This window comes from Skermanella mucosa, from assembly GCF_016765655.2.
Lineage (GTDB): Bacteria > Pseudomonadota > Alphaproteobacteria > Azospirillales > Azospirillaceae > Skermanella > Skermanella mucosa.
Map to the genome: position 1 here is coordinate 4787844 of NZ_CP086106.1, position 112189 is coordinate 4900032.

Below are 112189 nucleotides of genomic sequence, written 5' to 3' on the forward strand. Positions count from 1 at the left end.
TGATCTGGTCACCCTGGCTGTCCGGACCCAGCGCGCGGTAAGGGTAGGTATGGTCGAGACGTCCGAGCAGTGCCTTCCGCCAGTCGGAACTGACCTCAAGGATGACCAACACATCGGCATCACAGAGAGCGAGCCAATCGAGCGCTTTCTCTTTATCGGGATTATGGCGCAAGGCGTTGAACGAGACGATCGTCGTTCCTGGCCCACCGCGGTTGCCATCGCTTCGGGCCTCGGCACCCGACCGGGAAAGCTCGTGGTGGAGGATGTCGGCCAGATTCATGGCCAGGGCGGCGGCGATGACCGCGCTCTGCCCCCGGGTGTCAGCCGCCCGCGCGATCGGCAGCGCAAGAAGACATCCGGCGGTGAGATGAAGCCGGAAATGGCTGAGCAGCGAAAGCCGCCAGTCAGCACGCCCGAGCAGCGAGGCTGCCGTAACGCCCAATGCGCCACCGGCGACGCACCAAGCTGCTGTCTCTGTCAACCCTGCTCGGGATACTCGCCCCATCATGATCTCCGGCTGTCCGAACTGTCCTGACAAACCGGCCTCAAGAGAGCGGGTTCCAACGTTGACCGTGAGATTGGCTTCGATCGTGGCCCGGGCGGTTGTCGATACCTTCCATGTTAATGCGTCCGGCCGACCCGATCACGGGCGCCTGTATTCGGGCATTTGCCTGGAGTGTCCGCCAGCGGCACCGCTATAGCGTTCCTGATCCGGGTGATGGGCCCCGTGTATTCCGGGCTGACACTACGAGTAGTTTCTCAAAATGCCGCGGCGATCAGGCTGGCCGTTCAGATTCCATGGAACTGTCCGCTTCCGGCTGGTGTCTATCCCGGCAAGACCTTCGGCCGCGACCGCAAAATGAAGCGACCGCAGCCGATGGTGAACGAGTATCGACTAGGAGACTGAAGATGCCTCTCTTACTCTGGTTGCTTGGTGTGCCAGGAATTCTTGTCCTCCTGCTGTGGGTCACCGGCTTCATCGGATTCTGACGATTACTGATCGACGGCATCGAACCGTGGCCTCGAACCGATCCACTTGATACGCGTCATCGGCGTTGTTCGGTCACCGCATCAGCGCAGGACTGCACGCCGCGATCTTCCCGCGCGCTTGACCATCTGAGGGTGCTCCCAGCCGGGAAGCCGCCGATCGGCGTCAGCCACCGGAGCACGATGCCATACACATTCTGCTGGACCGGTATACCATGCGCATCGCAATCGTGATTCCGATTTTCAATGACTGGGACTCGTTCGTCATCCTGGTCCGGGAACTGGATCGGGCGCTCGCTGGGGCGAATGCATCGGTCGAGGTGCTGCCGGTGGACGATGGCTCGACCGATCCTGTTCCCTGTCCGGAAGAACCGCTTGGCGATTTGAACTCCATAGGCCGTGTGGAACTGGTCCGCCTCGTTTGCAACCTCGGACACCAGCGGGCCATCGCGACGGCCTTGGCCGAGGTTCACCGGCGAGGCACCTTCGACGTTGTCTGCGTCATGGACGGCGATGGCGAGGACCGGCCGCAAGACCTGCTCTCCCTGATGCGCGAGCACCATCGCCATCCCGACCACGTGATCGTCGCCCGCCGGTGTCAAAGATCCGAGGGCTTGGTGTTCCGGGCTTTCTACGCCCTCTACAAGGCCATCTTCGCGGCGATCACCGGCAGGCGCATCGATTTCGGCAACTTCTGCCTGATCCCGGCCAAGGCGCTCGAGCGGATCGTCCACTTTCCCGATGTGTGGAACCATCTGGCGGCCGCCCTGGTCAAGTCGCGTCTGTTGATCCGCAAACTGGATCTGCCACGCGGGACCCGTTACGCCGGCCGCTCGAAGATGAACCTGGTCTCGCTGGTAACCCACGGACTGAGTGCCGTTTCGGCCTTCAGCGATGCCGCGTTCGTAAGAATGCTTCTGCTGTCCGTGCTCCTGGCGATCGCCTGCGGCGCGGGGTTGCTGACCGTCATGCTGGTCAGGCTGCTGACGGACCTGGCGATCCCGGGATGGGCATCCACCGTGTCGGGCATCCTGCTGATCCTGCTGGCGCAGACGGTGATGTTCTCCGTGGTCGCGGTCTTCCTGAATCTCAGCAGCCGATGTTCCCGCAGCACGATCCCGGCGGTGGATGCCCTGCGTTTCATCCGGGATTGCACCACCCTTGCCAGACGATGAGGAACATGGACACCACGAGCTTCTCCTATGTCGGCTCCGAACTTGAACTCTTCCGGTCCGCGGATCGCTGGAAGGCCTATTGGGGCATGCGTCTGAGCGCCTACGTGACCGGCCGCGTCCTTGAGGTCGGTGCGGGAATCGGGGGAACCACGGAGGTCCTGGTCACCGGACGGGAGGTCGAGTGGGTCTGCCTCGAACCGGATCCCGCCATGAGCGACCGGCTGCGCCAGGCGGTGGACACGGGCCGGCTGCCGGCGCACTGCCGCGTGCTGACAGGGACGCTAACCGACCTTGGTGCCGCGGATCAATTCGATACGATCCTCTACATCGACGTGCTCGAGCACATCGAGGATGATCGGGACGAACTGGCCCGCGCCGCGGCACGTCTGGCGCCGGGTGGTCACCTGATCGTGCTGGCGCCGGCTCACCAGTTCCTGTTCACCGCGTTCGACCAGGAAATCGGCCACTACCGACGATACGACCGTAAATCGCTGCTTGCCCTGGAACCGCCGGACCTGCGGGTGGAAACCGTCTTCTACCTGGACAGCATCGGCATGCTGGCCTCCCTGGGCAATCGCCTGCTGCTGAGATCGAGCATGCCGACGGCCGGGCAGATCCGTCTTTGGGACCGGGTGATGGTACCGCTGTCCCGGCGTCTCGACCCCCTCTTGCGCCGAAATCTCGGCAAGACCGTGGTCGCGATCTGGACGGCACCGTGAGATGGCGGGACTTCCCTCACAAGCCCGAGTGGTCCCGTGCCTTGTCCCTTGGCAGTGCGTTCCGGTTCGCCCTGGTCGGGGGCAGCGCCACCCTGCTCTACCTCCTGATCAGTATCGGGCTTGCGGACGGACGGACCGGCATTGCTCCGGCCGCGGCACACGTGCTGGCGCTCCTGGTGGCCACGGGGTTTTCCTATGTTGGTCATCACCGGTTCACGTTCAGGCTGGCCAGCGGGCACGAACGCCATCTGCGGCGATTCCTGATCTGTTCCGGCGTTCTCATGGCTCTGACCACGGTGCTGAACTTCGCGTTGACCGACCTGCTGCGTGTCGATCACCACATCGCGGCATTCGCGGTCGCGCTCAGCTATCCGCCCGGCAGCTACCTCATCAACGCTCTCTGGAGCTTCCGTCTGCGGGAGTGAACAGGGAGCGTCATACCGCGCGAATGAGGGTGCTTGTGATGACCGGCCTGGTCCCGCGGGCGACGGAATAAGGTAAGCCGGTCATGGCGCACCAGGACATCGTCAGGCTGCCGGAGTGGACCGGCTCCGGCGGCCTCTCCAGCACCGTCATGGCAACTCTCGCCGTCCTTCTGGCTGTCGCGGGCGGCGTCATCGCGGACCTGGCGGAGCCCGGGTTCTTCTTCCGCGATGACATGCAGCATTACTTCATGCCGATGTTCATGGAGATCGGCGGGCAGCTGGCACAAGGCACCTGGCCGGCGATCAGCCTCAGATCCTGGTTCGGCGGCAATCTCGTCGGGGAGTACCAGTACGCCCTCTACAATCCGGTATCGCTGCTGCTGTACTGGATCATCCACTGGATGGCGGATCCCGCGGCCGCGGCCTTCTTCTTCTCGGTCTTCCACCTTGCCGTCTGCTCGCTCGGGACCTTTTTCCTGGCCCGGGCCATCGGCCTGCGGGATGATCTGGCTCTCGTGGCGGCCCTGGTGGTCTCCACCAACAACATGCTGGTGTACTGGTTCGCCGCATCCTGGATATCCCATCTGGTGGCCTTTGCCTGGTCCACCTGGGCCATGTCGTTTCTGGTCAGAGCGGCGGCGGATCCGCGCCACGTGGTTCCGGCAGCCGCGGCGATCTGCCTGACGCTGACTTCCGGTTTTCCGCAGGCGGCGATCGCGATCGCCGTATGGGCCGCGCTTCTCGCCGGTGAGCGCTGGTACAGGACCCGGACCCTCATGCCAGTCGCGGGATTGGCGGCGTCGATGGTGTGCGGCGTGCTCATGTCGCTGCCGGCGATCCTTCCCGTGGCGGCCCTGGTCGAGGACTCGGTGCGACCCCAGGGCATCTCCAACGAGGGCTTCAATACGGCTTTGCTGGGGGACCTCCTGAAGTTCTCCTTTCCGTCGCATGTCGGCCTGCTCAACACCTACACCGGCTTCCGGCCGGTAACGCCGCCGCTCTATCTGACCGCCTGGTTCGCCCTGCCCGTTGTCCTCATCTGCCTGACAAGGCGCACCCTGTCCGCGCCGGCCGTGCTGCTGCCATTCGGGGCGGCGCTGTGTTTCGCCGTCCTGGCCCAGGGCCCCGATCAGCTCGGCCCTTTCCGCTACCCGTTCCGGTATCTCCCCTGGTTCCACCTCTGTCTGGCGCTGGCCTGCCTGGCGGTGCTCGACCGGGCGATGAGGCATGTTCCAGACCGGACCGGAACCAGCCTGCGCAACACCTGCCTCGCCCTGGCCGCGCTGAGCTTCGTCATGTTCGCCCTGTCGGTGCAGCAGCAGCCTGACCTCTGGCGCATCCATGCGGCGTTCTTCGTCCTTCACCTCGGTTTCTCTCTTGGGCTGCCGGTCATGATCCGGAGGAACGGCAGGACAGTCGGTGCTTTCCTGATCGCGTCCTCCCTGTGCTTCACGGTCGCCACCCATGTCGCTTGGCCCCACAATAACGTTCTGGGCAAAATGGCTCTTCCGGAGCGCCCGCCTTTCACGGCGGAGAACGAAGTGACGACTGGGGAGCTGGCGCTGCAACTGACCGGCTACGTGGACCGGGAGAGGACCGAGATCATGGAAGAGGCTACATCCGGCAACGCGTTCCTGTTCCAGGGCGGCGAGATGATCAACGGCTATTCGCCGATATCGCCCAGGGGCCTGGCGAAGCGCCTGTGCATGGGGTTGTTCGGCTGGACCTGCCCGGATGCCGCCGTCGAGCTGTTCCGGCATGACGCGGAAACCGGCCTGGATCTGGCTGATCTGGCCCGCATCGACCGGATCGTCGTTAGCCGCGACGATCACCTGGATGCCTTCCTGGCGCATAAGCCCAGGGGCTGGATCATGGCCGGTGAAGGGCGCTCCATGACGGAGTTCCGGCGTCGTGAGCCGCTTCCATCACAACCAGGCCACCTGTCATGGCTGCCCCCCGGGGTAACGGTGGACCGGACGTTGATCGTGTCCGATATGGAGGAAAGTCATGTCCTGGGGGCCGGCTCTTCCTACCACGGGGGACGGCTGATCCTAGCCCGCGCGGCCTATCCCGGCTATCGGGCGGAGTTGAATGGCCAACCGCTGCCGGTCGAGAGCCATCTCGGCGTGCTGGTATCCGTGACTTTGCCGGCCGATCCGTCCGGCGAACTGCGGGTCTGGTTCGTGCCACCCGGACAGACGGTGGGGCGGTTTGCCGCCGGCAGCGGATTGGGTCTGCTGGTAACCTGGCTCCTGTTGACCGGTCGGACGCCGACCGTGGGACGCCGAAACTGGACGTGGTGACCAGGATGCCCTGGGTCCGACGTCACGGTCGAGGTTGCCGGTGTGGGATCAGAGCCTTCGGCCTGGTCATGGTTTTGCTGCTGGCAACGTCGTTCGGTATGGCGGCGGCCCAGGGGGAGCGCGCAACCGTGCGCCTTGAGGGTCAGGCGGTCCTGCGTCTCGGCCCGACGGACACCCTGGATGCGCGCAGCCGTGTCCGCAACGTCGAGGCGCGCCTGGAGAGCTTGCTCGAAAGGCCGGAGGTTCTGTCGCCGGCCCGCGTGGAAGCGAGCACCGGCGAAACCCCCGGCCGCTCCGTGATCGTCGCGGGAGTACCGGTCGTCACCGTCACGGAAACGGATGCCCAGGACAACCTGACATCAGTGGAGGCCCTTGCCGCGGAGTGGGCCCAGGCTGTTGACGACGCCCTGACGCGGGCCCAGGAACGGCGCCTCGGGTTCGGCGGGCGTTTCGGCGCCGAGGTGCGGTCATCCGTCGAAACGGCGTTCCTGCGGCTGGGCGACTCCGCGATCCGCTTGGTTCCCCGCCTCCTGGCAGCATTGCTGGTGGTCGGCCTGTTCTGGGCGCTGGCGAGCCTCACGCGATACCTGCTGCGCCTGGTGTTCCGGCTGGTCATCTCCGACCTGACGGTGGAGAACCTGATCCGGCAGCTGTCCTACTATGCGATCTGGGCCATCGGCTTGGTGGTCGCGACCGATGCCCTCGGGTTCGATCCCGAAACCGTCGTCACCGGGCTTGGGCTGACCGGTCTGGCCCTGGGTTTTGCCCTGAAGGACATCATCTCCAACTTCGTCAGCGGCCTGCTGATCCTCTGGCTCCGACCGTTCCAGCTCGGCGATCAGATCATCGTCGGATCCAGCGAGGGGAACGTCGAGCGCATACACCTCCGCGCTACCGAGATCCGCACCTATGACGGCCGGGTCGTGATGGTGCCCAATGCGGAGCTGTTCACCTCGCGCATCATCAACAACACGGCGGCCCCCCTGCGCCGTGGAAACATTACCGTCTTTCTCGGCTACGATGTCGATCTGGAGCGGGCCGCGGAGGTGATCCGCGCCGCGGTACCGGACGCCGAGGGGGTCCTGGCGGAAAGGCCGGTGACGGTCAGGGTCCGCCAGCTCGGGTCGGCCGACGTCGAACTCGATGTCGCCTTCTGGACGGATTCCCGGCGGTCGGACTTTGCGAACGCCCTGTCGGCGGTTCAGATCACGGTGATCGATGCGCTCCGGCGAAACGGCATTCCCCTGCCCAATCCCGATGTCCGGCTCCTGGGGAACCTGGAGGATCACGGTTGAGATGCCGGATTGACCGATCACAGGAGCGATGCTGTCGGATATCGCCGATGACTCACCTGGCATCAAAGGGATGGGGCGCGGAACTGTAGAGCTTCAGACAACGCTTTACACATCGTCGCGCAGCTTCTCTGAAGCTGCATTCTGATTGCCCGGTCAGTTTCTGGGCCATCTTTGAAAAAATAATTGGGAACTCTTTGCAGGTTAGCTTTGTCGTTTTATAGCAGGGTGATGATGAGCAACAACACTCCGCAGGCCGCACCGGGTCATAAGCCTTGGTGAACCGAGGTTCGGGGCCGGTCGTCACCGCCCAATAGCAGGAGGTTCAGACAGAAGGGGAATAGGTCATGAGAACCGCACTGGTATCCGCCAGCATTCTGGCTCTGATCGGAGCCGCTCCAACGGCCGTTGCTCAAACGACAACGCACCAGGAAGGCCATACCATCGTCACGCCGCAGGAGGTCCCATGGACCGCGGCGCCGCCGATACTGCCGCAGGGCGCCGAGGCCGCCTTGCTGTATGGTGACCCGAGCCAGGAAGGTCCGTTCGTTCTGCGACTGAAACTTCCGGACAAGTATCATATTCCGCCGCATACCCACCCCAAGCCCGAGCTTGTCACAGTGCTGTCAGGCACGTTCAAGCTGGGCATGGGAGAGGTGGCGGACGAGGCCAAGGCTCAATCCTTGACTGCCGGCACGTTCTTCGGCTTGGAGCCGGGAACCCGGCACTTCATCTATGCCGACGAGGAAACCGTCATCGAGATCAGCACCGTCGGACCGTGGTCGCTGACCTATCTCAATCCTGAGGACGATCCTCGTCAGCAAACCCAATGAGTTGAGACCGCAAGGAGTACCGGGAAGGGTGCCGCCCCGCTCTTCCCGGCGTTACCTCGGCCTCAGCTGCCAGCGGACCTTCCGTATAGGTCGGACCTATGGGAGAAGATTATGTGCGGTCAGTCCGCTGGAGGTCTCGATTGAGCAGCGGCGACGTAGATCTCCGCCACCGACATGAATTCCTCGCGGTCGCGCAGGGATCGGATGCTTTTATTTATCCGGGCTTTCAGGTCCGCATCCACCGTTCTGCGGCTCAGGGCCAAACTGACCCGGCGCTCGGCTATGGTTACGTTCAGCGGCTCGACGGTCCTGGCGGTAGCCGATCCGCCGTCGAGTTGAACGACCTTCGTTTCACCTAGAGCGGCAACTTCGACATGGGTCGTTGTCAGCAGCGAGAACGCCTCCGCTTCATCCGCCACCTCCCTCAACCTGGATCGGAGCACCGGATCCTTCTTGACGAGGGTTGTGGTCTGGTCGGGGGACAATGCTTTGGGAACAGCCACGGCATATCCTTTCCTGAGCAGATCAAGGACGTTGTTCCCGGAGACTCCTTGTCCGGTTCGACTAAACAGACGCACCTTCTCGATCCGGTATGATGCGGATGCCCAGATGGTCGGGACATCGGGCATGGCCGCATCTCCCAGGATGGCGGCGTCGATGCGCCCGCTCGCGAGAGCCTCCGGCAATCTGCTGGGGGAATACTCGAAAAACACCGCTTGGCAATCCGCCTCCTCGGCGATCATCCCAGCCATATCCGCATCCAGTCCGACAAGACGATCACCATAGATCCGATAAGCGTAGGGCTCGCCCCGGCTCCAGCCGAAACGGATAAGGCAGTCCGCGTCCGCATCCGCTGCCGCCGACAAGAGCACGACAAAGCACAGGAACGGGATGGCTGTCGTGTATCGGTGCTGGAGCATCACAGGACCTGGGCTCCATGGACCTCGGTCTGTGCGCAAACCACTTCAGAAGAATGTCTTTGGAGCGGACATGCTGACTTCATCGTACGGTTCGCTGACCTCCAGATACTCTCGGACATACCGATCTGTCTCCAGTGCGTCATTCAATTCCATAACTGTCGAGAAAGCCGGCCTCGAGATACACCTTCGCACAGGTCCGTAAGATCGGATCCGCCGCTGAGGCGGCGAAGTTCTCGATTTCAGTGAGGAACTGGCTTCCGAAATATGCGTCTGCACCTATTCCATCGACGGCCTGGATGGGATCTGGGCCGGGCGGACTCCCTGATTTCAGGGCGAAGGAAAGGATCGGCTGGCAGGCATAAGCCTGCTCGACGGTGCCGAGGTCCCTGCCGTCCGGTGCAAGGTACCCGGCTCCGATCGCCTTTTCCCGGTAGACCGCGTCGATCCGGGCGATCTGGTCGGGCCGGAGCCAATCGTACGGCCGCATGATGATGTCATCCGGATCAAAGCCATGCAGGACGGTCTTGAAGCCTGCGGCCGAGTATGCCTGCCCATGAAAATCAGTTACCGTCCGGGCAGCATCTTCAGCTTGCTCAACGTTGCGGAAATACCGGTGCAGCCACCCACCCGCCAGCGCCACCATGATGGCCAGGATGACCAGGGCGGATGAACGGCCGATCACTGGCAAACTCAATCCCTCCCGGTCGCCGCTCCGATTACCAATCCAGCCGCTGGCTCGGCTCGCGCTAAACACTCTCCCGGTTGATACGTCGGGCGTCCTGGTCATCCTCCAGGTCATACGCGGCTGTCGCAGCCTTCCTGGCACCGCGCGGGAAAACCACGCTCAGCACACCGACGGTCGTCAACCCGACCAGGAAGATGAATCCGAGACCTTTGCCGAACACACTGAACATCTTTCTTTCCTTTACATGCTGTCAAGATCAACATCATATATACTTGTTGGATCACCGGCCCCCTGAGCGGGATGTCGGTTTCACCTGCTCTCAGGGATCGCCCAGCCAGGACCGGGACGGTGGCCAATCCAACTCGCGGGGGCGGTCGCCGGATCTTATCCTCTCGTCCGCCGGAGCATCACCGTCGAAGCCCGGCCTGACTCTTTGTGGCGTCGTGCTGAAACGATCCCTAGGATGCGTCCCCTCGGATCGCTCCGGACCAGCGGGGTCAAGTATATCCAGTCCCTGAGCCGAAGAAGCCACGCTGAAGAGGCCGAGGACGAGAACCAATACAGGAATGCCCGTGCGGTGCAGCACCTTCATATCGCCCTCCTTCAGCTGTCAGGACCTTGGCGGCGGGACGGTGGCGGCCTCCACCTCGGGACGGGACTGCTCGACCTGGATCTGCGCGCCTTGCGATCCTGTCCTGTCCTCATCCTGCGCCAGGACGATGGGGGGCGCCGCCAGAGTAAGGGCAAGCGCGGTCGTCAGCATCAGGTTCGTTCGCATGGTTCCTCCTTCGCGCATTTATGGCATCGGTCTTGCTCGTCGCGTGCAGCACCGGGGCAATAGCTTCCCCTCTTGGCTGCACGAGCCAAAATGGATTAATGAAATGTCGGGGCGTGTCAGGCCCGGCCTTCAGCCGGGCTTGGGCGATGAGCCAAGGCATCACTGACACTGCAGATGGGCTTTCCGCCTATCCGCGTATCTGGAAGAACGACCGTACCCGCTCGGCGAGGCCGAACTCTGCTTCGGTTTCCGGCGGCGGCATTTTCCGGATCGACCGGTTCAGCCCATGGGCGACCGCCAAGGTTTCGTCACGCGGCAGATCGCTCGCCATCACGTACATCAGGGGACCGTCGGCCCAGTAGGCAACCCGAACATCGTTGCGCTTCTCGGTCACGATCTCGGGATCCGGCTCGGGAAGGCGGGGCTGGATCTGCAAGGTCAGCCGCCGTCCCTGATCGTCCCTGTAGGAGAGCTGGGCCGCCTGCGACCGGTTGGTCGTCGCGGTGACTTGGCTGCCCATCAGGCTGAACCGGTATCGGCTCAGATCCGGGACCTGCAGGTCAACCATGCTCGCCTGCTCGACCCAGTTGATCGGCCGCTGCACCAACTCCGAGGAGGGTGCGGTGTGGTCCGCCACGATTGCCCGTGCTGCTTCGGTATGGGCGAGCGACACGCTTTCGCGCAAGACCGGGGTCGTTGCCTCGGCCCGCGGCAGGAACTCACCCGCCGACCACCCTAGTCCGCATCCCAGCAGAAGAGTTGCCGCCAGCGGCGCCATACGCCTGACCAGCCCCGGAAAGCGGGCCGGCCGCCCCGACTTGAACACCGAGGCCAGCCGGCCGGGCAGAGGCTCCTCGGCGACAGGGCCGTAGATCGCCCGCATCGCCTCGCTCTGAAGCCTGCATCGCCGGACCCACTCCGCCTTGTCCGGGTGCTGGTCCAGGTATGCTTCGACCGCCCGACGTCGCGGTGGGTCGAGGCGGTCGTCTATGTATCCATGCAGGTCGAGATCGTTGATGTCATCGTAATCATCCATCACTTCACCCTTCTCAAGGCGACGGGGCGCACCTCAGCGAGGTTCAGGGACTGCAGAGTCTCGCGGGCGCGGGACAGGCGGGACCGGACCGTCCCGACCGGGACATCGAGCACACAGGCGGCTTCCTCGTAACTCAGCCCTTCCAGAACGACCAGCAGCAGCGTCTCGCGTTGGAGGTCGGGGAGTTCGTCAAGGGCACGCGCCATTTCCTGAAGTTGGAGGTGCCCGAACTGGCGAGCCGGCTGGGCAATGCTGATATCCTCGATCGAAGTGGTCTGCGGCGCGTTCTGGTGATGCTTGGCCAGATTGATATGGACGTTGTACAGAATTTTCAGCAACCATCCGCGGATGCTTCCGGTGCGTTGCCAGAGATGCTGCTTGCGAAGGGCGCGCTCCAGGCACTCCTGCACCAGATCGTCAGCGCGGTCGCGGTCCCTGACCAGGGCCCGCGCGTAGCGCCGCAAGCCCGGTGCCTCTCGTGCGATCAGCCATTCCGTCTCGTCCATGCCTTCCCCCTGTCCGCGCTCTACCATGTGCTACTGGTTCGCGGGCGGTGACGTCTCGGCCGGCGGCGATCCCGCGGGAGGAGTTTCGGGCTCGGAATTGTTGTCGCAGGCCCCAAGCAGGAGGCTGAGCATCGCGCCGCCAACGGCGAATGGGATCCAGGATTGTCGTTTCATGAGATTTCTCCCCAAATCAGGTTGCCGGTATTCGCAAGATCCAGGTGCCAGATTGGACCCGGCATGGGGCGCACCGGCTTCCGGAAACGATGGTTTGAACAGGTCGCCGACAGCAGCCGTGTGGACCTTGCAGGGATAGACACCCTGTTCCGCGAGACGGTTCCAAAATAATTGCAGGTGGATGTCGCTGAATGTCACGACGCGTGCCGGCATCATGTTCTGGATCGAGCTCGCATTTTTTTGGAACCGATCACGGACTGCCGATGTCCTTATCCTGCTCGCCAAGTTTTTTTATCCAGCAAGGAGCAGACAATGAGCGACGATCGGACCGAAGGCTCGATGAAGAAGATGAAGGGCGACGTCAAGGAGGGGGCCGGCAACCTGACCGGCGACAGCAAGCTCCAATCCGAGGGCAAGGCCGACAAAGGCGAGGGTAAGATCCAGAACGCCATCGGCGGCATCAAGGACGCCCTGACCGGCAAGGACAAGACCGACAAGTAGATCCTATCGCGACGGAAGAAGCGGAACACGGCCCCAGGGCCGTGTTTCTAACGCTGCGAACGCAGGAGATTGAAGATGCTCAAGGTTCTGGGTGGTACGGTGGGGGTGATCTTTCTCATCGGCCTGCTGGTCGTGATCGGCATTCTCGCCCTGATTTTCTAGGTTGTTGGACAGGGCGGGTGGAAGCCACCCGCTTCCGGCATCCGTCGGATGATGTCATCGCTCTCGGAGTGCCGAAATGACCAGTGCCTCGAAATATACGCGGGCGGCCGATCCTGAACGTTGTCCGACGCACACGTGCTTCGGAGATTCCTGTGCCTTATAGAACCCGGCCGCTTGCGCCGGGTAGCCCTGGTGCCTTGCTGCGGCCGGGCAGTACCTGCTGGCGTATCGAGCGCGCAAGCCGCATGGCGCTCCTGCTCGACAATGCAACCTACTTCACTGCCGTCAAGGCGGTTCTGGAGCAGGCCCGGCGATCCATTCTGTTGATCGGCTGGATGTTCGATCCTCGGACCTGCCTCAATCCCGGAGATGAGAATCCCCAATCATCCGTCGAAATCGGCTCACTGCTCAATACGCTCGCCCGTGAGCGGCCGGAACTCGACATCCGCTTGCTGATCTGGGACGCGGCTCTGCCGATCACGGCCTCCAGGCATGGCTTCCCGCAGCGGGGAAAGGGGTGGCTCGATGACCGGATCCGCTTTCGCCTCGACGGCTCACATCCCGTTGGCGCCTGTCATCATCAAAAGATCCTTGTCGTGGACGACATGGTGGCATTCTGCAGCGGCGGCGACTTCTCGACCGAGCGCTGGGACACGTCGGCCCATCTGGATCAGGACCCTCGTCGGCGTTTGCCGTCCGGCGCGATCCACGAACCCCGCCATGGATTGACCATGATGGTCGAAGGTGCCGTGGCGAAGGCGCTCGGCGATTTTGGGCGGGAACGATGGCGGCGGGCGACCGGTGAGGATCCCGAGCGCCCCGGGCAAAGCCCCGGCACAAGCCCGTGGCCGGAATACGTGGCGCCGCTCCTCACCGACGTTCCCGTCGGCATTGCGCGCACCGGACCAGCCTGGAAGCACTACCCGGCAGTTCGGGAGAACGAGGCTCTATTCCTGGAAGCAATCGCCGCTGCCGGAAACACCCTCTACATCGAAAACCAGTACTTCGCCTCCTCCAAGATCGGCGCTGCGATCAAGGCGCGTCTGGCCGAGCCGGACGGTCCCGAAATCGTGGTCGTCTGCTCCCCGCGCAGTCCGAGCCTGTTCGACCACGTCGTGATGGACGCCGCCCGTGACGCCCTGGTGGCGGACCTCGGTGCAGCCGATCCCTACGGCCGGTTCCGGGCTTATGCTCCCCAGGCGCCGGAAGGGCGCGGCATCATCCTCCATTCCAAGGTCATGATCGTTGACGACCGGTTCCTCCGGGTCGGGTCTTCCAACCTCAACAACCGATCGATGGGATTGGACACCGAGTGCGATTTGGCCATCGAAGCAGGCGAAGCGGAGCAGGAGGCAAAAACCCGCGCGGCGATCCGCTCCGTCCGCAATTGCCTGGTTGCCCATTTCCTTGGCTGTTCGGAAGAACGCTTCGAGGAAGCGCTGGCCGATCACGGCAGCCTGATTGCGGCCATAGAGAGGCTGGACGGCCCGACCCTCCGGCGCCTTCAGCCACTCCAGCCGTCGGGAGCGGGGATGATCGGCTGGCTGGCTGCAAGACCTCACCTCGGCGATCCGGAGAGTGCGGCCGATACCTGGAGACCGTGGAGGCGTCACAAAGGTCCCGCTCAGGTGCCTTGGCTGGCCGTGACCGCCATGGCAGGCGCTGCGCTGATTGCCTGCTGGGCGATTCGCTCGCGGGCACACCCTGCGATACGGAGGGTTCGTCGCTGCGGCGGCACATCACCATGGAAAGCATCAAGAGGCTGGCCGGCAGCGCACCGGGGACCTTAGGCTCCAGAACGTCATCATCGGCATCAAGAATGGTCCTGAGTGCAACGACAGGCCCAATCGGTAGCCCGGACAGCAGCGATGTGAGGGAACGAGAGTTCCAGGTCTGCGTTTACTTTGAGAAAATATAGGAGATTGAAGATGTTAAAGTTCATAGGCGGTACGGTAGGAGTGATTTTTCTTATCAGCCTGTTGGTCGTGATCGGCATTCTCGCCCTTATTTTCTGATCACCATTCAGCACGGAAGAGCCACCTGACGAGCGCTGGATCATGCTGAAGCGGATATTCGCCTTGATGCTGATCCTGGCCGGAGTGCTCCTGCTGCTCGCCACGGCGCTTCCTTTTATCCGCAGCAATGAATGGTGGGTCCGCATCTGGGATTTTCCCCGTGCCCAGATCCTGGTCCTGCTGCTCCTGGTCGGCGCCGGTATGCTCGCCGTTTTTCCGATCCGCAAGCCGTTCACCGCCCTTGTCCTGACGGCACTCGGCATCGCGGCCGTCTACCAGGCATGGCGCATCTATCCCTACACACCCTTGCATGAGGTCGAGGCAATCCAGGTGCGATCCTGCGACGACGCATCGCGCCTTAGCATCCTGGTCGCCAACTGCTGATGGGCAATGAGAACGCTGAACCCGTGCTGAAGCTGGTGCGGGCACTCGGGCCGGACATGGTCCTTCTGCTCGAAACCGACCGCTGGTGGGACCTGCAACTCACCAGGCTCTGGTCGGAATATTCCTATGTCGTGGCCCATCCCCAGGATGACAGCTACGGGATGCACCTGCTTTCACGGCTGCGTCTGGTCGATCCCCGGGTCCGCTTCCTGCTGGAGGACTATGTGCCCTCCATCGTGACCCGCGTGCAACTCCGCTCAGGCGAAGAGATCGACTTTCACGGCGTCCATCCCAAACCGCCGCCGCTCGACGATACGGAGGAGCGCGACGCCGAACTCCTGCTGGTCGGCCGCCAAGTCCATCGGGACCCTCTCCCGGCGGTGGTCGCCGGTGACTTGAACGATGTCGCCTGGTCCCGCACGACACGGCAGTTCCAGGAAATCAGCAGCCTCCTCGACCCGCGCATCGGCCGGGGCCTTTACCCTACCTTCAACGCCCACTGGCCGCTCCTGCGCTGGCCCCTCGATCACGTCTTCTTCGAGGAGGAATTCGTCCTGCTCGACCTGAAGGTGCTGCCCGGCATCGGATCGGACCATTTTCCCGTCTACGTGTCCCTGTGTCACCGGCCCGGCGCCGCCGCCGTCCAGGCCGAACCGGCCCCGGACCCGGACGATCTCCAGGATGCCGAGCGATCGATCAGGGAGGGCCGCGAGGAGGCCGGCGAGCCGGAATGAGGGAGCGCGTCAGGTATTATCTGGACTGGCTTCGGACCAGCCTGTGGTTCATCCCGCTGCTCATGGGCGTGGTTGCCGTCGCTTTCGCCATCCTGCTGCTGACCTGGGGAGCCGACGTTCCCGACGATATGGTGGAGTACTGGCTGCTCTACGCTGGCGACACCGAAAACGCCCGCGAGCTGGTTTCCACACTGCTGTCGGGCATGATCACCATGTTCTCGCTGGTGGTCTCCATCACCATGGTCGTGCTGACCCTGGCCGCCGGGCAGATCGGCCCCAGGCTGATCCGCAACTTCATCCAGGACCGCCAGACGCAGGCGGTCCTCGGCCTCTTCCTGGCGGACATCCTGTACCTGATAATCGTCTTCCGGACGATCGACGGCGACCGGATGGACAGTGTCCCGCATCTGGCGGTGACGACGGGAACGGCGCTGACGGTGCTGTGCCTGTTCGTGTTGCTGTTCTTCGTCCATAAGCTGGCCCGGTCCATCATCTACGACAACGTGGTTCGCAACGTGGCGGGGGATTTGATGGAGGTGACGAAGCTCCTGCTGCCCGAGAAGAGCGAGGCCCGTCCTGATATTCCTCGGCCGACCCATGACTTCGTGTGGGTTCCGCTCGGTCGGGACGGCTATCTGCAAAGCATCGATCTGGAGGCACTGGTTGAAGCTGCCAGCGAGAACGATGCCTTGATCCGGTTGGAGGTCCGCCCCGGCCATTACATTCTCGGCCGCGGCCGCCACGTGGCGCTTCATTCAACCGCAGCCGGGACGGACGAGACATGCCGGAAAATCCGCGACGCCTTCATCCTGGGCTCGGAGCGGACTCCGACCCAGGACATCGAGTATGGTATCCGGCAGCTTGTCGAGATGGCCACCCGAGCCCTGTCCCCCGGCATCAACGACGTGTTCACCGCACTGGCCGTGATCGACAGCCTTTCCTCATCGCTCGGTCACATCTTCGAACGCGACCTGGAACCGGCAGTCCTGCTGGATGACAGCGGCAGGCCCCGGGTCGTACGGGATATCGCCGGATATGACAGCATCGTCGGAGCCGCGTTCGATCAGATCCGGCAGGCCGGAAGCGGCCATGCGGCCGTGCTCATCCGGCTCACGGAAGCGATCGGGTCGCTTGCTCCCTATGTCCGCTCCGACGAACAACGCCAGCCCCTCCTCGAGCAACTCGACATGATCCGGCGTTCGGCGGACGACAACATCAGTGTTCCCAGGGACCTCACCGCCCTGCACTCGAGTGGAAGCAGGACCCGGGAGCTCCTGATGTCTCTCCCGAAGAAGGATGTGAGGCCATGCTAATCCGGGCGCCCTTCCGCCCAGGATACCTGCTCGTCGAACAACGGCACGGTCGAGATCGCCATCTTGGCGCTGCCTTCCTGGATCTGACGGGAGTACGAGACGTAGATCAGGGTGTTGTTCGCCTTGTCGTAGATCCGCCGGACGGACAGGGACTTGAAGATCAGGCTTCTGCCCTCCGAGAAGACCTCCTCGCCATCCTCGTCGGTCTCGATGTCCCCGACGACGACCGGGCCGGTCTGGCGGCAGGCGATCGACGAGTTCGACGGGTCCTCGAACCAGTTGCCCTGGGACAGGCGATCGATGAATCCGCGGCTGAAGTATGTCAGGTGGCATGTGACTCCCTCGACCTCGGGATCGGTGATCGCCTCGATCACGATATCGTTACCCGACCAGTCCGTGCTGATCTCCCCGACCTGCTCCGCCGCGGCCGAGGTCGCGGTGATCGTTGTCGCGATCAGGAGAATGGATGGCAAGATGCTTTTCATGAAGGATTCCTGAGTCTTGCTGCGGAGCCACAGACCGGAAGGCACTGTGTTCACAGGCATTTTGCTGGGGTTGTCCTTGAACAACAAAGGGAAGCCCATCGTTGCACCAAAGGTCTTGCTAAGGAATTGGGCATGGAGGGAACTGAAAGACGGGAATGGGATGGATAGGCTTGAGTGTTCCGGTGATGCAGGAAAGCCCGACACGGCACCTGCATCCCAGGTCCTGAAAGAGGTCCGCGTCGAGGCCCAAGGCGACAAGGTAGCGGTCGGCGACGTGCTGGATGGAGCTGGCGCGCGGGTCTATGGCCTGGCGCTTCTGCTCTTCGCCCTGCCCGAGGCGCTGCCGCTGCCGATCGTCGGCCTGACCGCCGTCGTCGCCATTCCGCTGGCCATCGTATCCGTATGGCTCGTCCTTTTCGGGACCGGACGCAGACTGCCGGGCTGGATAAGGCGCAGGACGATCAAGCGGTCCTGGCTGGAGGCCGGCATTTCCAAAGCGGCCGGATGGCTGGAATGGCTCGAGAAGTTCTCCCGGCCACGCATGCCGGAATGGACGGACCTCGGGCGGCTGTTCGGGGTCGCGTGCCTGCTGCTGACCGTCATGCTGGCCCTGCCGATTCCCTTCGGGAACATCGCGCCGGCGCTGTGCATCGCGGGCATCGGCTTCGGGATTCTTCAGCGCGACGGTGCTGTCGTTGCCGCATCCTTGGCGTTGTCCGCCGTCACCCTGGCAGCCATGTCGGCCGCCATCTACGCGATCGGCTGGGCCGCCCTGGACGTCACCGGCGGCCTGTTCACCTGAGACGGTCCACCCGTACCGGAGAAAAACATGGATTCGAGATCAGAGGCCCACAGGGAAGTCGCCCTTGAGATCCAGAAGCTGGCCGAGGAATTCGAGCGGAGTGACGAACTCGCTTTCCGGCGGAGCCGCATGGTCTGCTGGGTCGTGGTCGCGGCTGCCACGCTCATCGTCCTGTTCCTCCTCGTGGTCGGCGCCGATTGGCGTTACCTCGGCGCCTTCTGGATCGTGGTCGTCGGCCTGACCTGGGGGGCGTACTGGGTTTCCGCTCGCCGGCAGCGCCAGCAGACGAGCCTGCTCAGGAACCTGGCGGACCGGTGGATGAGCGGCTCGCCGACCGCATGACTTCGCCGAGCCATATCCCCCAGTTCGCATTCCGTGTCCCCGTCGAGGAACCCGTTCATGTCCTGGAGTGTCACTACAGCCGAGTCGGTTCTTCTCAGCAGGAGTCCATCGATGCCGCAACCCGTTGCCGAGGCAGCCGACAGACCGTGCCGCCAACAGACTTCCAGTACTCCCCGGGGCGGCTGAGGTGCTTCTTGACCTGACGGATTTTTCTCTCGCCGCGGTGATCGGCATCTTCGTGGCTTGTGCCCTGGCGATAGCGTTTGCCGGCGCCAAACTGGCCGGCGTCGCGGACACGCTGGCGGACCGGACCGGCATGGGCGAGATCATCGCGGGCGCCCTGTTCGTCGGCGGCAGTACCTCGCTGCCCGGCATCATCACCTCCATGACGACCGCCAGCGAGGGCTATGCGGGGCTGGCCATCGGCAACGCGGTGGGCGGCCTGACCGCCCAGACGACGTTCCTGGCGGTCGCCGACCTGGTGTACCGGCGGGCCAACCTGGAGCACGCCGCCGCCTCCGTGACCGGCCTGGTCCAGGGCACGCTGCTCGTCACCATGCTGACCATCCCGCTGCTGGCGATGGCGTCGCCCGAGATCACGATCCTCGGCGTCCATCCCGCCACCATCGTTCTGTTCGTCATGTACGGCTTCGGCCTGAAGCTGCTGTCGCGGGTGAAGGCCGACCCGATGTGGTCGCCGGTGATGACGGACTACACGCAGGACGAGGCCCAAGAGGCCGATGAGGGCGGGGATCGTCGCGCGACGTCGAGGCTGTGGATGCTGTTCGCGGCCTATGCCGCGATCACGGCGGTCGCGGGATACCTCATCGGCGAGGCGAGCATCGCCCTGGTCGGCCTGACCGGCCTGTCGGAGACGGCGGTCGGCACCGTGTTCACGGCAGTGTCGAACTCCCTGCCGGAGTTGGTGACCGCCATCGCCGCGGTCCGGATCGGCGCCGTGAGCCTGGCCGTCGGCGACATCATCGGCGGCAATGCCTTCGAGGTGCTGTTCCTGGCCGCAGCCGACATCTTCTACCGCTCCGGCTCGATCTACCACCGGTTCACGGACGAGAACGTCTTCACCACGGTCCTGGCCATCCTGATGACCGGCATCCTGCTGCTCGGCATGCTGCGGCGCCAGCAGCAGGGGATCGCCAACATCGGCTTCGAGAGCGCGCTGGTGCTCGCCCTCTATGCCTGTTCCGTCGTGCTGGTCTTCACCTGACCGTTCCCATTCACTCTGTCCCCGGATCCCTTCATGTTTGAGATCGTCATCATCATCGCGCTGACCCTGCTGAACGGGGTGTTCGCGATGTCGGAACTTGCCGTCGTGTCTTCGCGCAAGGCACGGCTCCAGGGCATGGCCGACCAGGGTGTCCACGGCGCGCGGGCGGCGATGCGCCTGATCGACAACCCGAGCCGGTTCCTCAGCACGGTCCAGATCGGCATCACGATGGTCGGCGTCGTCGCCGGCGCCTACGGCGGCGCCACCCTCGGCCAACGGTTCGGGACGTGGCTGGACAGCTTTCCGATTTTTGGCGGTTACGGCGAGGCGGGCGGCTACGTGGCCGTCATCGTCGCGATCACCTACCTGTCGATCGTGCTCGGCGAACTCATCCCCAAGCGCATCGCGTTGCGGGCGCCCGAGCGCACCGCCTCGATCATCGCCGGTCCCATGAGGACCCTGTCGCGCATCACGGCTCCCTTCGTCTGGCTCCTGGGAACGACGACCGATCTCCTGCTGCGCCTGCTCGGTCTCCATGGCGGACGTGAGGAGACCGTGACCGAGGACGAGGTTCGGTCCATGATCAGCGAAGGTACCGAGGCGGGCGTGTTCGATCCGCGTGAGAAGGAGATGATCGACGGCGTGCTGCGCCTCGCGGACAGAACCGTACGCACCATCATGACGCCACGGCCGGACGTGGTCTGGCTCGATGTCGGCGACAGCCAGGAAGACATGATCAACGAGATCCGCACCTCCGGGCACTCGCGCTTCCCGGTCTGCCGGGGCGAACTGGATGAGATCGTCGGCATCGTCCACAACAAGGACCTGCTCGAACTCGCCTTCCAGGGCAAGGCGGTCGATCTCGCCACGGTCGCGGCCAAACCGCTGGTGGTCCATGACGGCACCGCGATCCTGAAGCTGCTCGACATGATGAAGCGGTCCGGCCTGCACATGGCGATCGTGGTGGACGAATACGGCAGCGTCGAGGGCCTGGTCACCATCACCGACATCCTGGAGACCATCGCCGGCGACTTGCCCGAGCCGGGAGAAGCCGCCGAGGCTGATGCGATCCGGCGCGACGACGGATCCTGGCTGGTGGATGGCTCCATGCCGGTCGATGAGTTCGAAGACGTGCTCGGCGTTCGCGACCTGCGGGAAGGCGGCGATTATCATACCATCGCCGGGTTCGTCCTTCACGGCATTGGGCATGTTCCGAAACCCGGGGAGTCGTTCGAACATCATGGTGTTCGCTTCGAGGTGATGGACATGGACGGCCGCCGGATCGACAAGATCCTGGTCGTGCCGGCTGCTCCGGTGGTTGGGGAAGAGGTGGAGTGACGAACACGGCTGTCCATCGTTCACGCCGATGTGACCTTGCCCCCGTGCAGCGCCTCCCATAGCCGGGTAAGTTCGGCGAGAGGATGGAGGCGGAATGACGAAATCAACGAGGGCACGCTACACGCTGGAGTTCAAGGAAGAGGCCGTTCGTCTGGTCACCGGTGGCGAGCGGGTGGCGATGGTCGCCGGGAATCTCGGCCTGTCGGAGCAGACGCTACATATCTGGGCCAAGGCAGCGGGCAACGGTGGGTTGAAAAGTTCTGCTACACCGGCAGTCAGTGCTGAACAGGTGGAAATCAGTCGTCTACGAACAGAATTGTCGCGTGTGAAAATGGAGCGCGGCATCTAAGAAAACAGCGGCGTACTTCGCCAGGGAGTCGCTGTGAAGTACGCCTTTATCGAGCGGCACCGACGGGACTGGCCTGTCTCGATAGAACGCTCTGTCCTGGATGTCAGTGCCAGAGGATTTCATCAATACCTGCGTCGGACAAGAATCCCCGACAAGGACGTGGGGCGCGTCAGTGACATGGCCCTGCTGACCCACATCAAGGCGATCCATGCCGAACCAGGCGGGCGCCTATGGATGGCGTCGGATCTGGCGTGAGCTGCGGCACCGAGGCTTTCGGGTCGGTAAGGAACGGGTGCGCAGGATGATGCACGACAACGCCATTCGGGCGCGGTCAAAGCGGAAATACAAAGCGACGACCGACAGTAATCATGGCTTACCAGTCTCGGACAACCTGCTGAACCGTAACTTCCAGCCGGAACGGCCGGATCTGGTTTGGACCGGGGACGTCACGTATATTGCTACGCAGGAAAGCTGGTTGTACCTGGCCGTCGTCATCGACCTGTTCAGCCGGCAAGTGGTCGGCTGGGCGACGGGCGAGCGCATGACACGACACCTCGTGATCGACGCCCTGACCATGGCATGGTTCCGGCGGCAGCCGGCGAAAGGTCTGATCTTCCATTCGGATCAAGGATCGCAATATGCCAGTACCGATTTCCAAGCGACCTTGCGCCGCTACGGCATACGCGGACCAATGAGCCGCAGGGGCAATTGCTGGGAACCCGTCAGGGTCAGCGAAGCTTCCACTCGGTGACGGAAACGCTTTTCGGCTCGTTGAAGGTTGAACGCCTGCATGGCATGCACTTCGAGACCCGGCGCCAGGCCAAAGTTGAGGTTGTTGACTGGCTGACCTTCTACAGCCGGAACAGAATGCATTCTACCCTGGGCTACACAAGCCCGATGGCGTTCGAGGAAAATTGGCGTCGCCAGCAGGAAACGTTGGCGGCATAACTCAGGCACTATGGGAGGCGCTGCACGGGGGCAAGGTCAGGTCAGTCGCGGTCGCGCTTGGCGTGCCGCTCCTGTTCTAGTTCCAGTTCGCGCACCCGCACCAGAGCCGTGCGGCAGTACTCCTCGCGCTCGACCGCCGCGGACCCGCGGGCCTTGAGCTTGCGGCGCTGGCTGGCCGCCGCATCGCCGTCCAGTTCCGCCTTGAATCCCTTCAGCCGCTCGCCCATTTCGGTGCGCAACGCCTCCAGCCGGCCGCAGCGGCGGAACGACGCGGTTCATGATCGCCTAACCCGGCTCACACCGCCTTCCGGACGCTGACCGCGACGATCCTGTCGTATGGGATCGGACCGGACACAATGCCCACCTCCTGGGAAAAGGCGATCATGCCGGCGACCAACCGCTCCGGCAGGCGAGCATCGTAGAACGGCAGGTCGCGCCGGACCAGTTCGGCGATCAAGCCGGTTTCCGCAGGCGGGAACAGCGCTCCGGCGATACGGGTCGCCACCTGGGGATCGTCGCGCAGCAAGGCCTGCGCCTCGGCGACGGCGCGGGCCATGCCGACGGCGGCTTCCGGCGTCCGTTCGATCAGCCGGTCCGTCGTCGCCACGATCGCGGTCGTGTAATCGAAACAGTCGGCCGGCCCGCCGCCGCGCCGGGGATCGAGAAGCACCATGCCCGTGCCGCTCCGGACGGCCAGTTCCGCCCCCATGCCGTTCGCCCAGAACCCGTCGATCAGCCCTTCGGCCAGAGCCCGGGCGGCGGTCACGCCGTAATTGACCCGCGCGCCGGCGGCGCCGGGGATCGGGACGATCGTAACCCCGTCACGGACGCCGTCGATGCCCGACGCGGCCAGCAGCCGCTCCAGCGTCAGCCGCACCCAGGGCGCGGCACCGATCCGGCATCGCCGCAACCCGGCGGCATCGCCCCGCTCCAGGCCCAGGTCGTTGCGCATGACCAGGAACCAGTAAAGCCCCCGGGACTGGGCGCAGATCAGCTTCACGCCATGCCAGTCGGGAAATGCCGACACGGCGGAATGGGACGAGCCCCCGACGAAATCGACCGTTCCGTCGCGCAGCGCCCGATACGCCGCATCCACCGGCGATATCACCTCCAGCGCGACATCCAGCCCGTGCTTGCGACAGAGGCCCAGTTCGATCGCCGCGATGGCCGGGAAATAGGAGGGCGAGACAAGGTCCGGGATCGCCAGCTTCATTCGGCCGCACTCCGCCGTTCCGGCATAGTGTCCGCATCGAGACGGTCGAGCGCTTCAAGCACCCGCTCCGGAGTGAAGGGGGTCCGCGTCACGCGGGCGCCGGTCGCATCCTCGATCGCGTTCGCGATGGCCGCAGCGACCGCCAGCATGCCGCTTTCCCCCAATCCCTTGGCCCCGAACGGCCCCGGCCCCAGCCCGTGCTCCTCCACGAAGCAGTCGAACCGGTCCGGCAGGTCGGCCGCCATCGGCACCCGGTAGGCCCGGGGATCGGCGTTCTCCGGCACCGCGCCGCCGCGATACCGCAATTCTTCGAACAGGGCCAGCCCGAACGCCTGGAGCGCCGCGCCGGCGATCTGCCCGACGCACGAGGCCGGATCGATCGCGTGGCCGGCGTCGGCGCCGACGACCAGCTGCAGGACCCTCAGGCGGCCGGTCGCCCGGTCCACCTCGACCTCCGCCCCGGCCCAGCTCGGCATCCAGAACAGGTTGCGGGCCCGCACCGGGGATCGCTCGTCGAACGGCACCTTCATCGCGCCGCGCCCGATGAAGACATGGCCGACCCCGCCGAACCAGGAGGCGACCATAGGACCCAGCGGAAACGTCTCCCCGCCCCGCCGCACCGCCCAGCCGTCCAGGACCAGATCCTCCGGACCGCATTGCAGATGCCCGGCGGCGAACCCCAGGATCTGCGCGCGCGCATCCTCCGCCGCGCGCTGGACCGCGGTTCCGGTGACCGTGGTGCCGCAGCTGACATGGGTCCCGTTGTTCAACGGGGTGCGGTCGGTGTCGATCGGGGCGTAGCGCGCGTTCGCCAGCGGCAGGCCGAGAGCCAGGGTCGCGATCCGGCACAGGGTGGTCGCGGCTCCCTGGCCGATCTCCGTCGTGCCGGCGCTGACCGTAACGTCTCCGGTCTGGCTGACGGTCACGATGGCTTGGGCATGGTTGCCGGTGCCGCCGCCGTCCTTGATGCCGACGGCGAGCCCCATGCCGCGGCCGGCACTGACGCTTCGTCCATGATACCCGATGCGCCGACAGACCTCGTCCAGGCCGCGCCTCAGGTCGCTGTCCATGCCGCTGTCGCCGGGGGCGAACGGCTCGCCGACCTCCAGCAGGTTGCGCCGGCGGAATTCCAGGGGATCGATGCCGATCCGCCGCGCGATCATGTCGATCTGGCATTCCGAGGCATAGCTGGCCTGGGTGCCGCCGAAGCCGCGATAGGACCCAGCCGGGACGGTCGTGGTGCGGACGATCGACGCCCGGGTCAGCACCGATTTCCAGCGATAGGGGCCGGTGATGCGATATCCAGCCTTGAGTGCCACCATGGCGCTCGCATCGGCGTAGGCGCCGCCGTCAAGGCGCAGTTCCGACCGCCGGGCGACCAGCCTTCCGGCGGCATCGACGCCGGTGGTCAGCGTCAGGATCCCGGCATGCTTGGTCAGGGTCAGCAGGCTTTCGTCGAGGGTCAGGGCCAGCCGCACCGGCGCCCGAGCCTTCATCGCCATCAGCACGATCAGGGGCTCGTGCTTGCAGTAGCTCTTGCCGCCGAAACCGCCGCCGATCATGGGCGAATGGATGCATATGTCATTGACCGGCATCCCGAACATGCGGGCGATGTCGGTGCGGATCATGAAAGGATCCTGGTTGCAGGACCACAGCTCCACCCGCCCCGCCTCCACCCGCGCCACGCCCGAGTAGGGCTCCAGGTAGTAGTGGCCGATGCGGGAGACCGCGAAGCTGTCGGTGGACACGTGGGCGGCCCCGGCCAGATCGGCAGCGACGTCACCCCGGGCATAGCCGTATTCGTACAGCACGTTCGGCGCCGGCTCGTTGCGGCTCCAGGATCCGGCGCCGACCCCCAGCGGCGGACCGGGATGCGGTTCGTCGAACAGCAGCGGCGCGCCGGGCGCCAGCGCTTCCTCGATCGTCGGGACCGGCGGCAGCGGCTGGTAGTCGACATCGATCAGCTCCAGCGCCGCCAGCGCCGTCATCTCGTCCACCGCCACCACGGCGGCGACCGGATCGCCGACATACCGGACCTTGTCGATCGCGATCACGGGCTGGTCGCGGACCGAGAAGCCGTGGCGTGGGTCCGGCATCCGGGCCGCGTCCTCGCCCGTGACGACGCACACGACGCCCGGCAGCGCCAGCGCCCGGCGTGCATCGACGCGCAGGATGCGGGCATGGGGATGGGGGCTGCGCAGCAGCTTGGCATGGCGCATGCCGGGCAGCGCCGCGTCGACCGCGTAGCGGACCTCCCCCGTGACCTTGGAACGGCCGTCCATCGCTCAGGCTCCCTCTTCGCGGCGCAGGCGGGCCGCGGCTCGCACGGCGGAAATGATGGCGGAGTAGCCGGTGCAGCGGCAGACATTGGCCCCAAGCCAGGACCGGATGACCGCCTCGTCCGGATCGGGATCCCGGTCGAGCAGCGCCCGCACGGTCAGGATGATCCCGGCCGTACAGTAGCCGCACTGGAATCCCCGTTCCTCGACGAAGGCCCGCTGCACCGGGTCGAGGGTGCCGTCGGCGGACGCCACGCCCTCGATCGTCACGACCGCCCGCCCCGCCACCTCGAACGCGAAGGTGGAGCAGGCCGCCATCGGCGCGCCGTCCACCAGCACGGTGCAGGCGCCGCAGACGGCCTGGTCGCATCCGATCCTGCACCCGTAAAGCCCGTGCATGTCGCGCAGGACGTCCGCGAGCACCGCATTGTCCGGTGCATCCAGGGCCAGGACCCGGCCGTTCAGGATGAAGCTGGTTCCGGTCATGCCTGCGGCTCCGTCGAAGATGCTTCCAGCAGGCGCCGGATCAGGACCGGGATGACCCGGCGTCGGTAGGGGGCCGACGCCGTCCCGTCATCGACCGGGGAAGGGAGACCGGCGGCGAGTTCATCGGCCAGCGCCGCGGCATCCCGCGCCGGATCGGCGGCGGCGACGCGGTCCGGCCCCAGTTCCGCCAGAACGGGCCGCGGATGGGCGCAGGACACGGCGGCCCGCAGCCGGACCACCGCGCCACCATGGAAAGCGAGACCCAGATAGACGCAGACGGCGGGCCGGAGCGTCCGGTCGACCCGCAGTCGGGCGGTCTCGCGGGCCGGGATCTCGACCGCCCGCAGCAGGCGCGGCTCGTCCGGAACAAGGGCGGCCGCCGGAACGCGGGCATCGCCGTCCGGCCCGGCGAGAACCAGGACGGCACCCAGCGCCAGCAGCGCCGGCATGAGGTCGTACTGCCCGTTTCCGGACATGACGCTGCCGCCCACCGTGGCCTTGCTCCGGATCCGGAAATTGGCGACGGTGCCGATCAGCGCAGCGAGGTCGGGCGCGGCCTCCCGGACGACGGCGCTGTCGGCCAGGTCCTGATAGGTCGCCAAGGCCCCGACGCGCAGCACCCCGTCCTCGCACCGCGAGATCGTCCCCAGCTCGGCCAGCGCGCCGAGCGGAACCAGCCGATCCAGCGGCATGCCGCGCTTCAGGCCGTCCATCAGGTCGACGCCTCCCCCCATCCAGGCGGAACCCGGTGCCTGCCCCAGGGCGATCGCCTCGGCGACGCCGCCCGGGCGCGCCAGGACGAAGGGAGCGATCCGCTGGCGCCCACGCAGGCCGACCAGCGGGGCCGGAGGGTTCGATAGTGTGGTCAAGACGCGTCCTCCAGCATGATCCGGCCCCCCCGCTCCGCCACCGGCACGCGGACGAGCCTCTGTCCCGTACAGGGGCCGCTGACGCACACTCCGTCCTCGCGGCGGAAGAGGGCGCCGTGCGCGGTGCATCGCAGCCACCGCCGGCCAGGCGCGGTGATCCGCTCGGCGACCCAGTCCAGCATGATCCCCATGTGCGGGCAGGCGTTGACATAGGCGGCGGCGACGCCGCCGACGCGCAGCAGGATGAGCTGGCGCGCTTCCGTCCCGGCGCCGACCGCGACCAGGACCGCCCCGCCCTCCTCCACGTCGCGGCTGGCGGCGAGGTCCATGCCGCTCAGACCACGTCGCCGGACGACATCGGCGCGTCCAGCTTGCGCATGACCGCCATTTCCAGCGCGGCCACCACGCCGTACAGGATCACGCCGACCGCGCACAGCAGCAGCACGGCGGCGAAGGCGAGCGCCGTTTCCGCCGCGGAGGAGGCGAACATGATGATGTAGCCGAGCCCCGCCTGCGCGGTGACGAATTCCCCCACCACGATGCCGATCACGGCCATGGTGACGCCGACCTTCAGCCCGGCGAAGATGTAGGGCACCGCGTAGGGAAACCGCACATGGACGAAGGTTTGCCAGCGGCTCGCCGTCAGCGACCGGCACAGCCGCAAGGCCGCCGGGCTGGTCCCGGACAGGCCGGCGGCGGTGGAGACGGCCACCGGGAAGAAGGCGATGAACACCGCGAAGGCGAGCCGCGACGGCATCCCGATGCCCAGCCAGACGATGAACAGGGGGGCCAATGCCACCTTCGGTATCACCTGGAACAGCACCATGTTGGGATAGATCGCCTGCCGCATCCGCTCCGACGAGGCGATCAGGGTACCGAGCACGATGCCCAGCAGCGACGCCAGGGAGAAGCCCAGGACCGTTTCCGTCAGGGTCGGAAGGGCATGCTGCATCAGGATCGCGTAGTGCTGGGACAGGACGGCCAGGATCGCCGAAGGCGGCACGATGATCATCGATGAGACGCCCGAGAGCCGGACCGCCACTTCCCAGGCGGCGAACACGATCACGACGAAGGCGAGCGGAAGCACGACGCGGCGGATCGCCGGACCGTGCGGACGCCAGGAGATCGGGCGGGCGGGAAACACCGCCCGCCCGATCCGCCCGGCAGCCTGGCTGACATCGACCGCCATGGGGCGCTCAGGATACCAGCTTGCCGAATTCGGCGGATCGTGCCTGGACCGACTGCCACTCCGGCTGCTCCAGCTTGAACTCGCCCGCGAAATCGTTGGTGAAGACCTGCTCGACCGTCGGCCGTGTCATGCCCTCGCCGCCGGCGTAGGTCATGACCAAGTCGATCATTTCCTGGTACACGGCGGGATCGCCCCAGCCCAGCCCATGTTCCATCGCCTCCTGCCGAGCGATCGTATGGTGCGCCAGGCCCAGGCCGATCCGCACGAACTCCTTGCCGTTCTGGGTCAGCGCGATCTCCGGCACCTCGCGGGCGAAGATCTCCATCGATTCCTCAGGGTTCTTCATGGAATAGGCGACGGCCTCCATCAGCGCGTCCACGACCGCTTCCGACACGGCGGGGTCGCGTTCCAGCACCTCCGGACGGGTCACGATGGTCTGGCCGTAGGTCCGCATGCCGACCGAGCTGTAGAGCAGCCAGCGCACCGGGATGCCCTTGGACAGCATGACGGGCAGGCTGGACGAGCCGATGCCCATGATGGCGGCGACCTGCTTCTCGGTCATCGCCCGTTCCAGCACCTTGTTGTCCAGATGGACGAGCTCGACGTCGCTCATCTGCATGCCGGCCTTCTGCACGAAGGCGGGGAAGAACGGGTATTCCGCCGATCCCGGCACGGCGCCGATCTTCTTGCCGGTCAGGTCCTTCGCGGCCGTGATCGGGCTGTCCTGGAGCACGCCCACGCCCATGGTCGCGTCATAATCCACCGTCGCGATCGCCTTCAGCGGCAGGCCCTTGGCGATTGACAGGATCAGCGGGGTGGAGATCACGATGCCATAGTCGAACTGCCCGGCCGCGATGCTCTGCGCCGCCGGCAGCGAGCCGTAGCCCCGCGAGATCTCGACGTCCAGGCCGCGCCGGCTGAAGAAGCCCTTTGCCTTGGCCAGGTAGACATAGAGCGTCGTTCCCTGGGCGAGCCAGGCCAGCGTGAACTTGACCGGCTGGTTGGCCGCGAGGGCCGGGGCCGACAGCGGGCCGGCCATCGCGGCCAGCGCCGTGCCGGCGGCGGCGGATTTCAGGAGCGTCCTGCGGGAAAGCGGAGGCGTGAAGCGGGTCATGGCAATTGGCTCCTTCTGCGGTGGTCAGGCGGCTGTGGTGGTCAGGCGGCGTCGGCGAATTCGGGGATGATCGGGCTGTCGGCGCGGATGATCTCGCCGGCGCGGACCACCATCTCCGGCTTCAGGAAGCGGTCGGTCCGGACCTTGACCCCGTTGGAGTCCTCCAGCATCCAATCCCCTTCCAGGACGCGGAAGACCGACACGTCGGCGGGAGCGCCCGGGCGCAGCACGCCGATCTCTCCGGACAGGCCCAGCATGTCGGCGGAATTGGCGGTCGCCATGCGGACCAGGTCGGGCAGCCCGACGCCCAGCGCCATCAGCTCGGTCATCGCGTGCAGCATGCCGAGCGGGGTCGAATAGGGGCTGTCGTCCACCGGCGCGTCGTCCGGCGCCAGGTCGGTGTCCGAGAAGATGCCGCGGTACCAGCGCTTTTCGCCCACCAGCTTGACGTTGTAGCCGTGCTGGTCCGCCCCGATGGTGTGGGGCAGGATGCCGCCGTCCAGAACCGCCTTGGCATTGTCGAACGAGAAATGGGCGCCCCGGCCGACGTCGATCCTGACACCCATCGCCAGGGCCTCGCGCACCAGCGGATGGATGCTGCCGTCGGGCGCCACGAAGCCGCTGGGGTAGCGGGTGAAGGGATGCGCCAGGATGTCTCCGGGGTCGAGCAGCGGCACGACCTCCTCGATGATCGCCTTCGCGTCCACCGAAACGCCCGGCTTCTCCGGCCACAGGGTGCCGAGATGAACGTAGACGGGCAGCTTCAACTCGCGCGACGCCTGCTTGGCGAGCTTGAGGGACTCGACCCCCCAGCGCGAATAGCCGCCCGGCTCGGCATGGGCCTTGATGCCCTTGATCAGGTCCGGGTTGTCGGTCGCCGCCTTGACGATCGCGCCGACATTGATGCCGGTCGGACCATACAGGTCCACGTACTTGTGCCCGAGCAGGCCGCCCGCGAGATAGGCCGAGACGAAGCTCAGCACCCTCGTCTTGGACGGGTCGACGATGAAATGCCGGAAGCCGTCGATCGTCAATGCGCTGGCCCCGCCCTGGTCCACGACCGTCGCGACGCCGGAGCGCACGCCGACCATGTCGGGATTGAGGCCGAAGTCCCCGCTGACATGCTGGTAGACGTGGGCATGGGTGTCGATGATGCCGGGCGTCACGACCGATCCCTCGACCGACACGCGCCGGGCGTCCGCCGCCTCCACGCTGGGCGCGATGGCGACGATCCTGCCGCCGCCGATTCCGACATCCATGATGCCGTCGAGCCCGGCGGCCGGATCGAGCACCCGGCCGCCCGTCAGGATCAGGTCGATCCGGCCCGGCAGCGCTCCCACGGTGCCGGTCTGTGTGTTGCCTTCCATGGTGGAATCCTCCAGTTGGACCGGCGCGGCGTCAGCCTGCGGCCGGGTAATGGGTATCGAGGAAGCCCTCGAGCGCGCGGTCGAACGCGTCGGGCCGTTCGATGGGGATCATGTGCCCGGCGCCGGGTACCTCGGCATAGGCGGCCCCGGGGACCGCGGCGGCGATGTCGCGCATGCCCGCGGCCGGTGTCAGGCTGTCGGCGGAGCCGGCCAGCACCAGCGCCGGTACGCCGATGCCGCCGTGGAGCGGGGTGGCGTCGAAGCCGTAGGTCGCGCGCATCGCGTGGGCCAGCGCCTGCTGGTCCTGTCCCGCCCTCCAGGCGACGAACCGTTCAAGCTCCGCCGGATGGTCCGCGCGCCACGCTTCGGAGAAGATGCTCTCGGCGGCGACCCGGGCGGAGGCTTCGGGCCCCTCGGCCGCCTGCGCCGCGAGGCGCTTCTCCATGTTCTCGCGTCCGGCATCCGGGAAGCGTCCCGACGTGCTGACCAGGACCAGCGCCGAGACCAGGTCGGGTCGCCGGGCCGCCAGGATCTGCGCGGCCATCCCGCCCTGCGAGAACCCGACCACGCAGGCGCCGCGGACGTCCAGGCGGTCCAGCAGGGCCGCCCAGTCGGACGCGAACAGGTCTATCGAATAGGGGCCGGCCGGCTTGTCGCTGTCTCCGTGGCCGCGGGTGTCGCCCGCGATCACCTTGTACCGGGCGGACAGCCGCTCGACCTGGGGCAGCCACAGGTTCCTGTCCCAGCCCAGTCCGTGGATCAGGACGACCGGCCGTCCCGCGCCCGCGACGCAGGCGGCCAGGGCGATGTCGCCGATCGCGATCCGGTCGGCCGGCAGGCGGGCCGGAAAAGGGAACGGAACGTCGGTCATCCGACACTCTCCTTTGAAGGTGGTCGCCGGTCAGGCGAGATAGGTCCGGCGGACGATCCGCTCGGCCAGGACGACGGCGCCGAACAGCGCCAGGCCGACGATGCAGAGCATCAGCAGCGCGGAGAAGATCCCGACCGTCTCCATCCGCGACGAGGCGTAGAGGATGTAGAAGCCGAGGCCGGACCGGGACGAGATGAACTCCGCGACCACGACGCCGATGATCGCCATGGTCGAGGCGATGCGCATGCCGTTGAAGAGGTAGGGCAGCGCGAAGGGGACCCTGACCTGGAAGAAGGTCTGGACCGGGCTCGCCGCCAGCGACCGGCACAGCCGAAGCGACACCGGGTCGGTGTTGGACAGGCCCACCGTGGTCGAGATCACGACCGGGAAGAAGCTGAGGAACACCGCGAAGGCGAGGCGCGACGGCGTGTCGATCCCCAGCCAGATCACGAACATCGGCGCCAGCGCGATCTTGGGCACGAGCTGGAAGGCGACCAGGTTCGGCTGGAGCGTCTCGCGCACCACCGGAAAGGCAGCCATGAAGCCGGCTATTGTCGCCCCCGCCGCGGTCGCCAGGAGGAAGGCGGCCAGGGCCTCCAGCCCGGTGCTGCGGGCATGGTCGAGCAGCATCGGCAGGTTGGACAGGAAATGCGCGCCGATCTCGGTCGGTGCCGGCAGGATGACCCGCGGGACGTCGAACAGCGCGACCGCCGCCTGCCAGGCGACCAGCACCGCCAGCGCCGTGGCGACCGGCAGGATGACGGGGAAATTGCGGCGGAGGATCGCCGGGAGCGGTGACGGACGATCCGCCGGGGACGCGGCGACGCTCATGCTCCCCTCCGCCCGGGCTGGAGCACGGGACCGTCGCCCGCCCTTCTCCCCACGCCGCTGGCGCCCTGCCCGCTCTCGATCAGGGAGCGCAGATGGACGCAGATCTCGTTGAACTCCGGCGCGCCGACGATGTCGCGCGGCCGCGGACGGCCGAACGGGATGCGGATGTCCTCGACGATGGTCGCGGGCCGGCGGGTCATCACCAGGACCCGGTCGGCCAGCAGGACCGCCTCCCGGATGCTGTGGGTCACGAACAGCGCCGTCTTCGTGTATTGCTCCCAGATGTCGAGCAGCGCCTCCCCCATCTCGTCGCGGGTGATCGCGTCGAGGGCCGAGAACGGCTCGTCCATCAGCAGGATGTCCGGATCATAGACCAGGGCGCGGCAGATCGCGACGCGCTGGCGCATGCCGCCGGAAAGCTGGTGGGGTTTCTTGTCCTCGAAACCGTGCAATCCGACCATGTCGATCAGCGACCGCGCCCGCTCGACATACTCGGCGCGCGGGCGTTTCAGGATCCTGATCGGGAACAGGATGTTCTCCAGCACCGTCTTCCACGGCAGCAGCGAGGCGTCCTGGAACATCACGCCGATGCTCGGCCGGGGCTGGGTCATCGGCGCGCCGTCGACCTCGATCCGGCCGGAGGTCGTGCTCTCCAGCCCGCCGCACATCATCAGCAGGGTGCTCTTGCCGCAGCCGCTGGGGCCGAGGATCGCGACGAACTCGCCCCGCTCCACGCCGAAGCTGACGCCGCTGACGGCCTCGGTGCGCTCCCGCCCCGTGTCGTAGATCTTGCGGACCTGTTCGACCCGGATCGCGCGGTCCGGCGCCATCGTCTGCATGGCCGCAGTCATATCGGAAACCCCATCACTGGCAGTTCTTCACTGGAAGAAGGCGGCGAACTCGCGCGTGCCGGCGAGCGCCGTTTCGAATTCCGCCGGGGTCAGGCTTTCGCCCCCGACGAAGCGGTTGGTCATGGTCGCGTCCACGGCTGGGCGGGTGTCCCCGGCCGCCGCCAGATGCTTCATCACCAGGTCGGTCATGCTCTCGTAATCCGCAGGGACCGCGTAGCCGATCGGGTTGGAGCGCAAGACGTCGCTCATCATCGACATGCGGAAGATGCCGAGCCCGACCCTGGCCTGGGTGCGTCCCGTCGGCGTCAGCGCCGCTTCCGGCACCTGGCGGAAGAAGATGTCGAGCGCCTGGTCGGGCTGGAGCAGGCAGAACCGGATCGCCTTGGCCAAGCCCGTCACCATCGCCTGGCAGACGTCCGGCTCCTCCGCGAGGCGCTGCGGCTGGGTCATCAGCGCGTTGTTGTAGAAGCTCAGGCCGTGCTGGCTGTACAGCGTGAAGCGCGTCTTGATGCCGTTGGCGACGAAGACCGGCAGGAAGCTGACCGCGAAGCCGGAAATCGCGCCGACCTGCTTTTCGATCAGGATGCGCTGGCGCACCGCGGCATCGACCTGGACGATCTCGACCTTCGACAGGTCGAAGCCCGCGTTGGCGGCGAAGGCGGGCAGGAACGGGTATTCCCCCGACGTGGTCGTGGCGCCCAGCCGGTTGCCCTCCAGCCCCCGCAGGCTGGTGATGGGCGAATCCTCGAGGAAGCAGACGCCCATCGTGGAGTCATAGCCGCAATTCATCAGCTGGACGACCGGCAGGCCCTTCGCCGACTGCTGGATGCCGGCCGACGCGGCGGCGAGCCCGAAGTCGAACTGGCGGTTCCCGACCGCCTGCGACGCGGCGAGGGAGCCGTAGCCGCGGGCGATCTCGACCTCCAGTCCGCCCTCCGCCCAGTAGCCGTTGGCCTTCGCGACATAGGCGAACAGGTTCCCGCCCTCGGCGACCCAGGGCAGGGTCAGCGAGACCTTGCGCGTCGCCGCGCCGGATCGACGGGGAATGAATGCGGAAGTCGCAGCAATGGCGCCGAAAACCTTCAGTACATCCCGCCTGTTTGAAGTAAATCCGCGCACATCGCACCTCGCTTCGTCTATTTTCTTTCGGGTCGGATCGGGCCTTTTCCAGCCGGGAAAGGTCATCGTTCAAGTCGATACCGTCGAGGACCAGCCGACCACGTACCCGGCCAGACCTTGCATGGCGTCCGATTTGTCCATGGCGGACGGTGTCGCAATCACCGTGCCAGACGCCTTGACCCGCATCGTTGCTCGATTTCCCCGATCCGGACTCAGCCGGAACCGATACTTTGCGCCTTTACAATGTGCAGCTTTTCGCCGCATGCGTCGGTAGGTCGCGGCTGGTGACGGTCGAAAATCGAGATATCCCAGTATTCACAAGCCTGTTCCCGGCGTTGCCGGCTGGTCGAATTCTGCGCACGCCATGCTCATCCCGAAGGCATTCATCAGCATACTGAGTATTTTCCTGCCGATGCGGACCCTGGGCGTTCCAGCAGCGGCGCGCCTCCATCGCCGCGGGCCCGTTGGCACGCCTGTTGCGTTGTTCCGCCCCGTTCGCGATGCAATCAGGGACGGCGACATGGCTGGCAAGGGAACGGATTACGGAGTGGGCGCGTCGATCACGCGCCTGGAGGACGATCGCTACCTGCGGGGACGGGGCCGCTACGTGGCGGACATCCGGATGCCCGGCATGCTGGACATCACCTTCGTCCGCAGCCCCGTAGCCCATGGCCGCATCCGCTCGATCGCCAAGCCGGCGGACGGCGCGGAGGATGTCTTCGTCGCGGCCGACCTGAACGGCGTGACGGGCATCCGGGCGGATTCCGGGCTGCGTGGCTTCAGGAGTTCGGTCCAGCCGATCCTGGCCGCCGACAAGGTGCGGCACGTCGGCGAGCCGATCGCCGCCTGCGTGGCCTCCACCCGCGCCCTGGCGGAGGACCTGGCCGAGGCCGTAGCGGTCGAGTTCGATGAACTGCCCGCCGTGTCCGAGATGACCCGTGCCCGCGCCGCCGACGCGCCGCTGCTTCACGCCGATTGGGACGAGAACGTCTTCCTCGAGACGGCCGTGGATACTGGCTTCGACGCGGCGATCCGGGGAGCCGCGGCGGTAGTCCGGCGGACCTGCCGGACGGCCCGGCAATGCATGGCGCCGATCGAGGGGCGCGGCGTGGTGGCGGTCTGGGACAACCACGCGGAACAGCTCGTCCTGTATACCGCGACGCAGATGCCGCACATCGTGCGGACCGGCCTGTCCGCCTCGCTCGGCCTCGACCAGTCCCGCATCCGCATCGTCGCTCCCGACGTCGGCGGTGGCTTCGGCTACAAGGGCGTGCTGCTGACCGAGGAGGTCTGCGCCGCCTGGCTCGCCTTGAAGCTGCGGCGCCCGGTCCGCTGGATCGAGGACCGGCGGGAGCACCTGACGGGGGGCGCCAACTGCCGCGAGCACCACTACGAGATCACCGGCTACGCCGCCGCCGACGGCCGGCTGCTGGCGGTCGATTGCGAGGCGATCGTCGATTCCGGCGCCTACTCGATCTATCCGTTCTCGGCCTGCCTGGAGGCGGCGCAGGTCGCCAGCATCCTGCCCGGTCCCTATCGCATGGACGGCTATCGCTGCCGCACCTGGTCGGTCGCGACCAACAAGCCGCCCATCCTGCCCTATCGCGGCGTCGCGCGTACCGGCGTCTGCTTCGCGATGGAGCTTCTGATGGACGGGCTGGCGGAGGAACTGGGCATCGAACCGTGGGAAATCCGGCGGCGCAACCTGGTCGAACCGTCGGAAATGCCCTTCACCAACATCACCAACAAGTATTTCGACAGCGGCGACTATCCCGAGGCGCTGCGCCGCGCGGTCGAGGCGATCGACGTGTCCGCCGTCCGGCAGCGGCAGAAGATGGAGGGCGACGACCGCTACCGGATCGGCGTCGGACTCTCGGTTTTCTGCGAGCAGGGCGCCCACGGCACCTCGGTCTACCATGGCTGGGGCATTCCCATGGTGCCTGGGTTCGAACAGGCGACGGCCCGCCTGACCCCGGACGGCGGCCTGGAGGTGCGCGTCGGCGTTCACAGCCACGGCCAGGGCCTGGAGACGACGCTGGCCCAGATCGCCTACGAGGAGTTGGGAATCAGGCCCGACGCGGTCCGCGTCGTCCATGGCGACACGGCGCTGACCCCCTACTCCACGGGCACCTGGGGATCCCGCTGCATCGTGATGGCGGGCGGCGCCGTCGCCGCCGCGTCGGCCAAGCTCGCCGACCGCATCCGCCACATCGCGGCACACCTGCTCCAGGCGTCTCCCGACGACGTCGTGCTGACGGACGGCGTGGCGCGTGCGGGGGCCGGCGAGATCCCGCTGCGCGAGATCGCGCGCCTGTGGTACCTGGCGCCCCAGCATCTGCCGCCCGACGTCGATCCCGGCGGCCTGGAGGTGACCCAGGGCTATCGGACGGTCCGCGACACCGGCACCTTCTCCTATGCGTGCCATGCCGTCACCGTCCGGGTCGATCTGGCGCTCGGCGAAGTCAGGCTGCTCGACTATGTCATCGTCGAGGACGGCGGCACGCTGATCAACCCGATGGTGGTGGACGGGCAGGTCCTGGGCGGCGCGGCGCAGGGCATCGGCACCGCCCTGTTCGAGGAAATGCGCTTCGACGCCGACGGCCAGCCGATGGCGGCCACCCTCGCCGACTATCACCTGCCGGGCGCCGCCGAGGTTCCGGCGATCCGCATCCTCCACATGGAGACGCCGTCGCCGCTCAGCCGGTACGGCCAGAAGGGGATCGGGGAGAGCGGCGCGATCGGCCCGCCCGCCGCCATCGCCAACGCGGTCAACGACGCGCTGCGGCCGCTCGGCGCCCGCGTCGCGGAACTGCCGATCACGCCGGAACGGGTGCTGGCGGCCCTCGACGCCGCGGAGCGCAAGGCCCGCCTGGGAGAAGCGGCATGAAGCCCGCGCCCTTCGACCTGACTACGGCCCGTGACGCCGCCGAAGCCGCGGCCCTGACCGGGGATGGGTCGCCGGAGGCCCGGATCGTCGCTGGCGGCCAGTCGCTCGGACCGATGCTGAACCTGCGGCTGGCCCGCCCGGCGCACCTGGTCGACATCTCCCGGGCCGCCGACCTGCGCGCCGTGACCGACGAGGGCGACCGCCTCCTCTACGGCGCCGCGGTCACCCATGCCGAGATCGAGGACGGGGCCGTCCCCGACGCCACCGGCGGCTGGCTGCGGGAGATCGCCGGACGCATCGCCTACCGGGCGGTCCGCAACCGCGGGACCCTGGGAGGCAGCCTCGTCCATGCCGACCCTGCGGCCGACTGGGTGGTCACCCTGACCGCCCTGGGAGCCGAAGCGGTGGTCGCGGACCCGGCCGGCGCCGTCCGGGTGGAACCGCTGGCGACCTTCATCGCCGGCCCCTTCGCGACGACGCTCCGCCGGGGCGAGATCCTGACCGGCGTCCGCATCGCAAAGCGCGGCCCGCAGGCGCGCTGGGGCTATTGGAAGTTCACCCGGAAGGTGGGCGAGTTCGCCAAGGCCAGCGCCGCCGTGCTGATCGACGACCGGACCGGGGAAGTCCGGCTGGTGGCCGGCGCGATCGAGCGGCCGCCGATCCTGCTGCCCGACGCCGGCGCCGTGCTTTCCGGAACCCTGTCCGCCGAGGAAGCCTTGCGGCGCGCCCTGCCCGACCGGCCCGCCCGCACGCTCGCCCTTCACGCCGTCGCCCTGCGCGAGGCCATCGACATCGCGGCCGGCCGGCCGCACCGGGGAGCAGCCTGATGAACGCCGTCACCCTGCGCGTCAACGACCGGACCGTCTCGGCCGAAGTCGAGCCGCGCACCCATCTCGCCGATTTCCTGCGCGAGGACCAGTTGCTGACCGGCACCCACGTGGGCTGCGAGCACGGGGTCTGCGGCGCCTGCACCTTGATGGTGGACGGGCGCCCGGTCCGGTCCTGCCTGACCTTCGCCGCGTCCTGCGCGGACGCGGAGGTCCGGACGATCGAGAGTTTCGACGAAGACCCCCTGATGGGGCGGCTGCGCGCCGCCTTCTCGCGCCGCCACGCGCTCCAATGCGGCTTCTGCACGCCCGGAATGCTGGTCACCGCCTACGACATCGTCCGCCGCCTGCCCGACGCCGACGAGGTTCGCATCCGCGAGGAACTGGCCGGCAACCTGTGCCGATGCACGGGCTACGCCGGCATCGTGGAGGCGATCCGGGACGTCCTGGCCGACCCCGTCCCGGCGGCGGTCCAGCCGATCCCCCGGACCGGACCGGAACCCCGGACGGTCGCCTCCGGGCGGACGCGGGCGGATCCCCCGGTGGCTCCCGATCCGGCATCCCGATTCCCCGATCCTTTCGGTGCGATCGAGGACGGCGTCACGCTCGGACGCTCGATCCCGTTCGACCTGCCGCCGGACCGCCTTTGGGAACTGGTCAAGCGGATCGACGCGGTGGTCGCCTGCCTGCCCGGAGCGAAGCTGGCCGGACCGCCGGAAGGAGACGTGCTGGACGGCACCTTCATGGTCGCGATCGGCCCCATCCGCGCCACGTTCGCCGGCAAGGCGGCCGTCGGCTTCGACGAGGCCGCCCGATCCGGCACCGTCCGGGGGCGCGGCGGCGACACGCGCAGCCGGTCGTCGGCCGACGGCGCGATGGATTTCCGCGTCGTGCCGGACGGCTCCGGCGGCAGCCGGGTCGAGGTGGAGTTGACCTACCGGCTGAAAGGACCGCTGGCGCAGTTCGGCCGGCCGGCGATCGTTTCCGGCGTGATCGACCGGCTCCTGTCGGACTTCGCCGCCAACTTCTCGGCACTCGCCCGGGGAGAGCCCGCCGCCGCCGCGGCCCCTGCCGGCGGCATCGGGCTGGTCCTGGGCGCCCTGCTGGCGCGACTCAGGAAGACGATCGGGTGGTGATGGTGCGGCCGGCTCCCATGGCCTATGGTGCGGCTCCCGACGAGCAGGCCGATTACATGTCACCACCCGCCGACACCTCCGCCCCCATGGCCGACCAGAGCGACACACCGGAGCCACCCGACCGCTGGCGCTCGCTGCCGATCTTCGAGCGGCCGGGCTTCCTGATCAGACGCCTCCACCAGATCCATGTCGCCCTGTTCGCGGAGGAATGCGCCGGGGAAAACATGACGCCCGTCCAGTACAGCGTCCTGACGGCGCTCGACCATCTGGGCACGGCCGACCAGACGGCGCTGGCGCAGGCCGTCGGACTGGACCGGACGAACATCGCCGACGTGCTCGCCCGCCTCAGCAAGCGCGGCCTGATCGATCGCCGGATCGCCCCCGACGACCGGCGCATGAGGCTGGCGACACTCACCGACGCCGGCCGGCTGACGCTGGATCGGCTGGCAGAGGGGGCGAGCCGGGCTCATCTGCGCACCATCGATGCCCTGCCGCCTCAGGAGCGGCAGGCATTCATCGACACCCTGAAGCGTCTGGTCGACGCCAACAATGACGTCGGACGCGCTCCGTTGCGGCTGAGTTGACGAGGAACCATTGGGTCGGCGGACTCCCGGCGGCCATTTCACGTCGCGTCCGGCCCGCGTGCCGCCAACATCTTCGGCGCGGAGTTCATACCGGCTAACCGCCCCTGCACGTAACTCCGAGTGCCGCGTTGGCCGCGACCTCGGCCGGCTTCGGACGGGTACCGACGGTCGGTACTTCAGTATCTTGAAGTGCGCCTTGGAGAACGGATGGTCGTTCGACTGTTGCGGGTTGAGGCCGATGGCCAGCAGTTCCGGCTTGGTATAGACCGGATGCCGGCGCTGCCGTCGGCGCTCACGGACCCCATCGTTGGCGGCCAGAAGGCGGTACACGGGGCGCATCGAGCACAGGTATCGCCCTTTGTCGAGCAGCGTGGCGAAGACCTGGGCCAGGGCGGCATCGACGAAGCGCTTGCCGTGCAGCAGGCCCAGAACCTGACGGCACTCGGTCCTGCTCAGCGCGCGCGGAGGAGAGGGCCGGCGCACCGGCGGGACCGGCGGCCCGACCCAGGGCCGCCTGCTCGATGGCGGTCATCACCTGTGCTCGCCGGAATCGGTCGAGCCGATCGAATTCTTCAGCAATTGAGCGAATTTTTCGGAACTCGATGACCGCCTCGGCACGGGTGAGCTGGTCGCGCAGGTAAGCGATCTCCCACTCCAGGCGCACCAAATCGTTCTTGTGAGGATTGGCCGGCGCGCTGCTTGATTCAGATCCGGCCGGCATCGATCCGCGCAGCGTGCCGGCGTCGCTTTGTCGGCGCCACCAGCCGACATTGGACGAGTATGGACCTTCGCGACGCAGGATGGCACCGACATCACCGAAATGGGCGCGATCGATCTCGTTCAGGATGCGCATTTTGTAGGCCATTGCAGGACCTGTGGCTGGCCTGTGACGCTCAATCGCCGATGATACGTCCTATTTCCAAGAAGGCCGTTTCTTTGAGCCGCGACTACCATGGAAAACTGCACTAAAATCAGCCACTTCAGATTCAACGAAGATCGATTGCTTAAAACTTCGCCAGCCCTGGTGCCCGTGTGTGCAGATTCTTACCCCTGCCCGCTACGGGCCGCCGCGCGGCTCCCGCATTTCCGGGTGTTCGGCGCTTGGCACGCCGCTTGCGAGCTTCTTGGTCTCAGCAGCTAGGGTTCCGGCCGGAATGGGGTCAAATCCCCTCCGGTGTTACTGGTCCGAGAGCAGCGACCCGTCCGGTGAACAGCGGACGGGCACACGGCGGGACAAAAGCCCGGGAGGTCTCAAACACGGAGGATGTTGCTCCGATGGGACGTCCCATTGCCCGGCACTCCTCCCATGACTGAGGTGTGGCTATGGCGACCGTTAGCTCCGACCTGTTGTATCAAGACGAAATCGATGGCGGCAAACATTGGTCGCTCACGCTCCGGCGCCGCACGATCCTGCGCCTGATCGACCGGGAGGGCGGCGCCAATGTCGGCATGCTGTTCTACAATCCCGCCAACCTGCTGGAGCGCTACAACGCGCCCGATACGCTGAAGTGCCAGCACACCTTTAAGCTGACCGCCGGACACTGCCTCTATTCCGACATGGGGCGGGTCTTTTGCTCCATCGTCGAGGACACCGCCGGCTGGCACGACACCGTCTGCGGCAATTCCACCAAGTCCCTGGTGGCGGAGCGATGGGGTCGCAGGAGCTACCAGGAATACCGCAACGACTGGACCCAGAACGGCCATGACAGCTTCCTGGTCGAGGCGGCCAAGTACGGCCTGGGCCGGCGCGACCTGGCGGCCAATGTCAATTGGTTCAGCAAGGTCCGCACCGAACGGGACGGCACGCTGGCGTTCGATCCCGAAGCTGGCCGCGCGGGAGTCCACGTGGACCTGCGGTTCGACATGGACACGCTGGTGCTGTTCCACACCTGCCCGCACCCCATGAACCCGGCGGCGGAATATCCGCGCAAGCCCGTCTCCTACGAACTCTATCGCGGCGATCCGGCGGCGGAGGACGATCCCTGCCGCACCAGCCGCCCCGAGAACGGACGCGGCTTCGCGAACAACCACCTCTACCACCTGTGCGGCTGACCGGAACCGGGACCTGGAACAATGACGAAACAGAGCAGCCTCTCCCTCGAGACCGCCGTCTACCGCAAGACTGTCCCCGCCGGCGACTACTGGATTCACGTGGTCAAGGCCGGCCAGATCTTCCGCATCGTCGACCTGGAGGGCAACCAGGCGGCCGATACCCTCTTCTACAACGCCGCCGACCCGGCCGAGCGCTACAGCGCGGTCGATACCATCCGGGAGCAGCGCAACGTCTATCTCGGCGTCGGCACCCGGCTGATGTCCACGGCCGGCAATCCCATGCTGGAGATCGTCGCCGACACGGTCGGCCGCCACGACACGCTGGGCGGAGCCTGCTCGACCGAGTCCAACACCGTCCGCTACGCGCTGGAGAAGAAGTGCATGCATGCCTGCCGCGACAGCTACCTGCTGGCGGTGGCCGAGCACGAGGAGTTCGGGCTGACCAAGCGGGACATCACCCACAACATCAACTTCTTCATGAACGTGCCGGTCACCCCGGAAGGCGGGCTGACCTTCGCCGACGGCCTCAGCGGGCCGGGCCAGTATGTGGAAATGCGGGCCTGCATGGACGTGATCGTCCTGATCTCCAACTGCCCGCAGCTCAACAATCCCTGCAACGCCTACGACCCGACGCCGATCGAAGTGGTGGTCTGGGACGCGGCGGCATAACGGCGGCCCACCGCACGGATAATCATCATGTTCAGCAAAGTCTTGATCGCCAACCGCGGCGAGATCGCCTGCCGCGTCATCCGCACGCTCGACCGCATGGGCATCGCCTCGGTCGCGGTACATTCCGAGGCCGACGCCCACTCCCTGCACGTGGCGATGGCGGGCGAGGCGGTCTGCATCGGCCCGGCCGCGGTGTCGGAAAGCTATCTCGACGCCGGCCGCATCCTGGAGGCGGCCCGGGCGACCGGCGCGCAAGCGATCCACCCCGGCTACGGCTTCCTGTCGGAGAACCCGGGCTTCGCCGAGGCCTGCGCCGAGGCCGGCATCGTCTTCATCGGCCCGACGCCGGACCAGATGCGGGCCTTCGGCCTGAAGCACACCGCCCGCCGGCTGGCGACGGAGAGCGGCGTGCCGCTGTCGCCCGGCAGCGGGCTGCTGGCCGACGCCGGGGAGGCGCTGGAGGCCGCGTCGCGCATCGGCTATCCCGTGATGATCAAGAGCACGGCCGGCGGCGGCGGCATCGGCATGCAGCTCTGCCGCGAGCCGTCGGAGCTGGCCGGGATGTTCGAGGCGGTGTCGCGGCTGTCGCGCAACAACTTCAAGGAATCCGGCGTCTACCTGGAGAAGTTCGTCGAGCGCGCGCGCCATATCGAGGTGCAGATCTTCGGCGACGGCCGGGGCACCGTGGTGGCCCTGGGCGAGCGCGACTGCTCGGCCCAGCGGCGGAACCAGAAGGTGATCGAGGAGACGCCGGCGCCCCATCTGTCCGACGCGCAGCGCCAAGCCCTGTTCGACGCGGCGGAGCGGCTGGGCAGGGCGGTCGGCTACCGGTCCGCCGGGACGGTCGAGTTCATCCACGACGCGGCGGCCGGGCAGTTCTATTTCCTGGAGGTGAACACCCGGCTCCAGGTCGAGCACGGCGTGACGGAGGAGGTGACCGGCGTCGACCTGGTGGAGTGGATGATCCGCGAGGCCGCCGGGGAGGCGCTCCCGCTGGCGGAACACGCCCGGCGGGCCGAAGGCGCCTCCATCCAGGTGCGGGTCTATGCCGAGGACCCCGGCCGCGCCTTCCGCCCGTCGGCGGGCATCCTGACCCGCGCGAAGTTCCCCGGGGACGCCCGGGTGGAGACCTGGGTCGAGCGCGGCACCGAGGTGACGCCGTTCTACGACCCTCTGCTGGCCAAGATCATCGTGCGCGGCAACGACCGCGCCGAGGCCATCGCGAAGCTGCGGGCGGCGCTGGACGAATGCCGGCTCGACGGGATCGAGACCAACCTGAGCTATCTGCGCCAGCTCGCCGCCGACCCGGCTTTCGCGGAAGGGGGCTTCACCACCCGGTACCTGGAGACCGTGGCCTACCGGGCGCGTTCCATCGAGGTGGTGGCGCCCGGCACGCTGACCAGCGTCCAGGACTATCCCGGCCGGGTCGGATACTGGGAGGTCGGCGTGCCGCCGTCCGGCCCCATGGACCCGCTGGCCTTCCGGCTGGGCAACCGGCTGCTGGGCAACCCGGAGGGAACCGCCGGGCTGGAACTGACGGTTTCCGGGCCGACGCTGAAGTTCAACACGGACGCGCTGGTCTGCCTGGCCGGGGCCGCCATGCCGGCGACCCTCGACGGCGCCGCCGTGCCATTCTGGCGGCCGGTCGCCGTGCCCGCCGGCTCGACGCTCCGCATCGCGGCGGCGACCGGCGCGGGATGCAGGGCCTATCTGCTGATCCGGGGCGGCATCGACGTGCCCGAATATCTGGGCAGCCGGTCCACCTTCACGCTGGGCAGGTTCGGCGGCCATGGCGGGCGGGCGCTGATGCCCGGCGACGTGCTCCATATGGGGGACGAGGGGGTCGGGGAAACCGGGACGATCCATCCGGCCCTGGTGCCGGACTACGGCCATGCCTGGGAAATCGGCGTGCTGTACGGCCCGCACGGAGCGCCGGACTTCTTCACCGAAACCGACATCGCGACCTTCTTCGCCGCGGACTGGGAGGTCCATTACAACTCCAGCCGCACCGGCGTGCGCCTGATCGGCCCCAAGCCGGACTGGGCGCGCAAGGACGGCGGGGAGGCGGGCCTGCACCCCTCCAACATCCACGACAACGCCTATGCGGTCGGCACCGTCGATTTCACCGGCGACATGCCGGTGATCCTGGGGCCGGACGGGCCGAGCCTGGGCGGCTTCGTCTGCCCGGCCACCATCGTGCAGGCCGAGCTGTGGAAGATCGGCCAGCTGCGGCCGGGCGACAAGGTCCGCTTCCGCCGGCTTACCGCCGCCGAGGCGGCCGCCCTGGAGGACACGCAGGACGCCGCGGTCGCGACGCTTCGGCCGGCCGACCGGGCCACCCTGCCGCCCCGGCGGGGCACCGGGCCGGACGAGGCGGTGCTGCACCGGCTTCCCGCCGTTCCGGGCGGGGAGGACGTGGTCTATCGCCGGTCCGGCGACCGCTACCTGCTGGTGGAATACGGCCCGCCGGTGCTGGACCTGACCCTGCGGTTCCGGGTTCATGCGCTCCAGCGGCATCTGGAAGGCCTCGGGTTGGCAGGCATCCTGGACCTGACGCCGGGCATCCGTTCGCTCCAGGTCCACTACGACAGCCGGGTGCTGGCGCTCGAGGGCCTGCTGGACCGGCTGGTCGCGGCGGAGCGGGAGCTTCCCGCGATCGACGACCTGGAGGTTCCGACCCGGATCGTCCACCTGCCGCTGTCGTGGGACGACGAGGCGACCCGGCTCGCCATCTCCAAATACATGCAGTCGGTCCGGGCCGACGCGCCCTGGTGCCCGAGCAACATCGAGTTCATCCGCCGCATCAACGGGCTGGACGGTGTCGAGGCGGTCAAGGAGATCCTGTTCGGCGCCAGCTACCTGGTCATGGGGCTGGGCGACGTCTATCTCGGGGCTCCGGTCGCCACCCCGGTCGATCCGCGCCACCGGCTGGTCACCACCAAGTACAACCCCGCCCGCACCTGGACGCCGGAGAACGCGGTCGGCATCGGCGGCGCCTATCTGTGCGTCTACGGGATGGAGGGGCCGGGCGGCTACCAGTTCGTCGGCCGCACCTGCCAGATGTGGAACACCTACCGGACCACGGCCGAGTTCCCCCCGGGCAAGTCCTGGCTGCTGCGCCATTTCGACCAGATCCGCTTCCACCCGGTCACCCACGACGAACTGCTGGCGTTCCGGGCGGATTTCCTCCAGGGACGGGCGTCGCTCAGGATCACCGAGGAGACCTTCCGCCTGCGCGACTACCGGCGCTTCCTGGCGGAGAACCGGGACTCGATCGAGGCCTTCAAGGCCCGGCAGCAGGCCGCCTTCGAGGAGGAGCGCGCCCGGTGGGAGGCGTCGGGCCAGGCCGTCGCGGCGGAGGTGATCGACCCCGGCCCCATCCCCGGGCACGCCGACATGCCCGACGGGGGCGAGGCCATAGCCAGCCCGGTGTCGGGAAGCATCTGGAAGGTGGCCGGAGCGGCCGGGACCACCGTCAAGGCCGGCGACGTCCTGGTCATCGTCGAATCCATGAAGATGGAGATCGCGGTCCCCGCCCCCGCCGACGGCACCCTGGTCGAGATCCGGTGCGCCGAGGGGCAGGCCGTCTCGCTGGGCCAGCCGCTCGCCGTCTTCCTTCCCGCCGCATGAACCCCGCCCGTATGAGCATCGAAGCACCCGACATGACCGACCAAAGCCTGGAAATCGCCGTCCTTGCCCGAGCCTACGCCGATGGAAGCTTGACGCCCGAGGCCGTGCTGGACGGCGTCCATGCCCGGATCGGCGCGATGGGCCTCCGCCCCGTCTGGATCACCTTGTTCGACAAGGCCGACGCGCTGGCGCGGCTCGGCCGGGCACGGGCCAGGATGGAGGCGGGCGAGGACCTGCCCCTGTTCGGCATCCCCTTCGCGGTCAAGGACAATATCGACGTGGCCGGCGTGCCGACCACCGCCGGCTGTCCCGACTTCGCCTTCGTGCCCGAGCGCTCCGCCACCGTGGTGGAGCGGCTCCAGGCCGCGGGCGCGATCCTGATCGGCAAGACCAACCTGGACCAGTTCGCCACCGGGCTGGTCGGGACCCGGTCGCCCTACGGCATCTGCTCGTCCGTGTTCGACCCTGCCCATGTGTCGGGCGGGTCGAGCTCCGGGTCGGGCGTCGCGGTCGGGGCGGGGCTGGTCAGCTTCGCGCTGGGCACCGACACGGCGGGCTCGGGCCGGGTGCCTGCCGCCTTCAACAACATCGTCGGGCTCAAGCCGACGAAGGGGCTGGTCAGCACCGCGGGCGTGCTGCCGGCCTGCCGGACCCAGGACTGCGTGTCGATCTTCGCCGGCTCCAGCGGGGACGCCCTGGCGGTCCTCCGGGCGGCGGCGGGGTTCGACCCGGCGGACCCGTTCTCGCGGCGGGCTCCGGCGGGGGCGGCGCTGCCGGCCTCGGTGCCGCCGGGGTTCCGCTTCGGCGTGCCGTCGGCCGACGGGCTGGAGTTCTTCGGCGACGCGGGCGCCGCCGAGCTGTTCGCCGCGTCCGTCGCCCGGCTGGAAGCCCTGGGCGGCACCCGCGTGGAGTTCGACTACGGCCCCTTCGTCGAAGCGGCGAAGCTGCTCTATGCCGGTCCCTGGGTGGCCGAGCGGCTGGCCGCCATCCGCGACTTCGCGGAAACCAGGCCGGATTCGATCCACCCCGTGGTCCGCGGGATCATCCTGGGTGCCGGCCGCTACAGTGCCGTCGATGCCTTCGAGGCGCAGTACAGGCTGGCCGAGCTGACCCGGCGGGCGGAGGCCTGGTGGGAGCGCATGGACGTGATGCTGCTGCCCACGACCGGCACCACCTTCACCATCGAGGACATGCTGGCCGACCCGATCCGGCTGAACAGCCAGCTCGGCCACTACACCAACTTCGTGAACCTGATGGACCTGTCGGCGATCGCCGTGCCGGCCGGGTTCCGTTCCACGGGGCTGCCCTTCGGCGTCACGCTGATCGGGCGCAGCTTCGAGGACGGCAGGCTGGCGCTGCTGGCCGACCGGTTCCACCGGGCGCAGGCCCCCACCATCGGCGCCACCGGGCATGCCGTCGCCGGCCCGGCGCTGGAGGCGGCGGAGTCGAGGATGGTCCGGCTGGCCGTCGTCGGCGCCCACCTCTCCGGACTGCCGCTCAACCATCAGCTTACCGGGCGCGGCGCGCGGCTGGTGCGGACGGACCGCACGGCATCCGGCTACAGGCTGTTCGCCCTGCCCGGCACCACGCCCGCCAAGCCCGGCCTGCTGCGCGACCCCGAAGCCGCCGGCGGGATCGAGGTCGAGGTCTGGGAGCTGGACGCCGCCGGTTTCGGCGGCTTCGTCGCCGAGGTGCCCCCGCCGCTGGCCATCGGCACGCTGGAACTGGCCGGCGGCGCCCGCGTGCAGGGCTTCCTGTGCGAGGCCCATGCGACCGTCGGAGCGCAGGACATCACCAATCACGGCGGCTGGAGGAACTGGCTTGCCGCCCGCTGAACAACCCCGGGGGAGCCTTCCCATGCGCACCCTGTTCAAATCGGCGCTCGTCGTCCTGACCCTCGCCCTGCCCCTCGTCATGACCGCGGCGCAGTCGCCGGCGGTCGCGGCGGAGAAACAGTCCTTCAGGATCGCCTGGTCGATCTATGCGGGCTGGATGCCGTGGGGCTACGCGGCCGACAGCGGCATCATGAAGAAGTGGGCCGACAGGTACGGCATCTCGGTCGAGATCGTCCAGATCAACGACTATGTGGAATCGATCAACCAGTACACCGCCGGGGCGTTCGACGGCTGCGTCATGACCAACATGGACGCGCTGACCATCCCGGCCGCCGGCGGCGTGGACTCCACCGCGCTGATCGCGGGCGACTATTCCGACGGCAACGACGGGGTGGTCCTGAAGGACGGCAAGAGCCTCGCGGAGATCAAGGGCCAGGACGTCAACCTCGTGGAGCTGTCGGTGTCCCACTACCTGCTCGCCCGGGCGCTGGACAGCGCAGGATTGTCGGAGCGGGACATCCGGGTGGTCAACACGGCCGATGCCGATATCGTCTCCGCCTTCGTGTCCCCCGACGTCACGGCGACGGTGACCTGGAACCCGCAGCTCAGCGAGGTACGGAAGGCGGAGGGCGCCGCCCTGGTGTTCGACAGCAGCAGGATCCCGGGCGAGATCATCGACCTGATGGTCGTCAACACGGAGACGCTGAAGGACAACCCGTCGCTGGGCAAGGCGCTGGTCGGCGCCTGGTACGAGACGCTGGCGCTGATGAGGGACGCCGGGCCGAAGGGCACGGAGGCGCTGACCGCCATGGCGACCGCGGCCGGCACCGACCTGGAAGGCTACAAGGCGCAGCTCGCCACCACGAAGATGTTCTACACCCCGGCCGAGGCGGTGGCGTTCGCGTCAAGCCCCGAGCTGGTCAAGGGCATGGACCTGGTCCGCACCTTCTCGTTCGACCACGGGCTGCTGGGCGAGGGCGCCCGGACGGTGGACGCGGTCGGGATCGGTTTTCCCGGCGGGACGGTGCTGGGCGACGCCGGCAACGTCAAGCTGCGTTTCGACGCCGATTACATGAGGATGGCCCAGGAAGGGAAGCTCTGACCGATGCGCCGGATCATCAACCTGCGTCCCGGCCGGGGCGGCATCGTGCTGTGGGGAGCGCTGCCGTTCCTGGCGGCCGGCGTCGCCTACGCCCTGGCCTCGTCCGCCCGGCTGGCGGCCAACCCGAACGACAAGCTGCTGCCGCAGCTGGAAAGCTTCGCGGCGGCCATTGGCCGGCTGGCGCTCAACCCCGATGCGCGGACCGGCGACTACCTGATGTGGGTGGACACGCTGGCCAGCCTTCAGCGGCTGGGGATGGGTCTGGGCGTGGCGACCGCGCTGGCGCTGGTCCTTGGTCTGGCGATCGGGTTGATACCCTATGTGCGGGCGGGCCTGTCGCCCTTCGTCGGCGTGGTCTCCATGATCCCGCCGATGGCGGTGCTGCCGGTCCTGTTCATCGTCTTCGGCCTGGACGAACTGTCCAAGGTGGTGCTGATCGTGTTCGGCGTGGCGCCGTTCCTGGTGCGCGACCTGGCGCTGAAGGTCGGCGACCTGCCGCGCGAGCAACTGATCAAGGCGCAGACGCTGGGGGCCTCCACCTGGCAGATCGTGGTCCGCGTGGTGCTGCCCCAGATGCTGCCCCGGCTGATCGACGCGGTGCGCCTGTCCCTGGGGCCGGCCTGGCTGTTCCTGATCTCGGCCGAGGCGATCGCCGCGACGGAGGGGCTGGGCTACAGGATATTCCTGGTGCGCCGCTACATGGCGATGGACGTCATCCTGCCCTACGTCGCCTGGATCACGCTGCTGGCCTTCCTGTCCGACGCCGGGCTGCGCTGGGTCAACGCTCGCTTCTTCCCGTGGCTGAAGGCCGGAAAGGGGCAGTCATGAGCCGGATATCGGTCAGGAACCTGTGGAAGGAATATCCCGGCCAGGTGGTGCTGGAGCGCGTGTCGCTGGAGATCGCCTCGGGCGAGTTCTGCGCCCTGGTCGGCCCGTCGGGCTGCGGCAAGACCACGTTCCTGCGCATGCTGCTGGGCGAGGAGAGCCCGACCCGCGGTACCATCGAGCTGGACGGCAGGCCGCTGGTGGCGGAGCCCGGCCCGGACCGGGGCGTGGTGTTCCAGCGCTACTCGGTGTTCCCGCACCTGACCGTGCTCCAGAACGTGATCATCGGGCGCGAGTTCGAGCGGTCGAAGTTCCTGGGAAAACTGTTCGGCCGGGAGCGCCGGGCCGCCGAGGAGGAGGCTTCCGGGATCCTGAACACGGTCGGCCTGTCCGCCCACCGGGAGAAGTACCCCGCCGAGCTGTCCGGCGGCATGCAGCAGCGGCTGGCGATCTCCCAGGCGCTCATCCGGAAACCCAAGGTGCTGCTGCTGGACGAGCCGTTCGGCGCGCTGGACGCCGGCACCAAGAGCCAGATGTACGAACTGCTGCTCGGCCTGTGGGACAAGCACAAAATGAGCATCTTCATGGTCACCCACGACCTGAAGGAAGGTTTCACCCTGGCGACCCGCGTGCTCGCCTTCGACAAGGTGCGCGTCGATCCCCAGGAACCGGGCGCCTACGGCGCGACGGTGACCTACGACCTGCCCCTGGAAGCCAAGATCGCGGCGAGACGGGCGGCGGCCCTCCATGCCCCGGAGCCGGTCAGCGAGCCCTCCCGGGCCGTTTCCCTGGTCCCGGTGACTTGAACAGCGCCGGATGCATCGCCAGGGCGCGGGCGCTCAGCAGCCGGTGCAAGACCGCGGCCAGCGATCGGAGTCGCGATTTCCCCCAATCCAATCGGGGATGCGGCCGTGTGATCCGTGAGTAAGCCAAACCTGTTCTCCTGCCGAAGTACAGGCCGATAGCACTGCAAAAACCGTTCCATCATGCCGGGCTCGCAATCCCCATCGCCTCCGATGACGCCGCCTGCCGCTTGATCTCCCGCACGAAGCTCTGCACCAGGACGCGTCCGGCATCGGCGCTGCGGGTAGCGACGAAGTGGGTCGAGGCGAAGTTGTAGGTCTTCGGCTTCAGCGGGCGCATAAGGCCGCGCCGCCTCCAGTCCTCGCCGATATGGCAGGGCAGGAAACCGATGAACCGGCCGGACAGGATCATCATGACCTGCGCCTCCATATGCATGACCGTCCCGCAGGGGCGTGGATGGTTGGCGCGGTAGAGGTCGTCGAAATGCAGGTAGCCGCGCACCGCGAAGGGGGCCTCCTCGATCGCCGCGCGGTCGATCCCGTCGTCCGGTACGCCGTAGAGCCGGTGCCTGCTGCCGCAATAGAGCGCATGGGGCTCCCGGTAGATGGGCTGGTAGGTCAGCCCGGGCACCTTCTGCGACATGGGACCGATCACCACGTCGCGCGCGCCGTCGGCGACGGCGGCCTCCAGCTCCGTCGGCGTGCCCAGCAGCAGGTCAACGAAGACGTCGGGAGCATACTCGCAGTAGCGGCCGAGCGCCGTCTGGATGCCTAGCTCCGGCGAGGTCACCACGCCGTCCACGATGCCGACGCGCAGCTGGCCCATCAGCTTGCCCCGGTCGCGCCCGATGCGCGACTGGAAGGCGTCGATCTCCACGAACAGCCGCTTGGCCGCGTCGTAGGTCGCCTCGCCGAACTCGGTCAGGCGGAAGCCGCGGCGCCCCCGCTCGCACAGCGGAGCCCCCAGCTTCCGTTCCAGCGCCGCCAGATGGGTGCTGAGCGTCGATTGCGACAGGTTGAGCACGATCTGGGCATCCGCGAAACCGCCGGATTCCGCCAGGGTGACGAACACGCGCAGCAGGCGCAGGTCGATGTTGTCGAGGCGTCTCATGGTCCGGGTGCCGGCATCACATCGATGATTTTCAATATATCCGTCTATTAAACCTGATTTTTATAGATGTAAACCTGGGTGATGATCCTTCGAAAGCACTCCAGCGATGAGGGTCACCGATGCTCCGCACAAGCCGACTTGCAGCCGCCGCCCTGGTCTTCGCGACCGTCTCGGTACCCGCCTGGGCAGCCGACACCATCCGGGTGCTGTCCCCCACCTGGCCCGGCTTCGCGCCCGTGTTCGTGGCCGCCGACAAGGGTTACTTCAAGGAACTCGGGCTGACGGTCGAGATGAAGTTCGAGGACGACCGGGCCAACGTCATAGCGGCGATGCTGCGCGGCGACATCGAGGTCGACATGCGCACCGTCGGCGAGCACCAGGGCCGCCCGCGGGACGAGACCACGCCGGGCGTCATCATCGGCACGATCGACAAGTCGGTCGGCGGCGACGGAGTCATCGCGGACGGGTCGATCGGCGGGGTGGCCGACCTGCGCGGCAGGAAGATCGCGGTCGAACCCAACATCCCGGCCCGCCTGCTGCTCCAGCTCGCCCTGAAGAAGGAAGGCATGAGCCTGGACGACCTGTCGATCGTGGAGATCGCGACCGCCGACACGATCGCCGTGTTCGCCGACAGCTCGATCGCGGCGGTCGGGACATACCAGCCGTTCCAGTCCCAGGCCATCACCGCCCTGCCGGACCGCAAGGGCAAGGTCCTGCTGTCGTCGGTGGACAGCGAGATCATCATCGACGTGATCACCGCCCGCCAGGACGACCTGAAGGACAACCCGAAGAAGTACCGGAACTTCCTGGCCGGCATCTACCGGGCGATCGACCTGTACAGGACGAACCCGGAGGAGTTCATCGAGCTGGCGGCTCCCCACTACAATCTCGGCGAGGACGAGGTGAAGGAGATCATCGACACCAGCCTGGCCTACACGCCGCTGGCCGAGGCCAAGGAGTTGATCGGCACCCCGGACCGGCCCGGCCGGCTGCACGGGATCTTCGACACCGTCATGCAGCTCAACATCGAGAACGGCGCCGCCGACACCAAGCTGACCGCCGCCAGCCAGATCGACGCCTCCGTGATCTCCCAGGTCGCCCCGTGACCCAGGGGCAGACGTCGGCGCTCCGCGGCCCGGATCTCCATGCCATGGAAACCGGAACGAAGGCCGCCAGCGTGGCGCCGCAATCCCGGCGCTCCTCCCTCTGGGCCTTCCGCGGAACCCTGTCGCGGCCGGCCCAGGTCGGGATCGGCGTGGCGGCCAGCGTCGGCCTGCTGCTGGCGTGGGAGGCGGTCTCCCGGCTCGGGCTGGTGAACAGCCTCTTCCTGCCCGCGCCCAGCACCGTGCTGAACGCCATGCTGGTCATGGTCCAGAAGCAGGACCTGCTGTGGCATGCCGGCGTCTCGACCCTGCGGGTCTGGGCCGCCTTCGCGCTGGCGGCCGTGATGGCGATCCCGATCGGCATCCTGATGAGCAGCTACCGCGTCGTGGGCGCGGCGCTGGAGCCGATCATCGACTTCATCCGCTACCTGCCGGTGCCGGCATTGGTGCCGCTCTCGATCATCTGGTTCGGCGTGGGCGAAAGCACCAAGCTGTACCTGCTGTGGCTCGGCACCTTCTTCCAGCTCGTCCTGCTGGTCGCCGACGACATGCGCCGCGTGCCGCAGGAATACATCGAGATCGCCCATACCCTCGGGGCCAACACCCGGCAGATGCTGCGCGACGTGGCGTTCCGGGCGATGCTGCCGGGGCTGGTGGACAATCTGAGGATCACGCTGGGCTGGTGCTGGACCTACCTGATCATCGCCGAGATCGTCGCCGCCGACAGCGGCATCGGCTTCGTCATCTGGACGGCCCGCCGCTACATGAAGACGCCCGAGGTCATGGCCGGCGTGGTCGTGATCGGCGTGATCGGGCTGGTCACCGACCAGCTTCTCCGGGCCCTTCACCGCCGCGCCTTCCGCTACCTGTAGCAGGCCCCACCATGACCCAGCCTCACCTCGCCCCCTATCTCGCCTTCGAGGGCGTCACCAAGCGGTTCGGCGACCTCGACGTGGTCGCACAGCCCTTCGAGACCACCATCGCCCGCAACGAGTTCGTCGTCTTCCTCGGTCCGTCCGGCTGCGGCAAGACCACGCTGATGCGCATGATCGGCGGGCTGGACACGCCGTCCACCGGGACGATCCGCCTGGAAGGGGCGCCGGTCGGCGGACCCGACCACCGGCGCGGCATGGTCTTCCAGTCCTACTCGTCCTTCCCCTGGCTGACCGTCGCCGAGAACGTCCATTTCGGCATGCGCTATCGCCGGGACCTGACGGAGCGGCAGAAGCTCGCCCGCCGGGACCACTACCTGGAACTGGTCGGGCTCTACGAGTTCTCCGACGCCTATCCGAACAAGGTGTCCGGCGGCATGCGCCAGCGGGTGGCGATCGCCCGCACGCTGGCGGCGGGGTCGGACGTGATGCTGATGGACGAGCCGTTCGGTGCCCTGGACGCGCAGCGCCGGGAACGGCTCCAGGTCGAGCTGCGGAGCATCCAGCGGCGCGACGCCAAGACCATCGTCTTCGTGACCCACGACGTCGAGGAGGCGGTGTTCCTGGCCGACCGGGTCATCGTGTTCTCCAAGCGGCCCGCGCGGGTCATGGCGGACATCGACATCACCGGGCGCCTCGGTCCCGACCGCCCGCTGGAACTGCGCGACAGCCCCGAATTCTTCCGGCTGCGCGGCGAAGTCCTGAAACTGCTGCGCGAAGCCGCGGGAGACGAGGAATGACCCTGCCCCGCTTCGACAACCGCACTGTGCTGGTCACCGGCGCCAGCCGGGGCATCGGCTTCGGCGTCGCCCGGGCCTTCGCCGCCGCCGGGGCCGACCTGCACGTGGCGGCGGAGAACGACGCGATCCACGCCGCGGCGGAGGCGCTGGGCGCCACCGCGCATCGGGCCGACGTGACGCGCGGCGACGAGGTGGCCGCCATGGCGGCCCGCATCGGCGCCGTGGACGTGCTGGTCAACAATGCCGGCCTGGAGCTCATGACCCCGCTGGACGACGCCGGCACGGAGAACGAGGCGGCCTTCCGGCGCATCATCGAGATCAACATCCTGGGTACCTTCCTGGTGACCCGGGCGGTGGTCCCCGGCATGCGCGCGGGCGGCGCCATCGTCAACACGGCCTCGGTCTGGGGCCGCGTCGCGGAGCCGCTGTTCTCCGCTTATGTCGCGTCGAAGCACGCTGTGATCGGGCTGACCAAGACCTGGGCCAAGGAGCTCGGCCCCGCCGGAATCCGGGTCAACGCGGTGTGCCCCGGCTGGGTGCGGACGGAGGCCTCCATGCGCTCGCTCGGCCGGATGGCGGAGCGGGCGGGCCGGGGGGAAGTCGAGCTGCTGGACGACATCATCGCCGGGCAGGCGTTGCCCGGCCTCATGGAGCCGTCGGACATGGCGGGTCCTTATCTGTTCCTTGCCTCCGACCTCGCGGCCAACGTCACCGGCCAGAGTCTCGGAGCCGACCGGGGGGAAGTGCCGTGGTGACAGGATTGAACGGACTCAGGACGCTGGTGACAGGGGCCGCGAGCGGGATCGGCCTTGCCGCTTGCGAGGCCCTGCGGGGCGCTGGTGCCCATGTGGTCGGGCTGGACCGCGCGCCAGCCCCGGCGGACGACGCCGGCCGGGTGGTCGCCGACGTGACCGACGAGGGTCAGGTGATCGAGGCGGTGGCTCTGGCCGCCGGGCGGCTGGGCGGCCTCGACCTGCTGGTGAACTGCGCCGGTATCGAGATCGAGGCGCCGCTCCGCGCGATCGACATCGCCGACATGGACCGCATGTACGCGGTCAACCTGCGCGGCCCGATCCTGGTGGCGCGGGAAGCCCTGAAGGCCATGGAGCCGGGTGCCCGCATCGTCAACATCGCGTCGGAGCTCGCGTATCTCGGCCGCCAGGGCGCTTCGGGCTACTGCGCCACCAAGGGGGCGATGCTGTCGCTGACCCGGTCCTGGGCGCGGGAGCTGGCCCCCGGAATCCTGGTCAACGCCGTGGCCCCCGGCCCGATCGACACGCCGCTGCTGGGCTTCGAGCGCATGACCGACGCCCAGAAGGCGCTGGAGAGCGCCAACCCCCTGGGCCGCATCGGCCGCCCGGAGGAGGTCGCCGCCGCGATCCTCTTCCTGGCGTCCCCTGCCGCCAGCTTCATCACGGGACAATGCATCAGCGTCGACGGCGGCGCGGCGATGCACTGAAAGGATTGAACCTATGGTCGAAAGCGTCTTCATGGCCGAGCTGACCTGGCCGGAGTTCGCCGCCAAGGTGGCGGAGGGCGTCACCGTCTTCCTGCCCCTGGGCACCACCGAGCAGCACGGCCCCCACATGGCGATGAACGTGGACGTGGTGCTGCCCACCGCCGTGTGCGAACGGGTGGCTCGCAACGTCGGCGGCATCGTGGCCCCGACGATCCCCTATGGCTACAAGTCGCAGCCCCGCTCTGGCGGCGGCGAGGCGTTCCCCGGCACCACCAGCCTGGATGCCAACACCTTCTCGCTGGTCGTGCGCGACGTGATCAGGAGCCTGGGCACCGACGGCGTGCGCCGGCTTGTGGTGGTGAACGGGCATTTCGAGAACTGCTGGCCGGCGGTCGAGGGCGTCGACCTGGGCCTGCGCGAGCTTCGCCGCGACGGGATTCCCGACATGCAGGTGATGCGGCTGGAATACTGGGACTTCGTCGGCCGCGACACGCTGGACCGGCTCTTCCCCGAGGGTTTCCCCGGCACCGAGCTGGAGCATGCCAGCCTGCTGGAGACATCGCTGATGCTGCTGCTGCGGCCCGACTTGGTCGACATGGACAAGGTGCCGTCCGACGGGCCGGCCAAGTTCCCCACATACGACCGCCATCCCGTGCCGGAAGGGTTCGTCCCGGCCTCCGGCGTCCTGGCCCGCGCGCAGGGATCCTCGGCCGAGAAGGGGCAACTCCTGATGGACGACCATGTCGAGCGGATTACCCGGGCCGTCCGCGCCGAATTCGGAGTTTGAGCAGACAATGAGCGACAAGCGGTTCCAGCCCCTCGATTCCGCCGCCGTGCCCCGGTTCGCCGGGCTGCCGACCTTCATGCGGCTGCCCGTGGCCTCGCCGGAGGAGGTGGACGTGGCCCTGGTCGGCGTCCCGTTCGACGGCGGCACGACGAACCGGCCGGGTCCGCGCCACGGCCCGCGCGAGGTGCGCAACCAGTCCAGCCTGGTCCGCCGGGTCCATCATGCGACCGGCATCTGCCCGTTCGACCTGGTGCGCGTCGGGGACTGCGGCGACGCGCCGGTCAACCCGCTCGACCTGATGGAGAGCATCGACCTGATCTCCGGCTACTACGCCGGGGTGCGCCGGGCGGGCGCCGTGCCGCTGACGGTCGGCGGCGACCACTTGATCACGCTGCCGGTACTGCGCGGGCTGATCGACCAAGGTCCGGTCGGGCTGATCCATTTCGATGCCCATTCCGACACCTACGACAGCTTCTTCGGCAACCGCTACAACCACGGCACGCCGTTCCGGCGCGCGGTGGAGGAAGGGCTGCTCGACCCGAAGCGCATGGTTCAGATCGGCCTGCGCGGGGCAATCTCGGACGCGGCCAACTACGACTTCGCCAAGGCCAACGGCATCCGCCTGATCTTCATCGAGGAGTTCGACGAGCGCGGCCCGAAGGAGGTCATGGCGGAGGCGCGGGCGATCGTCGGCGACCGGCCGACATACGTGTCATTCGACATCGACATCCTCGACCCGTCCATAGCGCCTGGCACCGGTACCCCGGAGATCGGCGGCATCACGTCGCGCGAGGCCCAGACCATGATCCGGCTGCTGCGCGGGCTGGACATCGTCGGGACCGACTTGGTCGAGGTATCGCCGCCCTTCGACCCCTCGGGCGCCACGGCGCTGACTGCCGCGACCCTGATGTTCGAACTGCTCTGCGTGATGGCGGAGAGCATAAGCCTAAAAGCCGTGCAGCCATAAAAGCCTCGCCTAACGATTAAGCATCGAAACGCATGCCGCCTGTCGACTCCTGCCTTCGCTTGTCGCCGGGAAGGACCGACGGGCGTGAATGCACCGGGATCCTCATTCAAGTGACTTGAATGGCATGCAAGTTGCTGAAGATACCCTGAGCGCCGGTCCAGGCGTCATGCCCTATCCCGCACAGGAGAGTGCCTTGCCCCTTTCCCAATTCGCCCGCCTGATCAAGACCGCGGCCGTGGTGTTCGCCGCCGCCGGTGCCGCTTCCTCCCCCGCCTTCGCCGACCAGCTCGACGACATCCGCAAGAAGAAGGAGATCGTCATCGGGACCGAGGCGCAGTTTCCGCCGTTCGAGTACCTGGAGGACGGCAAGATCGTCGGGTACGCCAGCGACCTCCTGCAACTGGTCGCGGCCGACCTGCCGGGCGTCAGGCTGAACCAGCTGGACGTGCCGTGGCCGGCGATCCTGCCGGGCCTCAGCGCCGGCAAGTTCGACTTCGTGGTCACCTCCGTGACCGTGACCAGGGAGCGGGCCGAGCAGTACGCCTTCACCGTGCCGATCGCCGAGGCCACTGTCGCCCTGGTCAAGCGCAAGGGCGACGCCTCGATTACTAGGCCGGAGGACATCGCCGGCAAGGCCGTGGGCTCCCAGACCGCGTCAGCCCAGCTGAAGGCGCTCCAGGCCTTCGACGAGAAGCTGCGCGGCACCGGCTCGGGAGTGGACGGGATCACCGAGTATGTCAGCTTCGACGAGGCCTATACCGACCTCGCCGCCGGCCGGATCGACGCCGTGTCGCAGGCGCTGTCCAACCTGGCCCCGCTGGTCAAGGCACGCGGCGACATGTTCGAGATCGTCGGACCGACCATCGGCCCCAAGACCTATTATGCCTGGGCCGGCCGCAAGGACCCGGCCAGCGCCTCCCTGGTGAAGCTGTTCAGCGACGGCATCGCCAAGGCCAACGCTTCCGGCAAGATGGCGGAGCTTCAGATGAAATGGTTCGGCTTCACCATGGAGGTGCCGGCCGACGCGGTGCCCGAGCCGACGATGTGATCAGGCGCCGCGCGCACCCGGGGAATCCCTGATGTTCGATCCCGCCATCATCGTCCCGTACCTGCCGACCCTGATCGAGGGCGCCGGAATCACCTTCGCGGTGTCGATCCTGGCGATCCTGCTCGGCATCCCCTGCGGGCTGGCCCTGTGCTTCCTGCGGCAGAGCCGGGGACGGGTGCCGGCGACCGCGGCCGCGGTCTATATCAGCTTCTTCCGGGGCACGCCGCTGCTGGTGCAGCTCCTGGTCTTCTTCTACATCCCGCCGGCCTACGGGATCGAGCTGCCGGCCTACCTGACGGCGGTCGCGGTGCTGACCATGAACACCACGGCGTTCCAGGCGGAGATCTTCCGCGGCGGATTGCACGCGATCCCGCGCGGACAGGTCGAGGCGGCGCGGATGCTGGGTTTCACCCACGGCCAGGTCCGCCGCCGGGTACTGGTGCCGCAGATGCTGCGCGTCATGCTTCCGGCCCTGACCAACGAGGCGATCGACATCCTGAAAAGCTCGTCCCTGGTGTCGGTCATCGCCGTGTCCGAGCTGCTGCGACGCGGCCGGCAGGTCGCCGCCGCCACGTACCACCCGCTGGAAGCCTACGCGGCGACGGCGCTGATGTACCTGCTGCTGGTCTCCCTTGTCGCCTATGCCGGACGCCACGCCGGCCGGCGGCTCAGCCTGTCCCGGTGATGCCCATGCCCGACCAGTCCGTTACCCTGCGCTACGCGGAACGGTTCCTCGACGGCTTCCTGACCACGGCGTGGATCTGCGGCGTCTCCCTCTGCGCCGCCGTGGCGCTGGGTCTGGCGTTATTCCTGGTGCGCCGCCTGCCCTTCGCGCCGGCCCGCTGGTTCTATGACGGCTATGTCGGGATGCTGCGCGGCACGCCGTTCCTGATCCAGGTGTTCCTGCTGTATTACGGCGGCCCCGGCCTGGGCCTGCGGCTGTCCGCCACGACGACCGCGCTGATCGGGCTGAGCGTCTATGGGAGCGCCTATTTCGCCGAGATCTTCCGGGCCGGCTTCGAGGCCGTGCCGCGCGGCCAGATCGAGGCCGCCCGGATGCTGGGGTTCGACCGGGGGCAGATCCTGCGCAACGTGGAACTGCCGCAGATGGCGGCACTGATCATCCCGCCCTCGGTCAACCAGTGCATCATCCTGATCAAGGAATCCGCGGTCCTGTCCGTGATCACCGTGCCGGAACTGACCACCGTCGCCACCCGGGTGGTCTCCGAGACCTTCAGTTTCGCGGAACCCTACCTGCTGCTGGCGCTGCTCTACTGGCTGCTGGTCGAGACGACGGCCCGCGGCGGCCGGTGGCTGGAGCACGCCACCGGCCGACACCTGACAACCACCAAGGGCCCGCCCCCATGACCAAGTCCCAGGGCGCCGCCGTGCTCAGCCTGCGCGGCGTGCGCAAGAGCTTCGGCGGCCATACCGTGATCGACGGGATCGACCTGGACGTCCACCGTTCCGAGGTGATCTGCATCATCGGCCCGTCCGGATCGGGCAAGAGCACGCTGCTCCGCTGCATGAATTTCCTGGAGGAGTATGACGGCGGCGAGGTCGTCATCAACGGGCGGCTGCTGGGCTATTCGCGGGACGCCGGGGGGAAGCGGGTGCGCGACCGCGACGTGGTCGTGGACGAGACCCGGCGCGGCGTCGGCATGGTGTTCCAGCACTTCAACCTGTGGCCCCACATGACGGCTCTGGGGAACGTCACCGCCGCGCTGCGCCTGGTCAAGCAGATGCCGAAGCCCACGGCCGACGCGCTGGGGGCGGAGATGCTGGCCAAGGTCGGCCTGTCCGACAAGGCCGGGCAGTATCCCGCCCGCCTGTCCGGCGGGCAGCAGCAGCGCGTCGCGATCGCCCGCGCGCTGGCGATGCACCCCTCCGTCATGCTGTTCGACGAGCCGACCTCGGCGCTCGACCCGGAGTTGGTCGGCGAGGTGCTCCAGGTGATGCGCGGCCTCGCGGCGGAGGGCATGACCATGGTGGTCGTGACCCACGAGATGGGCTTCGCCGCCGAGGTGGCCGACCGGGTCGTGTTCATGGACGCCGGCCGCATCGTCGAGCAGGGGCCGCCCCGGTCTCTGTTCGGAGCTCCCTCCCACCCCCGGCTGCACCAGTTCCTGGAGACCTGGAGACAGCGCAACGCGGGATTCACCACGCTCACGTCGGATGCCGCCCGACATCCACATCAGGAAGGAAACCAGATCCATGTCCGCTGAACAGCTCGTGACCATTCCCGCCCGCAAGGGCAAGGCCGCCTTCGTCGCCAAGGGGCAGCTGGTCAAGGTCGTCAACACCCATGGCGAGCAGGTCGTCGACACCTGGGCGTTCCGGCGCGACGACATGTCGGAGTTCATGTCGAACGAGCATACCCGCGCCCATATGCTGAAGATCATCCCCAAGGCCGGCGACGCGCTGCTGACCAACCGGCGGCGCCCGATCCTGACCCTGGTGGAGGATACCTCCGGCGGCATCCACGACATGCTGATCGCCGCCTGCGACCGCTACCGTTACGAGATGCTGGGCTGCGAGGGCCACCACGACAACTGCACGGACAACCTCGCGTCGGGCTTGGCCGAACTGGGCCTGACCCCGCCGGAGACGCCGAGCCCGCTGAACCTGTTCATGAACATTCCCGTGGCCTCCGACAACACCCTGTCGTTCGAGGCGCCGCCGGCTCCGGTGAAGGGCGGTTACGTGGTGCTGCGCGCCGAGATGGACCTGGTGATCGCGTTCTCGGCCTGCCCGCAGGACATCCTGCCGATCAACGGCACCGCCTGCTCGCCGACCGACGCGCATTTCGCCGTGTACGACGCTTGAACGCATGCCGGCCCGTGTCGAAACCTCTCAGCGTTCCAGACGGAGACGGTGTAGAAAAGACGCGGCTTCCGTTGCTGAAGGCGATATGACCTTGACCAGTGCGACACGCGATCACCAAGCGGGCATGGCAACGCCGGACATTCCGGCTCCCGACATCCGGATCGGAGTCAAGTTGCGCCATGCCCGTCTCGTCAGGGGCCTGCGGATGAGCGACGTGGCGCGGCGGGTCGGTTGTTCGGAAAGCCTGATCTCGAAGCTGGAGCACGACAAGGCGAAGCCGTCCTTCGTCATGCTTCACAAGCTGGTGATGGCACTGGAAACCAATGTCGCCTACCTGTTCGCCGATGCCGGCGATTCCGCCGGCCCGGTGGCCCGGGCCGGCGAGCGCCCCGTCATCACCACCGATCCGCTCCGCAACGCCCCCGGCATCCGCCTGGAACGGTTGATACCCTATGCGGAGGGCCACATGCTCCAAGCGAACATCCATATCATCGACCCGGGCAGCGGCAGCGACGGCGAGATCGAGCACGATGGGGAGGAGGTCGGTTACATCCTGGAAGGCGCGCTTGAGTTGACCATCGGCGGACAAATTCACAGCCTGTCGGCTGGCGACTCTTTCGCTTTCCGCTCCGAGCTGAAGCATGGCTACCGCAACCCTGGGAACAGCATGACCCGGGTGCTCTGGGTAAATACGCCACCGACCTTCTAAATCCTGTCAGTTCCTGGGGTGTTGAATTTTGGCTTTTTACACGCCGAGGCGCTGATCGCCGGGACCCACCTGACGGGCACGACCACCCGCCGGACTCGTCGCCCTGCGAGCGCTGTCCGGCGGCAGTTGGCAAGGACGCGGTCAGCCGGACCTGAAGCAAAGTCTATCTCAGTGCTTGACCGGGCCGAGCACGGTGGCATCCATCCCTCAGGTCGGAAGCCCACAGTCCATGCCAACCATTCTGTAATCCTTCTCCGGTGTCCAGGCTATTGTCGGCGCTCAAGCGTACCAGTTCGGGACACCGGGTGTAGCGGTCACCGAAAAAGCCAGGCAGCGCAACGTCCTGAGGCGAACATGGCAGAGGGTCACGCTCCCTCCGCCACCGCCGCGAAAATCCTAAGCGGCACCTGAACTCCCTGATATTGCTGGACTTATCGACCTCTTGGTGATCCAAAGGGGTCCAGATCATGCCTCAGCCGTTCAAGCATCCCAAGGCCGGAGTGTACTATTTTCGAAAGGTGATCCCCGTCGCCCTACGGGAGGCAATCGGCAGGTCCGAATGGCGTGAGAGCCTGCGGACCAAGGACATCCGAGAAGCCAAACGCCTGTATCCCGAAGTGGCCCTTAAGGTGGACGCCTAACTTGCCCAGGCGGCACTAGGCGGCTCCCCTGTCTCCCTGACCCAGAAGCAGATAGCCGCCCTGGCCGGTCACTGGTACGCCGATCAAGTCGGCATGTTCGAGGACAACCCCGGCGACCCTGACCAGGTCGACGCTGGCCTGTCCGCCATGGAAGATGCCGCCGAAGATGGCCGCGCTGCTGCCGCTCTGGCCCCAGACGTTGCTTCCCTGCTGCGAAATGCCGGGTTCCTCCAAGTGGATCATCGGTCCCGTGACGCGCTTACTGAGGCGCTGGTGTCAGCCCAGATCAGGTTTGCCCAAACGCTCTACAAGCGGGCGCTGGGCGACTATTCCACCGACCCATACACCGCGAGTGATTTGCCGTTTTCGGCATCATGCAACGCGTGAAGCACACTCCTGATAGGAGCCATCAACTCGCTTGCTCGATCGCCTGTCAAAGCTGTGCCAAGGCGATTGAATGCATCAAGCGCCGTCAGAACGCCCCATCTCCCATGACCCTTTTGATCATGCTGGAATTGTTGGCAGGCAATTTCAAGATCACGAGCAAATGCCTCAACCAAAGGTGCAAGGCTGTCAGTGTCCTTCATCACGCGGCCTCCCCAAGTCGGTGCCGGGCCTTGCCGCCCGATATCAGCAAGTTGCGATAAAGTTGCAAATGTTTCCGGCCACCTTGCACAGTGCCAAAGAGCGATCGGCGCTACTTTGCTTCCCCCATGCTTCCCCGGTTGAAGAACCGCTATTGGCCCAGAAATGGCGAAGGCCAGCTAACCTATTAAGGTTGCTGGCCTTCAAGATGGTGGGCGCGACAGGGATTGAACCTGTGACCCCTACGATGTCAACGTAGTGCTCTCCCGCTGAGCTACGCGCCCATCCTTTTGTCCGCGAGGCAGTGCCCCGCTGCGGTGGAGCGGTGATTAGCAAACCGCGGACGGCCCCGCAAGCCCTCTCGTTCATCAAAACGCAAAAAGCTTCACCCCCCGGACAGTCCGGCCGTCCCCGCTCCGGCTGCCACCATCACCAGATGACAGAACCGTCTGATTCGGCTACACAAGATTGACCATGGATCGCCATTTCGACGCCGACGCGGACCGGGCACAGGTTTTCGAAATCCTGGCGCCACCAGTCCAGACGCTCCCGCTGGTGCTGGCCTCGCCGCACAGCGGTGCCTTGTACCTGCCTGAATTCCTGGCGGCCTCCAAGCTGGACGGCTTCGCGCTGCGCAAGTCGGAGGACAGTTTCGTCGACGAGATCTTCCTGGCCGCCCCGCTGCTCGGGGCGCCGCTGATCCGGGCGCTGTTCCCGCGGGCCTTCCTGGACGCCAACCGCGAAGCGTTCGAACTGGACCCGGACATGTTCGCCGACGCGCTGCCGGCCTATGTCAACACCCGCTCGCCCCGGGTCGCCGCCGGCCTCGGCACCATCGCGAAAGTGGTCGCCAACGGGGAGGAGATCTACCGCGGCAAGCTGCGCTTCGCCGAGGCGCTGTGCCGGGTCAACCGGTTCTATCACCCCTACCATGCGGCGTTGAAGCGCCTGATCGACCAGACGCGCCAGCGCTTCGGCTATTGCGTGCTGGTCGACTGCCACTCCATGCCCTCCACCGGCGTGCCGGCCGACGGAGCGTCGGGCCGGTCCAAGGTGGATTTCGTCCTGGGCGACTGCTACGGCAGTTCCTGCACGCCGCTGCTGATCGAGACCGCCGAACGCGCACTCCGCTCCCAAGGCTATCTGGTCAACCGCAACACCCCCTATGCCGGCGGCTTCACCACCCGGCATTACGGCAGGCCGCGCATGGGAATCCACGCGCTCCAGATCGAGATCAACCGGTCGCTCTACATGGAAGAGCGCACGATCAGCCGCAAACCCTATATCGCGACCCTGTCCGACCATATGGAGCGGCTGATCGACACCCTTGCCAAGGTCCGCATACCGAGGGCGGATTGATCGAAGGGACCGGTCCGGCCGACTATTTCCCCGCCGGGGCGAAACGGGCGAGTTCTCCCGTGTAGGTCTTGGGCAGCGGCCAGGCGAGGTCGCCATGCTTGCTGGTTCCCAGGCCGAGCCTGACCAGGCCCTCGACCTGGACGACCGCAGCGGCCACGCCGTCGATCACCGGCAGGCCGACCTCGCGCTGGACCCTGGCCACCAGGTCGGCCATGCCGGCGCAGCCCAGGACGATGGCCCCGCAGCGGTCCTCGGCCGCCGCCCGGCGGCACTCCGCGACGATCGCGCGGAACACGGGGCCGCCGCCGTCCCCGGCTCCCTCCCCGGTGCCTTCCAGGTCGAGCACGGGGATGTCGGTGCCGCGCACCTTGCGGCAGGCGTGGTGCATGCCGTAGCGCTCGACCAGATGCTCGGCGATCACGCAGGTCCGGGTCAGTGTCGTCACGATGGAGAATCCGGTCGAGATGAAGCTCGCCGCGTGCATCGCGGCCTCGGCGATGCCGACCACCGGCCCGGTCGCGACCTCCCGGGCGGCCAGCAGGCCGGGGTCCCCGAAGCAGGCGATGACATAGCCGTCGCACCCTTCGGCCTCGCCTTTCCTGACTTCCTCCAGGACGCCCAGGACGCTGACGGCCTCGTCGTAGTGGCCCTCGATCGATACCGGGCCGGCGGCGGGGTTGACCGCGACGATCTCCGTTCCCGGCGCGGCGATGGCGCGCGCCGCCTCGCCGATCTTCGCCGTCATGCCGGCCGTCGTGTTGGGATTGATCACCTTGATCCGCATGGCGGGCCTCCAGGGTCGGTTGCAACTGGTTCCGTTCGACGCGCATCCTCGACGCCCTTGAAATTCAGGTCAACGAATGCCTTCCTAATGAAAATGAGTTTTCATACCGGTACCGTCGTTTGATGGAAGGCCAAAGCACCCCCCAGTCGCTGTCCGCACGGATCCGCTCCTGCTACGGCGACCTGTCGCCGACCGACCGGCGGCTGGCCGACCTGATGCTCGAATATCCCGGCGATATCGCCAGCTATTCCGCGTCCGAGCTGGCGCGCCTCGCCAATTCCTCCAACGCGGCGGTCAGCCGCTTCGTCCAGCGCCTGGGCTTCCGCAACTACGAGGAATTGCGCGTGCTGGCGCGGGAGGCGAAATCCTGGGGCTCGCCGCTCTACCTTCTGAACCAGGCGCAGCCGGGTTCCGGGTCCGATTTCGTCCAGGCACACCTGAAGACCTGCGCGGACAATATCGCCGGCACCTTCCAGCAGATCGACCCGGCCGTGATCGACGATCTCGCCGGCGCCGTCGCATCGGCCCGGCAGGTCTGGCTGGCGGGATTCCGCAACAGCTATTTCCTTGCGGGCTACCTGCGCTGGCAGTTCATTCAGGTGCGCGACGGCGTCCGGTTGCTGCCGGCGGCCGGCGAGACGCTGGGCGAGTATCTGGCCGGCTTCGGGCCCGACGACATCGCGATCGTTTTCGGCCTGCGCCGCCGCGTGCCGGAAATCGGCCGGATCGTCACGGCCGCCCGGCGCGTCGGCACCCGCATCGCCTATGTCGCCGACCATGGATTGACCGAGGATCCGGGGGCCACCTGGTTCCTGCGCTGCGACACCCGCTCGCACGGGCCGCTGGACAACCATGTCGCGGTGCTGGCGCTCTGCCACGTGCTGGCGAACCAGGTGATCGCCAGGACCGGCGCCGAAGGCCGAAAGCGCTTGTCCTCGATCGAGGAAATGCACGAGAACCTGGACGAGTTCTGATCCGGGCACCGGCCGGCATCTATTCCGGAAAGCATCAAGGGGACTTCGACATGGATTTCAGCGACTGGATCGGCCGGAGCGAGACGGTGTCAGACACCGTGACCGCGACTCCCTACGCCGCCCTGTCCGCCACGCTCGACCGGCCGGCGGACCGGCCGCCCGACGGCACTCCCCTGCCCGCCCTGTGGCACTGGCTCTATTTCCTGCCGCTGCACCGCCAGTCCGAGATCGGCTCCGACGGGCACGCCAGGCGGGGCGGCTTCCTGCCGCCGGTGCCGCTGCCGCGGCGCATGTGGGCCGGCAGCCAGTTCGAGTTCCACCGGCCGGTCCGGGTCGGCGACCACGTGACACGAGTCTCCACCATCCATGACGTGACGGAGAAATCCGGCCGCACCGGTCCCCTGGTCTTCGTGAAGGTGCGGCACGAGATCGGCACGGCCGGCTCCGCCGATGCTCCCTCCGATCCGGCGATCACCGAATTCCACGACATCGTCTACCGCGAGGCGCCGAAGCCCGGCGACGCCGCGACGCCGCCCCGGGAGGCGCCATCCGATGCCGCCTGGGAGCGGGAGTGGCGGCCCGACGACGTCCTGCTGTTCCGCTACTCCGCGCTGACCTTCAACGGCCACCGCATCCATTACGACCGCCGCTACGTCACCGAGACCGAAGGCTATCCCGGCCTGGTCGTCCACGGGCCGCTGATCGCCACCCTGCTGCTCGACCAGCTTCGCCACCGCCTCCCCGACGCGGAGGTCGCCCGGTACGAGTTCCGCGCGGTCCGGCCGACCTTCGACATCAACCCCTTCTTCGTGTGCGGCAGGCCGGAACCGGACGGCAGGACCTTCCGTCTCTGGGCGAAGGACCACGAAGGCTGGCTCACCATGGAAGCGACGGCGGTGATCCGATGAGCGCCGGTTCCCTCCTCCGCCCGCTGGCCGGGATCACCGTCGTCACCCTGGAGCACGCCATCGCCGCCCCCTTCGCGACGCGCCAGCTCGCCGACCTCGGCGCCCGGGTGATCAAGGTGGAGCGGCCGGGCGTCGGGGATTTCGCCCGCGGCTACGACGAGCGGGTCAAGGGGCTTGCCTCGCACTTCGTCTGGACCAACCGCTCCAAGGAAAGCCTGACCCTCGACCTCAAGGACGCGGAAGCGCAGGAGATCCTGAAGCGCCTGATCCGGGAGCAGGCCGACGTCGTGGTCCAGAACCTCGCCCCCGGCGCGGCGTCCCGCCTCGGCCTGTCCTACGAGGCCCTGGCCGCGGAGAAGACGGGCATCATAGTCTGCGACATCTCCGGCTATGGCAACGATGGCCCCTATCGCGACCGCAAGGCCTACGACCTGCTGATCCAGGGCGAGGCGGGGTTCCTGTCGGTCACCGGCACTCCCGAGACGCCGTCCAAGGCGGGAGCCTCGGTGGCGGACATCGCCGCCGGGATGTACGCCTATTCCAGCATCCTGGCGGCCCTGTTCCACCGGGCGAACACAGGCCAGGGCCGGCACATCGATATCTCCATGCTGGAGTCGCTGGTGGAGTGGATGGGCTATCCGCTCTACTACGCCCATGACGGCGCGCCTCCGCCGACGCGGGCCGGCGCCAGCCATGCCACCATCTATCCATATGGCCCCTTCCCGGCGGGTGACGGCCGCACGGTCCTGCTGGGATTGCAGAACGAGCGGGAATGGACAGCCTTCTGCGAGCTGGTCCTGCGGCGGCCCGAGCTGGCCGCCGACGAACGCTTCTCCAGCAATTCCCGGCGCCACGCGGCGCGCGACGACCTCGGCCGCATCATCGCCGAAACCTTCTCCACCCTGACGGCCGAGCAGGTGATCGCCCGGCTGGAGGAGGCCCGCATCGCCAACGGCCGCGTCAATGACATGGCCGATGTCTGGGACCACCCGCAGCTGGCCGCCCGCAACCGCTGGCGGGAGGTCGGGTCGGAACAGGGTCCCATCCCGGCGCTGCTGCCGCCGGGATTTCCCGGTGACGGCGATGCCCGCATGGACCCGGTCCCGGCTCTCGGCCAGCACACCGACGCCATCCTGGCGGCGCTCGGCTACACCGCCGACCGGATCGACCGACTGCGCGAGGCCGGGATAATCTGAACGGGGCGGTCCGGCGGCTCCCTCACGGGCATGTGACCGGGCGGCACCCGACCGTGACTGGCGCCGGCCGGCACGGCGGGCCAGATCAAGGTCGTACGAACCACCCATGCGGAGGAAGCGCCATGAAGACCAAGTTCACCATGCCGCCCATCGGCCGCCGGATGGCGCTGGCCCTAGGGCTCCTGCTGGGAGCGACCGCAGGGAGCGCCGCCCAGGGCGTGACTCCCGGCCAGACCGAAAGCGTCATCCTGGCCGGCGGCTGCTTCTGGTGCGTCGAGTCCGATTTCGACAAGGTGCCCGGCGTCGTCGAGACGGTCTCCGGATATGCCGGCGGCCATACGCCGAACCCGACCTACAAGGCGGTCTCGGCCGGCGGCACCGGGCACCTGGAGGTGGTGCGGATCACCTACGACCCGGCCAAGGTCAGCTTCGATCAGCTCGTCTCCTATTTCTGGCGGACCGTCAATCCGACCGATGCCGGCGGCCAGTTCTGCGACCGGGGAGACAGCTACCGGACCGCGATCTTCGCCAGTTCGCCGGAACAGCAAAGGCTGGCCGAGGAGAGCAAAGCGGGGATCGAGAAGCTGCTGGGGAAGCCGGTCGTGACGCCGGTTATCCCGCTCGACCCGAAATCCTTCACCCCGGCCGAGGACTACCACCAGGACTTCCACAACACCAACAGCCTCAAATACAACTTCTATCGCTACAGCTGCGGCCGGGACGCCCGCCTGGCGGATCTGTGGGGCGACGCCGCCGGCAAATGGCCGCCGGCCCCCGTTCCCCAGAGCTGATCGGTCGGAGCTGGACGGACAGCGCAACACGGCCCTGAGGCAGGCGGCCATTGCGCCGCGGCCGCATCGGTGTTACACACCAACGATGCTGCATCGCAATACGCCGCCCTGATCCCCGGATCTTCAGCCGTTTTGCCCGGCGCCTGCCTTGGACAGGCAGCCGCAGCTTCCGTCGTGCCTTCCGCTCACGGGCCGCCCGACGCAGTCGGAGATGCCGCCCCGGTTCCATTCAGGTTTCAATGACTCTCGATATTGCCAGACTCCGTTCGGAGTGGTTCGGCAACGTGCGTGGCGACGTGCTCGCCGGCATCGTCGTCGCACTTGCCCTTATTCCTGAAGCGATTGCCTTCTCGATCATAGCGGGCGTCGATCCCAAGGTCGGCCTTTACGCCTCCTTCGTCATCGCGGTCACCATTTCCATCGTCGGCGGACGGCCGGGCATGATCTCCGCCGCCACCGGCGCCATGGCCCTCCTGATGATCGATTTGGTCCAGGATCATGGGCTCGATTACCTGTTCGCCGCCACCCTGCTGACCGGCGCCCTTCAGATCGTCGTCGGACTGCTGAAACTGGGCCGCTACATGAGGTTCGTCTCGCGCTCGGTCATGACCGGCTTCGTGAACGCGCTGGCGATCCTGATCTTCATGGCGCAGCTGCCGGAATTCGCCGGCGCCAACTGGCAGATGTACGCCATCGTCGCGGCCGGGCTGGGCATCATCTACCTGCTGCCCCTGGTCACCACCGCGGTGCCGTCGCCCCTGGTCGCGATCGTGGCTCTGACCGCCGTCGCCATCCTGACCGGCGCCGACGTCCGGACCGTCGGCGACATGGGGGAACTGCCCGGCACCTTCCCGGCCTTCCTGATCCCCGACGTCCCGTTGAACCTGGAAACCCTCGGCATCATCCTCCCGGTGGCCGTCACCCTCACCGTCGTGGGTTTGCTGGAATCGCTGCTGACCGCGTCGATCATCGACGACCTGACCGACACCCGGAGCGACAAGCACGCCGAGACCCGCGGCCAGGGCATCGCCAACATCGCGTCGGGCTTGTTCGGCGGCATGGCGGGATGCGCCATGATCGGCCAGTCCGTCATCAACGTGAAGTCAGGCGGGCGCGGCCGGCTGTCCGCCTTCGTGGCCGGGGTGGGCCTGCTTTTCCTGATCCTGGTGCTTCAATCCTGGGTCGTCCAGATCCCCATGGCGGCCTTGGTGGCCGTCATGATCATGGTGTCGATCGGCACCTTCAACTGGGGCTCGATCCGCCAGCTGCGCACCATGCCGGTCAGCTCCTCGATCGTGATGATCGCCACGACCCTCACCACCGTCTTCACCCACGACCTGTCCAAGGGAGTCCTGGCCGGGGTCCTGCTCAGCGCCCTGTTCTTCGCCCGCAAGGTCGCCCACTTCGTCGCGGTCGAAAGCACCCTGGCGGAGGATGGCCGGTCCCGGACCTACAAGGTCTATGGCCAGCTCTTCTTCGCCTCGGCCGACGATTTCATCGCCCGGTTCGATTTCCAGGAAAGCCTCGAACGCGTCGAAATCGACCTGACCGGCGCCCACCTGTGGGACTACACCGCGGTCGGCGCCATCGACAAGGTCGTGCTGCGGTTCCGCCGGGAAGGTGCCGACGTCGAGCTGATCGGACTGAACCAGGCCAGCAGCACGCTGCTCGACCGCCTGGGCGTCCACGACAAGCCGGAAGCAGCGCAGCAGCTCGGCGGCCACTGAAAAGAACCGGAGGAGACCAGCCATGAAAAGCATCCTGCTCTGCCTGGACGGATCGGTCTATGCCCGCAGCGTCTGCGAGCACGCCGCCTGGTTCGCCAACCGCCTGGAAGCGTCGGTCGACCTTCTGCACGTGGTCGATATCCGGGAGCGCGCGCCGGCCAGGCGCCAGGATCTCAGCGGCAGCATCGGCATAGAGACCCTGGACCACCTGATGAGCGAGATGGTCGACCAGGACCATGCGCGTTCCCGGACCGCCCAGCAGATCGGCCGCCATCTCCTCGACGAGGGCCGCTCGATCCTGAAAGAGGCCGGCGTCGCGAAGACGACGGCCAGCCTGCGCAACGGCGCCGTGGTCGACGCGGTCCAGGACCTGTCGGCCAAGGCCGACCTGATCGTCATGGGCAAGCGCGGCGAAGGCGTCGATTTCGCATCCGGCCACCTGGGGTCGAACCTGGAGCGGGTCGTCCGCGCGGTCGATCGCCCCTGTGTGGTGGCCGCCCGCGCCTTCAAGCCCATCGAACGCGTCCTGATCGCCTATGACGGCGGCAAAAGCACCCGGCGCGCCGTCAGCTTCCTGGCGAACTCGCCCGGCTTCAAGGATCTGGACATCCACCTGGTCCTCGCCTCCGACCGGCCCGGCGACGCCGAGGTGACCAAGGCGCTCGCCTGGGCCGAGGGGGAACTGTCTTCCGCCGGGCTCAAGGCCGCGTGCCGGATCGTCCGGGGCGAGCCGGAAGCGGTCATCACCGGCACGGTGGCGTCCGACGGCATCGACCTCCTGGTCATGGGCGCCTACGGCCACTCCCGCATCCGCAACCTGATCATCGGCAGCACGACCACCGAGATGATCCGCGACTGCCGGATCCCCGTGCTCCTGTTCCGGTGAGCCCGGCGCACACCGATCCGCTCCGTCACCTGCCCGCGGAAGCGCCCTTCACCCACCAGGCGTCGAACGCGATGCCGTAGGGCGGCAGGTCGCGGGGATGCTCCAGCTTTTCCCAGTAGGCGACCCGCGCCACGCCGGCATACCAGTGCGGGATGACGTAGTGTCCCCACAGCAGAACCCGGTCCAGCGCCGCGGCGCGGGCGCGCAGGTCCTCGCGGGTATCCGCGGCGATCAACAGATCGACGAGCTGATCCACCGCCTCGCTCCGGATGCCGGCATAGTTCCGGCTGCCCGGCCGGTCGGCCGCGGCCGACGTCCAGAAGTCGCGCTGCTCGTTGCCCGGCGACAGCGACTGCCCCCAGACGGCGGTGGTCATGTCGAAATCGAAGTCGCTGATCCGGTTCTGGTACTGTGCGGTGTCCACGGTCCGCACGCGGGCGTCGATCCCCAATCGGCGCAGGTTCGCGACGAACGGCAGCGCCACCCGCTCCATCGAGGGGCTGTTGAGAAGGATCGTGAACTCCAGCGGCCGCCCGGTCTCCGCATTGACCCGACGACCGTCCCGGACCACCCACCCGGCCTCCTCCAGAAGCTCTCGGGCCTTCAGCAGGTTCTCGCGCACGGCGGTCCGGCTTCCGGCTGACGGCGGGCTGTATCGTTCCGTGAAGACCTCGTCCGGGATACGGCCGCGCAGCGGTTCCAGGAGCTTCATTTCCGCCTCGCCGGGCAGGCCCTCCGATTCCAAGTCGGAATTCTCGAAATAGCTATCGGCGCGCTGATAGGCGCCGTAGAACAGCACCGAGTTCGCCCACTCGAAATCGAAGGCGTGGGCGATCGCATACCGCACCCGGGGATCGGCGAAGACCGGCCGGCGCGTGTTGAACACGAAGCCCTGCATGCCCGCCGGCGTCTCGACCTCGATCTCCTCTTTTCTGATCCTGCCGGCCTCGACCGCCTGCCTGTCATAGGCGGTCGCCCAGTTCTTGGCGATGTTCTCCACCCGGAAATCCACCAGCCCGCCGTTGAAGGCCTGGAGCGCCACGGTCGGGTCGAGATAATAGTCGTAGCGCATGGTGCCGAAGTTGAACCGGCCGGTGTTGACCGCCAAGTCCCTGCCCCAGTAGTCCGACACCCTCTCGTAGGTGATCGACCGGCCGGGGTCGACGCGGGCGATCCTGTAGGGGCCGCTGCCGAGCGGCGGTTCCAGCGTCGTTTGGTCGAAGGTCCGGCCCTCCCAATAGTGCTTCGGCAGCACCGGAAGCTGCCCCAGGATCAGCGGCAGTTCCCGGTTGTCGCCGGGCGCGAAGGTGAACCTGACCGTCCGCTCCCCCGTCCGCTCGACCTTCGCGACATTGGCATAGTAGGCCCGGTAGAACGGATGTGCCTCGCGCAGCGTGTCGAAGGTGAAGATGACATCCTCCACCCCGATCGGCTCGCCGTCGTGGAACCGGGCCTCATGCCGCAGGGTGAAGGCGACCCAGGCGCGGTCTTCCGGCAGTTCGACGCTTTCGGCGACGAGCGGATACTGGGTGAACGGCTCGTCCAGCGACTCCACCATCAGCGTGTCGAAGGTGTTGGCGATGCCGGCCGCGGCCACGCCCCGGATCGTGAAGGGATTGAGCGTGTCGAATCCGCCGAGGGCCGACAGCACCACCGAGCCGCCCTTCGGGGCATCCGGGTTGACGTAGGCGAAGTGGTCGAAACCCGGCGGGTACTTCGGCTCCCCGTACATGGCCAGGCCATGCCGTGGCGGATCGTCCGCCGCGAAGGCTTGCGGGCCTGCCGGAAGCGCCAGCAGCCAAAGCGCGAGGACAAGGAACAGCATCCCCGGCCTAGGCATCTGCATTTCCATCGCTGAAACCGTATCCCGCCATGTCTGTTCCTCCCCGATTCGAACCGTCACCTCATGAAACGCGCCGACGGGAGGGTTGGATGCAGGGGCATGCACCGGCCGATGCGCTGGCAGTCACACCATGCCGCGGGGCTGAACCATTCATCGGCGTCCTTGCGTCGCGAGAATCGTGGCGATCGCGGCCGGACCGACGCCGGTGCGGGTACCGATCTCGCTCAAGGTTTCACCGCCCGAGGCTTCGATGTTCGCGGACCTCAGCTTGGCGACGGCATCGCCTGGAGTCATTCCAAAGGCAGGAGCCGCGGATTCCAGCGTGGCATTGGACAGGGCGCGGAATACGGCTCCGGGACTTGCATTGGACGTATCGCCTGTGATCCCGGTGAACGCGACGCTCGCGACAAGACTGACGGCGAAAACGGCAAGCGCCGTGTTGCGCCTCAGGTACGCCGTGAATGACTTCCAATTTCTCGCAAGATGCCATATCGCCACGGCCGAGAACACCACGCTCAGCCATTCGTGCGAAAACCTAACGAGCCCCGCATTCCAATGAAGGAGAAGCATGATCCCGGTGATCGTCGAGACGACGAAAGTCACGATCGTGACAGGGGTGACGACATCGCGGATCGATATTCCGGCTCTTGCGGACATGGAGGCCACCTTCTGGAAGGATCTTTCAAATCGGTCCAGATGTAGCGCCCCTGTGTAACGGCAGTGTTTCCCAGCCGGAGGAGTTCTGTAACAGAGCGTAACGGCGGCGCAGTTCGACAGGCTTCCCCGATCCGCCCCACGGATTTTTGGAACATCCTCCGCGCCCGGAGGTTGGCCCTTGGACACCTTCGGACCATGAAACGAGGTAGAGATGATCAGCAGCTTCCGCAAATCCGCTTTCCTCGCCACCGCTCTGGCAGCGACGGCACTGTCTTCCCCGGCCGTGGCCCAGCAGCAGACGGGCTCTCCGAACCCGACCACCCCCGCCCTCGGCACCGCGACGCTCAAGAGCGCCCAGGACAAGGCGATCGGCACCGTCGCCTTCGTCGAGACGCCCAACGGCGTGCTGATCCAAGCGCGGATCGATGCCGGCAGCGGCCTTGCCCCGGGCATGCACGGGTTCCACATCCACCAGAACGGGACCTGCGAGCCGCCGAACTTCCAGTCGGCCGGCGGTCACTTCAATCCGACCAACCACGAGCACGGGATCCTGTCCCCGCGCGGCATCCACGCCGGCGACCTGCCCAACATCTGGGTCGGATCGGATGGTGCTGCCCAGGCCGACATCGTGACCGACGCGGTGACGTTCCGCGAGGGGTCCAACAGCCTGGTCAAGCCGGGCGGCACCGCGATCCTCATCCATGCGACGCCCGACGACTACACGACCAATCCGGCGGGCAGCTCCGGAGACCGGGTCGCCTGCGGCGTCATCACCCAGACGGCCTCCCGATAGGTTTCCCTCCCCGGGGAGCGGCGGATCGCCTCTCCCCGGGATCTCACCTGCCGTTCACGCCGGTTCCGATCAGATGCACCGGCATCAGGAAGACGGCCACGAGGAACAGCACCAGCGCCAGGATCAGCAGGGAGAACGCCCTGTTGCGGTCCCGCTCGGCGTCCACGTTGCTGGCCAGCGCCTCGTTGTAGGCCCGGTGAAAGTAATCAATTTCGGATTTCGCTTCCCTGACGGCCTCGATCCGGTCGAAATCGTCCAGGACGAGGCGTCGGTCCAGTTTGACCAGGCGTGCCATGGCCGCGAACATCGAGGTGAGCGACGCCAAGCAAAGGACGATCATGGCCATCGTCACCGGCTCCCGCCATCGGGACACGTCCAGATATTGGGCGAACGAGACGAAGCCGAAGATCGAGAAGGAAATGATCGATACCGGCACGCTCAACAGGGACTGGACATTCGACCGCCGGGACCGTTCGGCCAGATACAGCCTCTTCAGGCTGTCGATGGATATCAATCGCCCTGCTTGCCCCTCGTCATGGGGCTTTTCATCGTGTCCTTCCTTGGTGTCGTGATGCTCTTGCACGGACAACCTCAGCGTGGGAGCAGGACGGTGCGGATCCCGACGCGTTCCGCGTCGCGCAGGGCGATGCGCAATCGGGTCTCGTCGGAATGGCCTTCCCGCAGGCGCCTGCCCTCGCACCCCGCCTCGACCCGGTCAGCCGCGAACGGCCAGGGATCGACCGTCAGGACGCTCGGATCGCCATCCCGCGCCCGGATGGTCAAGCTTGTCCGCTCCGCTGCGGCCGTGGGCACGTCCGGGATGACGGGTCCGTTCTCCCCGATGCCCCAGCAGACTTCCAGCGACATTCGGTCCGTTGCCGCGACCAGCCGCCGATTCCGCTCCACCGCCTCGGGCGCAACCTCGGTGGCGAGCCTCGGGTCGGCGCCCAGGGACTCCAGGGCGGCGCGCTGGAAGGCATGCTGATCCTCCAGGAAATCCCGGACCAGTCGAGCATCCTCCAACGAGGCTTTGCCGAAATCGAAGTACGAGGAATAGATCGTGTCGGCGTGAAGCGAGACCAGCAGCGCCGGATACAGTCCGAACACCCTGGCGCGCTCGACCCCCTCCGTCCATAGGGGAGCATGGACCGCGGGCCCAAGTTCCCGGAAGTCGTGGGGCATGCCGGTCTCGCGGTTCAAGGTCGGCGCGGTCTCCCATGACAGCCAGCCGATGTCGTGCAGTTCGGCGCCGAGACAGACTTCCTCGTACGGCGAAGGCCGTGCGAATCCATCGTTGCCCCAGGCCCGCACGAACTGGCCGGCCAGCCAGGAATGGCTCGGCTGCCCGATCGCGATCACGCCGTCGCCGTCCTTCCGGAAAAGCATGGGTCCGTCTCCCGTTCACCGCCCCTACGGATTGAACAAAAAAAAGGGGCCGTGGTTGCCCACGGCCCGAGTCTAGGGAGGAAACGCCCAAGAAGTGCGTTACAGGATCGACCGCATCGAAGACACCATCGATCCCGCACTGCACAATATGATCCTGCACGGTTTCGAAATCAAGCGAAAAAAGAAAGATGTATCACAGCAACCGCTTAGCGAGCTAGTTTGATACAAAACAATCACTGCAGCGAACAATCATTGCTGCATTGCGGGATGGATTTGGAGGGGTTTTGGAGGGCGGCCGGAGTGACGTTGCGTACCCAGGCTCTATCCGGCGGCAACGACCCGGCGCTTACCGCCAGAATGCATGAAAGGTATGACCACTTCACCGTATCACAAGGTCGCATCGGCCAGAAATTTCAGGCCGGATCGGCTTCCGCCGGAGGAATGCGACGATGCCTGCCGTTTTCTTCGGCACAACATCGACCCGCGACACGGTTTCATGCGTTAAACCAAGGGTGCGCGCATAGCGGTGGCTTCGGGCGCCCATGATCCGTCAACGAAGCAGGCAGCAAGCATGGACGACCAAACGACGCCTCCCATGACCGAATTGCCGGCTCCGTCGCCCGACTGGGCGCTCTTCCTGGACTTCGACGGCACCCTGGTGGATATCGCCGCCCAGCCCGACGGTGTCCAGGTGGCGCCCGGACTGCCGGAACTCCTGACCCGCCTGCACGGAGCGCTCGGCGGCGCCGTGGCCCTGGTGAGCGGTCGCGGCCTCGACGACATCGATCGCCTGCTCGGGCGCCTGCCGCTCGCCGCGGCCGGCCAGCACGGGCTGGAACGGCGCGACGCGGAGGGGCGGCGCGTGACCGCGTCGATCGACCGCACCGCCCTGGCCGAGATCACGAAGGGCCTGGAGGAATTCGTAGCCGCCCATCCCGGCACGCGGCTGGAGCCGAAGGGCATGACCGTGGCGCTGCATTTCCGCAACGCGCCGGAAGCTGAAGCCGACGCCCGGGCGGCGACGGTCGCCCTGATGGAACGCTTCGGCGACGGATTCCACGTCCAGGAAGGCAAGATGGTCCTGGAGGTGAAGCCGAAGGGCTCGACCAAGGGGACGGTGGTCGAACAGCTCCTGGCCGAACCGCCGTTCGCCGGGCGCACCCCCGTATTCGTCGGCGACGACGTGACCGACGAGGACGGCTTCCGCGTGGCCAATGCCCATGGGGGCCTGTCGATCCAGATCGGCACCCGCCTGCCGACCGAAGCGCGGACCCGCATCCCGTCCGTTCCCGACCTCCACCGGTGGCTGGCCGACATGGCCGACCGTCTCCGCTGAAGGCGCGGGACGATCGATGGAAGACCTCAACCTCGCCCTGATCGGCAACTGCAGCTTCACCGCCCTGCTCGACACCAGGGCCCGCATCGTCTGGTCCTGCCTGCCGCGCCCCGACGGCGACCCGGTCTTCTGCAGCCTGCTCAACGGCGCGCCGGGCGACGACGGGCAGGCACTTCCCGACTGGGGCTTCTACGAGATCGAGCTGCTGGGCTGCGCCGGCTCGGAACAGCGCTACCTGCCCAACACGGCCGTGGTGGAAACCGTCCTCCATGACGGCAACGGATCGGCGATCGAGATCACCGACTTCGCGCCGCGCCACCAGCACCACGGCAGGTCGTACCGACCGGCCACGATCGTCCGCCTAGTCCGGGCGCTGCGCGGCACGCCCCGCATCATGATCCGGGTCCGTCCGCGGTTCGACTATGGCGAGGTGGCGCCCGAGATCACCCGCGGCAGCAACCATATCCGCTACGTCTCGGCGGACAAGGTACTCCGCCTGACCACCGACGCGCCGATCGCCTATGTCCTGGACGAGACGCCGTTCGTGCTGGACGAACCGGTCACCCTGATTCTCGGCCCGGACGAGCCCCTGCGCGCGCCGATCGACGAGAGCGGGCGCCGGCTGCTCGACCTGACGCGCGACTACTGGCGGCAGTACGCGCGGTCTCTGGCGCTGCCGTTCGAATGGCAGGAGGCGGTGATCCGCGCCGCCATCACCTTGAAGATCTGCACCTTCGAGGAGACCGGCGCGGTGATCGCCGCGGTCACCACCTCGATCCCGGAGGCGCCGGGCACGATACGCAACTGGGACTACCGGTTCTGCTGGGTGCGGGACGCCTATTTCGTGATCCAGGCGCTCAACAGCCTGGGCGTGACCATCACCATGGAGAACTATCTCCACTACATCACCAACATCGTGGCCGGCGCCTCGAAGGGCGCGCTCCAGCCTGTCTACGGCATCGCGCAGGAGATGCGGCTGGTCGAGCGCGTAGCCCCCGGCCTCGCCGGATACCGCGGAATGGGTCCGGTCCGGGTCGGCAACGAGGCCTATGCCCAGCTTCAGAACGACAGCTACGGCGCCGTGATCCTGGCCTCGGCCCAGGCCTTCTTCGACCAGCGGCTGGCCCGTCCGGGCGGCATGGACCTGTTCCGCCGGCTGGAACTGCTGGGCGAGCAGGCGGTCATGCTCTTCGACAAGCCGGACGCCGGCCTGTGGGAGCTGCGCACCACCGAGCATGTCCATACCTTCTCCTCCGTGATGTGCTGGGCCGCCTGCGACCGGCTGGCCCGGATCGCCTTGCAGCTCCGGCTCGACGAACGCGCTGTGTACTGGCGGGAGCATGCCGACGGGATCCGGCAGACCGTCCTGGAGCGGGCCTGGAACCCGAAGCTGAACAGTTTCGTGGATGCCTACCGGACCGGCGACGGGTTCGACCACGACGACCGCGAGGGCGTCGGCAAGATCGACGCCAGCCTGCTGCTGATGCATGAGCTGCGCTTCATCGAGGCGCGCGATCCCCGCTTCCTCGGCACCGTGGCGGCGATCGAGAACACGCTCAAGCGGGGTAGCATGCTCTACAGGTACGTCGCCGCGGATGATTTCGGCTATCCTGAGACCGCCTTCACCATCTGCACCTTCTGGTATATCGACGCCCTCGCGGCGATCGGCCGGAAGGACGAGGCGCGGACCTTGTTCGAGCAGATGCTGTCCCACCGCAACCATGTGGGCCTGCTGTCTGAGGACATCGACCCGGCCACCGGCGAACTCTGGGGCAACTATCCCCAGACCTATTCGATGGTCGGCCTGATCAACTCGGCCATGCGGCTGAGCAAACCCTGGGAGGAAGCGTTTTGAGCAGACTGGTCGTGGTGTCGAACCGGGTCGCCCCGATCGACGAGGGCAAGCAGTCGGCCGGCGGGCTCGCCGTCGCCGTGCTGGCCGCCCTCAAGAAGACGGGCGGGATCTGGTTCGGCTGGAGCGGCGACGTCGTCGCGGCGCCGCCGTCCGCCCCCAGCCTGACGCCGGTCGGTCGCCTGACCTATGCGACCCTGGACCTGGCGAAGCGGGACTACGAGGAATATTACAACGGCTACGCCAACTCGACCCTGTGGCCGCTGTTCCATTTCCGGCTCGGGCTGACCAATTTCAGCCGGCGCAACTACGCGGGCTACCAGCGGGTCAACAGCCTGTTCGCCTCCAAGCTGGCGCCGTTGCTGGAGCCGGACGACATGGTCTGGGTCCACGACTACCACCTGATCCCGTTCGCCGAGCAGCTCCGCATGATCGGGATGAAGCACCGCATGGGCTTCTTCCTGCACACGCCGTTCCCGGCGCCCGAGATCCTGGTGGCGCTGCCCAACCACGAGGACCTGGTGAGGGCGCTGTGCGCCTACGACGTGGTCGGTTTCCACACGCTGTGCGACCTGCGCTGCTTCATCAACTATATCCGGTTCGAGGCACGCGGCACGGTGACCGACCGGGGACCGGGCGAGGGCTACTACATCAAGGCGTTCGGCCGCACCCTGGTGGCCCGCTCCTTCCCGATCAGCATCGACACCGAGCCGCTGGTGGCGCTCGCGGGGCAGGCAGCCAACACCCGGCAGACCGAGCGCCTGCGGGACAGCCTGGTCGGGCGCGACCTGATCATCGGCGTCGACCGGCTGGACTATTCCAAGGGACTGCCGCAGCGATTCGAATCCTTCCACTGCCTGCTGGAGAACTATCCGGCCAACCGGGGCCACGTCTCATTCCTCCAGATCGCCCCGCCGTCCCGCTCCGACGTGCCGGAATACATCGCGATCCGCAAGGAGCTGGAGACGCTGAGCGGCCACATCAACGGCCGCTTCGCCGAGTTCGACTGGGTGCCGATCCGCTACCTGAACAAGAGCTTCACCCGCCGCTCGCTGGCCGGGTTCTTCCGGGTCAGCAAGGTCGGTCTGGTGACGCCGCTGCGCGACGGCATGAACCTGGTCGCCAAGGAGTACGTCGCCTGCCAGGATCCGGAAGACCCCGGCGTGCTGGTCCTGTCCCGCTTCGCCGGCGCCGCGGAGGAGCTGGACGCGGCGCTGATCGTCAACCCCTACGATATCGAATCGGTCGCCGACGCGCTCCAGCGCGCCCTCACCATGCCGCTGGAGGAACGCAAGCGGCGCCATGCCGACATGATGGCCGTGCTCCGGCGGAACGACATTTCCGTCTGGCGCGAGAATTTCGTCACGGCGCTGACGCGGGCGCCCTACGATAGCTGACCACGGGGGAAGCGGAAGGAGACAGACCCATGACCGGAACACGCCATCTCGTCGCCGACATCGGCGCGACCAACGCCCGCTTCGGGCTGCTCGACGCGGCCGGCCGCCTGCTCCACACCCGCACCCTGCCCTGCACCGGCTATCCCACGCTGGAGGCCGCGGGCCAAGCCTATCTGGCCGCCGCCCAGCCCGACGTCCACCCGGCGGAGGGGGCCATCGCGATCGCCGGGCCGGTGACCGGCGACGTGCTGACCATGACCAACCATCCCTGGACCTTCTCGGTGCGGGACACCTGCAAGGCGCTCGGGCTAGGCCGGCTGGAGGTGGTCAACGACTTCACCGCCGTCGCCATGTCGATTCCGCTGCTGACCGAGGCCGACCGGGTCCAGGTCGGCGACGGCTCCCCGGTCCCGGGCGACGTGATCGGCGTGATCGGCCCCGGCACCGGCCTGGGCGTTTCCGGCCTGGTCCATGGTCCCGGAGGCTGGACGGCGCTCGCGGGCGAAGGCGGGCACGTGACCATGGCGCCGATCTCGGACCGGGAGAGCGCCGTGCTCGACCAGCTCCGCAAGCAGTTCAACCATGTCTCGGCGGAGCGGGTGATCTCCGGCCAGGGGCTCGTCAACCTGTATGAGGCCCTGTCCCTGCTCGACCACCGCGAGCCGGAGAGCCTGACCCCCGCCGACGTCGCGGGCCGCGGGCTGGACGGCACCAACCCGACCTGCGTCGAGGCGCTGGAGATGTTCTGCGCCATGCTCGGCACCGTCGCCGGCAACCTGGCGCTGACCCTGGGCTCGCGCGGCGGCGTCTATATCGCGGGAGGCATCGTCCCGCGCCTGGGCGGCTTCTTCACCCGTTCCCGGTTCCGCAAGCGGTTCGTCGAGAAGGGCCGGCTGCGCGACTATCTCGGGCCGATACCCACATATGTCGTGACCCACGAACTGCCGGCTTTCCTGGGGCTGAAGGCCGTCCTGGACAAGGCCGCGTAATGCCCCGCCGCTGGAGCGGATTCCGACCGGGTTGACCCGTTCCACACGGCCTGCCGTTCCACTTGTCGCGACGCGTTGGGCCACGGCCCAACGCGTCGGTCCGGCTGCCCCGGGCGGATCGACCTGATCGGGTGCCGCTCTAGACCGGGTCTGGCGGGCGCACTTTGGCGGGATGCCTGAGCTTCCAGGCGCGCATCAGCAGGCCGCCGCCGACCAGCAGGGCCGCGAGCATGATCGGGACGGCGACCAGGCGGGGGAAGAAGGCCGCCAGGACCGCCACCACAAGCAGGATCGCCCCAGCCCCGGCCAGCACGCCGGCTTCCGCCCGGCCGACCGCGCGGCGGTTGGTCAGCGCCGCCCCCACCGTGTTGCCGATGCCGAGGCTGCCCGCCGCGACGCGGGCCGTGCTGGGCTTCTTCTGGCGGTGTCCGCTGGGGCTGCGCGGCGTGATGGCCTTGGGCCGGTGCTTGACGTCGAGCACCACCTCGGTCGATTGCGCCAGGTCCTCCAGGTACATGGTCTCCATCGCCTCGGCGAAGCCGCCGTCCTCGATCGCGAGGTCCAGTTCCCAGTTGCCGATCCAGCTGGCGATGTTGAGGTTGGTCGAGCCGACCCGCGCCCAGTGGCCGTCGGCCACCGCCGTCTTGGCGTGGAGCATGGGGCCGTTCCATTCGAAGATCCGGACGCCCGCTTCCAGCAGGGGCCGATAGCTCGCCCGCGACAGCGCCTGGGTGATCGGGATGTCGCTGATCCCGGGCACCAGCAGCCTGACGTCCACGCCGTCGCGCGCCGCCTCGCCCAGCGCCTGGATATAGGCGGTGGTGCCGACGAAATAGGCGTCGGTCAGCCACAGCCGGTCCTGCACCCCGGCGGCGATCAGCAGGTCCAGGCGGTAGACCCCCATCTCCGACGGCTGGCCCTCGATCAGCCGGATCGAGACGTCGCCGGCCGACGGGGGGATACCGCGCGGCTCCCGGGCCTCCAGCCGTTCCAGCGCCGGGCCCGCCGCGTTCCAGCTGTGGCGGAACGCGGATTCCAGGTCCCCCAGGACGGGGCCCTCGATCGCAACGCCGGTATCGCGCCACGGCTTCCGCCTGCCGGTCGGATCGCCGGCCCAGGCGTCGCCGACGCACAGGCCCGAGACGAAGCCGATCCGTCCGTCCACCGTCAGGGTCTTGCGATGGTTGCGGCTGAGCCAGCCGAGCGGGCTGTCCAGGCGCGGCGGGTTGAAGATCCGGACCTGGACACCGGCCTGGGTCAGGGTCCGGAGCATGGGGCGCGACAGTTTGCGGAAGCAGCCGAGCCAGTCGTACAGGAAATATATCCGGACGCCCGCGCGGGCGCGTTCCGCCAGCAGGTCCACGAAGGTGCGGCCGGTCGCGTCGTCGTAGATGATGTAGTTCTCGAACTGGATCCAATCCCGGGCCGAGCCGATGGCCTCCATCCAGGCCGGATAGTTCTCGGCCCCGTTCCTGAGCAGGCGCAGACCGTTGCCCGGCACCGCCGTGGCGCCCGTCACCCTCGACAGGGCCTGGCTCGCCAGCATCTGGTCCAGCGACCGCTCCTTGCGTGTCGCGGCGTGAAGCACATTCGTCCGCATAAGGGGTCTGCCGGCTCCGAGGGAAGGTTCGTCCTGAGGGTTCGTCCAGGTGGCCCAATGCCGTTCCGGACAACACCCATATGCCGCTCCGGTTGCCGCGTTTCCACTGAATCCGACGGGAAGCGGGCGTGCCGGGAACCTGGGGCCGGGGCAAAAGGTTAATGTCCGAACGGCCGAGTGATCCCCGCCTATCGGTCACGCCGTTCGGACGAATCCCAATCCATCGACGCTTCCAGAGGAGGTTCGCTTTGAACTCCATGCCGAACATCGGGCCGGCAAGCGGTTCCGCCCAGGCCATACCCATCACGCTGACCATCAACGGAGAAGTTCGGCACCTGAAGGTCGAACCCTGGACCAGCCTCCTCGACCTGCTGCGCGACGGTCTCGACCTGACCGGCACCAAGAAGGGATGCGACCATGGCCAGTGCGGCGCCTGCACCGTGCTGATCGACGACCGCCGCGTCAATTCCTGCCTGACCCTGGCGGTGATGCAGGATGGCGCCAGCGTCACCACGATCGAAGGCATATCTTCCGGGGAAGACCTGCACCCGATCCAGGACGCCTTCATCGAGCATGACGCTTTCCAGTGCGGCTACTGTACGCCCGGGCAGATCTGTTCGGCCGTGGGCCTGATCAAGGAAGGCAGGGCCCATACCGCCGACGAGATCCGCGAGCTGATGAGCGGCAACCTGTGCCGCTGCGGCTGCTACACGAACATCGTGACCGCGATCGAACAGGTCGTCGGACAAGGCGGCGGCCGGATGAAGGAGGCCGCGGAATGAACCCCTTCTCCTATGCCCGCCCGAGCGACGTGGCCGAGGCCGTGCGCGAAGTGGGGTCCGATCCCCACGCCCGCTTCATCGCCGGCGGCACCAACCTGGTCGACCTGATGAAGTACAATGTCGAGCGGCCGACCCGGCTGGTCGACATCACCCGGCTGCCGCTGGACCGGATCGAGAAATCCCCCGGCGGCGGACTGAAGATCGGCGCCCTGGTGCCCAATTCCGACCTCGCCTATGACCCGCAGGTCTCCAAGCGCTATCCGCTGCTCACGGATTCGATCCTGGCCGGCGCGTCGCCGCAGCTCCGCAACATGGCGTCGACCGGTGGCAACCTGCTCCAGCGCACCCGCTGCCTGTATTTCTACGATACCGGCACGCCTTGCAATAAACGCGAGCCGGGCAGCGGCTGCTCCGCGATGAACGGCGTCAACCGGATCAACGCGATCCTGGGCACCAGCGACAAGTGCATCGCGACCCACCCCTCCGACATGTGCGTCGGATTGGCGGCGCTGGCGGCCAAGGTCCATGTGGCCGGGCCGGACGGCGAGCGGGTGATCCCCATGGAGGATTTCCACCGGCTGCCGGGCGACGAGCCGCAGCGCGACACCAACCTCGGTCCGCGCGATCTGATCGTCGCGGTGGAGTTGCCGGACGAGGATTTCTCCAGCAACTACTCGTACCTGAAGCTGCGCGACCGGCTGTCCTACGCCTTCGCGCTGGTGTCGGTCGCGGCGGCGCTCCGCCTGGACGGCGGCCGGATCGCGGAAGCCAGGATCGCCCTGGGCGGCGTCGCCCACAAGCCTTGGCGCGACACCGCGGCGGAGGACCTGCTGCGCGGCAAGGTGCCGGAGGAGGCCGTCTTCAGGCAGGCGGCGGACCATATCCTGCGCGACGCCAAGGGCTTCGGCCACAACGACTTCAAGATCGACCTGGGACGCCGCGCCATCGTGCGGGCGCTGGCCCAGGCCGCGGCGGGAACGCCGCAGACCCAGATCGACAAGCGGATCCAGTGAGGCGAGACGGCATGACCAGCAATATCCAGGACTTCCGCCGCCCCGAGGGCGGGCGTTATGTCGGCTCGGCCCAGCGCCGGATCGACGGCCGGCTGAAGGTGACCGGCGGAGCCAAGTATGCCGGCGAGTTCCCGGCGCCCGGCCTGACCTACGGCTACGTGATCTCGTCCGAGATCGCCCACGGCCGGATCATCCGCATCGACACTTCGGCCGCCGAGGCGGTCCCCGGCGTCATCAAGGTGCTCACCCACCTGAACCGGCCCAAGGTCGCCGACGAGGACAAGAAGTACCAGGACCAGACCGCCCCGCCGGGCTCGCCCATGCGGGCGCTGGGCGACGACAAGATCGCCTACAGCGGCCAGCCGATCGCGCTGGTCGTGGCGGAGACGTTCGAACTGGCCCGTTACGCTGCCACCCTGGTGGAGATCGGGTACGAGAGCTGGCCGCACAAGTCGGACCTGAAGGCCGAGCGCGCCGCCGCCTACGAGCCCAAGGAGAAGCGGAACGGCATCGCCCCGGCACCGCCGCCGCGCGGCGACGTGGATGCCGCCTTCGCCAAGGCGCCGGTCCAGTTCGAGAACGAGTACCGGGTCGCGGTGGAGCACCACAACCCCATGGAGCCCCACGCCTCCACCGTGGTCTGGGGCGACGGCGGCAAGCTGACGATCTACGACAAGACCCAGGGCGTCCAGAATTCCCAGAACTACGTCACCGGCGTGTTCGGGCTGAAGAAGGAGGACGTCCGGGTCATCTCGCCCTTCGTCGGCGGAGCCTTCGGCTCGGGCCTGCGTCCGCAGTACCAGCTCTACCTGGCGGTGATGGCGGCGCTGGACCTGAAGCGATCGGTCCGGGTGGTGCTGACCCGCGACCAGATGTTCACCTTCGTCCACCGGCCGGACACGCTCCAGACGCTGGCGATGGCGGCCGGTAAGGACGGCAAGCTCCAGGGCATCCGGCACGACGCGGTGGCCGAGACCTCGACCTTCGAGGACTACCAGGAGGTGGTCGTCAACTGGTCGGGCCTGCTGTACGACTGCCCCAATACCAAGCTCACATACGAGCTTGCGAAGATGAACACCTACACGCCCGGCGACATGCGGGCGCCTGGCGCCACGCTGGGCGTCTATGCGCTGGAATCGGCGATGGACGAGCTGGCCTACGCGACCGGCGTCGATCCCGTCGATCTCCGGCTCAAGAACTATGCCGAGAAGGACGAGAACGAGGGCAAGCCGTTCAGCAGCAAGGAGCTGCGGGCCTGCTACGCCAAGGCCGCCGAGCGTTTCGGCTGGTCGAAGCGGAACCCGAAGCCGCGGTCGATGCGGGAAGGCCGGGAACTGATCGGCTGGGGCATGGCGAGCGGCGTCTGGGAAGCCATGATGATGCAGACCAGCGCGCGGGCCATCCTGAAGGCCGATGGCACGCTGGAGGTCGCCACCGCCACCGCCGATATCGGCACCGGCACCTACACCATCCTGGCCCAGCTCGGCGCCGACGCGCTGGGGATGCCGATCGAAGCCGTGACGGTCAAGATCGGCGACAGCTCGCTTCCGAAGTCGCCGGTCGAGGGCGGGTCCTGGGCCGCGGCGTCGGCCGGCACCGCCGTCCAGGCCGCTTGCTATACCGTGCGCGAGAAGCTGTTCAACGCGGCCCGCACGGTCGAGGGCTCGCCGCTCGCCAATTTCAGCATCGACCGCGTCGTGTTCGAGAACGGGCGGATCACAGTGGACGGCGACCCGTCGCGCTTCGTCACCCTGGCCGACGCCCTGGCGGCCAGCGGGCAGGCCGAGATCTCGGCCGAGGAGACGACCCAGCCCGATCCGGAGACCAAGAAGAAGTACTCGGGCTACACCCACTCCGCCATCTTCGCCGAGGTGCGGATCGACGAGGAGCTTGGCGTGATCCGCCTGACGCGCGTGGTCAACGCGGTGGCCGCCGGCAAGATCCTGAACACCAAGACCGCCCGCAGCCAGATCCTGGGCGGCGTCGTGTTCGGCATCGGCATGGCGCTCCATGAGGAGAGCCTGATGGACAAGGAGCTCGGCCGCTTCATGAACCACAACATCGCCGAGTACCACATCCCCGCCCATGCCGACGTCCGGGACATCGACGTGATCTTCGTGGACGAGCACGACGACAAGGCGAGCCCGATCGGCGTGAAGGGCCTGGGCGAGATCGGCATCGTCGGCACGGCGGCGGCGATCGCCAACGCGGTGTACCACGCCACCGGCCGCCGCATCCGGCACCTGCCGATCACGATCGACAAGGTGATGGGCGCGGGAGAAGCTTAAGCTCGGACGTCGGGGCGCGGGATGGTGCGGCCATCCCGCGCCCACATCCGTTCACTCGATCATCTCTCCTGTCCAGCGGTCGCGTCCGGCCCAGAGGGGACATTGGGGACAGGTCCCCCCTCGTAATCTATGCCCTCCTCATGCGGACAGCCGATGATCCTGTCGGCCATGACGACGGTGAGGCCACCGGATCGCTGGATGAACTCCAGGATTTCCGTGATGACCTGGGGATCGGTCCTGACATCCTGGTCGTCCGAAAGCCATCGGCGCATCAGATAGGGCTCTTGATCCTTGGCCGGGACGATCGCGACGGTGACTTTCGATGCCCTCCGGTCGTCGGGGCCGTAGCAGGCGACCGTCTCGACGGGAAAGCCGCGGAAACCCTTCTTGGACTTCTTGCCGAGACGCTTTACAGCCTGCCCTTTCAGCATGCAAAACCTCGCTTGATGTTCGGTCCTCATAGAAGAACAGCATCTTCAAGGATGCCAGACCCCGTCGTCCTGCTGCGCGAGCAGGAGATCGCCATGCCGCTGGAGATGGTGAGCCGGTTCGAGCAGCGGATGGAAGCGGTGCGGGAGCGGGGCGTCAGGAAGCCGCCCCCTCCCCGAACAGGTCGGCCACCGCCTCCTCGCCGATGGCGAAGGCGGTGCTCATGCCGGTTCCGCTGGAGACGACGGACAGGCGCACCGCCGGGTCGGGAGCGTCGATGAAGGCGGTTTCCGTCGGGGACGACGGGTAGCAGCCGAGCCAGCGCTCGGTCACGGTCATGTCGGGAATATCCAGCGTCTCCGCCGCGTGCCGCAGGATGATCGCGTCCACCCCTGCGGGGGCGAAGGGATCGGGCGTCGGGTCGTAGTGGTGGCTGTCGCCGACCACCAGCGAGCCGTCGGCACTCTGCACGACGATCAGGTGGATGCCGTTGGCGAGCGCGTCCCCCGCCTCGGCTTCCAGGCGCGCCTTGAGCGCCGGCACGCCGGGCAGGTCGGTGTAGCCTTCGTAGCGCACTAGGCTGAGATCCTGCATGACCGATCCCGGCAAGCGCCACCCGCCCGGCTGCGGGGCGAGGCGCAGCATGTGGAGCTTGCTCTGGGTGAGGCCGCGCCTTGCCAGCGTCTCGGGGAAGAGGGACAGCAGGTCCCCACCGGGGCAGACCGCGACGCGCGACGCCGTGATGCGTCCGGCGGTGGTGTCCACGACGGCGGCGTCGGCCGCACCGGCCTCGACGCCGCGCGCCTGGACTCCCCACAGGAAATCGACGCCGTGGGCGGAAGCCAGGTAGGCGGCCAGCTTCGGCAGGGCTTCGCGTGGCTCGACCCGCAGCTCGTGGGGGCTCCACAGGGCGCCCCGGATGCCCGGACGGACCATCGGCAGGGTTCGCGCCACCTCCGCGGGATCGAGCAGGCGGCACCCCTCGCCCATGGTTCCGGCGGCGAATTGTTCGAGGACCGCCATGGCCTCGGGCCGGTGGGCAACGACCGCGGTCCCCCGGTGCAGGACGGGAATGCCCGCCAGGGGAGCCACCTCCGCCCAGACATCGCGGCTGCGGCGCGCCCGGTTCCAGGTGGTGCCGGCGCGCTGCCCGGTGACCGTCACGAAGCCGAAGTTGCGGATCGAGGCGCCGTTGGACCGCCGGTCCCGGTCGATCACGCAGACCTTCAGGCGGCGTTTCGCGGTGGCCAGCGCATGGGCCAAGCCGACGATACCGCCGCCGATGACCGCCAGATCGTAATGCGTCACTTGATCTCTCCCGCCTCGAAATTCACCTCACCCATGCGCTGGGGCCGGGCGATGACAGCAGACGGGAGAATCCGACAACGGGCACGGTTCGGCCACTGGTTTTTTTACGGCGCCTGCTCCCTGGGAGGAGGCGCGCCCCGCACACCTTGGGCGGCGGGACGCCGCCCCTCCGCAATTGGCGGAGCCTCACGGATGCTCTCATAGCAGCTCCCCGCCTACCCGTTATAGCCCATTGCCCGGCAGCCCGGAGGCATGCTCCAAGAACGGCATGGCGGGTGAATTCAGTTTCAGGTCGATGGTCAAGGCGCTGGTGGACGGCGTGTGCATCGCGATCGCGGCGCTGCCGGCGGGGCTGTGTCGGCTGGAGGCGCGGTTCGGCGAGCGGGGAGACCTGTTCACGCTGTTCGGGCAGGTATTCTCGGCCGTGCCGGGACTGCCGGGCAACTTCCTGCGCCGGGCCTTCGCGAGGCTGACCCTCGACACCTGCGCGCCGGACTGCGAGATCGGCTTCATGACCTGGTTCTCCAGCCGTCACGCCCGGGTGGGACGGGGAGTCTATATCGGGCCGATGTGCGTGATCGCCGATGCGGAGATCGGCGAGCGCTCGCTGGTGGCGACGCGGGTCAGCATCCTGAGCGGCAAGAACCAGCACGGGTTCGACGCGGAGGGCCGGCTGATCCCGTTCAGCCGCGACCGCGCGGCCTTCGTCAGCATCGGGCGTAACACCTGGATCGGCGAGGGCGCCATCGTCATGGCCGATGTCGGCGACGGCTGCGTGGTGGCGGCGGGCGCCGTGGTGACAAGGCCGGTGCCCTCCGGGCAGATCGTCGGCGGCAACCCGGCCCGGGTCATCGGAGCGGTCGATACCGCTTTCGGAAGGGAAGAAAAAGTCAGAATCATGCCATGACTGGGGTAACTAAATCTTATCGTTTTCGATAGTTAATCATGATCGGACGTATAGCACGGTGCGTTCGGTCGTGTTATAGAGCGCGCCGGCATTACTGGAACCATCTTGGGAGCAGGCGCCAGCCTTGCCGGGGCGGCGCTACCGTTATAGGCATCCGAAACCATGTCTTCCCTGGACGCAGTATCGCCGATCGTCGCGCAGATCGATCCCCGTTCCACCGAGCGCGACCGGGAAGGACGCATGCTGCTGTCCCTGGTGATCCCCTGCTACAACGAGTCGGCCAATATCGAGCCGCTGTTCGCCCGGCTATTCCCTGTCCTGGACACCCTTCCCATGGATTGGGAAGTGGTCTGCGTCAACGACGGCAGCCGCGACGATACGCTGGACAGGCTGACCGCCGTCCATGAGCGGGAGCCGAGGGTGCGGGTGGTCGACCTGTCGCGCAACTTCGGGAAGGAGGCGGCCCTGTCCGCCGGGCTGGCGGTCGCCGACGGCGATGCCGTCGTCCCGATGGACGCCGACCTGCAGCATCCGCCGGAGCTGCTGCCCGACCTGGTCGCCCGGTGGCGCGAGGGCTTCGACGTGGTGATCGCGATCCGCCATGCGCGGACCGGCCAGTCCGCAAGCAACCGGCTGGGAGCGCGTGTCTTCTACTGGCTGTTCGACCGCATGTCGGAAGTGCCGCTGCCGCGCGAGGCCGGGGATTTCCGGCTGCTCGACCGGGTCGTGGTCGACGTCATCAACCGCATGCCGGAACGCACCCGGTTCATGAAGGGCATTTTCGCCTGGGTCGGCTTCCGGCAGACGACGGTCCCGTATGTCCAAGGCGAGCGCGCCGCCGGCGAGACCAAATGGGGCTTCCTGAAGCTGCTGCGCTTCTCCCTGGTCGGGCTCACCGCCTTCTCGAAGTTCCCGCTGCGCATATGGGGGCTGGTCGGGGCGGTCGTCTCCGGGCTGGCCTTCTGCTACATCGTGCTTCGGCTGATGCGGACGGCCCTGTACGGCATCGACGTGCCCGGCTACGAGTCCATCATCGTCACCGTGCTGTTCCTGGGCGGGGTCCAGCTGCTGACCCTGGGCATCATCGGCGACTATCTGGGCCGGGTCTTCGACGAGGTGAAGGGGCGACCGCTCTACATCGTGCGCTCCATCCGCGGCAGGGCGGCGCCGTCGGCGGTGTCGCGCGGGATGGAAGCCTCGCGCGGCGCCGAGTCCGTTTACCGGCGCGGCGATTCCTGACCGGTTCCACGTCGATGACCGTCATCGATCCACGGATCCCGCAATCCGCCTTCGATCGGGTGGTTGCGGGAGTCCTGCCGAGAAGCCTGTTCGACGACCTGGCCCTGGGGCTGCTGCTGTCGCTGGGCGTCCTGATCGTCCTGACCTTCCCCAACTACGGCATCATCTGGGACGAGGAGGTCCAGCGGACCTACGGGCTGCTGCTGCTGGACTATTATGCCTCGGGGCTGCGGGACCTGTCGGCCTTCGGCTATGACAATCTGTACCTGTACGGCGGCGGCTTCGACATGGCGGCGGCGCTGCTCGAGCGGGTATCCCCGCTGGGCGCGTACGAGACGCGGCACCTGCTCGGCGGGATGGTCGGGCTGCTCGGCATGGCCGGCACCTGGCGGCTGGGCAGGCTGGTCGGGGGCGAGAGGACGGGCTTCTTCGCGCTGCTGCTGCTGGCGCTGCTGCCGGCCTATTACGGGCACATGTTCTCCAACCCCAAGGACATTCCGTTCGCCTGCGGCATGGTCTGGTGCCTCCACCTGTCGGCGCTGATCCTGCGCGAGCTGCCGCGGCCGCGCCCGGGCCTGGTCCTGGGTTTCGGCGTCGTGCTCGGCCTGACGCTGGGGACCCGCGTCGGCGGCGTGCTGGCGGTGTTCTTCCTGGGAGCGGCGGTGCTGGGCCACCTGGGACGGATCGCGGCGCGGCGCGGCGGCTTCGCGCCGGCTGCCCGGCAGGCCTTGTCCATCGCGCTGCGCCTGTCGCCGGCCCTGCCGGTCGCCTGGATGGTCATGGTCCTGGTCTGGCCCTGGGCGCACCTGGACTTCCTGAACCCGGTCCGGGCTTTTCTGAAATTCTCCGCCTTCCCGTGGCCCAACGAGGTGCTGTACGGCGGCCGGTGGATCGCTGCGGACGAGCTGCCGGCGACATACCTGGCGACCATGCTGGGGCTGCAACTGCCGGAGTTGCTGCTGGCGGGGCTGGTGCCCGCGGCCTGGTACGGGTTCCGCGCCCTGGCCCGGCCTCCCCTGGTCGTGGACGGGACCCGGCGCCTCCAGGTGGGGCTGGTGGCGCTGGCGGCCGTCTTTCCCGTGGCCTATGCGCTGGTCAGCCATCCCGTCCTGTACAACGGGTTCCGCCATTTCCTGTTCGTGCTGCCGCCCCTGGCGGTGCTGGCGGCGCTGGGGTTCGACCGGCTGTGGGCGGCGGCGGCGGACAACCGGTCCCGGCTGCGCGGCCGGCTGCTGGCCCTGCCCTTCACGGCCGCCGTGGTGGCGCAGGTCTGGACCATGGCGGCGCTGCATCCCTACGAATACATCTACTACAACCGCATCGCCGGCGGCATCGCCGGGGCCGAATGGCGCTACGAGCTGGATTACTGGGGCGCCGCCCTGCGCGAGGCCGCCCTGGAGCTGGACGAGTACGTGGCCAACGAGCGCGGCGGCAGGATCGGCACCGCCGACCGGATCCGCGTCTTCGTCTGCGGCCATCCGAATTCCGCGATGTATTTCCTGCCGCCGCAGTTCCGGCTGGTGGGCGCGCCGGAGCAGGCCGATTTTCTGGTGTCCTGGACCCAGGCGGGCTGCAACTTCACCATGTTCGGCCAGGTGGTCGCGGAGGTCCGGCGCTTCGGGGTGACGCTGGCGGTGGTGAAGGATCTGCGGGAGTAGCGGGCCTTCGGAGCGTGGACATTCGCCAAGCACGACCGTATGACGGTGGTCCGGGCGACCGGCAGGTCGCGGGCAAGGATCAGGGAGGAAACCGTGAGCGACATTGGAGGAGCGGGCCGGGACGTCGTGATCGTCAGCGGCGTGCGGACCGCCGTCGGCGACTTCGGCGGCGGGCTGAAGGACGTCCCGCCGTCCGAGCTGGGCGCCCTGGTGATAGGGCAAGCGCTGGGCCGGGCGGGCGTGCCGGCCGCGGACGTGCAGCACGTGGTCATGGGCCAGGTGATCCAGAGCGAGCCGCGCGACATGTACCTGTCGCGCACGGCCGCCATCGGCGCCGGCATCCCGCCGGAGGTGCCGGCCCTGACGCTCAACCGGCTGTGCGGGTCGGGGGTCCAGGCGATCGTGTCGGCGGCCCAGATGATCCTTCTGGGCGAATGCTCGGTCGCGGTGGCCGGCGGGGCGGAAAGCATGAGCCGGGCGCCCTATGTCACGACCGGCGCGCGCTGGGGCGTCAAGATGGGCGACAGCACCCTGGTGGACGCCATGACCGCCGCGCTGAACGACCCGTTCGGCAACGGCCACATGGGCGTCACGGCGGAGAACGTGGCGGAGCGCTTCGGCATCGACCGGCGCACCCAGGACGAGTTCGCGGTGGAAAGCCACCGCCGGGCCGCCCGGGCGATCGACGCCGGATACTTCAAGGAGCAGATCGTCCCGGTCGAGGTCAGGACCCGCAAGGGCGTCCAGGTCTTCGACACCGACGAGCATGTCCGGCGCGGGCTGGCGGTCGAGGACGTGGCCAAGCTGCGGCCGGTGTTCAAGCCGGACGGCAGCGTGACCGCGGCCAACGCGTCCGGCATCAACGACGGGGCCGCCGCGGTGGTGCTGATGTCCGCCGCGGAAGCGGAGCGGCGCGGCATCCGGCCGATGGCGCGCATCCTGTCGTGGGGCCATGCCGGCGTGGCGCCGGAGGTCATGGGCCTGGGGCCGATCCCGGCGGTGCCGAAGGCGCTGGAGCGCGCCGGCCTGTCGGTCGCCGACCTGGACGTGATCGAGAGCAACGAGGCCTTCGCGGCGCAGGCCTGCGCGGTCGCGAAGGAGCTGGGGCTGCCGGCCGACCGGACCAACCCCAACGGCGGCGCGGTCGCCCTGGGCCATCCGGTGGGCGCCACCGGCTGCATCATCACGGTCAAGGCGTTGTACGAGCTGAAGCGGACCGGCGGGCGGTACGGGCTGATGACCATGTGCATCGGCGGGGGCCAGGGCATCGCCCTGGTGGTCGAGAACCTTGGCTGACCGTCCCGTGGGTTTCGAGGAGCTTGCGGCGGCCGGGTGGGAGCATCTGCCCGATTCCGGCTTCCTGGGCCTGGTCGGCCCGATGTGGCGGCGGGGCGACGCGTTCGGGTTCCTGGCGGAACCCCGGCACGCCAATTACATCAACGTCGTCCAGGGCGGCATGCTGATGACCTTCGCAGACCGCGCGCTGGGGATCAGCGCGTGGGAGGCGGCGGTGAACAAGGCCTGCGTCACGATCCAGTTCGACATGCAGTTCATCGGGGCGGCGGATATCGGCGACTTCGTCGAGATCACGCCGGAGGTGATCCGCAGGACGCGGACCCTGGTGTTCCTGCGCGGGACGATCCTGGACGGCGACCGGGTCGTGGCGTCGGCCAGCGGCGTCTGGAAGATCCTCGACCGGAAGTGATAGCCTGTCCTCCGGCTTGCAAAGAGGAGGGCGGCATGGTCGAGATCAGGGATCCGAAGCCGGAGGACGAGACCGTCTGGCGGGAGTTGTGGGCGGGGTACAACCGCTTCTACGGGGCCGACGTGCCGGAGGAGGCGACCGCCGGCACCTGGGCGCGCATCCTGGACCCGGGGTCGGCGATCTTCTGCCGGCTGGCGGTCCGGGACGACGCCGTCGTCGTCGGCTTCGCCAACTGCGTCGTGCATCCCAGCACATGGTCGACGGCGTCGTCCTGCTATCTGGAGGACCTGTTCGTGGCGCCGGAGGCGCGCGGGACCGGGGCCGGCCGGGCGCTGATCCAGGACCTCGCCGACATGGGGCGGACCAAGGGATGGCGCCGGGTCTACTGGCATACGAAGCAGGACAACGCGGTGGCGCGGCGGCTGTACGACCGGTTCGCCCCGGCGGACGGCTTCGTGCGCTATGTCGTCGATCTGACTTGAGCTTTGGCGGCACTGGCCCGATCATGATACCAGTTCCATGATACCAGTTCCATGATACCAGTTCGAGCACCTGTTTCCGCCAGAGCCGCTGCCATGACCTCGATCGACCCGATCCCCCGGCGCAAGCTTTACCAGGAGGTCCTGGACCGCCTGCTGGCCCGGATCTCCAGCGGCGAGTACGCGGTGGGCGACCAGCTGCCCAGCGAGCGCCAGCTGATGGAGATGTACAAGGTCGGCCGCCCCGCGATCCGGGAGGCGATGCAGACCCTGTCCCACATGGGGCTGGTGTCGATCACCCACGGCGAGCGGGCGCGGGTCACGCCGATCACCGCGGACCGGGTGATCGAGCAGGTCGGCGAGACCGCCAAGCACTTCATCGCCGGAGCTCCCGAGAACCTGGAGCACCTGAAGGAGGCCCGCGTCTTCTTCGAGGTCGGCATGGTCCGGCTGGCCGCCGAGCGGGCGACGGAGGAGGATATCGGCCGGCTGGCCCGCCGGCTGGAGGACCACCGGGAGGCGCTGGCGGACCTGCCCAACTTCCTGCCCTGCGACATGGCCTTCCACCGCGAGATCGCCACCATCTCCGGCAACCCGATCTATGTGGCGGTCAGCCAGTCCATGTTCGCGTGGCTGGCGGTCTATCACGTGAAGCTGCTGCGGGCACCGGGCGCCGAGCTGATCACCATCGAGGAGCATGAGAGGATCTTCGACGCCGTCGCCGACCGCGATCCGGACGAGGCGGCGGCGGCCATGTCCGACCACCTGAAGCGGGCGAGCCAGCTGTACCGGCAATTCGAAAGTTGACCGGCGGTCCGGGAGTTGACCGGCGGTTCGGGAGTTGACCGGAAGACCATGGGGCCGCCACGATAACCCGGAGGTCCGGAGCCCTGGAGACCTGACGCGCCGGATCCGCATCGAGGAGAGACCCGCATGACTTCCCCGGCTTCTTCGGTCTATGCGCCGCGCCCCGGCAAGCTTCGCGGCACCCTGGTCGGCTGCGGCTTCTTCGCCGAGAACCACCTGAACGCCTGGACCTTGATGCGGGACACCCCGCTGGAGGGCGTCGAGCTGGTCGCGGTGTGCGACAAGGACGTGGGCAAGGCGGAAGCCGCCGCCCGGCGCTTCGGCGTGCCGAACGTCTATGCCGACGCGGAGGCGATGCTGGCGGAGCAGAAGCCCGACTTCGTGGACATCGCGACCACCCTGCCCTCCCACCGGGCGCTGGTGGAGCTGGCGGCCCGGCACGGCGTGCCCGCGATCTGCCAGAAGCCCTTCGCCGCCAGCCTGGAGGACGCGGAGGCGATGGTGCGGGCCTGCGCCGAGGCCGGCGTGCAGCTGATGGTCCACGAGAATTTCCGCTGGCAGCACCCGCTGCTGGCGGTGAAGCAGGCGCTGGACGAGGGCTGGGCGGGCCGGCCGTTCTTCGGCCGGGTCCAGTTCCGCCACGGCTTCGACATCATCGCCAATCAGCCCTACCTGGCGGAGGACGAGCGCTACATCATCATGGATGTGGGGCTTCACCTGCTGGACGTGGCCCGCTTCCTGTTCGGCGAGGCCGGGCGGCTCTATTGCCGGACCGCGCGGATCGACCCGCGCGTGCGGGGGGAGGACACCGCGACCATGCTGGTGGACTTCCACGGCGGCGTCACGGGGGTGGTCGACCTGTCCACCGCGACCCGGACCGAGCCGGAGCCCTTCCCCGAATGCCTGGTGCGGATCGAGGGGACCGACGGCACGATCGATCTGGAGCAGGGCTATCGGCTGGTGCTGAGCCGGCCGGGCCACCGGGAGGTGCGGCCGGTCGATGCGGAGCTTCTGCCCTGGGCCGCCCGGCCGTGGCACGTGGTGCAGGACAGCGTTCTGGCGATCCAGCGCCACTGGGTCGATTGCCTGCGCGAGGGCCGCGAGCCGGACACCTCGGGGGCGGACAACCTGCGCACCCTGGAGCTGACCTTCGGCGCCTACCGGTCGGCGGAGACCGGCGAGGCGGTGGCGTTCGGCTGACACCCCCCTCCCCCGTGGGAGAATGTCAGCGGATGTCATGATTCCCGGATCAAGCCCGCGACTGCCCGGCACGATGACTGGTTGAATCATTGGAGAAATGTAGGTCGGGCAGAGCGAAGCGGCACCCGACGGCAACGCGTCGGCTTTGTCGGGTGCCGCGTCGCTCTACCTAGCCTACAGGGCTGACACCCCTCTCCCGTGCCAAAATGTCAGCCGATGTCATCATTCCCAGCGCGGTCGTGATGACGTGGGCGCCGGAAAGGCCGCAAAGGTCATCTCGACTTTGGCCATCCTAAATGGGACTACGAGCGGCTTCGGATTGGTTTTGATAGGTCAGGGGGCATAAGCGGCGGCCTGGACGAGCCTGACGTAGACGGTGCGAGGAATTTGGACGGTTTCGCCGGGATCCAGGGCTGTGACGAAATTCAGGTCGGTCCACAGGGCGATGCGTACGGCAGCCAGGGCGTCGGCGAAGGTCGGGGCGGTCTTGGGGTACCAGGCCGCCCGGCGCGGGGTCAGGTCGAGTTGGCCGGCGAAGGCCTGGACATGGAGCGCGACCAGCGAGTACAGGCCGAACAGCACCGGGGTGGTGCGGAACACCGCCTTGTCGGCGTGCTGGCGCTGGGTCTCGACGCCGAGGTGGGCGCGCGCCTCTTCATAGGTGAGTTCCATCAGCCAGCGCCTGGAGAACCAGCCGAGGATGACCAGCGGGTCGGCCGTCAAGTCGGTGCACGCCAACGCGTCGGGGTCGCGCTTGGACCCGGGATAGCGCACCAGGATCCAGCGGACCGCGACCGGCGGCTCCCCCGGGTGGTGCCACAGCGCGGTGCCGGAGATGAACTCCGCCTCCCGCGCGTGGCGACGCCCGGTGCGGACCAGCAGGGCGAAGCGCTGCCAGGGCTCGCCCGCGTCGTGCCGCCGCTTGGCCAGCTTGGTTTGGGCCTTGCCCTTGGTGGCGGGCCGACCGCCCCGGCCGGGCGGGCGCGGGGCCGGGAAGTCGAACAGCCGGGCGTCCAGGCGGAGCCGGGTCACCACGGTCATTGCGCGGCCCAACTCGCGCAGCAGGCCGACCGAGGCGAACTCGCCGTCCATCACCGCGACCATGGCGCGCCCCGGCAGCCAGCGCCGCACCAGGCGCAGCAGGCTGAGCGCCCACGCCGTGACCGGCCGGTATCGCCGGCCCTCGGCCTGGCAGAAGGCTTGGCTCGGCGCCAGCGCGCTGAGCATCGGCAGCGCCCAGACCTTGCGGGCGAACGGCACCTCGGCCAGCAGCATGGCCGAGACCCAGCGCAGGCCGCGGCTGGTGACCTTGCGCCCGCGCGAGGAGCGCACCGGGTCGTAGTAGTGTGCCGCCGGCCGGACCCGGGGACCGCGCCGGCGCTCCAGGGTGTGGTCGAGCCCGACCACCACCGGGCCGAGCGGGGCGAACACGCGCACCAGCGCCCGGGTGAGCCGCCGGGCCAGCGCCAGCCCGGACCACACGTCGCGGCTGAGCACCCGGTGGAAGGTGGCGAAATCGGCCCGTCCGGCCAGGCCGAGCGCGCGTAGCGCGCCGGCCACGGTGCGCGGGCCAAGCGCCAGCAGGGCGCCGACCGCCAGCGCGGCGGCCTGGGGCCGGCAGGTCGGCGAGAACACAGCGAGCGCCGGGGCGAGCCAGCGGCAGAACGCCTCGGGCAGCGGCGGGTCAGGGCGGTCCATGGTCCCCTCCGGGCGGTTGGAGTGTTGGACCCAACAGTCCCGCCCCGCGGAGATCGCCATGGCCGCCAAGACCGACCCCGTGCTCCAGCGCATCCACGCCCACCCCTGGCCGCAAGGTGGCGTCCGCGCCCGGCGCGCCGGTCACGGCTACTCGCTGGTCAGCACCCGCACCGGCGCGCCGGTCGCCCGCCTGTGCCCGACCGGCGAGGACGACGAGGTCGAGGTCCTCTGGTGGCGACGCGACGCCTGGGGACCCGCCGGTCCCTTCGGCGCCATCATGCCCCTTGATGACGCCCTCGACTTCATCGCCGAGGAACCCTTCTTCTGGATCAGGGCCTGATCAAAGTCCCATTTAGGATGGCCAAAGTCGAGGTCATCTTCGGTCACTACGGCGGGGCCGGATCGGGGCCGGCGCCTCTTTCGGGTGTCATCATGGAGCCGGCCGGAACAGCGGAGGCCCGGCAAGGCCGAAGGGATCACGGATGGACACGGATGACAAAGGATGGGCACGGATCACGGCGAGTCGCTGCTTCCGCGATCAGGTGCCGGGTCACCATGACCGCTTGGAACCGGCCTGAAAGTAACTGGAAGTCACTATTCTGACCTTCGGGCGGGCGGTCAATCCGTCCAAGGCATACGTCTGCATTCTTCAGGTTGTATTGACTCCTATTTCATTCTCGCTTTCGGTAAAATACCCCGATAATCAACTCGGGAGTGATCCGATGCGCCTGAAGCTTGTCGCCGTACTGTCCGCCCTCGCCCTCCTCCTGCCGTCGATCGCCTTCGCCCATTCCGGCGGGCTGGACCGCAAGGGCTGCCACCATGACCGGAAGAATGGCACTTATCACTGCCATTGACGCCCCGGGGTCATCGCGGGTCATCACGGGTCATCGTGATGACCGCCGGAGGCGGGGTGGTTGGGATCTATTCTCATGTCAAAGATCCGGCAAGGGCCGCGCCCTGCCCTTTGCCTTAAGGCTATCGGATCGTAGCACAAGCGGGCCAAGGACATCAATCCTATGATGCGCGCCGGGCGCTCGCCGAAGGCATGGCGGTTTGCAGTGGTGTGCGAAAGTGCCGCTGCTGTGGGAAGCAGTCCGCAACTCACTGGTATGTATCGTTTGAGGTAGACTCTGCGATGCAGCGGGAGGCAACTTGGCAGGGTATGACGGTCTTGCCGTACAGCACGACGAGAAGGCAGTGGCGCGCGCGAGAATGAGCGAAAGCGATATTGTGCGTTATCGGCCGGGCCATGATCCGAAACCCCTGGGCCAATCGGACTGGAAGCGTATCGACGCCATGAGCGATGACGAGGCCGAGGCAAACGCCTTATCCGACCCCGACAATCCGCCCTTGACCGGCGAACAGCTGGCCCACGCCTTCAGGCCAAAGGATATTCGTGCGATCCGCGAGACGCTGAACCTGAGTCAGGCCGGATTTGCCAAACGCTTCGGGCTGAACCTGGGAACTCTACAGGATTGGGAGCAGGGCCGCCGGGAGCCGGACCAGGTGGAGTGGCTGTACTTGAAAGTGGTTGCACACGCGCCGGAAGTTGTCGAAGCGGCGCTTGAGGATTGATCAGCGGTGTCCGCCAAGTGGCCGGCACTGGAGGGGAATAGCGGCCGAAACGGCTAATTGAATCTGGAGGACCTTGGGTGAGTGACTATCCCATACGCGAGATCGTGGATGCGGAACGGCGTGGTTCCGAATTGCTGATGACCGAACCGCGCGCCAAATCCGCAAAATTCGATGCCTCCAACGGGCGGATTATCGTGGAGTTGATCAATGGTCGCAGTTTCGCCTTTCCGCCGGGACTGGTCCAAGGACTTCAGGACGCTACCGCCGAGCAGTTGGCCGAAGTGGAGGTGCTGGGAAGGGGCATCGGTTTGCATTGGGAAAGCCTTGATGCCGATCTCAGCGTACCCGGCCTACTGGCGGGGTTGTTCGGCACCAGGGCTGTCGCTTTAAAGTAGCACATCCCCAAAGCTTAGGCCATGACTGCTTCAACGGCGTCGGCGGCAACGCAGATGAACAGTAGGAAATGCGTTCGTGCTCCGAAACAGGCGGCGCTCCGCCTGAGCGGTGGCCCGCTTCCCGGCTCTGCCCTCCCCCTGGGGTGAACCGCGTCCGTTCCGGGTGATCGCCGGCCCGTGCGCGCCCGCCCCCTCGTCGTGTCGCTCCTTCGGAGACGCGGCCCCATGACCATGCCCGATCAACACCCGTTCGACCATCTCCCGCACCTGTCCGACCACCCGCCGCCCGACTCGCCGGTCCACCGCGGCCGGTACCGGCTGATGCTTCCCAACGGCGAGGAGTCGCCGGCCGAAGTCGCGCGCCATCTCGGCGAGCTGATCGCCTTCCTGTCCGTCCCGTTCGAGGGCGACGAGCGGCCCAGGATCGAGGGGGACGAGTTGCAGGGGTTCCATATCCTGCTCTGCACGATCCAGGGCTGCCTCTCCGACCTGGAAGGGCAGATCCGGGACCTGATCGCGGCCAACGCCGCCGATTATGCGCGCGGCCGGGCCGATGGACTGCGCGAGAACCGGGGCGGCGCCTCGGCCGGCGGCCGGCCGGCGTGAGCGGAGGCTTGGCCGTGCGCACGCTCGGCAAGCTGCTGGTGATCTGGGGCGTGCTGCTGCCGCTGATCACCCTGCCCTCCACGGCGGCCGGACTGTACGGGATCATCCCGCTGCTGAAGATTTCGCTGTGGCACATGGACGCGCGGATCGGGCCGGTGACCGTCGCCTATGAGACCATCGTCGTCGGGGCGCTGGTCCTGGTCGGTGTCGGGCTGTCGTTCTGCGTTCTGCCGCCCCGGGAGCGCAGTCGGACGCGGCGCCGCGGACAGAATAAAGTTTAATTAAATGCAGTAAACCCGTCTCTTGATAGGAAAAATATGCCGCGCGCCTTGTCCTTCGTGGAATGATTTGCCCACCGATGCCTGTCAATCCGCGCGGAATGACGGAGTTTCACCTGTTTTCGGTTCGGACTTTACTTGGCATATGACTTGCTTCAATCCGCATCATGGAACCGGATGCGCTGGATTGGTCGGTATGCTGTCTCTGAATACGAACGCCACGGTGACACTTCTTCTGAACAACCGTAGCCGGCTCGACGCGGATTCCAAGGCCAGCCAGAAGGCAATCGCGACCGGCCTGGGCGTGGCCGACGTCTATGACGACGGGGCGACCAAGGCGGTCGCGATGCGCATCCAGTCCCAGATCGGCGCCACCGCCGCCGTGTCGGAGCGGCTTTCCATGGCGCAGGGCCTCGTCACCGTCGCCCGCGTGGCGAGCGAACGGCTGCTGGACCAGATGGGGCACCTGAAGGAGGTGATTCTCAAGGCCGCCGACACGGCGACCAGCGAGACCGAGCGGGCGAGCTATGACCAGGAATACCGGCAGATCCTGGGCGATGCCAAGGCGATCCTGGCCGATGCGTCCTACAGGGACGTGAACATCCTGATCGACCTGACGCTCGACAACGGGACGTCGATCCCGTTCAACCCGACGCCGGGAGTCGTCAATTCGCAGGACGTGATCGTCTCGACCGACGGCGACACCACCCGGATACAGGCATTCCGGCTGGACATGAACTGGAGCAGGCTGAACCAGGAGAGCATCGGGTCGCCGGAAGCGGCGCAACAGGCCCTGGGCGTCTGGGAGGAGCAGTGGACAGTGTTCGCATCGGCCGCGAACAAGCTGGGGGCCACCCAGAAATCCCTGGAGAACCGGCAAGCCTCCCTGACGAACCAGTCCAACGCCCATGCCGCCGGCCTGGGGGCGATGGTCGATGCCGACCTTGCGAAGGAGAGCGCGCGGCAGCAGGCGACCGACCTGAAGATCCAGCTGTCCAACCAAGCGCTGTCGATCGCGAACCAGGCTCCCCAGATCCTGCTCCGCCTGTTCCAGTGACAAGGGCCTTGCGGTGTTCCGGCATACTGGTATGATGAGTATATAAGAAGCACGAACACGGACCTGGGGAGGTCGGACGCCTCATGGCAATGCCAGCGCAGCGCATCACCGCGACATATCGGATAGAGACGGCCTACCCGCTCGACGAGGCGGTCGAGACCATGGCGGGAGAGCAGTCCACCGGCACCTTCGTCCGGCTTCCGGGCGAGACCGACGAGATGCGGGCGCTGTACGGCGCACATGTGGAGCGGCTGACCGAGCTGGAGACGGTCGGGGCGCCGTCGCTTCCGGGGGCGGGCGTTCCCAAGGGGCTTGAGGGCAAGCCGGTCTGGCGGCGGGCGGAGGTGGTGCTGTCCTGGTCGCTGGACAACTTCGGCGTCTCGCTGCCCAACCTGGTCGCGACGGTGGCGGGCAACCTGTTCGAGCTGCGGCCCTTCAGCGGGCTGCGGCTGCTGGACATCGGACTGCCGGAGGCGTTCGCGGAGAAGTATCCGGGGCCGAAGTTCGGGGTCGCGGGGACCCGGCGGCTGGCCGGGGTGGAGCGGCGCCCGCTGATCGGGACGATCGTCAAGCCGAGCGTCGGCATGGGGCCGGAGGCGACGGCCGAGCTGGTCCGCGTGCTGTGCGACGCCGGGATCGACTTCATCAAGGACGACGAGCTCCAGGCCGACGGGCCGCACTGCCCGTTCGAGGCGCGGGCGCGCGCGGTAATGCGGGTGATCGACGCCTGCGCGGAGCGGACCGGCCGGAAGGTGATGTTCGCCTTCAACATCACCGGCGACCTGGACGAGATGCGGCGGCGGCACGACCTGGTGGTGGAGCTGGGCGGCACCTGCGTGATGGCGAGCCTCAATTCGGTCGGGGTGGTCGGCATGGTCGAGCTGGGGCGGTTCAGCCAGCTTCCGATCCACGCCCACCGCAACGGCTGGGGCTACCTGTCGCGGGCGCCGGAGCTGGGCTGGTCCTATGTCGCCTGGCAGAAGATCTGGCGGCTGGCCGGCGCCGACCACATGCATGTGAACGGGCTCCAGAACAAGTTCTGCGAACCCGACGAGAGCGTGGTCGCCTCGGCCCGGGCGTGCCTGACGCCGATGTTCGAGGGCAAGCCCTGCACGGTGATGCCGGTGTTCTCGTCCGGCCAGTCGGCCAAGCAGGCGGCGGGGACCTATGCGGCGCTGGGGTCGGCCGACCTGATCTTCGCGGCGGGCGGCGGCATCATGGGGCACCCGGACGGGCCGGCGGCGGGCGTCGGCGCCCTGCGCGACGCCTGGGAAGCGGCGCTGGCGTCATGATGACGGGCGCCGGCGGGGTCCGGGGGCTGCCCGGGGGGCTGTTGCTGAGTTTCTACGGCGACGACTATACCGGGTCGTCGGCGGTGATGGAGGTGATGAGCTTCGCCGGGCTGCCGACGGTGCTGTTCCTGGGCGTGCCCACGCCGGAGCGGCTGGCGCGGTTCGAGGGGTACCGGGGGATCGGCTTCGCCGGGGTGGCGCGGTCGCAGGGCTTGGACTGGATGGACCGGCACCTGCCGGCGGTGTTCCGGACGCTGGCGGGGCTGCGGGCGCCGGTGGCGCACTACAAGGTGTGCTCGACCTTCGACTCCTCGCCGCATGTCGGCTCGATCGGGCGGGCGGCGGAGCTGGCGGTGCCGCTGCTGGGGGGCGCGTGGCACCCGCTGGTGGTCGGTGCGCCGGAGATCGCGCGGTACCAAGCGTTCGGCAACCTGTTCGCGGCGGCGGCAGACGGCGAGCGCTACCGGCTCGACCGGCATCCGGGCATGTCGCGGCATCCCGTGACACCCATGGCCGAGGCGGACGTGAGGGTTCATCTGGGCCGGCAGACCAGCCTGCCGGTCGGGCTGGTGGACTGCGTTTCCATGAAGCGGGGCGAGGCCGACGCCGCCCTGGAGAGGGAGACCGCGCGGGGTGCGGCCATCGTGGCGCTGGACGTGATCGACGCCGAGACCCTGGCGGAGGCCGGGCGGCTGGTTTGGGAACGCGGCGGCGGGCCGAACGGGGGGCGGGTCTTCGCGATCGGCTCGCAGGGGCTGGAATACGCGCTGGTGGCGTGGTGGCGGAAGGCCGGGCTGATCCCGGAGGCGGGCGAGGTTTCGTTGGCGCGGGCCGGGGCGGCGGAGCGGATCGCCTGCGTTTCCGGCTCCTGCTCGGCGGTGACGGCGGGGCAGATCGCGGCGGCGCTGGAGGCGGGGTTCGAGGGCATACGGGTCGAGGCGGCGCTGGCGGTGGACGGACCCGCGTGGGAACGCGAGCTGGACCGGGCGGCGGAGGCGGCGCTTGCGGCGCTCGGCGCCGGGCGGGACCCGCTGGTTTTCTCGGCGCTGGGGCCGGACGACCCGGCCGTGGCGGCGATGCGGACTGCGGTGGAGGCCAGCGGCGTTCCCATGGAGGCCGTGAACGACAGGATCGGCGCAGGGCTGGGGCGCCTGCTGGACCGGGTGATGCGGACGGCGGGGCTGAAGCGCGGGGTGATCGCCGGGGGCGACACCTCCGGCCATGCCGCCATGACGCTGGGGGTCTATGCGCTGACGGCGCTGGCCCCGGTGGCGCCGGGGGCTCCGCTGTGCCGCGCCCATTCCGACGACCCGGCCCATGCCGGGCTGGAGATCGCCCTGAAGGGCGGGCAAATGGGCCGGCCCGACTATTTCCGAGCCGCGAAGCGCGGTTCGGCCGAGGAATAGGGCCGTGCCCGATCAGGTCGATCCGGCCGGGGCAGCCGGGCCGATGCGTTGGGCCTCGGCCCAACCTGCGATCGACGGCCCGCATCACCTCTGCCCTGCATCAAGCCGTAGGTTGGGCCGTGGCCCAACGCATCGCGGCGAATGGAGCGGCAGGCTGTGTGGAGCGGTCCAATCTGGCCGGAAACCGCTCGAAGGACGATGGGATAGGAACGATGGGAGGGAATGAAGGCATGACCAGGATCGCGCTGCTGGGCGCCGGCGGCAAGATGGGGGTCCGGCTGGCCACGAACCTGCACGGTTCGGAGTTCCAGGTGGACCATGTGGAGATTTCCGACGAGGGGCGGCAGCGGCTGAAGGACGCGATCGGCGCCGCCTGCGTGGACCAGGACCGGGCGCTGGCGGAGGCCGACGTGGTGCTGATGGCGGTTCCCGATCGGCTGATCGGCAAGATCGCCCACGGGTTCATTTCCAAGGTGAGGCCGGGAACGGCCATCATCATGCTGGACGCGGCGGCTCCCCATGCCGGCGAGCTGCCGAAGCGGGACGACGTGACGTACTTCGTGACGCATCCGTGCCATCCGCCGATCTTCAACGACGAGGTCGAGCCGGCGGCGAAGAACGACTTCTTCGGCGGCATCGCGGCCAAGCAGCATATCGTCTGCGCCCTGATGCAGGGGCCGGAGGAGCATTACGCCCTGTGCGAGCGGGTGGCCCGCATGATCTACAAGCCGGTGATGCGGTCGCACAGGGTCACCGTGGAACAGCTGGCGATCCTGGAGCCGGCCCTGTCGGAGACGGTCGGCGCCACCCTGTCGCTCGCCATGCGCGACGCGGTGGACGAGGCGGAGCGCCGGGGCGTCCCGCGCGAGGCCGCGGTGGACTTCATGCTGGGGCACCTGAACATCGAGCTGGCGATCGCCTTCGGGATCTTTCCCCAGGGGCGCTTCTCGGACGGCGCGCTCCACGCGATCGAGCAGGCCAAGCCGGTGATCTTCAAGGAGGGCTGGCTGGATCGGGTGTTCGACAAGGACAGCGTGCTCCAGTCGGTCAAGGACATCTGCAAGTAAAACCAAGAAGAACGCAACAAAGGGGGGAAATAAGCCATGAAAGGCGCGATATCGCTGTTCTCCGGCCTGGCGCTGCTGGCGGCGCTGGGCGGTCAGGCCCTGGCCGCAGATTACGTCATCAAGGCGGGGCACGGCACCCAGACCACCCATCCGACCCACTTGGCGCTGGTCAAGTTCGCCGAGCTGGCGGACCGGAAGACCGGCGGCGCGGTCAAGGTGGAGATCTACCCGGACCGCCAGCTCGGCGAGGAGCGGGAGATGGTCGAGGGGCTTCAGCTCGGCTCGGTCGACATGGCGGTGGTCTCCACCGGGCCGCTGCTGGCCTTCGTGCCGCAGATCGGCGTGATCGACCTGCCCTTCGTCTTCAAGGATTCGGCGCACGCCTACAAGGTGCTGGACGGCGAGGTCGGCCAGTCCTTGCTGAAGAAGATGGAGCCCAAGGGGATCGTCGGCCTCGCCTGGTGGGAGAACGGCTGGCGGCACCTGACCACCAAGAAGCCGGTCGCCCAGCCCGCCGACATGAAGGGCATGAAGCTGCGCACCATGCAGAACCCGGTGCATATCGCGGCCTTCAAGGAGATCGGCGCGTCGCCCATCCCGATGGCGTGGGGAGAGGTCTTCACCAGCCTGGGCCAGGGCGTGATCGACGCCCAGGAGAACCCGATCACGATCATCTATTCCAACTCGCTGTGGGAGGTCCAGAAATACGTGACCCTGACCGGCCACGTCTACGGGCCGCACGCCGTCATGGTCAGCGAGGCCAAGTGGAGCACCCTGCCCGACGACGTCCAGGCCAAGCTGCGAGAGGCGGTGACCGAGGCGACCGCGTACCAGCGCGAGCAGTCCCACCGGCTGGAGGCCGAGCAGCTGGTCAAGCTCCGGGAGAAGGGCATGGTGATCGAGACGGTGGACACGGCGCCGTTCCGCACCGCCACGGCCGGGATCGCCGAGAGCTCGAAGAACATCGATCCCGCGATGCTGGCGGCGATCCGCTCCGCCGGGGAGTGACCGGCTTTCCGGTGCCGTGAAGGAAGGGGGGCGCGGATGCTCGTCATGAAGCTGTGGTACGGGATCGAGCAGGCGGTGAAGGCCCTGCTGATCGGGCTGGTGACCGTGATGGTCGCGACCAGCCTGGCCCAGGTGTTCTGGCGCTATGTCTTCAACGACCCGCTGACCTGGTCGGAGGAGCTGGCCCGCTACCTGTTCGTCTGGATCGCGTACCTGTCGGCCTGGCTGACCTGGCGGCACCGCGCCCACATCGCGCTGGACGCCGTCACCTACCTGCGCTCGCCGGTGCTGGAGCGGTGGTCGGCGCGGCTGGTGGAGGTGCTGGTGCTGGGCTTTTGCGCCTATACCTTCTACGCCAATTTCCGTCTGCTGGGGCTGACGGTAGACCAGCCGTCGGCCGTGCTGGAGATCCCGATGGTCTGGGTCTACGCCGCCTACAACGTCATGACCTTCATGATCTGCGGCGACATCCTGGTGAACTGGCTGATGGGCGCCCTGGCCGCCCGGTCGGTCCGCGTCGCGGCCCCGGGCCGGCCGGCCTGAGGAGGCATTTCGTCCATGGCGACCATCCTGCTGCTGAGCTTCTTCGCGCTTCTGCTGGTCAACGTGCCGGTCTCGTTCAGCCTTGCCATCGCGTCGACGGCGGCGATCCTGTTCGGCGGGATGCCGCCGGGCGTGATCGTTCAGAAGATGACGGCGGCGATCGACAGCTTCGTGCTGCTGGCGGTGCCGTTCTTCCTGTTGTCGGGCCACCTGATGGCGCGCAGCGGCATCGCCCGGGACATCATCGAGTTCGCGGACTCGGTGGTGGGGTGGCTGCGCGGCGGGCTGGCCCAGGCCAACATCGCCGCCGGAACGCTGATGGGCGGCATGACCGGGTCGGCGGTGGCGGAAGCGGCCTCGACCGGCGGCGCGCTGATCCCGCCGATGCTGGAGCGGGGCTACGACCGGCCCTTCACCGCGGCGGTGACCGCCAGCGCCTCCACCCTGTCGGTGGTGATCCCGCCGTCGATCCCGATGATCATCTTCGGCGTGGTGACCGGCGTGTCGGTGTCGGACCTGTTCATCGGCGGGATCGTGCCGGGCATCCTGATGGCGCTGGCCCTGATGGTGACCTCGTGGGTGCTGGCGGTCCGGCGCGGCTACCAGAAGGGGCCGATGCCGTCGCTGGGCAGCATCGCCAAGGCGACGCGGGCCAGCGTGTGGGGGCTGCTGATGCCGCTGGTGATCATCGGCAGCATCCGCTACGGCATCGCGACGCCGACCGAGGCCTCGGTGGTGGCGGTGGTCTACGGCCTGGCGGTGGGCATGCTTGTCTACCGCACGATCGGGGTGAGGGACCTGCCGAAGATCGTGCTGGAGTCGATGGTGACGACCGGCATGGTGATGCTGATGATCGCCACCGCCTCGCTCTACGGCCTGATCGTGACGCGGGAGCAGCTGCCGCAGGCGGCGGCGGAGCTGATCCTGGGGCTGACGACCGATCCCTACATGGTGCTGATCCTGTTCCTGGGGGTCTATCTGCTGGCCGGCATGCTGCTGGACCTGGGCGCCAACATCATCATCCTGGTGCCGGTGCTGTGGCCGGTGACCCAGAAGCTGGGGATCGACCCGGTGCAGTTCGGCATCGTGACGGTGATCGGCCTGGCGATCGGGCTGGTGACCCCGCCGGTGGGGGCGAGCCTGTTCGTCACCTGCGGCATCGCGAAGGCCAACCTGATCGAAGGCAGCCGCGCGACGGCACCCTTCATCCTGGCGCTGATCGCGGTGGTGGTGCTGATCATCTTCGTGCCGGGGATCGCGACCTGGCTGCCCTACAGCGCGAAGGGCTGAGGGGGTTTTTCGGGTTCTGCCACAGATGGACGCAGATGGGCTCAGATGGGTTGATTATCCGGACCCATCTGTGGCCATCGCCGTCATCTGTGGCCCTGCCTCCCCGCTCCGCCGGCCGGCGCGTGCGTGACGGCGAAGCGTCAGGAAAACGTCATGGAACATACCTAAAGAGGTAGTCTCCCGGGTGTAGATGCTGGCCGGTCGGCTGCGATGCCGGACTTTGCAAGCACGGGACGCCATGACGACGCCATTCTCCACCGACGACGATTGCCTGGACATCATCGAGGACGGTGACGGGGAAGAGGAGTCGCCCGCGGACGGGGCCGGCGGCCGGCACTGGGAGATCCTGGTCGTGGACGACGACGACGAGGTCCACCAGAGCACCGCCTATTCGCTGCGGGGGGTCGAGCTGTTCGGCCGCGGGCTCGCCCTGACCCACGCGCGCTCGTCGGCGGAAGCGGTCCGCCTGCTCCGCGCCAATCCGCATACCGCGGTCATCCTGCTCGACGTGGTGATGGAGACGGACGACGCCGGACTGCGCATGGTTCGGACCGTGCGCGAGGAGCTGGACCTCGCCGCGGTCCGGATCATCCTGCGCACGGGGCAGCCGGGCTACGCGCCGGAACTGGCGGTGATCCGCGACTTCGACATCAACGACTACCGCACCAAGTCGGAGCTGACGCGGACCCGGCTGCTGGCCTCGCTCTATTCCGCGCTGCGCACCTACGGCCATATCGTGGCGCTGGAGACCCACCGGCGCGGGCTGGAGCTGATCATCAAGGCGTCGGCCGACCTGTTCCGCCGCAACTCCCTTCCCGCCTTCTGCGAGGGCATCCTGATCCAGCTCGGCGTGCTGCTGGACACGGAGGCCGGCGGCATCGTGCTGGCGCGCAACGGGGAGCGCCCGGTGGTGCTGGCGGCGTCCGGTCCGTTCCGCCACCTGTCGGGGCACCCGCTGGACGGCATCGAGGAGGACCCGGTGCGCTCCCTGCTCCGGGAGGTGCTGGAGCGCCGGGCGACCATCTACGGCACCGGGGCGACCGGGCTGCACATCGTCGGCCCGTCGGGCGACGACCTGGCGGTGTTCCTGGCGAACAGCCGGGACATCGAGCCGGTCGGCCGCAAGCTGCTGGAGGTGTTCTCGTCCAACGTGGCGCTGGGCTACGACAACGCCGCCCTGCTCGACCGGGTCAGGAGCCTGGCCTATTACGACCCGCTGACCCGGCTGCCCAACCGGGTGCTGCTCCAGGAACAGGCGGAGGCCCGGCTTGCCACCCTGGCGGAGGGCGAGCGGCTGGGGCTGTTCATGCTCGACCTGGACCATTTCCAGGCGGTCAACGACGGGCTGGGCCAGGAAGCGGGCGACCGCATGCTGCGCACCGTCGCCGGGCAGCTGTCGGACCGTTTCGCGGCGGAGGGGACGGTCGGCCGGCTGTCGGGCGACATGTTCGGCCTGCTGGTCCCGGTGCGGGAAGACGGCGACGAGGCGGCGGCGCTCGCCGCGATCAACGACGGCTTCGAGGTCGCCCTGGAGCTGGGCGGCTCGCCCCTGATGGCGAAGGTCTCCGGCGGCTACACGGTGGCCGGACGGGAGGAAGCCGACGTTCCCCGGCTGATGCGCCACGCCGGCATGGCGCTGAAGCGCGCCAAGAAGGCCGGGCGGGGCCGCGTCCTGCGGTTCGAGGAACCCATGGAGGAGGAGCTTCACAGCCGGCTGGCCCTGGTCGGCCGGATCGCCGAGGCCCAGGCCGCCGGCCAGTTCTCCCTGGTGTTCCAGCCGCAGATCCGGCTGTCAGACGA

General features: G+C 67.6%; 114 protein-coding genes, 1 tRNA gene, 1 pseudogene and 1 riboswitch (2 of these 117 only partly in view). Of the genes and pseudogenes, 80 read left to right on the forward strand and 36 right to left on the reverse strand.

Annotation, left to right across the window (positions count from 1 at the left end; translation table 11 throughout):
- Positions 1-481, reverse strand: the 5' portion of a protein-coding gene (locus tag JL100_RS22205; RefSeq protein ID WP_202682349.1) for an endonuclease/exonuclease/phosphatase family protein. The gene continues 449 nt to the left of window position 1, outside the view; the window shows 481 of its 930 coding nt (coding positions 1-481); its start codon is at positions 479-481; its stop codon lies beyond the left edge, outside the window.
- A 721-nt stretch (positions 482-1202) separates the two neighbouring features.
- Here JL100_RS22205 and JL100_RS22210 point away from each other — a divergent pair.
- From JL100_RS22210 to JL100_RS22235, 6 genes are all read left to right on the forward strand, one after another.
- On the forward strand, positions 1203-2162 hold the full coding sequence (locus JL100_RS22210) for a glycosyltransferase (RefSeq protein WP_202682348.1): 960 nt from the start codon (positions 1203-1205) through the stop codon (positions 2160-2162).
- 5 nt (positions 2163-2167) lie between these two features.
- Positions 2168-2881, forward strand: a complete 714-nt coding sequence (locus JL100_RS22215) for a class I SAM-dependent methyltransferase (RefSeq protein ID WP_202682347.1) — start codon at positions 2168-2170, stop codon at positions 2879-2881.
- A gap of 41 nt (positions 2882-2922) precedes the next feature.
- A complete protein-coding gene (locus JL100_RS22220; RefSeq protein WP_202682346.1) occupies positions 2923-3306 on the forward strand; it encodes a GtrA family protein in 384 nt (127 codons plus the stop codon).
- An 83-nt stretch (positions 3307-3389) separates the two neighbouring features.
- Positions 3390-5609, forward strand: a complete 2220-nt coding sequence (locus JL100_RS22225) for a hypothetical protein (protein WP_202682345.1) — start codon at positions 3390-3392, stop codon at positions 5607-5609.
- 128 nt (positions 5610-5737) lie between these two features.
- Positions 5738-6904: a mechanosensitive ion channel family protein gene (locus JL100_RS22230; RefSeq protein ID WP_202682344.1), complete on the forward strand. Its 1167-nt coding sequence runs from the start codon at positions 5738-5740 to the stop codon at positions 6902-6904.
- A gap of 344 nt (positions 6905-7248) precedes the next feature.
- Positions 7249-7734, forward strand: coding sequence for a cupin domain-containing protein (locus JL100_RS22235; protein WP_202682343.1), 486 nt, complete (start codon positions 7249-7251; stop codon positions 7732-7734).
- 119 nt (positions 7735-7853) lie between these two features.
- On the opposite strand, the gene JL100_RS22240 is transcribed toward JL100_RS22235, so the two are convergent.
- The 7 genes from JL100_RS22240 to JL100_RS22270 form a co-directional block, all read right to left on the reverse strand.
- Positions 7854-8654, reverse strand: coding sequence for a substrate-binding periplasmic protein (locus tag JL100_RS22240; RefSeq protein ID WP_228420839.1), 801 nt, complete (start codon positions 8652-8654; stop codon positions 7854-7856).
- Positions 8655-8793: 139 nt separating this feature from the next.
- Positions 8794-9342: a hypothetical protein gene (locus tag JL100_RS22245; RefSeq protein WP_202682341.1), complete on the reverse strand. Its 549-nt coding sequence runs from the start codon at positions 9340-9342 to the stop codon at positions 8794-8796.
- A 58-nt stretch (positions 9343-9400) separates the two neighbouring features.
- Positions 9401-9568, reverse strand: coding sequence for a hypothetical protein (locus JL100_RS22250; protein ID WP_202682340.1), 168 nt, complete (start codon positions 9566-9568; stop codon positions 9401-9403).
- A 381-nt stretch (positions 9569-9949) separates the two neighbouring features.
- Positions 9950-10117: a hypothetical protein gene (locus tag JL100_RS22255; protein WP_202682339.1), complete on the reverse strand. Its 168-nt coding sequence runs from the start codon at positions 10115-10117 to the stop codon at positions 9950-9952.
- Positions 10118-10304: 187 nt separating this feature from the next.
- On the reverse strand, positions 10305-11153 hold the full coding sequence (locus tag JL100_RS22260) for an anti-sigma factor family protein (RefSeq protein WP_202682338.1): 849 nt from the start codon (positions 11151-11153) through the stop codon (positions 10305-10307).
- Entirely contained in the window at positions 11153-11659 is a 507-nt protein-coding gene (locus JL100_RS22265) for an RNA polymerase sigma factor (RefSeq protein WP_202682337.1), read from the reverse strand. The genes JL100_RS22260 and JL100_RS22265 overlap by 1 nt, the downstream gene beginning before the upstream one ends.
- 30 nt (positions 11660-11689) lie before the next feature.
- On the reverse strand, positions 11690-12118 hold the full coding sequence (locus tag JL100_RS22270) for a hypothetical protein (RefSeq protein WP_202682336.1): 429 nt from the start codon (positions 12116-12118) through the stop codon (positions 11690-11692).
- Positions 12119-12145: 27 nt separating this feature from the next.
- On the opposite strand from JL100_RS22270, the gene JL100_RS22275 reads away from it, so the two are divergent.
- The 7 genes from JL100_RS22275 (at position 12146) to JL100_RS22295 (ending at position 16942) form a co-directional block, all read left to right on the forward strand.
- On the forward strand, positions 12146-12334 hold the full coding sequence (locus JL100_RS22275) for a CsbD family protein (RefSeq protein ID WP_202682335.1): 189 nt from the start codon (positions 12146-12148) through the stop codon (positions 12332-12334).
- A gap of 75 nt (positions 12335-12409) precedes the next feature.
- The gene (locus JL100_RS37020; RefSeq protein WP_456115322.1) at positions 12410-12496 is read left to right on the forward strand and encodes a small membrane protein YohP; all 87 of its coding nucleotides are present in this window, start codon (positions 12410-12412) and stop codon (positions 12494-12496) included.
- 245 nt (positions 12497-12741) lie between these two features.
- Positions 12742-14286 (forward strand): phospholipase D-like domain-containing protein, encoded by a 1545-nt coding sequence (locus JL100_RS22280; protein WP_202682334.1) that lies wholly within the window; start codon positions 12742-12744, stop codon positions 14284-14286.
- A gap of 138 nt (positions 14287-14424) precedes the next feature.
- Positions 14425-14511 (forward strand): small membrane protein YohP, encoded by an 87-nt coding sequence (locus tag JL100_RS37025; protein ID WP_456115323.1) that lies wholly within the window; start codon positions 14425-14427, stop codon positions 14509-14511.
- 66 nt (positions 14512-14577) lie between these two features.
- Positions 14578-14895 (forward strand): hypothetical protein, encoded by a 318-nt coding sequence (locus tag JL100_RS22285; protein WP_228420840.1) that lies wholly within the window; start codon positions 14578-14580, stop codon positions 14893-14895.
- The gene (locus JL100_RS22290; protein WP_202682332.1) at positions 14895-15629 is read left to right on the forward strand and encodes an endonuclease/exonuclease/phosphatase family protein; all 735 of its coding nucleotides are present in this window, start codon (positions 14895-14897) and stop codon (positions 15627-15629) included. Before JL100_RS22285 ends, JL100_RS22290 begins: the two co-directional genes overlap by 1 nt.
- The gene (locus JL100_RS22295; RefSeq protein ID WP_202682331.1) at positions 15626-16942 is read left to right on the forward strand and encodes a DUF2254 domain-containing protein; all 1317 of its coding nucleotides are present in this window, start codon (positions 15626-15628) and stop codon (positions 16940-16942) included. Before JL100_RS22290 ends, JL100_RS22295 begins: the two co-directional genes overlap by 4 nt.
- Here JL100_RS22295 and JL100_RS22300 read toward each other — a convergent pair.
- Positions 16939-17427 carry a CreA family protein gene (locus JL100_RS22300; protein WP_202682330.1) on the reverse strand — a complete coding sequence of 163 codons (489 nt, stop codon included), beginning with the start codon at positions 17425-17427 and terminating at the stop codon, positions 16939-16941. The two genes, JL100_RS22295 and JL100_RS22300, sit on opposite strands and share 4 nt — an antisense overlap.
- A gap of 46 nt (positions 17428-17473) precedes the next feature.
- Here JL100_RS22300 and JL100_RS22305 point away from each other — a divergent pair, with 46 nt between their 5' ends.
- The 5 genes and pseudogenes from JL100_RS22305 to JL100_RS22325 all read left to right on the forward strand — a co-directional run bounded on the left by JL100_RS22305 (position 17474) and on the right by JL100_RS22325 (position 22431).
- A complete protein-coding gene (locus JL100_RS22305) occupies positions 17474-18229 on the forward strand; it encodes an exopolysaccharide biosynthesis protein (protein WP_202682329.1) in 756 nt (251 codons plus the stop codon).
- Between the two features lie 27 nt (positions 18230-18256).
- Complete coding sequence (locus JL100_RS22310) at positions 18257-18571, forward strand: hypothetical protein (RefSeq protein WP_202682328.1); 315 nt, start codon at positions 18257-18259, stop codon at positions 18569-18571.
- A gap of 187 nt (positions 18572-18758) precedes the next feature.
- Positions 18759-19796 (forward strand): sodium:calcium antiporter, encoded by a 1038-nt coding sequence (locus JL100_RS22315; RefSeq protein WP_202682327.1) that lies wholly within the window; start codon positions 18759-18761, stop codon positions 19794-19796.
- Between the two features lie 33 nt (positions 19797-19829).
- Positions 19830-21134, forward strand: coding sequence for a hemolysin family protein (locus JL100_RS22320; RefSeq protein WP_202682326.1), 1305 nt, complete (start codon positions 19830-19832; stop codon positions 21132-21134).
- A gap of 94 nt (positions 21135-21228) precedes the next feature.
- Positions 21229-22431: pseudogene (locus JL100_RS22325) on the forward strand (IS3 family transposase).
- A gap of 41 nt (positions 22432-22472) precedes the next feature.
- Here the strand turns inward: JL100_RS22325 and JL100_RS22330 are convergent.
- Genes JL100_RS22330 through JL100_RS22390 form a run of 13 tightly spaced genes read right to left on the reverse strand, consistent with a single transcriptional unit; the run spans position 22473 to position 34620 of the window.
- Positions 22473-22670, reverse strand: coding sequence for a hypothetical protein (locus JL100_RS22330; protein WP_202682325.1), 198 nt, complete (start codon positions 22668-22670; stop codon positions 22473-22475).
- A gap of 56 nt (positions 22671-22726) precedes the next feature.
- Complete coding sequence (locus JL100_RS22335) at positions 22727-23644, reverse strand: ABC transporter substrate-binding protein (protein WP_202682324.1); 918 nt, start codon at positions 23642-23644, stop codon at positions 22727-22729.
- Positions 23641-25926, reverse strand: coding sequence for a xanthine dehydrogenase family protein molybdopterin-binding subunit (locus tag JL100_RS22340; RefSeq protein WP_202682323.1), 2286 nt, complete (start codon positions 25924-25926; stop codon positions 23641-23643). The genes JL100_RS22335 and JL100_RS22340 overlap by 4 nt, the downstream gene beginning before the upstream one ends.
- Before the next feature lie 3 nt (positions 25927-25929).
- Positions 25930-26409 (reverse strand): (2Fe-2S)-binding protein, encoded by a 480-nt coding sequence (locus JL100_RS22345; RefSeq protein WP_202682322.1) that lies wholly within the window; start codon positions 26407-26409, stop codon positions 25930-25932.
- Entirely contained in the window at positions 26406-27278 is an 873-nt protein-coding gene (locus tag JL100_RS22350; RefSeq protein ID WP_202682321.1) for an FAD binding domain-containing protein, read from the reverse strand. Before JL100_RS22350 ends, JL100_RS22345 begins: the two co-directional genes overlap by 4 nt.
- Positions 27275-27607, reverse strand: coding sequence for a Rieske (2Fe-2S) protein (locus tag JL100_RS22355; RefSeq protein ID WP_202682320.1), 333 nt, complete (start codon positions 27605-27607; stop codon positions 27275-27277). Before JL100_RS22355 ends, JL100_RS22350 begins: the two co-directional genes overlap by 4 nt.
- Before the next feature lie 5 nt (positions 27608-27612).
- Positions 27613-28467 (reverse strand): ABC transporter permease, encoded by an 855-nt coding sequence (locus tag JL100_RS22360; RefSeq protein WP_202682319.1) that lies wholly within the window; start codon positions 28465-28467, stop codon positions 27613-27615.
- Positions 28468-28474: 7 nt separating this feature from the next.
- Positions 28475-29581: an ABC transporter substrate-binding protein gene (locus tag JL100_RS22365; RefSeq protein ID WP_202682318.1), complete on the reverse strand. Its 1107-nt coding sequence runs from the start codon at positions 29579-29581 to the stop codon at positions 28475-28477.
- A 41-nt stretch (positions 29582-29622) separates the two neighbouring features.
- Positions 29623-30948, reverse strand: coding sequence for an amidohydrolase/deacetylase family metallohydrolase (locus JL100_RS22370; RefSeq protein ID WP_202682317.1), 1326 nt, complete (start codon positions 30946-30948; stop codon positions 29623-29625).
- A gap of 31 nt (positions 30949-30979) precedes the next feature.
- Positions 30980-31819, reverse strand: coding sequence for an alpha/beta fold hydrolase (locus tag JL100_RS22375; RefSeq protein WP_202682316.1), 840 nt, complete (start codon positions 31817-31819; stop codon positions 30980-30982).
- A gap of 30 nt (positions 31820-31849) precedes the next feature.
- Positions 31850-32650, reverse strand: a complete 801-nt coding sequence (locus JL100_RS22380; protein ID WP_202682315.1) for an ABC transporter permease — start codon at positions 32648-32650, stop codon at positions 31850-31852.
- Entirely contained in the window at positions 32647-33501 is an 855-nt protein-coding gene (locus JL100_RS22385; RefSeq protein WP_228420841.1) for an ABC transporter ATP-binding protein, read from the reverse strand. The genes JL100_RS22380 and JL100_RS22385 overlap by 4 nt, the downstream gene beginning before the upstream one ends.
- Before the next feature lie 27 nt (positions 33502-33528).
- Positions 33529-34620, reverse strand: a complete 1092-nt coding sequence (locus JL100_RS22390) for an ABC transporter substrate-binding protein (RefSeq protein WP_202682314.1) — start codon at positions 34618-34620, stop codon at positions 33529-33531.
- Between the two features lie 520 nt (positions 34621-35140).
- Between JL100_RS22390 and JL100_RS22395 the strand changes: the two genes are divergently transcribed.
- Genes JL100_RS22395 through JL100_RS22415 form a run of 4 tightly spaced genes read left to right on the forward strand, consistent with a single transcriptional unit; the run spans position 35141 to position 40054 of the window.
- Positions 35141-37507, forward strand: coding sequence for a xanthine dehydrogenase family protein molybdopterin-binding subunit (locus JL100_RS22395; RefSeq protein ID WP_202682313.1), 2367 nt, complete (start codon positions 35141-35143; stop codon positions 37505-37507).
- Complete coding sequence (locus JL100_RS22400; protein ID WP_202682312.1) at positions 37504-38334, forward strand: FAD binding domain-containing protein; 831 nt, start codon at positions 37504-37506, stop codon at positions 38332-38334. Before JL100_RS22395 ends, JL100_RS22400 begins: the two co-directional genes overlap by 4 nt.
- Complete coding sequence (locus JL100_RS36705) at positions 38334-39470, forward strand: xanthine dehydrogenase family Fe-S subunit (protein WP_202682311.1); 1137 nt, start codon at positions 38334-38336, stop codon at positions 39468-39470. The genes JL100_RS22400 and JL100_RS36705 overlap by 1 nt, the downstream gene beginning before the upstream one ends.
- A complete protein-coding gene (locus tag JL100_RS22415; RefSeq protein ID WP_228421401.1) occupies positions 39470-40054 on the forward strand; it encodes a MarR family winged helix-turn-helix transcriptional regulator in 585 nt (194 codons plus the stop codon). The genes JL100_RS36705 and JL100_RS22415 overlap by 1 nt, the downstream gene beginning before the upstream one ends.
- A gap of 292 nt (positions 40055-40346) precedes the next feature.
- Here JL100_RS22415 and JL100_RS22420 read toward each other — a convergent pair whose 3' ends face one another.
- Positions 40347-40919 carry a hypothetical protein gene (locus JL100_RS22420; protein ID WP_228420842.1) on the reverse strand — a complete coding sequence of 191 codons (573 nt, stop codon included), beginning with the start codon at positions 40917-40919 and terminating at the stop codon, positions 40347-40349.
- Positions 40920-41180: 261 nt separating this feature from the next.
- A riboswitch (guanidine-I (ykkC/yxkD leader) is annotated at positions 41181-41304 on the forward strand.
- A 73-nt stretch (positions 41305-41377) separates the two neighbouring features.
- Between JL100_RS22420 and JL100_RS22425 the strand changes: the two genes are divergently transcribed.
- From JL100_RS22425 to JL100_RS22455, 7 genes are read left to right on the forward strand one after another with little or no spacing between them, the layout of a single operon-like run.
- Positions 41378-42106 (forward strand): urea amidolyase associated protein UAAP1, encoded by a 729-nt coding sequence (locus JL100_RS22425; RefSeq protein ID WP_202682309.1) that lies wholly within the window; start codon positions 41378-41380, stop codon positions 42104-42106.
- A gap of 21 nt (positions 42107-42127) precedes the next feature.
- Entirely contained in the window at positions 42128-42775 is a 648-nt protein-coding gene (locus tag JL100_RS22430; protein ID WP_202682308.1) for an urea amidolyase associated protein UAAP2, read from the forward strand.
- Positions 42776-42802: 27 nt separating this feature from the next.
- Positions 42803-46405: an urea carboxylase gene (uca, locus tag JL100_RS22435; protein WP_202682307.1), complete on the forward strand. Its 3603-nt coding sequence runs from the start codon at positions 42803-42805 to the stop codon at positions 46403-46405.
- A gap of 32 nt (positions 46406-46437) precedes the next feature.
- Positions 46438-48240 (forward strand): allophanate hydrolase, encoded by a 1803-nt coding sequence (gene atzF / locus JL100_RS22440; protein ID WP_202682306.1) that lies wholly within the window; start codon positions 46438-46440, stop codon positions 48238-48240.
- Between the two features lie 22 nt (positions 48241-48262).
- Complete coding sequence (locus tag JL100_RS22445; RefSeq protein ID WP_202682305.1) at positions 48263-49342, forward strand: putative urea ABC transporter substrate-binding protein; 1080 nt, start codon at positions 48263-48265, stop codon at positions 49340-49342.
- Positions 49343-49345: 3 nt separating this feature from the next.
- The gene (locus JL100_RS22450) at positions 49346-50170 is read left to right on the forward strand and encodes an ABC transporter permease (RefSeq protein ID WP_202682304.1); all 825 of its coding nucleotides are present in this window, start codon (positions 49346-49348) and stop codon (positions 50168-50170) included.
- Positions 50167-50973: an ABC transporter ATP-binding protein gene (locus tag JL100_RS22455; protein WP_202682303.1), complete on the forward strand. Its 807-nt coding sequence runs from the start codon at positions 50167-50169 to the stop codon at positions 50971-50973. Before JL100_RS22450 ends, JL100_RS22455 begins: the two co-directional genes overlap by 4 nt.
- 178 nt (positions 50974-51151) lie before the next feature.
- Here the strand turns inward: JL100_RS22455 and JL100_RS22460 are convergent, their stop codons facing one another.
- A complete protein-coding gene (locus tag JL100_RS22460; protein WP_202682302.1) occupies positions 51152-52081 on the reverse strand; it encodes a LysR family transcriptional regulator in 930 nt (309 codons plus the stop codon).
- 119 nt (positions 52082-52200) lie between these two features.
- Between JL100_RS22460 and JL100_RS22465 the strand changes: the two genes are divergently transcribed.
- The 14 genes from JL100_RS22465 (at position 52201) to JL100_RS36880 (ending at position 63293) form a co-directional block, all read left to right on the forward strand.
- On the forward strand, positions 52201-53187 hold the full coding sequence (locus JL100_RS22465) for an ABC transporter substrate-binding protein (RefSeq protein WP_202682301.1): 987 nt from the start codon (positions 52201-52203) through the stop codon (positions 53185-53187).
- A 44-nt stretch (positions 53188-53231) separates the two neighbouring features.
- Positions 53232-54056 carry an ABC transporter permease gene (locus JL100_RS22470; protein ID WP_202682300.1) on the forward strand — a complete coding sequence of 275 codons (825 nt, stop codon included), beginning with the start codon at positions 53232-53234 and terminating at the stop codon, positions 54054-54056.
- Between the two features lie 11 nt (positions 54057-54067).
- Positions 54068-54856: an ABC transporter ATP-binding protein gene (locus JL100_RS22475; RefSeq protein ID WP_202682299.1), complete on the forward strand. Its 789-nt coding sequence runs from the start codon at positions 54068-54070 to the stop codon at positions 54854-54856.
- Complete coding sequence (locus JL100_RS22480) at positions 54853-55611, forward strand: SDR family NAD(P)-dependent oxidoreductase (protein ID WP_202682298.1); 759 nt, start codon at positions 54853-54855, stop codon at positions 55609-55611. The genes JL100_RS22475 and JL100_RS22480 overlap by 4 nt, the downstream gene beginning before the upstream one ends.
- Positions 55612-55616: 5 nt before the next feature.
- Entirely contained in the window at positions 55617-56315 is a 699-nt protein-coding gene (locus tag JL100_RS22485) for an SDR family NAD(P)-dependent oxidoreductase (RefSeq protein WP_211113117.1), read from the forward strand.
- A gap of 13 nt (positions 56316-56328) precedes the next feature.
- The gene (locus tag JL100_RS22490) at positions 56329-57102 is read left to right on the forward strand and encodes a creatininase (RefSeq protein WP_202682296.1); all 774 of its coding nucleotides are present in this window, start codon (positions 56329-56331) and stop codon (positions 57100-57102) included.
- A 7-nt stretch (positions 57103-57109) separates the two neighbouring features.
- The gene (gene speB / locus JL100_RS22495) at positions 57110-58069 is read left to right on the forward strand and encodes an agmatinase (protein WP_202682295.1); all 960 of its coding nucleotides are present in this window, start codon (positions 57110-57112) and stop codon (positions 58067-58069) included.
- A 193-nt stretch (positions 58070-58262) separates the two neighbouring features.
- On the forward strand, positions 58263-59117 hold the full coding sequence (locus JL100_RS22500; protein ID WP_202682294.1) for a transporter substrate-binding domain-containing protein: 855 nt from the start codon (positions 58263-58265) through the stop codon (positions 59115-59117).
- A gap of 31 nt (positions 59118-59148) precedes the next feature.
- A complete protein-coding gene (locus JL100_RS22505) occupies positions 59149-59802 on the forward strand; it encodes an amino acid ABC transporter permease (RefSeq protein ID WP_202682293.1) in 654 nt (217 codons plus the stop codon).
- A 5-nt stretch (positions 59803-59807) separates the two neighbouring features.
- Entirely contained in the window at positions 59808-60485 is a 678-nt protein-coding gene (locus JL100_RS22510; protein ID WP_202682292.1) for an amino acid ABC transporter permease, read from the forward strand.
- Entirely contained in the window at positions 60482-61342 is an 861-nt protein-coding gene (locus JL100_RS22515; protein WP_211113115.1) for an amino acid ABC transporter ATP-binding protein, read from the forward strand. The genes JL100_RS22510 and JL100_RS22515 overlap by 4 nt, the downstream gene beginning before the upstream one ends.
- Positions 61332-61943 carry a DUF1989 domain-containing protein gene (locus tag JL100_RS22520; RefSeq protein ID WP_202682291.1) on the forward strand — a complete coding sequence of 204 codons (612 nt, stop codon included), beginning with the start codon at positions 61332-61334 and terminating at the stop codon, positions 61941-61943. The genes JL100_RS22515 and JL100_RS22520 overlap by 11 nt, the downstream gene beginning before the upstream one ends.
- 85 nt (positions 61944-62028) lie before the next feature.
- On the forward strand, positions 62029-62652 hold the full coding sequence (locus JL100_RS22525; protein WP_228420843.1) for a cupin domain-containing protein: 624 nt from the start codon (positions 62029-62031) through the stop codon (positions 62650-62652).
- 467 nt (positions 62653-63119) lie between these two features.
- Positions 63120-63293 carry a DUF6538 domain-containing protein gene (locus JL100_RS36880; RefSeq protein ID WP_407696890.1) on the forward strand — a complete coding sequence of 58 codons (174 nt, stop codon included), beginning with the start codon at positions 63120-63122 and terminating at the stop codon, positions 63291-63293.
- Positions 63294-63308: 15 nt separating this feature from the next.
- On the opposite strand, the gene JL100_RS22530 is transcribed toward JL100_RS36880, so the two are convergent.
- From JL100_RS22530 to JL100_RS22540, 3 genes are all read right to left on the reverse strand, one after another.
- Positions 63309-63536 (reverse strand): hypothetical protein, encoded by a 228-nt coding sequence (locus JL100_RS22530; RefSeq protein WP_202682289.1) that lies wholly within the window; start codon positions 63534-63536, stop codon positions 63309-63311.
- Positions 63537-63619: 83 nt separating this feature from the next.
- Positions 63620-63880, reverse strand: a complete 261-nt coding sequence (locus JL100_RS22535; RefSeq protein WP_202682288.1) for a hypothetical protein — start codon at positions 63878-63880, stop codon at positions 63620-63622.
- A 207-nt stretch (positions 63881-64087) separates the two neighbouring features.
- Positions 64088-64162: transfer RNA gene (locus tag JL100_RS22540), tRNA-Val, on the reverse strand.
- Positions 64163-64352: 190 nt separating this feature from the next.
- Here JL100_RS22540 and JL100_RS22545 point away from each other — a divergent pair.
- The gene (locus JL100_RS22545) at positions 64353-65237 is read left to right on the forward strand and encodes an N-formylglutamate amidohydrolase (RefSeq protein WP_202682287.1); all 885 of its coding nucleotides are present in this window, start codon (positions 64353-64355) and stop codon (positions 65235-65237) included.
- A 22-nt stretch (positions 65238-65259) separates the two neighbouring features.
- Here the strand turns inward: JL100_RS22545 and JL100_RS22550 are convergent, their stop codons facing one another.
- A complete protein-coding gene (locus tag JL100_RS22550; RefSeq protein WP_202682286.1) occupies positions 65260-66021 on the reverse strand; it encodes an aspartate/glutamate racemase family protein in 762 nt (253 codons plus the stop codon).
- A gap of 122 nt (positions 66022-66143) precedes the next feature.
- Here JL100_RS22550 and JL100_RS22555 point away from each other — a divergent pair, with 122 nt between their 5' ends.
- From JL100_RS22555 to JL100_RS22580, 6 genes are all read left to right on the forward strand, one after another.
- Positions 66144-66995: a MurR/RpiR family transcriptional regulator gene (locus JL100_RS22555; protein WP_202682285.1), complete on the forward strand. Its 852-nt coding sequence runs from the start codon at positions 66144-66146 to the stop codon at positions 66993-66995.
- A gap of 50 nt (positions 66996-67045) precedes the next feature.
- The gene (locus JL100_RS22560; protein ID WP_202682284.1) at positions 67046-67903 is read left to right on the forward strand and encodes an FAS1-like dehydratase domain-containing protein; all 858 of its coding nucleotides are present in this window, start codon (positions 67046-67048) and stop codon (positions 67901-67903) included.
- Positions 67900-69099 carry a CaiB/BaiF CoA transferase family protein gene (locus JL100_RS22565; RefSeq protein ID WP_202682283.1) on the forward strand — a complete coding sequence of 400 codons (1200 nt, stop codon included), beginning with the start codon at positions 67900-67902 and terminating at the stop codon, positions 69097-69099. The genes JL100_RS22560 and JL100_RS22565 overlap by 4 nt, the downstream gene beginning before the upstream one ends.
- A 122-nt stretch (positions 69100-69221) precedes the next feature.
- A complete protein-coding gene (msrA, locus tag JL100_RS22570; protein WP_202682282.1) occupies positions 69222-69890 on the forward strand; it encodes a peptide-methionine (S)-S-oxide reductase MsrA in 669 nt (222 codons plus the stop codon).
- 239 nt (positions 69891-70129) lie between these two features.
- On the forward strand, positions 70130-71617 hold the full coding sequence (locus JL100_RS22575) for a SulP family inorganic anion transporter (RefSeq protein ID WP_202682281.1): 1488 nt from the start codon (positions 70130-70132) through the stop codon (positions 71615-71617).
- A 22-nt stretch (positions 71618-71639) separates the two neighbouring features.
- Positions 71640-72503, forward strand: coding sequence for a universal stress protein (locus tag JL100_RS22580; RefSeq protein ID WP_202682280.1), 864 nt, complete (start codon positions 71640-71642; stop codon positions 72501-72503).
- A gap of 25 nt (positions 72504-72528) precedes the next feature.
- Here JL100_RS22580 and JL100_RS22585 read toward each other — a convergent pair whose 3' ends face one another.
- Together JL100_RS22585 and JL100_RS22590 are read right to left on the reverse strand one after the other, a co-directional pair.
- Complete coding sequence (locus tag JL100_RS22585) at positions 72529-74343, reverse strand: extracellular solute-binding protein (protein WP_202682279.1); 1815 nt, start codon at positions 74341-74343, stop codon at positions 72529-72531.
- Positions 74344-74496: 153 nt separating this feature from the next.
- Entirely contained in the window at positions 74497-75003 is a 507-nt protein-coding gene (locus tag JL100_RS22590) for a DUF4405 domain-containing protein (protein WP_202682278.1), read from the reverse strand.
- A gap of 211 nt (positions 75004-75214) precedes the next feature.
- Between JL100_RS22590 and JL100_RS22595 the strand changes: the two genes are divergently transcribed.
- A complete protein-coding gene (locus JL100_RS22595; RefSeq protein ID WP_202682277.1) occupies positions 75215-75796 on the forward strand; it encodes a superoxide dismutase family protein in 582 nt (193 codons plus the stop codon).
- Positions 75797-75839: 43 nt separating this feature from the next.
- Here JL100_RS22595 and JL100_RS22600 read toward each other — a convergent pair whose 3' ends face one another.
- Both JL100_RS22600 and JL100_RS22605 read right to left on the reverse strand, forming a co-directional pair.
- Positions 75840-76379, reverse strand: a complete 540-nt coding sequence (locus JL100_RS22600; protein WP_202682276.1) for a hypothetical protein — start codon at positions 76377-76379, stop codon at positions 75840-75842.
- 8 nt (positions 76380-76387) lie between these two features.
- Entirely contained in the window at positions 76388-77182 is a 795-nt protein-coding gene (locus JL100_RS22605) for a DUF3891 family protein (RefSeq protein ID WP_202682275.1), read from the reverse strand.
- Positions 77183-77753: 571 nt separating this feature from the next.
- On the opposite strand from JL100_RS22605, the gene otsB reads away from it, so the two are divergent.
- The 4 genes from otsB to JL100_RS22625 are packed head-to-tail and all read left to right on the forward strand — an operon-like array spanning position 77754 to position 82756.
- A complete protein-coding gene (gene otsB, locus JL100_RS22610; RefSeq protein ID WP_202682274.1) occupies positions 77754-78518 on the forward strand; it encodes a trehalose-phosphatase in 765 nt (254 codons plus the stop codon).
- Between the two features lie 16 nt (positions 78519-78534).
- Positions 78535-80373 (forward strand): glycoside hydrolase family 15 protein, encoded by a 1839-nt coding sequence (locus JL100_RS22615; protein ID WP_202682273.1) that lies wholly within the window; start codon positions 78535-78537, stop codon positions 80371-80373.
- The gene (otsA, locus tag JL100_RS22620) at positions 80370-81767 is read left to right on the forward strand and encodes an alpha,alpha-trehalose-phosphate synthase (UDP-forming) (RefSeq protein WP_202682272.1); all 1398 of its coding nucleotides are present in this window, start codon (positions 80370-80372) and stop codon (positions 81765-81767) included. The genes JL100_RS22615 and otsA overlap by 4 nt, the downstream gene beginning before the upstream one ends.
- Before the next feature lie 29 nt (positions 81768-81796).
- Positions 81797-82756: a glucokinase gene (locus JL100_RS22625; RefSeq protein ID WP_202682271.1), complete on the forward strand. Its 960-nt coding sequence runs from the start codon at positions 81797-81799 to the stop codon at positions 82754-82756.
- 139 nt (positions 82757-82895) lie between these two features.
- Here JL100_RS22625 and JL100_RS22630 read toward each other — a convergent pair whose 3' ends face one another.
- A complete protein-coding gene (locus tag JL100_RS22630; protein ID WP_202682270.1) occupies positions 82896-84356 on the reverse strand; it encodes a phospholipase D-like domain-containing protein in 1461 nt (486 codons plus the stop codon).
- Between the two features lie 257 nt (positions 84357-84613).
- On the opposite strand from JL100_RS22630, the gene JL100_RS22635 reads away from it, so the two are divergent.
- Genes JL100_RS22635 through JL100_RS22645 form a run of 3 tightly spaced genes read left to right on the forward strand, consistent with a single transcriptional unit; the run spans position 84614 to position 88439 of the window.
- Positions 84614-85138, forward strand: a complete 525-nt coding sequence (locus JL100_RS22635) for a (2Fe-2S)-binding protein (RefSeq protein WP_202682434.1) — start codon at positions 84614-84616, stop codon at positions 85136-85138.
- On the forward strand, positions 85135-86151 hold the full coding sequence (locus JL100_RS22640; protein WP_202682269.1) for an FAD binding domain-containing protein: 1017 nt from the start codon (positions 85135-85137) through the stop codon (positions 86149-86151). Before JL100_RS22635 ends, JL100_RS22640 begins: the two co-directional genes overlap by 4 nt.
- A gap of 11 nt (positions 86152-86162) precedes the next feature.
- On the forward strand, positions 86163-88439 hold the full coding sequence (locus JL100_RS22645; RefSeq protein WP_202682268.1) for a xanthine dehydrogenase family protein molybdopterin-binding subunit: 2277 nt from the start codon (positions 86163-86165) through the stop codon (positions 88437-88439).
- 59 nt (positions 88440-88498) lie between these two features.
- On the opposite strand, the gene JL100_RS22650 is transcribed toward JL100_RS22645, so the two are convergent.
- Entirely contained in the window at positions 88499-88870 is a 372-nt protein-coding gene (locus JL100_RS22650; protein WP_202682267.1) for a hypothetical protein, read from the reverse strand.
- A gap of 154 nt (positions 88871-89024) precedes the next feature.
- Positions 89025-90176: a TIGR03364 family FAD-dependent oxidoreductase gene (locus JL100_RS22655; protein WP_228420844.1), complete on the reverse strand. Its 1152-nt coding sequence runs from the start codon at positions 90174-90176 to the stop codon at positions 89025-89027.
- Between the two features lie 268 nt (positions 90177-90444).
- Here JL100_RS22655 and JL100_RS22660 point away from each other — a divergent pair, with 268 nt between their 5' ends.
- The 8 genes from JL100_RS22660 (at position 90445) to JL100_RS22695 (ending at position 98171) form a co-directional block, all read left to right on the forward strand.
- Positions 90445-91083, forward strand: coding sequence for an acyltransferase (locus tag JL100_RS22660; protein WP_202682266.1), 639 nt, complete (start codon positions 90445-90447; stop codon positions 91081-91083).
- 162 nt (positions 91084-91245) lie between these two features.
- Positions 91246-92322: a glycosyltransferase family 2 protein gene (locus tag JL100_RS22665; RefSeq protein ID WP_202682265.1), complete on the forward strand. Its 1077-nt coding sequence runs from the start codon at positions 91246-91248 to the stop codon at positions 92320-92322.
- A gap of 14 nt (positions 92323-92336) precedes the next feature.
- Positions 92337-93980, forward strand: a complete 1644-nt coding sequence (locus JL100_RS22670; RefSeq protein ID WP_202682264.1) for a glycosyltransferase family 39 protein — start codon at positions 92337-92339, stop codon at positions 93978-93980.
- Positions 93981-94073: 93 nt separating this feature from the next.
- Positions 94074-95276 (forward strand): beta-ketothiolase BktB, encoded by a 1203-nt coding sequence (bktB, locus tag JL100_RS22675; RefSeq protein ID WP_228420845.1) that lies wholly within the window; start codon positions 94074-94076, stop codon positions 95274-95276.
- Positions 95269-95685, forward strand: coding sequence for a PaaI family thioesterase (locus tag JL100_RS22680; protein WP_202682262.1), 417 nt, complete (start codon positions 95269-95271; stop codon positions 95683-95685). Before bktB ends, JL100_RS22680 begins: the two co-directional genes overlap by 8 nt.
- A gap of 35 nt (positions 95686-95720) precedes the next feature.
- On the forward strand, positions 95721-96167 hold the full coding sequence (locus JL100_RS22685) for a GNAT family N-acetyltransferase (protein ID WP_202682261.1): 447 nt from the start codon (positions 95721-95723) through the stop codon (positions 96165-96167).
- A 93-nt stretch (positions 96168-96260) separates the two neighbouring features.
- Positions 96261-96971: a transcriptional regulator NanR gene (locus tag JL100_RS22690; RefSeq protein WP_202682260.1), complete on the forward strand. Its 711-nt coding sequence runs from the start codon at positions 96261-96263 to the stop codon at positions 96969-96971.
- A 126-nt stretch (positions 96972-97097) separates the two neighbouring features.
- Positions 97098-98171, forward strand: coding sequence for a Gfo/Idh/MocA family protein (locus tag JL100_RS22695; RefSeq protein ID WP_202682259.1), 1074 nt, complete (start codon positions 97098-97100; stop codon positions 98169-98171).
- 333 nt (positions 98172-98504) lie between these two features.
- Here JL100_RS22695 and JL100_RS22700 read toward each other — a convergent pair whose 3' ends face one another.
- Positions 98505-99869 carry an IS701 family transposase gene (locus JL100_RS22700; protein WP_228420846.1) on the reverse strand — a complete coding sequence of 455 codons (1365 nt, stop codon included), beginning with the start codon at positions 99867-99869 and terminating at the stop codon, positions 98505-98507.
- A 58-nt stretch (positions 99870-99927) separates the two neighbouring features.
- On the opposite strand from JL100_RS22700, the gene JL100_RS22705 reads away from it, so the two are divergent.
- From JL100_RS22705 to JL100_RS22770, 14 genes are all read left to right on the forward strand, one after another.
- Positions 99928-100209: a hypothetical protein gene (locus tag JL100_RS22705; protein ID WP_202685820.1), complete on the forward strand. Its 282-nt coding sequence runs from the start codon at positions 99928-99930 to the stop codon at positions 100207-100209.
- Between the two features lie 382 nt (positions 100210-100591).
- Complete coding sequence (locus JL100_RS22710) at positions 100592-100726, forward strand: YHYH domain-containing protein (protein ID WP_158046849.1); 135 nt, start codon at positions 100592-100594, stop codon at positions 100724-100726.
- A gap of 298 nt (positions 100727-101024) precedes the next feature.
- Complete coding sequence (locus tag JL100_RS22715) at positions 101025-101447, forward strand: helix-turn-helix domain-containing protein (RefSeq protein ID WP_202682043.1); 423 nt, start codon at positions 101025-101027, stop codon at positions 101445-101447.
- Between the two features lie 77 nt (positions 101448-101524).
- On the forward strand, positions 101525-101842 hold the full coding sequence (locus tag JL100_RS22720; RefSeq protein WP_228420847.1) for a DUF2442 domain-containing protein: 318 nt from the start codon (positions 101525-101527) through the stop codon (positions 101840-101842).
- Positions 101843-102067: 225 nt separating this feature from the next.
- Positions 102068-102448, forward strand: a complete 381-nt coding sequence (locus JL100_RS22725) for a hypothetical protein (RefSeq protein ID WP_202682042.1) — start codon at positions 102068-102070, stop codon at positions 102446-102448.
- 14 nt (positions 102449-102462) lie between these two features.
- Positions 102463-102729, forward strand: a complete 267-nt coding sequence (locus JL100_RS22730; RefSeq protein ID WP_202682041.1) for a hypothetical protein — start codon at positions 102463-102465, stop codon at positions 102727-102729.
- 193 nt (positions 102730-102922) lie between these two features.
- Positions 102923-103783 (forward strand): flagellin, encoded by an 861-nt coding sequence (locus JL100_RS22735; protein WP_202682040.1) that lies wholly within the window; start codon positions 102923-102925, stop codon positions 103781-103783.
- Between the two features lie 83 nt (positions 103784-103866).
- Entirely contained in the window at positions 103867-105075 is a 1209-nt protein-coding gene (locus tag JL100_RS22740; protein WP_228420848.1) for a ribulose-bisphosphate carboxylase large subunit family protein, read from the forward strand.
- Positions 105072-106481, forward strand: a complete 1410-nt coding sequence (locus JL100_RS22745) for a four-carbon acid sugar kinase family protein (RefSeq protein WP_202682039.1) — start codon at positions 105072-105074, stop codon at positions 106479-106481. Before JL100_RS22740 ends, JL100_RS22745 begins: the two co-directional genes overlap by 4 nt.
- Before the next feature lie 230 nt (positions 106482-106711).
- Positions 106712-107548: a phosphogluconate dehydrogenase C-terminal domain-containing protein gene (locus tag JL100_RS22750; protein WP_202682038.1), complete on the forward strand. Its 837-nt coding sequence runs from the start codon at positions 106712-106714 to the stop codon at positions 107546-107548.
- A 36-nt stretch (positions 107549-107584) separates the two neighbouring features.
- Positions 107585-108556, forward strand: coding sequence for a TRAP transporter substrate-binding protein (locus JL100_RS22755; RefSeq protein WP_202682037.1), 972 nt, complete (start codon positions 107585-107587; stop codon positions 108554-108556).
- Positions 108557-108592: 36 nt separating this feature from the next.
- Positions 108593-109099, forward strand: coding sequence for a TRAP transporter small permease (locus JL100_RS22760; protein WP_202682036.1), 507 nt, complete (start codon positions 108593-108595; stop codon positions 109097-109099).
- A gap of 15 nt (positions 109100-109114) precedes the next feature.
- Positions 109115-110389, forward strand: a complete 1275-nt coding sequence (locus JL100_RS22765) for a TRAP transporter large permease (protein WP_202682035.1) — start codon at positions 109115-109117, stop codon at positions 110387-110389.
- Positions 110390-110627: 238 nt separating this feature from the next.
- Positions 110628-112189, forward strand: the 5' portion of a protein-coding gene (locus tag JL100_RS22770) for a putative bifunctional diguanylate cyclase/phosphodiesterase (RefSeq protein ID WP_202682034.1). It continues 682 nt past the right edge of the window; the window shows 1562 of its 2244 coding nt (coding positions 1-1562); its start codon is at positions 110628-110630; the stop codon falls past the right edge of the window.

What these genes read in the sequence shown, in the direction of transcription:
- JL100_RS22255 (WP_202682339.1), bottom strand. Translation starts at nt 10,117, where the DNA reads ATGCGAACGAACCTGATGCTGACGACCGCGCTTGCCCTTACTCTGGCG.
- JL100_RS22300 (WP_202682330.1), bottom strand. Translation starts at nt 17,427, where the DNA reads ATGAAAAGCATCTTGCCATCCATTCTCCTGATCGCGACAACGATCACC.
- JL100_RS22705 (WP_202685820.1), top strand. Translation starts at nt 99,928, where the DNA reads ATGGCCGCCAAGACCGACCCCGTGCTCCAGCGCATCCACGCCCACCCC.
- JL100_RS22430 (WP_202682308.1), top strand. Translation starts at nt 42,128, where the DNA reads ATGACGAAACAGAGCAGCCTCTCCCTCGAGACCGCCGTCTACCGCAAG.
- JL100_RS22210 (WP_202682348.1), top strand. Translation starts at nt 1,203, where the DNA reads ATGCGCATCGCAATCGTGATTCCGATTTTCAATGACTGGGACTCGTTC.
- JL100_RS22355 (WP_202682320.1), bottom strand. Translation starts at nt 27,607, where the DNA reads ATGGACCTCGCCGCCAGCCGCGACGTGGAGGAGGGCGGGGCGGTCCTG.
- JL100_RS22450 (WP_202682304.1), top strand. Translation starts at nt 49,346, where the DNA reads ATGCGCCGGATCATCAACCTGCGTCCCGGCCGGGGCGGCATCGTGCTG.
- JL100_RS22340 (WP_202682323.1), bottom strand. Translation starts at nt 25,926, where the DNA reads ATGGACGGCCGTTCCAAGGTCACGGGGGAGGTCCGCTACGCGGTCGAC.
- JL100_RS22530 (WP_202682289.1), bottom strand. Translation starts at nt 63,536, where the DNA reads ATGATCCACTTGGAGGAACCCGGCATTTCGCAGCAGGGAAGCAACGTC.
- JL100_RS22265 (WP_202682337.1), bottom strand. Translation starts at nt 11,659, where the DNA reads ATGGACGAGACGGAATGGCTGATCGCACGAGAGGCACCGGGCTTGCGG.
- JL100_RS22460 (WP_202682302.1), bottom strand. Translation starts at nt 52,081, where the DNA reads ATGAGACGCCTCGACAACATCGACCTGCGCCTGCTGCGCGTGTTCGTC.
- JL100_RS22260 (WP_202682338.1), bottom strand. Translation starts at nt 11,153, where the DNA reads ATGGATGATTACGATGACATCAACGATCTCGACCTGCATGGATACATA.
- JL100_RS22555 (WP_202682285.1), top strand. Translation starts at nt 66,144, where the DNA reads ATGGAAGGCCAAAGCACCCCCCAGTCGCTGTCCGCACGGATCCGCTCC.
- JL100_RS22605 (WP_202682275.1), bottom strand. Translation starts at nt 77,182, where the DNA reads ATGCTTTTCCGGAAGGACGGCGACGGCGTGATCGCGATCGGGCAGCCG.
- JL100_RS22385 (WP_228420841.1), bottom strand. Translation starts at nt 33,501, where the DNA reads ATGACTGCGGCCATGCAGACGATGGCGCCGGACCGCGCGATCCGGGTC.
- JL100_RS22690 (WP_202682260.1), top strand. Translation starts at nt 96,261, where the DNA reads ATGACCTCGATCGACCCGATCCCCCGGCGCAAGCTTTACCAGGAGGTC.
- JL100_RS22700 (WP_228420846.1), bottom strand. Translation starts at nt 99,869, where the DNA reads ATGGACCGCCCTGACCCGCCGCTGCCCGAGGCGTTCTGCCGCTGGCTC.
- JL100_RS22425 (WP_202682309.1), top strand. Translation starts at nt 41,378, where the DNA reads ATGGCGACCGTTAGCTCCGACCTGTTGTATCAAGACGAAATCGATGGC.
- JL100_RS22745 (WP_202682039.1), top strand. Translation starts at nt 105,072, where the DNA reads ATGATGACGGGCGCCGGCGGGGTCCGGGGGCTGCCCGGGGGGCTGTTG.
- JL100_RS22370 (WP_202682317.1), bottom strand. Translation starts at nt 30,948, where the DNA reads ATGGAAGGCAACACACAGACCGGCACCGTGGGAGCGCTGCCGGGCCGG.
- JL100_RS22320 (WP_202682326.1), top strand. Translation starts at nt 19,830, where the DNA reads ATGTTTGAGATCGTCATCATCATCGCGCTGACCCTGCTGAACGGGGTG.
- JL100_RS22335 (WP_202682324.1), bottom strand. Translation starts at nt 23,644, where the DNA reads ATGAAGCTGGCGATCCCGGACCTTGTCTCGCCCTCCTATTTCCCGGCC.
- JL100_RS22625 (WP_202682271.1), top strand. Translation starts at nt 81,797, where the DNA reads ATGACCGGAACACGCCATCTCGTCGCCGACATCGGCGCGACCAACGCC.
- JL100_RS22595 (WP_202682277.1), top strand. Translation starts at nt 75,215, where the DNA reads ATGATCAGCAGCTTCCGCAAATCCGCTTTCCTCGCCACCGCTCTGGCA.
- JL100_RS22365 (WP_202682318.1), bottom strand. Translation starts at nt 29,581, where the DNA reads ATGACCCGCTTCACGCCTCCGCTTTCCCGCAGGACGCTCCTGAAATCC.
- JL100_RS22725 (WP_202682042.1), top strand. Translation starts at nt 102,068, where the DNA reads ATGACCATGCCCGATCAACACCCGTTCGACCATCTCCCGCACCTGTCC.
- JL100_RS22505 (WP_202682293.1), top strand. Translation starts at nt 59,149, where the DNA reads ATGTTCGATCCCGCCATCATCGTCCCGTACCTGCCGACCCTGATCGAG.
- JL100_RS22710 (WP_158046849.1), top strand. Translation starts at nt 100,592, where the DNA reads ATGCGCCTGAAGCTTGTCGCCGTACTGTCCGCCCTCGCCCTCCTCCTG.
- JL100_RS22395 (WP_202682313.1), top strand. Translation starts at nt 35,141, where the DNA reads ATGGCTGGCAAGGGAACGGATTACGGAGTGGGCGCGTCGATCACGCGC.
- JL100_RS22235 (WP_202682343.1), top strand. Translation starts at nt 7,249, where the DNA reads ATGAGAACCGCACTGGTATCCGCCAGCATTCTGGCTCTGATCGGAGCC.
- JL100_RS22275 (WP_202682335.1), top strand. Translation starts at nt 12,146, where the DNA reads ATGAGCGACGATCGGACCGAAGGCTCGATGAAGAAGATGAAGGGCGAC.
- JL100_RS22740 (WP_228420848.1), top strand. Translation starts at nt 103,867, where the DNA reads ATGGCAATGCCAGCGCAGCGCATCACCGCGACATATCGGATAGAGACG.
- JL100_RS22640 (WP_202682269.1), top strand. Translation starts at nt 85,135, where the DNA reads ATGAACCCCTTCTCCTATGCCCGCCCGAGCGACGTGGCCGAGGCCGTG.
- JL100_RS22550 (WP_202682286.1), bottom strand. Translation starts at nt 66,021, where the DNA reads ATGCGGATCAAGGTGATCAATCCCAACACGACGGCCGGCATGACGGCG.
- JL100_RS22670 (WP_202682264.1), top strand. Translation starts at nt 92,337, where the DNA reads ATGACCGTCATCGATCCACGGATCCCGCAATCCGCCTTCGATCGGGTG.
- JL100_RS22755 (WP_202682037.1), top strand. Translation starts at nt 107,585, where the DNA reads ATGAAAGGCGCGATATCGCTGTTCTCCGGCCTGGCGCTGCTGGCGGCG.
- JL100_RS36705 (WP_202682311.1), top strand. Translation starts at nt 38,334, where the DNA reads ATGAACGCCGTCACCCTGCGCGTCAACGACCGGACCGTCTCGGCCGAA.
- JL100_RS22760 (WP_202682036.1), top strand. Translation starts at nt 108,593, where the DNA reads ATGCTCGTCATGAAGCTGTGGTACGGGATCGAGCAGGCGGTGAAGGCC.
- uca (WP_202682307.1), top strand. Translation starts at nt 42,803, where the DNA reads ATGTTCAGCAAAGTCTTGATCGCCAACCGCGGCGAGATCGCCTGCCGC.
- JL100_RS22735 (WP_202682040.1), top strand. Translation starts at nt 102,923, where the DNA reads ATGCTGTCTCTGAATACGAACGCCACGGTGACACTTCTTCTGAACAAC.
- JL100_RS22650 (WP_202682267.1), bottom strand. Translation starts at nt 88,870, where the DNA reads ATGCTGAAAGGGCAGGCTGTAAAGCGTCTCGGCAAGAAGTCCAAGAAG.
- JL100_RS22750 (WP_202682038.1), top strand. Translation starts at nt 106,712, where the DNA reads ATGACCAGGATCGCGCTGCTGGGCGCCGGCGGCAAGATGGGGGTCCGG.
- JL100_RS22215 (WP_202682347.1), top strand. Translation starts at nt 2,168, where the DNA reads ATGGACACCACGAGCTTCTCCTATGTCGGCTCCGAACTTGAACTCTTC.
- JL100_RS22545 (WP_202682287.1), top strand. Translation starts at nt 64,353, where the DNA reads ATGGATCGCCATTTCGACGCCGACGCGGACCGGGCACAGGTTTTCGAA.
- JL100_RS22590 (WP_202682278.1), bottom strand. Translation starts at nt 75,003, where the DNA reads ATGTCCGCAAGAGCCGGAATATCGATCCGCGATGTCGTCACCCCTGTC.
- JL100_RS22645 (WP_202682268.1), top strand. Translation starts at nt 86,163, where the DNA reads ATGACCAGCAATATCCAGGACTTCCGCCGCCCCGAGGGCGGGCGTTAT.
- JL100_RS22290 (WP_202682332.1), top strand. Translation starts at nt 14,895, where the DNA reads ATGGGCAATGAGAACGCTGAACCCGTGCTGAAGCTGGTGCGGGCACTC.
- JL100_RS22225 (WP_202682345.1), top strand. Translation starts at nt 3,390, where the DNA reads ATGGCGCACCAGGACATCGTCAGGCTGCCGGAGTGGACCGGCTCCGGC.
- JL100_RS22465 (WP_202682301.1), top strand. Translation starts at nt 52,201, where the DNA reads ATGCTCCGCACAAGCCGACTTGCAGCCGCCGCCCTGGTCTTCGCGACC.
- JL100_RS22400 (WP_202682312.1), top strand. Translation starts at nt 37,504, where the DNA reads ATGAAGCCCGCGCCCTTCGACCTGACTACGGCCCGTGACGCCGCCGAA.
- JL100_RS22525 (WP_228420843.1), top strand. Translation starts at nt 62,029, where the DNA reads ATGACCTTGACCAGTGCGACACGCGATCACCAAGCGGGCATGGCAACG.
- JL100_RS22665 (WP_202682265.1), top strand. Translation starts at nt 91,246, where the DNA reads ATGTCTTCCCTGGACGCAGTATCGCCGATCGTCGCGCAGATCGATCCC.
- JL100_RS22765 (WP_202682035.1), top strand. Translation starts at nt 109,115, where the DNA reads ATGGCGACCATCCTGCTGCTGAGCTTCTTCGCGCTTCTGCTGGTCAAC.
- JL100_RS22580 (WP_202682280.1), top strand. Translation starts at nt 71,640, where the DNA reads ATGAAAAGCATCCTGCTCTGCCTGGACGGATCGGTCTATGCCCGCAGC.
- JL100_RS22585 (WP_202682279.1), bottom strand. Translation starts at nt 74,343, where the DNA reads ATGCCTAGGCCGGGGATGCTGTTCCTTGTCCTCGCGCTTTGGCTGCTG.
- JL100_RS22695 (WP_202682259.1), top strand. Translation starts at nt 97,098, where the DNA reads ATGACTTCCCCGGCTTCTTCGGTCTATGCGCCGCGCCCCGGCAAGCTT.
- JL100_RS22480 (WP_202682298.1), top strand. Translation starts at nt 54,853, where the DNA reads ATGACCCTGCCCCGCTTCGACAACCGCACTGTGCTGGTCACCGGCGCC.
- JL100_RS37020 (WP_456115322.1), top strand. Translation starts at nt 12,410, where the DNA reads ATGCTCAAGGTTCTGGGTGGTACGGTGGGGGTGATCTTTCTCATCGGC.
- JL100_RS22280 (WP_202682334.1), top strand. Translation starts at nt 12,742, where the DNA reads ATGGCGCTCCTGCTCGACAATGCAACCTACTTCACTGCCGTCAAGGCG.
- JL100_RS22630 (WP_202682270.1), bottom strand. Translation starts at nt 84,356, where the DNA reads ATGCGGACGAATGTGCTTCACGCCGCGACACGCAAGGAGCGGTCGCTG.
- JL100_RS22490 (WP_202682296.1), top strand. Translation starts at nt 56,329, where the DNA reads ATGGTCGAAAGCGTCTTCATGGCCGAGCTGACCTGGCCGGAGTTCGCC.
- speB (WP_202682295.1), top strand. Translation starts at nt 57,110, where the DNA reads ATGAGCGACAAGCGGTTCCAGCCCCTCGATTCCGCCGCCGTGCCCCGG.
- otsB (WP_202682274.1), top strand. Translation starts at nt 77,754, where the DNA reads ATGGACGACCAAACGACGCCTCCCATGACCGAATTGCCGGCTCCGTCG.
- JL100_RS22510 (WP_202682292.1), top strand. Translation starts at nt 59,808, where the DNA reads ATGCCCGACCAGTCCGTTACCCTGCGCTACGCGGAACGGTTCCTCGAC.
- JL100_RS22635 (WP_202682434.1), top strand. Translation starts at nt 84,614, where the DNA reads ATGCCGAACATCGGGCCGGCAAGCGGTTCCGCCCAGGCCATACCCATC.
- JL100_RS22310 (WP_202682328.1), top strand. Translation starts at nt 18,257, where the DNA reads ATGGATTCGAGATCAGAGGCCCACAGGGAAGTCGCCCTTGAGATCCAG.
- JL100_RS22375 (WP_202682316.1), bottom strand. Translation starts at nt 31,819, where the DNA reads ATGACCGACGTTCCGTTCCCTTTTCCGGCCCGCCTGCCGGCCGACCGG.
- JL100_RS22250 (WP_202682340.1), bottom strand. Translation starts at nt 9,568, where the DNA reads ATGTTCAGTGTGTTCGGCAAAGGTCTCGGATTCATCTTCCTGGTCGGG.
- msrA (WP_202682282.1), top strand. Translation starts at nt 69,222, where the DNA reads ATGAAGACCAAGTTCACCATGCCGCCCATCGGCCGCCGGATGGCGCTG.
- JL100_RS22685 (WP_202682261.1), top strand. Translation starts at nt 95,721, where the DNA reads ATGGTCGAGATCAGGGATCCGAAGCCGGAGGACGAGACCGTCTGGCGG.
- JL100_RS22455 (WP_202682303.1), top strand. Translation starts at nt 50,167, where the DNA reads ATGAGCCGGATATCGGTCAGGAACCTGTGGAAGGAATATCCCGGCCAG.
- JL100_RS22615 (WP_202682273.1), top strand. Translation starts at nt 78,535, where the DNA reads ATGGAAGACCTCAACCTCGCCCTGATCGGCAACTGCAGCTTCACCGCC.
- JL100_RS22415 (WP_228421401.1), top strand. Translation starts at nt 39,470, where the DNA reads ATGGTGCGGCCGGCTCCCATGGCCTATGGTGCGGCTCCCGACGAGCAG.
- JL100_RS22445 (WP_202682305.1), top strand. Translation starts at nt 48,263, where the DNA reads ATGCGCACCCTGTTCAAATCGGCGCTCGTCGTCCTGACCCTCGCCCTG.
- JL100_RS22560 (WP_202682284.1), top strand. Translation starts at nt 67,046, where the DNA reads ATGGATTTCAGCGACTGGATCGGCCGGAGCGAGACGGTGTCAGACACC.
- JL100_RS22535 (WP_202682288.1), bottom strand. Translation starts at nt 63,880, where the DNA reads ATGAAGGACACTGACAGCCTTGCACCTTTGGTTGAGGCATTTGCTCGT.
- JL100_RS22360 (WP_202682319.1), bottom strand. Translation starts at nt 28,467, where the DNA reads ATGGCGGTCGATGTCAGCCAGGCTGCCGGGCGGATCGGGCGGGCGGTG.
- JL100_RS22240 (WP_228420839.1), bottom strand. Translation starts at nt 8,654, where the DNA reads ATGCTCCAGCACCGATACACGACAGCCATCCCGTTCCTGTGCTTTGTC.
- JL100_RS37025 (WP_456115323.1), top strand. Translation starts at nt 14,425, where the DNA reads ATGTTAAAGTTCATAGGCGGTACGGTAGGAGTGATTTTTCTTATCAGC.
- atzF (WP_202682306.1), top strand. Translation starts at nt 46,438, where the DNA reads ATGACCGACCAAAGCCTGGAAATCGCCGTCCTTGCCCGAGCCTACGCC.
- JL100_RS22565 (WP_202682283.1), top strand. Translation starts at nt 67,900, where the DNA reads ATGAGCGCCGGTTCCCTCCTCCGCCCGCTGGCCGGGATCACCGTCGTC.
- JL100_RS36880 (WP_407696890.1), top strand. Translation starts at nt 63,120, where the DNA reads ATGCCTCAGCCGTTCAAGCATCCCAAGGCCGGAGTGTACTATTTTCGA.
- JL100_RS22285 (WP_228420840.1), top strand. Translation starts at nt 14,578, where the DNA reads ATGCTGATCCTGGCCGGAGTGCTCCTGCTGCTCGCCACGGCGCTTCCT.
- JL100_RS22420 (WP_228420842.1), bottom strand. Translation starts at nt 40,919, where the DNA reads ATGGCCTACAAAATGCGCATCCTGAACGAGATCGATCGCGCCCATTTC.
- JL100_RS22575 (WP_202682281.1), top strand. Translation starts at nt 70,130, where the DNA reads ATGACTCTCGATATTGCCAGACTCCGTTCGGAGTGGTTCGGCAACGTG.
- JL100_RS22380 (WP_202682315.1), bottom strand. Translation starts at nt 32,650, where the DNA reads ATGAGCGTCGCCGCGTCCCCGGCGGATCGTCCGTCACCGCTCCCGGCG.
- JL100_RS22515 (WP_211113115.1), top strand. Translation starts at nt 60,482, where the DNA reads ATGACCAAGTCCCAGGGCGCCGCCGTGCTCAGCCTGCGCGGCGTGCGC.
- JL100_RS22475 (WP_202682299.1), top strand. Translation starts at nt 54,068, where the DNA reads ATGACCCAGCCTCACCTCGCCCCCTATCTCGCCTTCGAGGGCGTCACC.
- JL100_RS22520 (WP_202682291.1), top strand. Translation starts at nt 61,332, where the DNA reads ATGTCCGCTGAACAGCTCGTGACCATTCCCGCCCGCAAGGGCAAGGCC.
- JL100_RS22345 (WP_202682322.1), bottom strand. Translation starts at nt 26,409, where the DNA reads ATGACCGGAACCAGCTTCATCCTGAACGGCCGGGTCCTGGCCCTGGAT.
- JL100_RS22660 (WP_202682266.1), top strand. Translation starts at nt 90,445, where the DNA reads ATGGCGGGTGAATTCAGTTTCAGGTCGATGGTCAAGGCGCTGGTGGAC.
- JL100_RS22470 (WP_202682300.1), top strand. Translation starts at nt 53,232, where the DNA reads ATGGAAACCGGAACGAAGGCCGCCAGCGTGGCGCCGCAATCCCGGCGC.
- JL100_RS22295 (WP_202682331.1), top strand. Translation starts at nt 15,626, where the DNA reads ATGAGGGAGCGCGTCAGGTATTATCTGGACTGGCTTCGGACCAGCCTG.